This window comes from Streptomyces sp. NPDC004838 (assembly GCF_053600955.1).
The window spans coordinates 1-111,575 of sequence record NZ_JBSGAW010000020.1; the positions used below are offsets into that span (position 1 = coordinate 1).

At 71.3% G+C, this 111,575-nt stretch carries 105 protein-coding genes and 2 pseudogenes (1 of these 107 running past the window's edge); 44 read left to right on the plus strand and 63 right to left on the minus strand.

From position 1 onward, the window contains the following. Positions 1-309: 309 nt before the first annotated feature. Together ACWEFL_RS22185 and ACWEFL_RS22190 are read right to left on the minus strand one after the other, a co-directional pair. The gene (locus ACWEFL_RS22185) at positions 310-1,122 is read right to left on the minus strand and encodes an enoyl-CoA hydratase-related protein (protein WP_451715272.1); all 813 of its coding nucleotides are present in this window, start codon (positions 1,120-1,122) and stop codon (positions 310-312) included. Beyond that, complete coding sequence (locus ACWEFL_RS22190; RefSeq protein WP_451715274.1) at positions 1,119-1,403, minus strand: hypothetical protein; 285 nt, start codon at positions 1,401-1,403, stop codon at positions 1,119-1,121. The genes ACWEFL_RS22185 and ACWEFL_RS22190 overlap by 4 nt, the downstream gene beginning before the upstream one ends. Before the next feature lie 462 nt (positions 1,404-1,865). Between ACWEFL_RS22190 and ACWEFL_RS22195 the strand changes: the two genes are divergently transcribed. Both ACWEFL_RS22195 and ACWEFL_RS22200 read left to right on the plus strand, forming a co-directional pair. Then, on the plus strand, positions 1,866-2,996 hold the full coding sequence (locus ACWEFL_RS22195; protein ID WP_451715277.1) for a CaiB/BaiF CoA transferase family protein: 1,131 nt from the start codon (positions 1,866-1,868) through the stop codon (positions 2,994-2,996). A gap of 44 nt (positions 2,997-3,040) precedes the next feature. Next, positions 3,041-4,198, plus strand: coding sequence for an acyl-CoA dehydrogenase family protein (locus ACWEFL_RS22200; RefSeq protein ID WP_451715279.1), 1,158 nt, complete (start codon positions 3,041-3,043; stop codon positions 4,196-4,198). A gap of 404 nt (positions 4,199-4,602) precedes the next feature. Here ACWEFL_RS22200 and ACWEFL_RS22205 read toward each other — a convergent pair whose 3' ends face one another. Genes ACWEFL_RS22205 through ACWEFL_RS22220 form a run of 4 tightly spaced genes read right to left on the minus strand, consistent with a single transcriptional unit; the run spans position 4,603 to position 7,443 of the window. Beyond that, positions 4,603-5,430 (minus strand): SDR family NAD(P)-dependent oxidoreductase, encoded by an 828-nt coding sequence (locus ACWEFL_RS22205; RefSeq protein WP_451715282.1) that lies wholly within the window; start codon positions 5,428-5,430, stop codon positions 4,603-4,605. Beyond that, positions 5,427-5,798, minus strand: coding sequence for a MaoC/PaaZ C-terminal domain-containing protein (locus tag ACWEFL_RS22210; protein WP_451715284.1), 372 nt, complete (start codon positions 5,796-5,798; stop codon positions 5,427-5,429). The genes ACWEFL_RS22205 and ACWEFL_RS22210 overlap by 4 nt, the downstream gene beginning before the upstream one ends. Continuing rightward, positions 5,795-6,250 (minus strand): MaoC family dehydratase N-terminal domain-containing protein, encoded by a 456-nt coding sequence (locus ACWEFL_RS22215; protein WP_451715639.1) that lies wholly within the window; start codon positions 6,248-6,250, stop codon positions 5,795-5,797. The genes ACWEFL_RS22210 and ACWEFL_RS22215 overlap by 4 nt, the downstream gene beginning before the upstream one ends. Before the next feature lie 2 nt (positions 6,251-6,252). Further along, positions 6,253-7,443 (minus strand): lipid-transfer protein, encoded by a 1,191-nt coding sequence (locus ACWEFL_RS22220; protein WP_451715285.1) that lies wholly within the window; start codon positions 7,441-7,443, stop codon positions 6,253-6,255. A gap of 1,417 nt (positions 7,444-8,860) precedes the next feature. Between ACWEFL_RS22220 and ACWEFL_RS22225 the strand changes: the two genes are divergently transcribed. The 4 genes from ACWEFL_RS22225 (at position 8,861) to ACWEFL_RS22240 (ending at position 12,392) form a co-directional block, all read left to right on the plus strand. Continuing rightward, entirely contained in the window at positions 8,861-10,060 is a 1,200-nt protein-coding gene (locus ACWEFL_RS22225; RefSeq protein ID WP_451715288.1) for an acyl-CoA dehydrogenase family protein, read from the plus strand. Next, positions 10,057-11,205 carry an acyl-CoA dehydrogenase family protein gene (locus ACWEFL_RS22230; protein WP_451715291.1) on the plus strand — a complete coding sequence of 383 codons (1,149 nt, stop codon included), beginning with the start codon at positions 10,057-10,059 and terminating at the stop codon, positions 11,203-11,205. Before ACWEFL_RS22225 ends, ACWEFL_RS22230 begins: the two co-directional genes overlap by 4 nt. A gap of 126 nt (positions 11,206-11,331) precedes the next feature. Further along, a complete protein-coding gene (locus ACWEFL_RS22235; RefSeq protein ID WP_451715293.1) occupies positions 11,332-11,520 on the plus strand; it encodes a hypothetical protein in 189 nt (62 codons plus the stop codon). Between the two features lie 50 nt (positions 11,521-11,570). Beyond that, complete coding sequence (locus ACWEFL_RS22240; RefSeq protein WP_451715296.1) at positions 11,571-12,392, plus strand: enoyl-CoA hydratase/isomerase family protein; 822 nt, start codon at positions 11,571-11,573, stop codon at positions 12,390-12,392. Positions 12,393-12,646: 254 nt separating this feature from the next. On the opposite strand, the gene ACWEFL_RS22245 is transcribed toward ACWEFL_RS22240, so the two are convergent. Together ACWEFL_RS22245 and ACWEFL_RS22250 are read right to left on the minus strand one after the other, a co-directional pair. Then, positions 12,647-13,402 (minus strand): SDR family NAD(P)-dependent oxidoreductase, encoded by a 756-nt coding sequence (locus ACWEFL_RS22245; RefSeq protein ID WP_451715299.1) that lies wholly within the window; start codon positions 13,400-13,402, stop codon positions 12,647-12,649. A 132-nt stretch (positions 13,403-13,534) separates the two neighbouring features. After that, complete coding sequence (locus tag ACWEFL_RS22250; protein WP_451715302.1) at positions 13,535-14,116, minus strand: hypothetical protein; 582 nt, start codon at positions 14,114-14,116, stop codon at positions 13,535-13,537. Between the two features lie 148 nt (positions 14,117-14,264). Here ACWEFL_RS22250 and ACWEFL_RS22255 point away from each other — a divergent pair, with 148 nt between their 5' ends. Continuing rightward, positions 14,265-15,197 carry a LysR family transcriptional regulator gene (locus tag ACWEFL_RS22255; protein WP_451715304.1) on the plus strand — a complete coding sequence of 311 codons (933 nt, stop codon included), beginning with the start codon at positions 14,265-14,267 and terminating at the stop codon, positions 15,195-15,197. A 191-nt stretch (positions 15,198-15,388) separates the two neighbouring features. On the opposite strand, the gene ACWEFL_RS22260 is transcribed toward ACWEFL_RS22255, so the two are convergent. The 5 genes from ACWEFL_RS22260 to benA all read right to left on the minus strand — a co-directional run bounded on the left by ACWEFL_RS22260 (position 15,389) and on the right by benA (position 22,075). Further along, positions 15,389-18,187: a helix-turn-helix transcriptional regulator gene (locus tag ACWEFL_RS22260; protein ID WP_451715307.1), complete on the minus strand. Its 2,799-nt coding sequence runs from the start codon at positions 18,185-18,187 to the stop codon at positions 15,389-15,391. 211 nt (positions 18,188-18,398) lie between these two features. Further along, entirely contained in the window at positions 18,399-19,175 is a 777-nt protein-coding gene (gene benD, locus ACWEFL_RS22265; RefSeq protein WP_451715309.1) for a benzoate diol dehydrogenase BenD, read from the minus strand. Next, positions 19,172-20,215 (minus strand): benzoate 1,2-dioxygenase electron transfer component BenC, encoded by a 1,044-nt coding sequence (gene benC / locus ACWEFL_RS22270; protein WP_451715312.1) that lies wholly within the window; start codon positions 20,213-20,215, stop codon positions 19,172-19,174. Before benC ends, benD begins: the two co-directional genes overlap by 4 nt. Positions 20,216-20,225: 10 nt before the next feature. Continuing rightward, positions 20,226-20,732 (minus strand): benzoate 1,2-dioxygenase small subunit, encoded by a 507-nt coding sequence (gene benB / locus ACWEFL_RS22275; RefSeq protein WP_451715315.1) that lies wholly within the window; start codon positions 20,730-20,732, stop codon positions 20,226-20,228. Further along, positions 20,729-22,075, minus strand: coding sequence for a benzoate 1,2-dioxygenase large subunit (gene benA / locus ACWEFL_RS22280; protein WP_451715317.1), 1,347 nt, complete (start codon positions 22,073-22,075; stop codon positions 20,729-20,731). The genes benB and benA overlap by 4 nt, the downstream gene beginning before the upstream one ends. Before the next feature lie 235 nt (positions 22,076-22,310). Between benA and ACWEFL_RS22285 the strand changes: the two genes are divergently transcribed. Genes ACWEFL_RS22285 through catC form a run of 4 tightly spaced genes read left to right on the plus strand, consistent with a single transcriptional unit; the run spans position 22,311 to position 25,528 of the window. Further along, a complete protein-coding gene (locus ACWEFL_RS22285) occupies positions 22,311-23,219 on the plus strand; it encodes a LysR substrate-binding domain-containing protein (RefSeq protein ID WP_451715319.1) in 909 nt (302 codons plus the stop codon). Continuing rightward, positions 23,216-24,319: a mandelate racemase/muconate lactonizing enzyme family protein gene (locus ACWEFL_RS22290; protein ID WP_451715321.1), complete on the plus strand. Its 1,104-nt coding sequence runs from the start codon at positions 23,216-23,218 to the stop codon at positions 24,317-24,319. Before ACWEFL_RS22285 ends, ACWEFL_RS22290 begins: the two co-directional genes overlap by 4 nt. A 51-nt stretch (positions 24,320-24,370) precedes the next feature. After that, positions 24,371-25,225, plus strand: a complete 855-nt coding sequence (gene catA / locus ACWEFL_RS22295; RefSeq protein WP_451715324.1) for a catechol 1,2-dioxygenase — start codon at positions 24,371-24,373, stop codon at positions 25,223-25,225. A 6-nt stretch (positions 25,226-25,231) separates the two neighbouring features. Beyond that, positions 25,232-25,528 carry a muconolactone Delta-isomerase gene (gene catC / locus ACWEFL_RS22300; protein ID WP_451715327.1) on the plus strand — a complete coding sequence of 99 codons (297 nt, stop codon included), beginning with the start codon at positions 25,232-25,234 and terminating at the stop codon, positions 25,526-25,528. Here catC and ACWEFL_RS22305 read toward each other — a convergent pair. From ACWEFL_RS22305 to ACWEFL_RS22355, 11 genes and pseudogenes are all read right to left on the minus strand, one after another. Beyond that, positions 25,520-25,618: pseudogene (locus tag ACWEFL_RS22305) on the minus strand (alpha-ketoglutarate-dependent dioxygenase AlkB); the annotation flags it as partial. The gene catC and the pseudogene ACWEFL_RS22305 sit on opposite strands and share 9 nt — an antisense overlap. A gap of 100 nt (positions 25,619-25,718) precedes the next feature. Next, entirely contained in the window at positions 25,719-26,243 is a 525-nt protein-coding gene (locus ACWEFL_RS22310) for a hypothetical protein (protein WP_451715330.1), read from the minus strand. After that, the gene (locus tag ACWEFL_RS22315; protein ID WP_451715333.1) at positions 26,231-26,518 is read right to left on the minus strand and encodes an Ada metal-binding domain-containing protein; all 288 of its coding nucleotides are present in this window, start codon (positions 26,516-26,518) and stop codon (positions 26,231-26,233) included. Before ACWEFL_RS22315 ends, ACWEFL_RS22310 begins: the two co-directional genes overlap by 13 nt. After that, the gene (locus ACWEFL_RS22320) at positions 26,515-27,270 is read right to left on the minus strand and encodes a 2OG-Fe(II) oxygenase (protein ID WP_451715336.1); all 756 of its coding nucleotides are present in this window, start codon (positions 27,268-27,270) and stop codon (positions 26,515-26,517) included. Before ACWEFL_RS22320 ends, ACWEFL_RS22315 begins: the two co-directional genes overlap by 4 nt. Next, a complete protein-coding gene (locus ACWEFL_RS22325; RefSeq protein ID WP_451715641.1) occupies positions 27,267-27,875 on the minus strand; it encodes a methylated-DNA--[protein]-cysteine S-methyltransferase in 609 nt (202 codons plus the stop codon). Before ACWEFL_RS22325 ends, ACWEFL_RS22320 begins: the two co-directional genes overlap by 4 nt. 5 nt (positions 27,876-27,880) lie before the next feature. Next, on the minus strand, positions 27,881-28,372 hold the full coding sequence (locus tag ACWEFL_RS22330) for an RNA polymerase sigma factor (RefSeq protein WP_451715339.1): 492 nt from the start codon (positions 28,370-28,372) through the stop codon (positions 27,881-27,883). 49 nt (positions 28,373-28,421) lie between these two features. After that, positions 28,422-28,934, minus strand: coding sequence for a methylated-DNA--[protein]-cysteine S-methyltransferase (locus ACWEFL_RS22335; protein ID WP_451715341.1), 513 nt, complete (start codon positions 28,932-28,934; stop codon positions 28,422-28,424). 98 nt (positions 28,935-29,032) lie between these two features. Further along, positions 29,033-29,305, minus strand: a pseudogene (locus ACWEFL_RS22340) (ATP-binding cassette domain-containing protein); the annotation flags it as partial. Continuing rightward, positions 29,302-30,192, minus strand: coding sequence for a FecCD family ABC transporter permease (locus tag ACWEFL_RS22345; RefSeq protein ID WP_451715344.1), 891 nt, complete (start codon positions 30,190-30,192; stop codon positions 29,302-29,304). The pseudogene ACWEFL_RS22340 and the gene ACWEFL_RS22345, both read right to left, overlap by 4 nt. Positions 30,193-30,430: 238 nt before the next feature. After that, positions 30,431-31,096 carry a response regulator gene (locus ACWEFL_RS22350; RefSeq protein ID WP_451715347.1) on the minus strand — a complete coding sequence of 222 codons (666 nt, stop codon included), beginning with the start codon at positions 31,094-31,096 and terminating at the stop codon, positions 30,431-30,433. Then, positions 31,093-31,971, minus strand: coding sequence for a sensor histidine kinase (locus ACWEFL_RS22355; RefSeq protein ID WP_451715350.1), 879 nt, complete (start codon positions 31,969-31,971; stop codon positions 31,093-31,095). The genes ACWEFL_RS22350 and ACWEFL_RS22355 overlap by 4 nt, the downstream gene beginning before the upstream one ends. A gap of 135 nt (positions 31,972-32,106) precedes the next feature. Between ACWEFL_RS22355 and ACWEFL_RS22360 the strand changes: the two genes are divergently transcribed. The 3 genes from ACWEFL_RS22360 to ACWEFL_RS22370 are packed head-to-tail and all read left to right on the plus strand — an operon-like array spanning position 32,107 to position 34,165. Next, positions 32,107-32,814 (plus strand): ABC transporter ATP-binding protein, encoded by a 708-nt coding sequence (locus ACWEFL_RS22360; RefSeq protein WP_451715353.1) that lies wholly within the window; start codon positions 32,107-32,109, stop codon positions 32,812-32,814. Continuing rightward, complete coding sequence (locus ACWEFL_RS22365; protein WP_451715356.1) at positions 32,811-33,554, plus strand: hypothetical protein; 744 nt, start codon at positions 32,811-32,813, stop codon at positions 33,552-33,554. The genes ACWEFL_RS22360 and ACWEFL_RS22365 overlap by 4 nt, the downstream gene beginning before the upstream one ends. Continuing rightward, a complete protein-coding gene (locus ACWEFL_RS22370) occupies positions 33,551-34,165 on the plus strand; it encodes a hypothetical protein (RefSeq protein ID WP_451715358.1) in 615 nt (204 codons plus the stop codon). Before ACWEFL_RS22365 ends, ACWEFL_RS22370 begins: the two co-directional genes overlap by 4 nt. A gap of 213 nt (positions 34,166-34,378) precedes the next feature. Here the strand turns inward: ACWEFL_RS22370 and ACWEFL_RS22375 are convergent, their stop codons facing one another. From ACWEFL_RS22375 to ACWEFL_RS22385, 3 genes are all read right to left on the minus strand, one after another. After that, positions 34,379-36,214: a glycoside hydrolase family 15 protein gene (locus tag ACWEFL_RS22375; RefSeq protein ID WP_451715360.1), complete on the minus strand. Its 1,836-nt coding sequence runs from the start codon at positions 36,212-36,214 to the stop codon at positions 34,379-34,381. Between the two features lie 348 nt (positions 36,215-36,562). After that, the gene (locus tag ACWEFL_RS22380; RefSeq protein ID WP_451715361.1) at positions 36,563-36,772 is read right to left on the minus strand and encodes a hypothetical protein; all 210 of its coding nucleotides are present in this window, start codon (positions 36,770-36,772) and stop codon (positions 36,563-36,565) included. A 35-nt stretch (positions 36,773-36,807) separates the two neighbouring features. Beyond that, entirely contained in the window at positions 36,808-37,704 is an 897-nt protein-coding gene (locus tag ACWEFL_RS22385) for an IS701 family transposase (protein ID WP_451715364.1), read from the minus strand. A gap of 11 nt (positions 37,705-37,715) precedes the next feature. Here ACWEFL_RS22385 and ACWEFL_RS22390 point away from each other — a divergent pair, with 11 nt between their 5' ends. Next, positions 37,716-38,108 carry a helix-turn-helix domain-containing protein gene (locus tag ACWEFL_RS22390; protein ID WP_451715367.1) on the plus strand — a complete coding sequence of 131 codons (393 nt, stop codon included), beginning with the start codon at positions 37,716-37,718 and terminating at the stop codon, positions 38,106-38,108. Positions 38,109-38,178: 70 nt separating this feature from the next. Here the strand turns inward: ACWEFL_RS22390 and ACWEFL_RS22395 are convergent, their stop codons facing one another. After that, a complete protein-coding gene (locus tag ACWEFL_RS22395) occupies positions 38,179-38,904 on the minus strand; it encodes a uridine kinase (protein ID WP_451715370.1) in 726 nt (241 codons plus the stop codon). Between the two features lie 303 nt (positions 38,905-39,207). Here ACWEFL_RS22395 and ACWEFL_RS22400 point away from each other — a divergent pair, with 303 nt between their 5' ends. From ACWEFL_RS22400 to ACWEFL_RS22430, 7 genes are all read left to right on the plus strand, one after another. Continuing rightward, entirely contained in the window at positions 39,208-40,059 is an 852-nt protein-coding gene (locus ACWEFL_RS22400) for a HipA family kinase (RefSeq protein ID WP_451715373.1), read from the plus strand. 8 nt (positions 40,060-40,067) lie between these two features. Next, positions 40,068-40,454: a DUF3037 domain-containing protein gene (locus ACWEFL_RS22405; RefSeq protein ID WP_451715643.1), complete on the plus strand. Its 387-nt coding sequence runs from the start codon at positions 40,068-40,070 to the stop codon at positions 40,452-40,454. A gap of 167 nt (positions 40,455-40,621) precedes the next feature. After that, on the plus strand, positions 40,622-41,383 hold the full coding sequence (gene fabG, locus ACWEFL_RS22410; protein WP_451715376.1) for a 3-oxoacyl-ACP reductase FabG: 762 nt from the start codon (positions 40,622-40,624) through the stop codon (positions 41,381-41,383). Positions 41,384-41,399: 16 nt separating this feature from the next. Continuing rightward, positions 41,400-42,209: an SDR family oxidoreductase gene (locus ACWEFL_RS22415; RefSeq protein ID WP_451715378.1), complete on the plus strand. Its 810-nt coding sequence runs from the start codon at positions 41,400-41,402 to the stop codon at positions 42,207-42,209. Between the two features lie 116 nt (positions 42,210-42,325). Next, a complete protein-coding gene (locus ACWEFL_RS22420) occupies positions 42,326-43,906 on the plus strand; it encodes an ABC transporter substrate-binding protein (RefSeq protein WP_451715381.1) in 1,581 nt (526 codons plus the stop codon). Positions 43,907-44,004: 98 nt separating this feature from the next. Beyond that, on the plus strand, positions 44,005-44,688 hold the full coding sequence (locus ACWEFL_RS22425; RefSeq protein WP_451715383.1) for a uracil-DNA glycosylase: 684 nt from the start codon (positions 44,005-44,007) through the stop codon (positions 44,686-44,688). Between the two features lie 263 nt (positions 44,689-44,951). Continuing rightward, a complete protein-coding gene (locus tag ACWEFL_RS22430; RefSeq protein ID WP_451715385.1) occupies positions 44,952-45,425 on the plus strand; it encodes a hypothetical protein in 474 nt (157 codons plus the stop codon). Between the two features lie 80 nt (positions 45,426-45,505). On the opposite strand, the gene ACWEFL_RS22435 is transcribed toward ACWEFL_RS22430, so the two are convergent. Then, complete coding sequence (locus ACWEFL_RS22435) at positions 45,506-45,961, minus strand: hypothetical protein (protein ID WP_451715387.1); 456 nt, start codon at positions 45,959-45,961, stop codon at positions 45,506-45,508. Positions 45,962-46,231: 270 nt separating this feature from the next. Here ACWEFL_RS22435 and ACWEFL_RS22440 point away from each other — a divergent pair, with 270 nt between their 5' ends. Then, positions 46,232-47,137, plus strand: coding sequence for a Gfo/Idh/MocA family protein (locus ACWEFL_RS22440; RefSeq protein ID WP_451715645.1), 906 nt, complete (start codon positions 46,232-46,234; stop codon positions 47,135-47,137). Here ACWEFL_RS22440 and lnt read toward each other — a convergent pair. The 6 genes from lnt to ACWEFL_RS22470 form a co-directional block, all read right to left on the minus strand. Further along, entirely contained in the window at positions 47,061-48,623 is a 1,563-nt protein-coding gene (gene lnt / locus ACWEFL_RS22445; protein ID WP_451715390.1) for an apolipoprotein N-acyltransferase, read from the minus strand. The two genes, ACWEFL_RS22440 and lnt, sit on opposite strands and share 77 nt — an antisense overlap. Before the next feature lie 116 nt (positions 48,624-48,739). After that, entirely contained in the window at positions 48,740-49,198 is a 459-nt protein-coding gene (locus ACWEFL_RS22450; RefSeq protein ID WP_451715392.1) for a nuclear transport factor 2 family protein, read from the minus strand. A gap of 173 nt (positions 49,199-49,371) precedes the next feature. Further along, positions 49,372-50,613 (minus strand): methyltransferase, encoded by a 1,242-nt coding sequence (locus ACWEFL_RS22455; protein ID WP_451715394.1) that lies wholly within the window; start codon positions 50,611-50,613, stop codon positions 49,372-49,374. Between the two features lie 133 nt (positions 50,614-50,746). Then, positions 50,747-50,935, minus strand: a complete 189-nt coding sequence (locus ACWEFL_RS22460; RefSeq protein ID WP_451715396.1) for a hypothetical protein — start codon at positions 50,933-50,935, stop codon at positions 50,747-50,749. A 268-nt stretch (positions 50,936-51,203) separates the two neighbouring features. Further along, positions 51,204-52,076, minus strand: coding sequence for an undecaprenyl-diphosphate phosphatase (locus tag ACWEFL_RS22465; RefSeq protein WP_451715399.1), 873 nt, complete (start codon positions 52,074-52,076; stop codon positions 51,204-51,206). 183 nt (positions 52,077-52,259) lie between these two features. After that, positions 52,260-52,967, minus strand: coding sequence for a TVP38/TMEM64 family protein (locus ACWEFL_RS22470; protein ID WP_451715401.1), 708 nt, complete (start codon positions 52,965-52,967; stop codon positions 52,260-52,262). Positions 52,968-53,016: 49 nt separating this feature from the next. Between ACWEFL_RS22470 and ACWEFL_RS22475 the strand changes: the two genes are divergently transcribed. From ACWEFL_RS22475 to ACWEFL_RS22490, 4 genes are all read left to right on the plus strand, one after another. Next, a complete protein-coding gene (locus tag ACWEFL_RS22475) occupies positions 53,017-53,733 on the plus strand; it encodes a DNA alkylation repair protein (RefSeq protein ID WP_451715404.1) in 717 nt (238 codons plus the stop codon). 340 nt (positions 53,734-54,073) lie between these two features. Beyond that, positions 54,074-54,241, plus strand: a complete 168-nt coding sequence (locus ACWEFL_RS22480) for a hypothetical protein (RefSeq protein ID WP_451715407.1) — start codon at positions 54,074-54,076, stop codon at positions 54,239-54,241. Positions 54,242-54,335: 94 nt separating this feature from the next. Beyond that, the gene (gene tuf, locus ACWEFL_RS22485) at positions 54,336-55,505 is read left to right on the plus strand and encodes an elongation factor Tu (RefSeq protein ID WP_451715410.1); all 1,170 of its coding nucleotides are present in this window, start codon (positions 54,336-54,338) and stop codon (positions 55,503-55,505) included. A gap of 202 nt (positions 55,506-55,707) precedes the next feature. Then, positions 55,708-56,499 carry a spermidine synthase gene (locus ACWEFL_RS22490; protein WP_451715648.1) on the plus strand — a complete coding sequence of 264 codons (792 nt, stop codon included), beginning with the start codon at positions 55,708-55,710 and terminating at the stop codon, positions 56,497-56,499. Between the two features lie 271 nt (positions 56,500-56,770). On the opposite strand, the gene ACWEFL_RS22495 is transcribed toward ACWEFL_RS22490, so the two are convergent. Next, the gene (locus ACWEFL_RS22495; protein WP_451715412.1) at positions 56,771-57,820 is read right to left on the minus strand and encodes a hypothetical protein; all 1,050 of its coding nucleotides are present in this window, start codon (positions 57,818-57,820) and stop codon (positions 56,771-56,773) included. 93 nt (positions 57,821-57,913) lie between these two features. On the opposite strand from ACWEFL_RS22495, the gene ACWEFL_RS22500 reads away from it, so the two are divergent. Then, positions 57,914-58,366 (plus strand): DUF4442 domain-containing protein, encoded by a 453-nt coding sequence (locus tag ACWEFL_RS22500; protein WP_451715415.1) that lies wholly within the window; start codon positions 57,914-57,916, stop codon positions 58,364-58,366. A 65-nt stretch (positions 58,367-58,431) separates the two neighbouring features. Beyond that, positions 58,432-58,965: a gamma carbonic anhydrase family protein gene (locus tag ACWEFL_RS22505; RefSeq protein WP_451715418.1), complete on the plus strand. Its 534-nt coding sequence runs from the start codon at positions 58,432-58,434 to the stop codon at positions 58,963-58,965. On the opposite strand, the gene ACWEFL_RS22510 is transcribed toward ACWEFL_RS22505, so the two are convergent. After that, entirely contained in the window at positions 58,931-59,545 is a 615-nt protein-coding gene (locus ACWEFL_RS22510) for an ATP-binding protein (RefSeq protein ID WP_451715420.1), read from the minus strand. The two genes, ACWEFL_RS22505 and ACWEFL_RS22510, sit on opposite strands and share 35 nt — an antisense overlap. A gap of 142 nt (positions 59,546-59,687) precedes the next feature. Between ACWEFL_RS22510 and ACWEFL_RS22515 the strand changes: the two genes are divergently transcribed. Continuing rightward, positions 59,688-62,669, plus strand: coding sequence for a helix-turn-helix transcriptional regulator (locus ACWEFL_RS22515; protein ID WP_451715423.1), 2,982 nt, complete (start codon positions 59,688-59,690; stop codon positions 62,667-62,669). 676 nt (positions 62,670-63,345) lie between these two features. Beyond that, positions 63,346-64,584 carry a cytochrome P450 gene (locus tag ACWEFL_RS22520; protein ID WP_451715425.1) on the plus strand — a complete coding sequence of 413 codons (1,239 nt, stop codon included), beginning with the start codon at positions 63,346-63,348 and terminating at the stop codon, positions 64,582-64,584. A 41-nt stretch (positions 64,585-64,625) separates the two neighbouring features. Here ACWEFL_RS22520 and ACWEFL_RS22525 read toward each other — a convergent pair whose 3' ends face one another. The 5 genes from ACWEFL_RS22525 to ACWEFL_RS22545 form a co-directional block, all read right to left on the minus strand. Next, positions 64,626-65,984: a cytochrome P450 gene (locus ACWEFL_RS22525; RefSeq protein ID WP_451715428.1), complete on the minus strand. Its 1,359-nt coding sequence runs from the start codon at positions 65,982-65,984 to the stop codon at positions 64,626-64,628. Further along, entirely contained in the window at positions 65,981-66,595 is a 615-nt protein-coding gene (locus ACWEFL_RS22530) for a GTP-binding protein (RefSeq protein WP_451715430.1), read from the minus strand. The genes ACWEFL_RS22525 and ACWEFL_RS22530 overlap by 4 nt, the downstream gene beginning before the upstream one ends. Further along, positions 66,576-66,935 (minus strand): DUF742 domain-containing protein, encoded by a 360-nt coding sequence (locus ACWEFL_RS22535; protein WP_451715432.1) that lies wholly within the window; start codon positions 66,933-66,935, stop codon positions 66,576-66,578. The genes ACWEFL_RS22530 and ACWEFL_RS22535 overlap by 20 nt, the downstream gene beginning before the upstream one ends. Next, positions 66,932-67,354, minus strand: coding sequence for a roadblock/LC7 domain-containing protein (locus tag ACWEFL_RS22540; RefSeq protein ID WP_451715434.1), 423 nt, complete (start codon positions 67,352-67,354; stop codon positions 66,932-66,934). Before ACWEFL_RS22540 ends, ACWEFL_RS22535 begins: the two co-directional genes overlap by 4 nt. Positions 67,355-67,459: 105 nt before the next feature. Next, on the minus strand, positions 67,460-69,187 hold the full coding sequence (locus tag ACWEFL_RS22545) for an ATP-binding protein (RefSeq protein WP_451715437.1): 1,728 nt from the start codon (positions 69,185-69,187) through the stop codon (positions 67,460-67,462). 649 nt (positions 69,188-69,836) lie between these two features. On the opposite strand from ACWEFL_RS22545, the gene ACWEFL_RS22550 reads away from it, so the two are divergent. Beyond that, positions 69,837-70,589, plus strand: a complete 753-nt coding sequence (locus ACWEFL_RS22550; RefSeq protein WP_451715439.1) for an acyltransferase — start codon at positions 69,837-69,839, stop codon at positions 70,587-70,589. Between the two features lie 153 nt (positions 70,590-70,742). On the opposite strand, the gene ACWEFL_RS22555 is transcribed toward ACWEFL_RS22550, so the two are convergent. After that, positions 70,743-71,609, minus strand: a complete 867-nt coding sequence (locus ACWEFL_RS22555; protein ID WP_451715442.1) for an EamA family transporter — start codon at positions 71,607-71,609, stop codon at positions 70,743-70,745. A 95-nt stretch (positions 71,610-71,704) separates the two neighbouring features. On the opposite strand from ACWEFL_RS22555, the gene ACWEFL_RS22560 reads away from it, so the two are divergent. Together ACWEFL_RS22560 and ACWEFL_RS22565 are read left to right on the plus strand one after the other, a co-directional pair. Continuing rightward, on the plus strand, positions 71,705-72,277 hold the full coding sequence (locus ACWEFL_RS22560; RefSeq protein ID WP_451715444.1) for a helix-turn-helix domain-containing protein: 573 nt from the start codon (positions 71,705-71,707) through the stop codon (positions 72,275-72,277). A gap of 142 nt (positions 72,278-72,419) precedes the next feature. Next, positions 72,420-72,974 carry a YbaK/EbsC family protein gene (locus tag ACWEFL_RS22565; RefSeq protein ID WP_451715447.1) on the plus strand — a complete coding sequence of 185 codons (555 nt, stop codon included), beginning with the start codon at positions 72,420-72,422 and terminating at the stop codon, positions 72,972-72,974. Between the two features lie 41 nt (positions 72,975-73,015). Here the strand turns inward: ACWEFL_RS22565 and ACWEFL_RS22570 are convergent, their stop codons facing one another. Beyond that, a complete protein-coding gene (locus ACWEFL_RS22570; RefSeq protein WP_451715450.1) occupies positions 73,016-73,423 on the minus strand; it encodes a CoA-binding protein in 408 nt (135 codons plus the stop codon). A gap of 142 nt (positions 73,424-73,565) precedes the next feature. On the opposite strand from ACWEFL_RS22570, the gene ACWEFL_RS22575 reads away from it, so the two are divergent. The 5 genes from ACWEFL_RS22575 to ACWEFL_RS22595 all read left to right on the plus strand — a co-directional run bounded on the left by ACWEFL_RS22575 (position 73,566) and on the right by ACWEFL_RS22595 (position 80,869). Then, complete coding sequence (locus ACWEFL_RS22575; RefSeq protein ID WP_451715452.1) at positions 73,566-74,105, plus strand: GNAT family N-acetyltransferase; 540 nt, start codon at positions 73,566-73,568, stop codon at positions 74,103-74,105. A 185-nt stretch (positions 74,106-74,290) separates the two neighbouring features. Continuing rightward, a complete protein-coding gene (locus ACWEFL_RS22580) occupies positions 74,291-74,917 on the plus strand; it encodes a YigZ family protein (protein ID WP_451715455.1) in 627 nt (208 codons plus the stop codon). Positions 74,918-75,329: 412 nt separating this feature from the next. Beyond that, a complete protein-coding gene (locus ACWEFL_RS22585; protein WP_451715458.1) occupies positions 75,330-76,508 on the plus strand; it encodes an exonuclease SbcCD subunit D in 1,179 nt (392 codons plus the stop codon). Positions 76,509-76,667: 159 nt separating this feature from the next. Further along, complete coding sequence (locus ACWEFL_RS22590) at positions 76,668-79,796, plus strand: AAA family ATPase (RefSeq protein ID WP_451715461.1); 3,129 nt, start codon at positions 76,668-76,670, stop codon at positions 79,794-79,796. A gap of 221 nt (positions 79,797-80,017) precedes the next feature. Next, positions 80,018-80,869: an SDR family oxidoreductase gene (locus ACWEFL_RS22595; protein WP_451715464.1), complete on the plus strand. Its 852-nt coding sequence runs from the start codon at positions 80,018-80,020 to the stop codon at positions 80,867-80,869. Between the two features lie 171 nt (positions 80,870-81,040). Here ACWEFL_RS22595 and ACWEFL_RS22600 read toward each other — a convergent pair whose 3' ends face one another. Together ACWEFL_RS22600 and ACWEFL_RS22605 are read right to left on the minus strand one after the other, a co-directional pair. After that, entirely contained in the window at positions 81,041-82,723 is a 1,683-nt protein-coding gene (locus tag ACWEFL_RS22600) for a DUF885 domain-containing protein (RefSeq protein ID WP_451715467.1), read from the minus strand. Positions 82,724-83,014: 291 nt separating this feature from the next. Then, positions 83,015-83,515 (minus strand): Lrp/AsnC family transcriptional regulator, encoded by a 501-nt coding sequence (locus ACWEFL_RS22605; protein ID WP_451715470.1) that lies wholly within the window; start codon positions 83,513-83,515, stop codon positions 83,015-83,017. A gap of 59 nt (positions 83,516-83,574) precedes the next feature. Between ACWEFL_RS22605 and ACWEFL_RS22610 the strand changes: the two genes are divergently transcribed. Continuing rightward, positions 83,575-84,924, plus strand: coding sequence for a trans-sulfuration enzyme family protein (locus tag ACWEFL_RS22610; protein ID WP_451715473.1), 1,350 nt, complete (start codon positions 83,575-83,577; stop codon positions 84,922-84,924). A gap of 19 nt (positions 84,925-84,943) precedes the next feature. Here the strand turns inward: ACWEFL_RS22610 and ACWEFL_RS22615 are convergent, their stop codons facing one another. From ACWEFL_RS22615 to pdxR, 4 genes are all read right to left on the minus strand, one after another. Then, positions 84,944-86,404, minus strand: a complete 1,461-nt coding sequence (locus tag ACWEFL_RS22615) for a GNAT family N-acetyltransferase (RefSeq protein WP_451715476.1) — start codon at positions 86,402-86,404, stop codon at positions 84,944-84,946. Between the two features lie 61 nt (positions 86,405-86,465). After that, complete coding sequence (locus ACWEFL_RS22620) at positions 86,466-89,441, minus strand: DUF7824 domain-containing protein (protein WP_451715479.1); 2,976 nt, start codon at positions 89,439-89,441, stop codon at positions 86,466-86,468. Next, entirely contained in the window at positions 89,441-90,847 is a 1,407-nt protein-coding gene (locus ACWEFL_RS22625) for an SWIM zinc finger family protein (protein ID WP_451715482.1), read from the minus strand. The genes ACWEFL_RS22620 and ACWEFL_RS22625 overlap by 1 nt, the downstream gene beginning before the upstream one ends. Before the next feature lie 239 nt (positions 90,848-91,086). Next, the gene (gene pdxR, locus ACWEFL_RS22630; RefSeq protein WP_451715484.1) at positions 91,087-92,658 is read right to left on the minus strand and encodes a MocR-like pyridoxine biosynthesis transcription factor PdxR; all 1,572 of its coding nucleotides are present in this window, start codon (positions 92,656-92,658) and stop codon (positions 91,087-91,089) included. Positions 92,659-92,705: 47 nt separating this feature from the next. Here pdxR and ACWEFL_RS22635 point away from each other — a divergent pair, with 47 nt between their 5' ends. Further along, positions 92,706-93,731 (plus strand): DMT family transporter, encoded by a 1,026-nt coding sequence (locus ACWEFL_RS22635; RefSeq protein ID WP_451715487.1) that lies wholly within the window; start codon positions 92,706-92,708, stop codon positions 93,729-93,731. Between the two features lie 248 nt (positions 93,732-93,979). On the opposite strand, the gene ACWEFL_RS22640 is transcribed toward ACWEFL_RS22635, so the two are convergent. Continuing rightward, on the minus strand, positions 93,980-94,810 hold the full coding sequence (locus ACWEFL_RS22640; protein WP_451715490.1) for an alpha/beta fold hydrolase: 831 nt from the start codon (positions 94,808-94,810) through the stop codon (positions 93,980-93,982). A gap of 923 nt (positions 94,811-95,733) precedes the next feature. Here ACWEFL_RS22640 and ACWEFL_RS22645 point away from each other — a divergent pair. Next, on the plus strand, positions 95,734-96,498 hold the full coding sequence (locus ACWEFL_RS22645; RefSeq protein WP_451715492.1) for a GntR family transcriptional regulator: 765 nt from the start codon (positions 95,734-95,736) through the stop codon (positions 96,496-96,498). A 214-nt stretch (positions 96,499-96,712) separates the two neighbouring features. Here ACWEFL_RS22645 and ACWEFL_RS22650 read toward each other — a convergent pair whose 3' ends face one another. The 4 genes from ACWEFL_RS22650 to ACWEFL_RS22665 form a co-directional block, all read right to left on the minus strand. Next, positions 96,713-97,870, minus strand: coding sequence for an ROK family transcriptional regulator (locus ACWEFL_RS22650; protein ID WP_451715495.1), 1,158 nt, complete (start codon positions 97,868-97,870; stop codon positions 96,713-96,715). Positions 97,871-98,032: 162 nt separating this feature from the next. Further along, positions 98,033-98,638, minus strand: a complete 606-nt coding sequence (gene mug / locus ACWEFL_RS22655; protein WP_451715497.1) for a G/U mismatch-specific DNA glycosylase — start codon at positions 98,636-98,638, stop codon at positions 98,033-98,035. Positions 98,639-98,642: 4 nt separating this feature from the next. Beyond that, positions 98,643-100,076: an adenylosuccinate lyase gene (gene purB, locus ACWEFL_RS22660; RefSeq protein WP_451715651.1), complete on the minus strand. Its 1,434-nt coding sequence runs from the start codon at positions 100,074-100,076 to the stop codon at positions 98,643-98,645. Between the two features lie 83 nt (positions 100,077-100,159). Then, a complete protein-coding gene (locus ACWEFL_RS22665) occupies positions 100,160-100,939 on the minus strand; it encodes an SGNH/GDSL hydrolase family protein (RefSeq protein ID WP_451715500.1) in 780 nt (259 codons plus the stop codon). Between the two features lie 59 nt (positions 100,940-100,998). Between ACWEFL_RS22665 and ACWEFL_RS22670 the strand changes: the two genes are divergently transcribed. Next, the gene (locus ACWEFL_RS22670; protein ID WP_451715503.1) at positions 100,999-102,039 is read left to right on the plus strand and encodes a maleylpyruvate isomerase N-terminal domain-containing protein; all 1,041 of its coding nucleotides are present in this window, start codon (positions 100,999-101,001) and stop codon (positions 102,037-102,039) included. A 203-nt stretch (positions 102,040-102,242) separates the two neighbouring features. Here ACWEFL_RS22670 and ACWEFL_RS22675 read toward each other — a convergent pair whose 3' ends face one another. From ACWEFL_RS22675 to bioB, 8 genes are all read right to left on the minus strand, one after another. Next, on the minus strand, positions 102,243-103,256 hold the full coding sequence (locus ACWEFL_RS22675) for a hemolysin family protein (RefSeq protein ID WP_451715506.1): 1,014 nt from the start codon (positions 103,254-103,256) through the stop codon (positions 102,243-102,245). Further along, positions 103,253-104,707 carry a hemolysin family protein gene (locus tag ACWEFL_RS22680; RefSeq protein WP_451715508.1) on the minus strand — a complete coding sequence of 485 codons (1,455 nt, stop codon included), beginning with the start codon at positions 104,705-104,707 and terminating at the stop codon, positions 103,253-103,255. Before ACWEFL_RS22680 ends, ACWEFL_RS22675 begins: the two co-directional genes overlap by 4 nt. Positions 104,708-104,973: 266 nt before the next feature. Then, a complete protein-coding gene (locus tag ACWEFL_RS22685) occupies positions 104,974-105,414 on the minus strand; it encodes a GNAT family N-acetyltransferase (protein ID WP_451715511.1) in 441 nt (146 codons plus the stop codon). Positions 105,415-105,509: 95 nt separating this feature from the next. Continuing rightward, complete coding sequence (locus ACWEFL_RS22690; protein ID WP_451715514.1) at positions 105,510-106,331, minus strand: ABC transporter ATP-binding protein; 822 nt, start codon at positions 106,329-106,331, stop codon at positions 105,510-105,512. Between the two features lie 205 nt (positions 106,332-106,536). After that, a complete protein-coding gene (locus ACWEFL_RS22695) occupies positions 106,537-107,277 on the minus strand; it encodes a class I SAM-dependent methyltransferase (protein WP_451715517.1) in 741 nt (246 codons plus the stop codon). A gap of 267 nt (positions 107,278-107,544) precedes the next feature. Further along, positions 107,545-108,258, minus strand: a complete 714-nt coding sequence (gene bioD / locus ACWEFL_RS22700) for a dethiobiotin synthase (protein WP_451715519.1) — start codon at positions 108,256-108,258, stop codon at positions 107,545-107,547. A gap of 232 nt (positions 108,259-108,490) precedes the next feature. Next, complete coding sequence (locus tag ACWEFL_RS22705; protein WP_451715522.1) at positions 108,491-109,819, minus strand: adenosylmethionine--8-amino-7-oxononanoate transaminase; 1,329 nt, start codon at positions 109,817-109,819, stop codon at positions 108,491-108,493. Beyond that, positions 109,812-111,035: a biotin synthase BioB gene (bioB, locus tag ACWEFL_RS22710; RefSeq protein ID WP_451715525.1), complete on the minus strand. Its 1,224-nt coding sequence runs from the start codon at positions 111,033-111,035 to the stop codon at positions 109,812-109,814. The genes ACWEFL_RS22705 and bioB overlap by 8 nt, the downstream gene beginning before the upstream one ends. Positions 111,036-111,218: 183 nt before the next feature. Here bioB and ACWEFL_RS22715 point away from each other — a divergent pair, with 183 nt between their 5' ends. After that, on the plus strand, positions 111,219-111,575 hold the beginning of the coding sequence (locus ACWEFL_RS22715; protein WP_451715528.1) for an 8-amino-7-oxononanoate synthase. Its footprint extends 816 nt past the window's final position; the window shows 357 of its 1,173 coding nt (coding positions 1-357); its start codon is at positions 111,219-111,221; the stop codon falls past the right edge of the window.

The window sequence follows — 111,575 nt, forward strand, 5'->3', positions numbered from 1 at the left end:
CGCTCGGGCGTGGTGGGGTTTTTTTTTTTGATTTATAATATATTTGGGCGCGGGGCGGGGGGGGGGGGGGCTCCCGCCGGCCGCCGTCGACGGCGGCGCTCTTCCCCACCCGTGGGCGGGAGAGAAGGGCCGGGAGAACGATGAGGCGGGGATTCGCAGTCGGCCCCGGCGGCAGCGCCGGCCGCGGTGGACTCCCGCTCCGGGGCCGCTGTGACGGGCGCCGGCCGGACCGGAAGTCCTGGGGCGTGTTGCGAAAGTCCCGCCTGGCCTGCGGGCGGACGACGCTGCTTTCGAAACACGCCCTGGGTGTCAGGCCCCGGTGAAGCGGGGTTCCCGCTTCTCCAGGAAAGCCTGCCGTGCCTCGGCGGCGTCGGGGGAGTGGGCGCTTCGTACCACCCGCCGGGTCTCGCCGGGCAGGTACTCCTCCAGGGTGCGGCCGGGGGCGTCCCGGAGATTGAGGACCGCGCCCGACAGGGCGAGCGGTGCGGTACGGGCCATCCGGGTGGTGACGGCGGTCGCGGTCGCCTCCAGTTCGCCCTCCGGGCACAGGCCGGTGAGCAGGCCCTTGCCGTGGGCCTGTTCGGCGGTGAGCCGGCCGGGCAGGAGCATCAGCTCCGCCGCGCGGGCCGGGCCCGTGACGTGGTTGAGCAGCCAGGCCATGCCGCAGTCGCCGGAGAGGCCGACGTCGAGGAAGGCGCTGTTGAAGACCGCCGTGTCGGCCGCGTAGCGCAGGTCGCAGGCGAGGGCCAGGGCCAGTCCGCCGCCCGCGCACGCCCCGCGGATGACGGCCACGCTGGGCTTGGGCATCGACCTGAGCAGGGTGAAGACCCTGCTGCCCGCCAGCACACGGGCGTAGTCCGCCTCGGGGTCCTCACGCTGCATGAAGCGCTCGGCGGGCGGGGTGGCGAGGTCGACGCCGGCGCAGAAGTCGCGGCCCGCGCCGGTGATGGCCACGACCCTGACCCCGGGGTCGGCCGCGGCATGCTCCAGGTGCGCGGTCAGGCTGGTGAACAGCTCGCGGGTGAAGGTGTTGCGGCGTTCGGGCCGGTTGAGCGTGATGGTCGCGACGCCGTGGGCGGCCCGGTAGAGCACGGTGGGGCCGGGAGCGCCGGTTCCGGTCACGAGGCCACTCCGGTGGCCAGGCCGGTCGGCTCGGCGAGGCGTTCACGGTGGCGGCTGACCGGTTCCGGGAGTGTCCGGGCGTCCCGGGTGCGGCGGTGGACGAGGCGGGCCGAGTGCTCCCGAGTGAAGCCGATACCGCCGTGCACGGCGTGGAAGGGGGCCCGGCGGTACGCCGTCGCGCGCGGCACGAAGCCGGTGACCCCGTCGAGCGGGGCCGGCATGCCGTCGTGGGGAAAGGCCCTGACCCGGGCCCGGAATTCCGCAAGGTCTGGTTGGTTCACGTCTCAGCTCCGCACAGGGGGATCCGACGAGGGCGTCATGGGCGGCGGACCTGCCGCTGTCCGCGGCTTCGCGTTCCGCTACTCGTCGCGGTTCCAGTCAAGTTAATAAACACTAGCTCCGATGTCCATAGTCACGGAAAGCGGGAAATGACTTTCCGGGCCGGGCCCAGGCATGGGGTTCCAGGTGCGATGGAGAGCGCCTGAACTCCTCGACCTCGAAGCGGTGCCTCTTCGACGGCAGTCGGCGACACGGGAGTCGCCGCCCCCTTGACGCTCGGCCCGGAAAACGTTTAAGTAAAAAAACATTAGCCACGAGCGCGAGTTCTGCCTTCCTCTTCGCAGGACTTCCCGCCGCCGGCGCGCCACCGCCCCGCCCGAAGACGCCCGTGCTGGGCCGAAGTCCCGGCGCGGGGACACGGGCGCGCAGTCCTCGCGCCCGCGATCCCCCGAGGAGTCGAGACAGTGACAGGTCCTTTGTCGGATGTGAAGATCATCGAGCTGGGAGGCATCGGTCCCGGCCCGTTCTGCGGCATGATGCTCGCCGGCATGGGAGCGGAGGTGATCCGGGTCCATCGCGTGGCCGAGGCCGGCGGACGGATGGGCAACCGGATGACACTGCGCGGCCGGAGGTCGATCGCGGTGGACCTCAAGGACCCCGAGGGCATCGAGACCGTGCTGCGGCTCGTCGAGGGAGCGGACGCCGTGTTCGAGGGCTTCCGGCCCGGGGTGGCCGAACGCCTCGGCCTCGGCCCGGAGACCTGCCTCGCCCGCAACCCGCGCGTGGTGTACGGCCGGATGACCGGGTGGGGCCAGGACGGGCCGTACGCGCCCGAACCCGGGCACGACATCAACTACATCGGCCTCAGCGGAGTCCTGGGCGCCATCGGTCCCGCCGACGGCGACCCCGTCGTCCCCCTCAACGCCATCGGCGACTTCGGCGGCGGCGGCATGCTTCTCGCGCTCGGCATCACCAGCGCGCTGCTCCACGCCCGCGCCACCGGCCGGGGCCAGGTCGTCGACGCCGCCATGACCGACGGCAGCGCCCTCCTTCTCGCGACCGTCTTCGACGTCATGAGCAAGGGCGAGTGGACCGACCGCCGCGGCTCCAACCTCCTCGACGGCCACGCCCCGTTCTACCGCGCCTACCGCTGCGCCGACGGCCGGCACATGGCGGTCGGCTGCATCGAACCGCAGTTCTTCGCGGCGATGCTCGGCGTTCTCGGCCTTGAGGACGATCCGCTGTTCGCCGCCCAGAACGACCGCGGGTCCTGGCCGGAGATGACGAAGAAGCTCGAAGCCGTCTTCGGCACCCGGACCCGGGACGAGTGGACGGCGGCCTTCGACGGCACGGGCGCCTGCGTCACTCCCGTGCTGTCGCTCACCGAGGCCCCGGAGCATCCCCACAACCGGGCACGCGGCACGTTTCTGCCGGCGGAGGGCGTCGGCGTCCATCCGGCCCCCGCTCCCCGGTTCAGCCTCACACCCACCGCGGCCCCGACACCCGCTCCGGTGATCGGCGCCGACACCCGCAGCATCCTCAGTGAGGCCGGCATCGACAGCGGACCCCTGCTGGCACGGGGCACCGTGGCCTGAGCCTCGCCCGACGGAACCCGTACCGCGGACAATTGGAAGACACCATGAAGCGCACTCTCTACAACGAAGACCACGAAGCCTTCCGGAGCACGGTCAGGAACTTCGTCGCCAAGGAGATCACCCCCTTCTTCCCGGACTGGGAGGAGGCCGGCAAACCCCCGAGGGAACTGTTCCGCAAGCTCGGAGCGCTGGGGGTGACGGGATTCGACATCCCGCAGAAGTACGGCGGCCCCGGTGACACCGGCTACAAGTACCAGGCGGTGGTGGTCGAGGAGATCGCGCTGGCGGGCGCGAGCCTGGCCCACTACCTGGTGAGCACGGGGGTGGTCCTGCCCTACCTCCTGAACCTCGCGACCGAGGATCAGAAGGCGCGCTGGCTGCCGGGCATCGCGTCCGGCGACATCATGCTGTGCATCGCCATGACCGAACCGGGCACCGGGTCCGACCTCGCCGGCGTCCGTACCACCGCGAAACTCTCCGAGGACGGTACCCACTACCTCCTCAACGGCGCGAAGACCTTCATCACCGGCGCCCTCAACTCCGAGCTGGCCGTCGTGGTCGCGCGTACCGCCGCGCCCGATCCGCAGGACCGCCGTACCGGGCTGAGCCTGTTCGTCGTGCCCACGGACAGCGAGGGCTTCGCCTTCGGCCGCAAGCTCGACAAGATCGGCCTGCGCTCCAGCGACACCAGTGAGCTGTCCTTCAGCGACGTGCGGGTACCGGCCGAGAACCTGCTGGGCGTCGAGGGACGGGGATTCGCCCACCTGGGCCGGAACCTCCCCAGGGAGCGGCTGGCCATCTCCGTCGAAGCCACCGCGCAGGCGCGGGCGGCGATCGAGTTCACCCGCGCCTACACCGCCGAGCGCACGATCTTCGGCCGGAGCGTGGCGTCGTTCCAGAACAGCAAGTTCGTGCTCGCGGAGTGCGACACCGAGACCAGCGCCGCCCAGGCCATGGTGGACCACGGCGTCGAACTGGAGGACGCCGGGGAGCTGACCCCCGCCGACGCCGCCCGGATCAAGCTCTTCGCCACCGAGTCCGCCGGGCGCGTCATGGACAAGTGCCTCCAGCTCCACGGCGGGTACGGCTACATCCGGGAGTACCCCGTCGCACGCCTGTACGTCGATGCCAGGATCAACCGGATCTACGGCGGCACCAGTGAGGTCATGAGGACGATCATCGCCAAGGACCTCGGAATGTAGGGGCCGCGGCTCCGGGAGCGCCGCCCCGCAGCCACGGCAGCACAGTTGTGCCGGTTGTCCCCGACCGTCGGGGACAACCGGCACAGCCGTGCTGCCGTGCTGTCGTGGCTCCGGGGCCCGCGGTCGCGTGATGCCCGGGGCGACGCGACCGGCCTGCCCGGATCCGCGCGGGAACACGGACGGGCCGGCGCGTGCCGGGCCGGGATCCGCCTCGTCCCCGTACTCCCGCCGATGCGGAACGCGGGCGTGCGCACCCGTAGCCGGACCCACGGCGCCCGGGTCCCGCACGAGCGGGGACGGATCCCGGCCCGAGCGGGTCCGGGTCTTCGCGCCCGCCGCGTGCGGGCATGCCGGACGGCGGGTGCGGGACCTTCGGGTCCCGCACCCGCCGTGGTGCGGTTCGGTCAGAAGCCGCCGGAGCAGGTGATGACCTGCCCGCTGATGTAGTCGGACTCGGGAGTGCACAGCAGGAAGACGGAGCCCGCGGCCTCCTCGGGGGTCCCCGCGCGGCCGAGGGGGATGGTCCTCTCCATGGCCTTGAGCAGGTCGGGGTTGACGCCGACGGGCAGTTCGCGGCCCTCGATGTCGATGGTGCTGCCCTCGCCGGCGGGAGCGTCGGTCAGGCGGGTGCGCACCAGTCCGAAGGCGACCGCGTTGACGTTGACGGCGTACCGTCCCCACTCCTTGGCCATGGTCTTGGTCAGGCCGACGACACCGGCCTTGGCCGAGGAGTAGCTGGCCTGGCCGACGTTGCCGGTCAGACCGGCGATCGAGGAGATGTTGACGACCTTGCGGTGGACGCGCTCGCCGCGCGCGGCCTCCTCCTTGGCGAAGCGGGACAGGTGCGGCTGGGCGGCCCGCAGGATCCGGAAGGGCGCCTTGAGGTGGACGTCGAGCATGGCGTCCCACTGCTCGTCGGTGTGCTTCTGGACCACCGAGTCCCAGGTGTAGCCGGCGTTGTTGACGATGATGTCGAGCCCGCCGAAGTTGTCGATCGCGGCGCTGACGAAGCGGTCGGCGAAACCCTCGGCGGTGACGCTGCCGACGACGGCGACGGCCTTGCCGCCCGCCTTCTCGATGAGTCCCACCGTCTCCTCGGCGGGCTCGCGGTCGAGGTCGTTGACCACGACGGCGGCGCCTTCGGAAGCGAGCTTCAGGGCGATCTCCCGGCCGATCCCGCGGCCGGAGCCCGAGACGAGCGCGGTCTTCCCGGCGAGCTTGGTGCTGGTCATGCTGTGATGTCTCCTTCGATGACGGCGGTGCCCGTGAGAGTGACGGTGCCGTCCTCCAGGGCCATGGTGAGGTCGAGGTGGGTCAGGCCGTCCTCGACCCGGTTGACGGTGGCGGTGGCCGTGGGGCTGCCGTGCACCGGGGTGATGGCGGTGAACCGGACGCCGTAGGAGCGGATCCGCTCCTGGGGGAAGTTCGCGGTCAGCAGCCGTCCCAGCTGCGCCATTCCCAGCATCCCGTGGGCGAAGACGTCGTCCATGCCCGCGGACCTGGCCACGTCGAGGTCGATGTGCATCGGGTTGTGGTCGCCCGAGGCGCCCGCGTAGAGGGCGAGCGTGGTACGGGTGATCTTCGGGAATTCGAGCTTCACCGGGCTGCCTCCGGGTTCCGCACCACGATGCTGTTGTCCAGTTCGGCCACGAGTTCTCCGCCCCGGGTGACCTCGGTCCGCTGGACGATGAACTCCAGCGCCCCGCCGCGTTTGGCGTACACGTCCTTGACCGTGGTGGTGAAGGTGAGGCGGTCGCCGGCGTACGCCATCGCCCGGTAGGTGAAGCCCTGCTCGCCATGGAGGATGCGGCGCAGGTCGACTCCCAGCTCGTTCAGGAGAGCGAAGGGGTCCGGCTGCTCCATGTTGAGGCAGAACAGGAAGGTGGGCGGCACCGGCAGGTCGCGGTGCCCCGCCTTCCGGGCGGCGGCCGGGTCGCTGTAGACCGGGTCGGTCTCGCCGATCGCCTTGGCGAAGAACCTGAGCCTGCCCGGCTCGGCATCGGCGGTGTGGGACGGCAGGATCCTGCCGACGACGGAGGGATCGATGGGCATCGTCACGCCGCCCTCTCGTACAGGGTGACCACGCACGCGCCGCCGAGGCCCACATTGTGCTGCAGCGCGTGCCGCACATCCTGAACCTGCCGTGCCTCGGCCTCGCCCCTCAGCTGCCACACCAGCTCGGCGCACTGCGCGAGTCCGGTGGCGCCGAGCGGATGCCCCTTGGACATCAGTCCGCCCGACGGGTTGACCACCACACGTCCGCCGTAGGTGTTGTCTCCGTCGAGCACGAACTTCTCCGCCGTGCCCTCGGGCGTCAGCCCCAGCGCCTCGTACATGATGAACTCGTTGCTGGTGAAGCAGTCGTGCAGCTCGACCACCTTGATGTCCTCGGGCCCCACACCGGCGCTCTCGTACACCCGGCGCGACGCCTCGACGGCCAGCTCCGAGCCCACGACCTTCATCATGTCGGCCCGGTCGTCGAAGCTTCCGCCGAAGTCGGTGGTCATCGCCTGTGCGGCGATCCGCACGTCACCGCGCAGCCCGTGGCGGCGTACGAAGTCCTCGCCGGCGATCACCGCGGCCGCCGCGCCGCAGGTCGGCGGGCAGCACATCAGCCGGGTCAGCGGCCCGAACTGGTGCGGCGACGCGAGCACCTGCTCCTCGGTGATCGGGTCGCGGAACACCGCGTTGGGGTTGTTCGCGGCGTGCCTGCGCGACTTCACCGCGATCTTGGCGAACGCCTCGTTGGTGATGCCGTACGTGTCCATGTACGCCTGCCCGGCGCCGCCGAACATCTGCGCCGCCATGGGCGCGGTCTGCGAGTAGCCCTGCAGATCGTTCATGGTGCTGAGCGTGCGGCCCATCGCGGGCGGCCGGTCGTCCCACACGTTCTTCAGCGCGCCGGGCCGCATCTGCTCGAAACCGACCGCCAGTACGCACTCCGCGGCCCCCGACTCGACCGCCTGGCGCGCCAGCCACAGTGCCGTCGACCCCGTCGAACAGTTGTTGTTCACGTTGACGACCGGGATACCCGTCAGGCCCAGCCCGTAGACGGCGGACTGACCACTGGTCGAGTCCCCGTAGACGTAGCCGGCGTACGCCTGCTCCACCAGCCCGTAGGCGATCCCCGCGTCGGCGAGCGCGGCGCGCGCCGCCTTCTCGCCCATGACGTCGTATGACTCGCTCTTGCCCGGCTTGGCGAACGGGATCATGCCGACCCCGACCACGTGCACATTCGTGCCCACCGGAACCTCCTTGGTCCTCAAGGGTTCGTCCCCCGGAGCCACCGGGCTCCCCGCGTGTCCGGGAGGGCACCGGGTGGGACACCGGCGGCGACGGCACCGGACCGCATCACCTGGCATCACCGAACGAACCATCATCTGAGCTATTGAATATTTACATTCGTCTACGTAGATCCTGTGTGTCAAGGGATCGCCTGGCGTTTGTGGGTATTGAACATTTACCTGTGGCGGCAGGCGGCCTCTCGCGAGGAGGTGTCGGGCCGGCCGGGACGCTCGCATCGACATGGGGCCTGGTCGGCTCCGGGGGCGCGTCCGCCGCCGGACGCCGCCGTCCCACCCGTGCGCGGGCTCAAGCTCGCGAGGCAATCGGTCGATGGGTCGGGGTGAAGTGAATTTTCCTTTTCTCGATCGTGCCGGCCCCCTCGAAGTGCCGCGTCCGCGCCCCCGGCCCCGCGTGTCGTGGCGGTCGGAGTGCCCGCGGAGAGCGCCGCGGAGGTGAATGAGCAGCGGTTTCGGCGGGGCGGCGAGTGGTGAACCGGTGCCGGTCGGCCGTCGTCGCCCCACGGCGTACGGCGAACCTCTCGTCCGCCTAAGCGTGTCGGCGACCCTGCGGCAAGGAGCGGCCGGGCGTGCCAAACACGGGCCAGGTCAGGGAAAATACCTGGTCAGGCCACATCTTGGGGCACTGGCTCGCGTTCGGGTGGACCATCGGGGAATCCGCAGCCCGCCCCGTTTCGAGCTAACAATCATTTACATGGGTCTTGCGTTTACCTGTCGGCGGTGTTTGAGTGCAGGGGCGGACAGCCGCCGGGGCCCATCCCGGCGGCTCGCGACTGTCATGGGCGCGTTCCCGGCGGACTGCCCGGTCATGGAGTGCCTTCGAGAAGGATGTGCTGATGAGCGGGAGATCGGATAACTCGCTTGCTCGGGAGGCGCGTAAACGCACCGGCGCCGCGGACCGGGCGGCAGCCGGGCAGGGCATTGCTCCGCTGTTCCGTCCCCGGAGGCCGTGAAACCGGCCGGACCTCTGCATCCCTGGGATTTCCCGGCTCCGGACGCACCGCTCTCCCTGACGCGAGCCGCCGTGTGCCGAGGCGCGGGCGGCAGACGCCCGTTCCGGGCGGACATCCTTCCGGGCGGAGATCCTTCCGGGCGACCCTTCCGGCCCGTCGGTGGTTCCCGCGCCGGCCGCTGCTCCGGGAACCGCGGCGGCCTGCGGATCCGGCCTTCGTGGTCGAGGGCCCGGCCCCGGGCGATGGCTCTCCCCGCTGCGGGCCGGTGGCCGATCACGGGATCGCGCGTACGCCTCCCGGCGTTCGGCGGCCGCCGCTTCCCGGACCCCTGTAACTGTCTGTTTCCACCACATCGAGGGCGGCCGTATCCACGGTCGTGGCGGCCGCCCGGGAAAGGAACCGCGATCGTGACCGACACCGAAGCATTCCGGGGGAGGGTACGGGATTTCCTCGGCACGGTGCCCCGACTGCTCGACGGAGTCGAGGAGAGCGCCCGCGCCCGGACGTACCGCCGCGCACTGCATGAAGCCGGCCTGTCCGGGCTGAGCGTCCCTCGGGAGTACGGCGGGCAGGGACTCGACGAGGAGCACGAGCTGCTGTTCGCTGCGGAGACCGAGGGGCGGGCTCCGGTCGAGGACGGCGTCCACCTCATCGGCCTCTACATCCTGCCTGCCCTGATCGAGGCCGGAGCGGTTCATCTGGCCGCCGAATTCGGATCCCGCGTGCTCTCCGGTGAACTGGTGACGTGCCAGATGTTCTCGGAACCCGAGGCGGGATCGGATCTGTGGGGTGTGCGGACGCGTGCCGTCCGCGACGGCGAGGGCGGCTGGATCGTCACGGGTCAGAAGGTGTGGACCTCACTGGCCCATATGTCGGACATCGGGGTGCTGCTGGCGAGGACCGACCCCTCGGTCCCCAAACAGGCGGGTCTGTCGATGTTCCTGATCGACATGGCGGCCGAGGGCGTCGAGGTCCGGCCGCTGAAGCAGAGCAACGGGGACAGCGAGTTCAACGAGGTCTTCCTCGACGAGGTCAGGGTGCCGGGCGACCGGATGATCGGAGCGGAGGGAGAGGGCTGGAAGGTCGGGAGGATCATCCTCGGCCATGAGCGGAAGACGATCTCCCGGATGGCCAAGGCGACGTCCCGCCGGCCGATCCTGGTGGAACGGCTGCTCGAGCTGGCGGAGTCCGCCGGGCGTGCCGGTGATCCGCAGACGCGCCGGGACCTGACGGAGGCGTGGATGGGCGAGCGGATCGCGGACATGATCTCGCGCCGCAGTGGCGAGCGCGCCCTGGCCGGACACGCGCCCGGGCCCGAGACGTCGCTCGGGAAGCTCTACCGCACCGAAAACGCCTGGCGCAACGCCCGTATCGCCTCCGACCTGGCCTTCTCCCGCGGCGCTGCCTGGGCGGCGGGAGACACGCGGACCGCGGCCCTGGCGAAGGAGATCCTCGGCGCGCCGAGCCTGGGCTTCGGCGGGGGAACGGACGAGATCCAGCGGAACACGATCGGCGAGCAGGTGCTCGGCCTGCCCCGCGAGCCCTCGGTCGAACGCGGTGTCCCCTTCAACGAACTGCCCTCCCCCAACCGCCAGGAGAAGCCGTGACCATCCCGCAGTTCCTCTCCTACGAGGGCGAGCGAGCCGAACTCGCCGCCACCGTCCGCAAGCTGTTCGAACGCCGTCACGACGAAAGCGAGGTCCGCCGCTGGATGGAGGTTCCCGACGCCTTCGACCGCGGCCTGTGGCGCGAGCTGGCCGGAGGGATCGGGGTCATCGCCCTTCCCGTCAGCGAGGAGGACGGAGGCGCCGGATACGGCTGGGCCGAACTCCTGCCCGTCTTCGAGGAGTCCGGGCGCGCCCTGTACGGCGGGCCGCTGCTGTCCACCGCGATCGCCGTCGCCGTCATCCAGGCGGCGGGGGACGACCGGGCCCGCCGACGACTGCTCCCCGGGATCGCCGCCGGCGCCACCACCGCGACCGTCACCCCGCACGGACCCGCTCCGGCGGCCACGGCGGCTCTCCCCGTCCGCGCCGTCCGCACGTCCGACGGCTGGCGGCTCACCGGGGTCGCGCCGGGCGTCCTCGACGGCGCGACCGCCGATCTCGTCGTCGTCGCGGCGGCGACCGACGACGGCCCGATGCTGCTCACCGTCTCCGCCGAAGACGCGCCCGGTCTCACCCGCACTCCGCTCACGACGCTGGACCAGACCCGCAAGCAGGCGGACCTCGGCTTCGACAGCACCCCCGCCACCCCCCTCGGCGGCACCGCCGACACGGCCGGGGCCCTCGCCGCCGGCGCGGGCCTGGCGGCTCTCCTCGTGGCCGCCGAGTCCCTGGGGACCGCACGCAGGTGCCTGGCCGACGCCGTCGCCTACGCCCGGACCCGCTACCAGTTCAGCCGACCGATCGGCTCCTTCCAGGCGGTCAAGCACCGCTGCGCCGACATGTGGGTCGCCGTCGAGTCCGCCGGCGTCGTACTCGCGGAGGCGGACGACGGCCTGTCCGCCACCGGCACCCCGGACGCCAGGGACACCGAGCACGCCCTCATCGCCTGCCTGCGGGCGCTGGACGTCTGCGCCGAGGGCACCATGCGGGTGCACGGCGGCATCAGCTTCACCTGGGAACACCCCGCCCACCTGTCCTACCGGCGAGCCCGCAACGCGCAGTCCCTCCTCGGCCCCGTGGACGGACACACCGCGCGTCTGGCGGCCCTCGCCGGCGTCCCCGGCGGCGACCCCGCGCTCATCTGACCGCCCCGCACCGCCGGGTCGTCCGCGGGACGGCCCGGCGGTGCTCCGGCACTCGCCGCGCAAGGCCCGGCAGCACGGCCCGCGGTGACGCCGATCCCCTGGCAACGCGAGTGAGAGAGCACCACCATGGCTCAGCGCCGGCTGATCGACGACGACGTCCTCGACGCCTTCGCCGTGACGGGCGACCCCGCGCAGGTCGGCCGCACCATCCGCGAGCGGTACGGCCACCTGTACACCCGCGTCACCCTCGGCATCCAGAACAAGAGGCGTCAGGACGAGATCACCCGCGGGATCACGGCGGCGATCCGCGGATGATCCGCCCCCGGCACACCGAACCGCCCACCACAGTCGACCCAGGAGCACCCATGACCGCTGACGCACGGCAGGACCCCGCCGGAAACGCCCTTGAGGCCCTTGAGGCACCGCCCCACGTCCTCGTCGAAGAGCGGGACGGCTGGATGGAACTCGTCCTGAACCGGCCGGAACGACGCAACGCCCTCGACATTCCGACGATCGAACAGCTCAACGCCGGTCTGTCGAAGCTGCGCGAATCCACCGACGCCCGAGTGCTCCTGCTCCGGGGAGAGGGACCGGCCTTCTGCGCCGGGCTGGACCTGAAGGCGGTCCACGCCGACGGCAGCCCCGAGTGGATCGTGGCCTACAACGATCGCTGGCTCCGGTTCCACACCACCCTGGCGGAACTCTCCATTCCGGTCGTCTGCGCGATGCAGGGTCCGGCCGTCAACGCCGGCGCCGGCCTGGCTCTGAGCGCGGACTTCCTGATCGCCGGGGAGGAGAGCTACCTCCAGGTCGGCGAGGCGCACCAGGGGCTCGCGGCGCCCTTCTGCATCGCGTGGCTGACGATGCGCCACTCCCCGGCGCTGGCCCGCCGTATCACCCTGCGAGCCGACAAGGTCTCCGGGCCGGAACTGCGCCGTCTGGGCATCGCGGCCGAATCGGTTCCCGGCGACCGGGTCCTGGACACCGCCCGGGAACTCGCCGCGGAACTCTCCCGGATCCCGTCGAGGGGACTGGAGCGGACCCTGGCCGGTCTGCGCGCCGCGGTGCCGCAGGAGGACGTCCGGGCCTACTTCGAGCGGATCACCGAAGCGGTCGCCCTCACCGGTGACCGCGAGTTCCGTCCCCGGTTCCTCAACGGCCGGGACACCGAAGGGCGGCGTCCCTGAACGACACCGTCATCGTCGACGCCCGGACGACGGAGTCGTACGGATCACGCTCAACCGCCCGGAGCGGCTCGGTTTGTGAGGGTGCGGTAAGGCCGTTCTGAGAGATCCGCGAGAAGGCCGTGGAGCCTTCGGCACGACCAGGGCCACGCTGTGGGCCGAAGCGTGACCGGACGTCGGCGGGCTCGTCGCTGGTCGCCACATGCACCGTCAGTCCGGCCTCGGTTGATCTTCCCGTCAACTTCGATGGCCCGGCCTCACAGGACGCTGTATCCGCCGTCGACGACGAGTACATGTCCGTTGACGAAGCTGGCCTTGGGCGAGGCGAGCCATACCGCGGCCTCCGCGATCTCGGTGGGTTCGGCGAGCCGGCCCAACGGGATGGAGCCGGCGAGCTTCTCGATCAGGGCGGGATCCTCACGCTCGATCCCCTTGACCATGGCGGTCCGGGTGAGGCCCGGGCTGATCGCGTTGACGCGGATGCCGTTGGCGCCGTACTCACCGGCGGCCGTACGAGTGAGCCCGACGACACCATGCTTGGCCGCGGCGTACCCGGCGGATCCCGGATTGCCGATGACGCCGGCCACGGAAGACGTGTTCACCACGGTTCCTCCGCCATGACTCAGCATGTGATCGATCTCGTGCTTCATACACAGGAAGACGCCACGGAGGTCGACAGCCTGAATTCGTTCCCATTCCTCGGCGTCGAGGTCGTGCAGCATCCCGATCTTGCCCGAGATGCCCGCGTTGTTCAGCGCCACGTCAAGGCCGCCGAAGGTGGCGACGGCGTGCTCGACGAGTGCGACGACCTCTTCCTCCCGAGACACGTCCACGGTGAAGGGACTGGCCGTGCCGCCGCGTTCTTCGATCAGGGCCGCCACGGACTGGGCGGCCTCGGCATTGGCGTCGGCGACGATGACTCGGCCGCCGTCACGGGCGAACTGGAGGGCGGCCTCGCGACCGATTCCGCTGCCGCCTCCGGTGACGAGGACGGTCTGATCTGCGTAGAGCATGGTGGCTTCCTTACGTGATGTTCGCGGTGGTGACGGAGGTGACGGATCGTGGCCACCGGCCCCTCCGGCGCGGTGCGCCGAGAGCCGTCGTGCGGAGAGCCGGGCGCCGGCCCGGCTCTCGTGGCATCTGGATCAGAGCTGGTACTCGTCGATGAGGGGGGACAGCATCTCCCTCGCGGCTTCCGGAGTGACGAACGCCGACGGGTCGATCGGGTGGATCGTCCGGCTGCCGGGGTTCTCGTAGATGTTCTCGCCGATCAGGAGGCAGTCGTCGTCGTACGGCCAGAACGAGGTCAGCCAGTGTTCGAGCTGGTAGTGGCCGTCCCTGTCGGGCACGCTGAGGCCCATCGCCTCCAGCTGGTGCCCCCGAAGGTGGTGCGCGAAGTACGATTCGATCGCGAGTCCCCAGTCCGCGACCGCCATCCTCTCCTCAAGGGGACCGAAGACGGTCGTGTCCGTGGAGTCGACGGTCGAGTAGAAGGCGGACACCTCCTCGCGCCCCGTCAGAACAGCGGCCTGGTCCATCCAGAACATCCTGTACTGGGGTTCCTGGACCATCATGTCGTCCTGGATGATCTCCTCCCACCGACCTGAGACCTCCAGCATGGCGTGCAGTCGGTAGTTCTTGATCATGGCGATATGCCGAGGGTCCGTGGTCTTTTCCAGCAGGGCATTCGGAGCGATGCAGACATCGCGTGGGTCGAAGGCGCGCATGGGCTCTCCTGAGTGCAGGCGATTTTGAGAACCCCTGCCTCGGGGTTCCCTTGTCCTTGGTGGCATAGAGCAACTTAGACTGAACGGTGAAACCGGATCCATCCGGAAATCTCCTGCCCCGTACGGAAAACACGAACAAGGGAGCTCGATGCCGGACTCATCGCCCTCGCGGCCGCTCGACCTGAGCCTCCGCCGCCTCCGGATGTTCCGTACCGTCGCAAAGCACCAGCATTTCGGCCGGGCGGCACAGGAGCTGTTCATCTCCGTGACGGCACTCAGTGAACAGATCCGGAAACTTGAGCAGGAGACGAGGCTGCTCCTCTTCCACCGAACATCCCGAGGCGCCCAACTGACAGCCGCTGGCAAACAGCTTCTCCGAGCCGCGGAAATGGTCATCGCGGAGGCCGAGAACTTCGATTCCGCTGTCGAATCGATACGGCGTGAAGTCGGCGGAAAAGTACGCCTGGGCTTTGTCGCGGCGGCTGCCGGATCCTCGATATCCGAACTGGTAATGACGTTTGAAGGGGCCTTCAGGAATTACACCTTGGAGATCACTTCGGTGGATTTTCCGGAACAGTTCTCGATGGTCCAGTCCGGTGATATCGACGCATGTATCGCGTGTAGCCCGCTGATCGTTTCGGACCTCAGGGTCATCAAGCTCAGGTCTGAGCGGAGGATGGCCATGGTCTCCTCCAAGAACCCGCTCGCCGCCCAAGGGTCCGTGAGGGTCTCCCAGCTCCAGTGCGAGCCCAGAGTGCGTCGCGAGGACCTCCCGTCGGCTTGGCATGACTGGTGGTCGCTGGACCCGTCTCCGGACGGCTCGCATCCGGCCTACGGGCCCTCGGTCGGCTCTTTCCCGGAACAACTGGAGCTGGCCGTGATGAATCGCGCTATCAGCATCGTCTCCGAATCCGCGGCGCGCTTCCATCGCCGACCCGAGATCACCTTCGTGCCGATTGTCGACGCGGATCCGTGTGACATCATTCTCTGCGCCAGACCACAGGGGGAGAGCTTGGCGGTCGACGCCTTGTTCGACACGGCGATCGAAATGGTCGCCCGTCGCCCGTGGTGCGCAATCTGACTGGAAGCGATTTCACTCGCGGACGCGAAAGTCGCCCCGAACAGGAAATGCCGTCGGATCCACCCCGTCGTGGTGAGGACGGCGAGCGGTTCGGTGGGCGTACCCACGGTCCTTCGGGGCGGGTACCGCGACCACTCGCGGCGCACCGCCTCCTTCTGCGCTGTGGCAGGAGAACCCGTCCCTCCCGGCGGTCAATCCTGTGTCGGTATTTCCCTGAAGCGGGCGGCGAGTTCGCTGCGGGAGCGGATGCCGAGCTTGGAGTAGACGTGCGTCAGGTGGTACTGGACGGTCTTGACGGAAATGAACAGTTCTATGGCTGTCTGCTGGTTGGTCGCGCCCGCGGCGACCAGGCGGGCGACGGCGTGTTCCTGCGGCGTGAGGCGGGCCAGGCCGGGGGTGAGGCGGGCGGTGTGCAGGCCGCCGGCCTTGAGTTCGCGGTCGCAGCGCTCGACGTAGGTGAGGGCGCCGAGCGTGGCGTATGCCTCACGGGCGTTTTTCAGGACGGTGTCGGCGTCGCGGCGCTTGCCCGCGCGGCGGAGGGTCTGGCCGTAGGCGAAGTTGACTCGTGCACGGTCGTACGAGAGGGGCAGCTGTTCCAGGTGGGCGAGGGCCCGCTCGAACTCCTGGCGGGCCGTGTCGATGTCGCCTCGCGCGGCGGTGAGCCGGCCGCGGGCCAGGCAGAGGCGGGCCAGGGCGGAGCGGTGGGCGCGCCGGGCGGCCAGGTCCTCGTGAGGAGCGATGAACGCCTCGGCCTCGTCGAGGCGGCCGGTCATCACCAGGGCGTTGGCGTAGACGTCGGGCCAGGGCCAGAAGCCGGGCTCGTCGATCGACGGCCGCCGGCGGAGATGGACGACCGGTGAGAGGGCTTCCACGACGCGTTCGTAGTCGCCGCGCGCTTCGGCGACCTGGGCGCGGGCCAGGCAGGACGGGATCAGCATGACCTCGTACTGGTGTGGTGCGGCGACGGCCTCGCCCACATGGTGCTCGGCCGCCTCCCAGTCGCCCCTCAGGGCGTGAATCTGCGCGCCGGTCCAGTGCACCAGCGGGCGGCACAGCTCGACACGCACCTCGGCGAGGCGGACGGCGGCTCGCTGCACGGTCTCCAGGGCCTCCGGCCAGGCGCCGAGCGCGAACTGAGTGCGGGCCAGCCAGCCCTGCGCCCACAGGGAGATGCGGGTGGAGCCCATCCTGTAGACGGTGGGCACGGCCGCTTCGAGTCTTCGGCGGGCCGCTTCCGGGGCGTCCAGAGCGAGGTCCACCCAGCCGCGCCCGAGCTGGAAGCGTTGGGGCTGGGCGCCCCCGGGGAGCTTGGCGGCGGCCGTCTGGTAGGCGGCCAGTGCTTCGTCCGTCTGGCCCATGGTGGCCAGGCCGAGCCCGAGTACGGCCTCCGACTCGACGGCGGAAGGGTCGTCCGGGTCCGCCAGTTCGATGGCCCGGCGGGCCCAGGCGACGAGGTCGCGGCCGTCGAAGTGGCCGAGCGCGTGCAGGACGCGCCGCTGGCAGATCCTGGCCATCAGGTCGGCGTGCCGCACGGGATCGCAGCGCTCCCACGCCCGGGCCAGGAAGGTGTCGGCCTCGGCGGGGCGGCCGCGCATGATGGCCAGGTAGCCGAGGACCGCGTCCCGCAGGATGTCCGCGGGGAAGCTCTCCAGTTCCGGGGCGAATGCCGTGGCCTGCGGCACGTCGCCGGCGCCGATCATCGCGTCGACGGCGTGCAGCAGCCGTTCCTCCCGTACGGCTCGGGAGGTGCTCAGGCGGCTGGCCCGCACCAGGGTGTCGGCCACGGCGGACCACTCGCCGGCGGAGGCTCGCTCGGCGGCGTACGCGTCGAGTTCGTCGGCGAGCGCGTCGTCCGCCCTGCTGGTGGCGGCGACCCGGTGTACCAGCCGACTGCCGCGATCCGCGGTGATCTCGGCGGCGAGGTGGTGCAACTCGGCACGGTGGGTGAGCGGGATACCGGTGAGGACGGCGGCCCGGACCAAGGGGTGGGTGAAGGACAGCTGGGCGCGTCCGGGGTCGATGGTGGTGGTCAGCAGCCTCGCCGCCCGTGCTTCGTCGACCGCGGGCAGCGGGTCGGCCACGCCCGCCAGTTCGGTGGCCTCGGCGAGTGAGGCGTCGTCGCCGAGTACGGAACACGCCTGGACCAGATGACGGGCGCTCTCACCGCACCGGGCGAGCCGCTGGCGGACGGCGGCGGCGTAGTGGGCGGGCGCGGGCAGCTCGGGCCGCCAGTCGCGCCAGGTCTCGCGGGGCAGTTCGCGCAGCAGCTGAGTAACGTGACGGGGGTTGCCCAGCGTGTGACGGCACAGGTGGCGGGCCGCGGGCAGGTCCAAGGTGAGGCCGTGGATCTCGCCGGCGAGCGTTCTGATGTCCTCGGCGGTCAGCGGTGCGGGCCGTATGACGACGTCCTGGCAGCCGTCGAGGAATTCCAGGGTCCGCAGAGCCGACAGCGGCAGTTCGTCGTCCGCTCCGCGCGTGTCGTGCAGCTCGTACGGTTCGTCACGCGCGAGAACGAGAACCAGCACTCGTGCGTTCGCCAGTCGGCGCACCGCCGACCGGACGGCGCGCAGGCTCTCCACGTCGGCCCAGTGGGCGTCGTCGACGATCACCACCAGCGGCTCGGACTCCTGTGCGGTCGTCCACTGGCGGTGCAGGATCCGGGCGGCTTCGAGTACGGCGTCCGGGGCCTTGGGATCAAGCGGTGAGATCGCGTCGCCGTTGCCGCGGGCGAGCTGGTCGGCTACGCCCAGCGGCAGGTCCGACTCCCACGCGACCCCGGTGACGCGCAGCACACGGGGCGCGGGCCCTCCGCCGCCGCCACGGGCTTGCAGGGTCTGCTCGACCAGAGCCGTCTTCCCGATCCCGGCCGGCCCCGCGACCAGCGTCAGGTCTGGTCGGCCCGCGTGGGCGGCATCGATCGAGCGGGTCAGCGCGGCGACTTCGACGGCCCGCCCGATCAGGCTTCGCTGCAGCTCAGGGCGGCTCTTCATATGCCAGTACGCTAACACCCTCAAGGCCCGGACACCCGTGGCCGGAGCTGGTCGGAGCCGGCCGGAGTCGGTCGGAGTGAAGGACGGTTCGGCGGCCCGGCAGGGGAGGGGACAGGGCACGCTGGTGTGCCGTCGAGTCTTCATCATGGGAATCTCCACACCCCTGTGAGCGGACTGTCTCTCCCGTCGTCCACCCGCGAAGGGGAGCCGGTCAGCCGGGATCGCCGCCCGCCACGGGGAGCACCGTGCCAGTGATGTACGACGCCTCGTCGGAGGCGAGGAAGCAGATCGCGGCGGCCTGCTCGTCGAGCCTGCCGTACCGCTTCAGCAGGCTGGAGGAGAGGGTCTGATCGATGTGGGCCTGGAACCAGTCCTTCTCCTGGGCCGTCCGCGGTGTCGGGGTGCCCCGGGGGATGGTGCGCGCAGGCGCCTCGGTGCCGCCCGGTGCCGTCGCCACCACACGGACCCCGGCGTCGGCGCACTCGAAGGCGAGTGAGGCGGTGAGCGCGTTGATGCCGCCCTTGGCCGCGGAGTACGGGATGCGATGGATGCCGCGGGTCGCCGCCGAGGACACGTTGACGATGACGCCGTGTCCCCGCTCCGTCATGGCCGGCAGCACCGCGCGGCAGGACCACAGGGTGGTGAGCAGCGAGCGGGTGATCTCGGCCTGGATCTCCTCGGCGGTGAACTCGGTGAAAGGCTTGAAGTTGATCGCGCCGCCCACGTTGTTCACCAGGATGTCGATGCGGCCGTGCTGCTCCAGGGCCGAGGCGATGGCCGCCTCCGCGCCGGTGTAGGACTCCAGGTCGGTGGTGACGGAGTGCGCGCCGAGTTCGGTGGCGACCTCGTGGACCAGCTCGGACCGGTCGACGAGGGTCAGCTCGGCCGACTCGGCGGCCAGGCGGCGGGCCACCGCGAGCCCGATGCCCTGGGCCGCTCCGGTGACCACCGCCGTCCTTCCGGCGAACCGGTCGGGGTGCGCGCTCATGCCGCCTCCGCCGTCTGACGGGCGGTGGCCGGGGTGAACTTCTCGTAGTGGAAGCTCGCCGGTGTCGTGCCGAGGGCGCCGAGGTGGCCGCGTACCGCGTCGACCATGGCGGGCGGGCCGCACAGATAGACGTCCACGTCGCCGTCGTGCAGCGTCGAGGAGTCGATCAGGCTGGTGACGAAGCCCTTGTTGACGGCGGAGCTGTCGGCGTCGGCCACGCAGTGGTCGAAGGTGAAGCCGGGGATGACCTCGGCGTAGTCCTCCAGGGTGTCCAGATGGACGAGGTCCCGGTCGGTGGTCACGCCGTAGAGCAGGTGGACCGGGTGCGCGGGCGGCTTCTGGGCCATGTCCTCCAGCATGGACAGCAGGGGTGCCAGGCCGGTGCCGCCCGCCAGCAGCAGGGCGGGCCGGGTGACGGCGCGCAGGTAGAAGCTGCCCATGGGGCCGGTGAACTCCAGCCGGTCGCCGGCGCCGGCTCGTTCGGTCAGGTAGTCGGACATCGCGCCGCGGCCGACGAGCCGTACCAGGAACGAGATCTGCCGCTGGGCGGGCCCCGAGCTGAAGGAGTACGAGCGGGTCTGTCCGGTGCCGGGGACGGCGATGTTGACGTACTGGCCCGGAAGGAAGTCCAGTGCGCCCCGGTCGTCGACATCGAGGGTGAACTCGACGGTGGTGGGGGAGTGGCGCCTGACGGCGGCGACGGTGGCCGAGTGGGTCGCCGCTCCGGTCTTCGCCGCCGCGGAGGACGAGGGGATGCGCAGTACGAGGTCGCTCCGCGGGGTCATCTGGCAGGGCAGGCAGTATCCGCTCGCGGCCTCGTCGGCGGACAGCGCTTCGTCGATGAAGTCCCCACCGTCGTAGCGTCCCGACTCGCACAGCGACTTGCACGTGCCGCAGGCGCCGTCCCGGCAGTCGAGGGGGATGTTGATCCGTGCCTTGTAGGACGCCTCGGCGACCGTCTCGTCCGGGCGGCACTCGATGAAGCGGGTGATGCCGTCCTCGAAGTTCAGGGCGACCTGGAAGGACATGGTGGTGCTCATTTCCTGAGGTTCAGACGTGGTAGATGTCGACGACGTGGTGCACGTAGTCGTTCTTGAGGACGACCTTCTTGCGCCTGATGAGGAGTTCGGGGCCGGAGGCGTCGAGCGTGTAGTACGACGTGCCGAAGTACGTGTCGACGGTCTGGTAGCGGTAGTAGAGCGTGAACCAGTTGAAGCGCACTTGGACCGTGTCACCGTCCCGGCCGGTGATCTCCACGTTGGTGATGTTGTGGCCGGTGCGCGGCTCGGGCAGGCTCGTGGCGCTGGAGCGGTCGGTGCGGATGCGGAAGACGCGGTCCTCCAGGCCGGCCCGACTGGGGTAGTAGACCAGGGAGATCTCGGTCTGAGGGTCGCGGGTCAGCCCGTCGTCGTCGGCCCAGGCCGGCATCCAGAACTCGGCGTCCGGGTGATAGCACTCCAGCCACTTCTCGAACTCACGGTCGTCGAGATGGCGCGCCTCGCGGTAGAGGAACCGGCGGACGCTTTCGAGCGTGGTCTCGTCGACTGCCGTGGTCACTTGGCCACCTCCAGGGCGTCGCGCAGGGTCTTGAGCCAGTAGCCGTGCTGGATGGAGTAGAGCCCCTCGTCCTCGGTGCGCACCCCGCTGGCGATCGGGTTGATGCCGATCCTCTCGGCGTCCTCGTCCGGGCCGTCGAGCTGGTGTACGGCGCCGCGGCTCAGGTCGTTCCAGGGCATGGACTCGGCCAGGTACGTCTTCTGGCAGGAGCGGAACTCCTCCAGATCGTCCGGGGTGGCCATGCCGGTGGCGTTGAAGAAGTCCTCGTACTGCCGGATGCGCCGGGCGCGGGCCTCGGCGGGCTCGCCCTTGGGGGCGACGCAGTAGATGGTGACCTCGGTCTTGTCGACGGAGATGGGCCGGAAGTGCCGGATCTGCGAGCTGAACTGGTCCATCAGATACACGTTCGGGTACAGGCACAGGTTGCGGGAGACGCCGATCATCCAGTCGGCCTTCTCCGCCCCGAACTCGGCCGCGAGCTCGTCGCGCTTCCCGTACAGGGGCCGGTTCGTGGGGTCGAGCCATTTGGTCCACAGCAGGAGGTGGCCGTGGTCGAAGGAGTAGAAGCCGCCCTTCTGCTTGGACCAGCCGCCCGCGTCCATGGTCTTGGTGTCGTTCTGGGACTCGCCGGAGGTGCGCCGGGCCTGGGTGGCGGCGTAGTTCCAATGGGTGGCGGAGACGTGGTAGCCGTCGGCGCCGTTCTCGGCCTGGAGTTTCCAGTTGCCGTCGTAGTGGTATGTCGAGGAGCCCCGCAGCACCTCCAAGCCCTCCGGGGACTGGTCGACGATCATGTCGATGACGACGGCCGCGTCGCCCAGGTGCTCCCGCAGCGGTTTGACGTCCGGGTTGAGGCTGCCGAAGAGGAAGCCGCGGTAGCTCTCGAAGCGGGCGACCTTCTTCAGGTCGTGCGATCCGTCGGTGTCGAACTGCTCCGGGTAGCCCGCTTGACGCGGGTCCTTCACCTTCAGCAGCCGGCCGCTGTTGCTGAACGTCCAGCCGTGGAAGGGGCAGGTGAACGTGGTGCGGTTGTCGGTCTTGCGGCGGCACAGCATCGCCCCGCGGTGGCTGCACGCGTTGATCAGGCAGTGCAGCTCCCCCTGCTTGTCGCGGGAGATGACGACGGGCTGACGGCCGATGTACGTCGTGAAGTAGTCACCGACCTCGGAGACCTGGCTCTCGTGGGCGAGATAGATCCAGTTCCCCTCGAAGATGTGCTTCATCTCCAGTTCGAAGAGCTCTTCGTCGGTGAAGACGCTCCGTCGCACCCGGTGGACACCGCTGTCCGGTTCCTCCACGAGGGCGTCTTCGAGTATGACCCGTGCACGGCTGAAGTCGTCGGCCATGGTCCCGTCCCTTTCCCCTCAACTCGGCCGCATGCGGGCGGCTTCGTTGCCATTGCTTTTCAGCACCATGACAGAGCGGTGAAGAGTGGACCCCAGACATTCCCCCAGGGTTGACCCAGGGGGGTATTGATATCTCGATCGTCTCAATAGGCTCAAACCAAGTATTTGTGCCGTATGGGATTCGTTCCCTACGCTGGGCGCAATCGAGGGCCCCGGAAAAGAAAAGGGCAGCCCGATGGAACTCAGGCACCTTCGGTATTTCGCGGCCGTCGCCGAAACAGGTCATTTCGGAAGGGCCGCGGAAAACCTCCACATGGCCCAGCCGCCGCTCTCCCAGGCGATTCGCCGCCTGGAGACGGAGCTGGGCGTGGAACTGTTCACCCGCACCACCCGCCAGGTCGCCCTCACCGGCGCCGGCGAAGTGTTCCGCACCGACGTGGAGCGCATTCTCAAGTCCGTCGACGAGGCGGCCGCCCGGGTCGCACGCTTCGCCTCAGGGGCGGAGGGAGTACTCAGGATCGGCTTGACCGGTGCCGCCTCGTACCGACAGTTGCCCGCACTCGCCCGGCTGATGAAGCGCGAGCTGCCCCAAGTGATGCTGGAGGTGCACACCGAGATGCTCACGCCCGCCCAGGAAGCGGGGCTGATCGAGCGCCGCCTCGACATCAGCCTGCTGCGCCCGCCCGTCCGCCAGGAGGGCATCGCCCACCGCGCCGTCGCCACCGAGCCCCTGGTCGTCGCCGTACCCGAGCAGCACCCGCTCGCCGAGGCCGACACCGTCCGCGTCGAGCGGCTGCGCCACGAGGGCTTCATCATGTACGGAGCCACGCTCGGCTCCATCGTCCACGACGCCGTGGTCCGCGGCTGCCTCGCCTCCGGCTTCTACCCGCACTGCGCCTACGAGGTCACCGAGACCTCCGCCGCCTTGGCGCTGGTCGCCGCCGGACTCGGCGTCGCCGTCCTCCCGGACTCCATCCGCTCCGCACCCCGGGAGGGCGTGGTGTGCAAGACCATCGAGGACGCGCTGACCGTACGCCTCGACCTCGCCTGGCGCGAGGACGAGGAATCGCCGCTCCTGCACAACCTCCTCAGGGTCCTGGAGCAGAACGACATGTTCATCGACCTACCCGAGGGAGCGGTATGAAGATCGTCAAGGTGGAGGTCGTCCCCTTCGCCATCCCGTACGCGAAACCACTGAAGTTCGCGAGCGGTGAGGTGCACACCGCCGACCACGTCCTGGTACGAGTCCACACCGACGAGGGACTGACCGGAACCGCCGAGGCGCCCCCTCGGCCGTACACCTACGGCGAGACCCAGGAGTCCATCGTCGCGGTGATCGACAGGATCTTCGCGCCGCAGCTCATCGGCCTCACAGCGCTGGAGCGGGAAGCCGTCCACGAGCGTCTGGACCGCACCGTCGGCAACCCGACCGCGAAGGCCGCCATCGACATGGCGCTGTGGGACATCCTCGGCCAGGCCGCCGGGATGCCGGTCTCCGGCCTCCTCGGCGGATACACGGACCGCATGCGGGTCAGCCACATGGTCGGCTTCGCGCCGACCGAGGAGATGGTCGCCGAGTCCCAACGCGTCCGTGACACGTACGGCATCACCACCTTCAAGGTAAAGGTGGGGCGTCGGCCCTACACGCGGGACGTCGAGGCATGCCGGGCGCTGCGCGAAGCCCTGGGACCCGACGCGGAACTCTACATCGACGGCAACCGGGGCTGGACGGCATCCGAGTCCGCCCGCGCCCTGCGGCAGATGGCCGACCTCGACCTCACCTTCGCCGAGGAACTCTGCCCCGCCGACGACGTGCTGGGCCGGCGCTGGCTGGTCGCGCGGAGCCCGGTGCCGTTCATCGCCGACGAGAGCGCCACCCGGGCCGCCGAGGTCACCCGTGAACTCCTCGGCGGCTCCGCCACCGCGATCAGCATCAAGACCGCGCGCACCGGCTTCACCGCTTCCCAGCGGGTGCTGCACGAGTGCGAGGGGCTGGGCGTGGAAACAGTGATGGGCAATCAGATCGACGGTCAGATCGGCACGTTGTGCTCGGTCGCCTTCGGAGCCGCCCACCGCTCAAGTGCTCGGTACGCGGGCGAGCTGTCCAACTTTCTCGACATGACCGACGACCTGCTCGCCGAGCCGCTGACCATCGAGGGCGGCACCTTGCGCGTTCGCGAGGCCGCCGGACTCGGTATCGAGATCGACCCCGACAAGCTTGCGCGCTACCGCCAGGACCGCTGAACACGATTCGACTGAACACGATTCGACAGGTATTCGAGGGACGGGAAGAGAATGACCGACATCATCACCGAGCAGGCCACCGCCGCCGCTTCCGGAGCCGCCGCCACCGAACGGTTCCGCGGCAAACAGCGCACGGAGAGGGCCGTCGCCGACGTCGAGCGCGTCGACACCCTGGTCTCCGAACTGCTCTCGGCGGCCCACGACATCATCCGCCGCCACAAGGTGACCTACGCCGAGTACGACGTCCTCAAGTCCTGGATGGTCCAGGTCGGCGAAGACGGTGAGTGGCCGCTCTTCCTCGACGTGTGGCTGGAGCACGTCGTCGAGGAGGTCGCCAACGAGAGCCGCGAGGGCAGCAAGGGCACTATCGAGGGCCCGTACTACGTCCCGGACTCCCCGCGTCTGCCCGCCGAGGCGACCCTCCCCATGCGGGACGGCGAGGACGGCACGCCTCTGCTCTTTCAGGGACGGGTGACGGGCGTGGACGGCACCCCGCTCGCCGGAGCCGAGATCGAGATCTGGCACGCCGACAACGACGGCTACTACTCGCAGTTCGCGCCCAGTCTGCCCGAGTGGAACCTGCGCGCTACCGTCGTGGCCGACGATCAGGGCGACTTCAGGATTCACACCATCGAGCCCGCGCCCTACCAGATCCCCACCGACGGCTCCTGCGGCAGGCTCATCGCCGCCGCGGGCTGGCACGCGTGGCGCCCCGCCCACCTGCACCTGAAGGTGTCGGCGCCGGGGCACCAGCTCATCACCACCCAGCTCTACTTCAAGGGCGGTGAGCACGTCGCCGACGACATCGCGTCCGCCGTCAAGCCGGAGCTGGTCCTCGACCCCGGCCCGGCCGCGAAGGGCGACGGCCGCGAGGTCACGTACGACTTCGTCCTCGACAAGGTGTGATGAGCGATGCTGTTCGCGGTCCGGATGCATGTCGACATTCCGCGCGACCTCGACCCCGGAGTGCGCGCGGACCTGGTGGCACGGGAGAAGGAGTACTGCCAGGGGCTGCAGAAGTCGGGCGAGTGGCTGCACATCTGGCGGTGCGTCGGGCAATACGCCAACATCAGCGTCTTCGACGTCGCTGACAACGAGGCGCTGCACCGCGTCCTGTGGGGACTCCCGCTCTTCCCGTTCATGAAGATCGAGGTGGTGCCGCTGGCCCGGCATCCCTCCGACCTGGCGGCCGACGAGGTCGTCGTCTGATGGTTTTCCGCGGCTCTCGGTGTCGCCGAAGCGGAACGCGCAGGTGTCGCCGATGGACAGCGACACGACCGGGGCGCGGGATTCCTCGTCCACTCCCGCTGTTCCAGGGGCAGCCGGTTCGGGACGTGGGCGGCACCCGGCGTGATCTCTTCCGCGTCGCGCTCGGGGAGCCGCGGAGTGAACAGCGCTGTCATGGCCTGCCCTCCGTGCGGGTGAGGTGGACGAGGGAGTCGTCCTCGACGAGCCAGGTGGTGCCGTGGGCGGTCGCGCCGGCCAGGCCGTTCAGATGGATCAGGCCGACGAGCGCGAGCGTGCGCGGATCGCCGATCGCGGCGGTCGCGAGAGTGCGTGCGGGGCTCCACGGGGTCGACCACAGCAGCCGCCGGGTCATCTGCGCCCAGCCGGTCGCCGGGCCGGCCATCACCCAGAGGTCGGGGTCGGCGGCGGCGAACCGTGACGCGTGGCGCAGCCAGGAGGCCCCGGTCTCGGGCCAGGTGATCGCGGCGAGGGTTGTGCCTCCCGCGTGGTCCCAGGCCGATTCGATCAGGCGCGAGGTCTCGACGGCGTGCGGGGTGCGGCCGGAGCCGATCACGATGGTGCGGGCGCGGCGGTCGCGAGCCAGCCGGACGATGGCCGCGACCTCGGCGTCCGTGGCCGTCAGGTCCGCGTCGTAGCTCACCCGCCGCTTCAGCAGGGGGCTGGTCAGGGGGTCCATGGTCGGCCGTTCTCTCGGGCGGTCTTCCACCGCTGATAGCGGCTCTTGCAGCAGGCGTCGCAGGGGCGGAACCCGGCGGCGACCGCCGTGGCCTCGTCGGCGAAGAAGACGCGGTGCCTCATGTAGCCGCCGCGGGCGATGGCGCGCAGTGCGGCAGGGCAGTCGAGTCGTCCGTAGATCTTCGAGCCGCGGTGGCCGCCCCACTCTCCCTTGACCGGCGACCGGTAGGGACGGCCGTCGGCCCCGAGAAGGGTGTAGGTGTTCGCGTCGTTCATGCGGCGTCGTGGAAGACCAGGGCAAGGGTGTGACGTTCGCCGGACCGGATGGCGGACACGCCGTGGCGAACCGGTGCGGCGGACCATCCGCGGGCGGACCTGACGGGCCGGTCGCGGGTGGTGAACAGGTATCCGTGGCCGTGCGGCAGCAGCGTGGACGTGCCCCGGGACTGGGCGCGCGGGCGCTGTTCCAGGAGCAGGAACTCGCCGCCCGTGTGATCCACACCGGGCTCGTTGAGGTTGATCACGACCTGCAGCGGGAACACGAGGTCGCCGTACAGGTCGCGGTGCAGGGCGTTCCAGTCCTTCTCCCTGTAGCGGAGCAGAATCGCCGTGGACTTCGTCTGGCCGGCGTCGTGGCACATCCGCAGCCACTCGTCGAACGAGTCCGGCCACGGCGCGGGCCTGCGGAGTCTGGTCCACCAGTCGCGGGCGATGGGCAGCAGCCTCGGGTACAGCGCCTGCTTGAGCCGTTCGACCGGCTCGGGGTAGGGCGCGTTGAAGTAGCGGTACTGGCCCTCGCCGAAGCGGTGCCGGCCCATGTCGACGGTGCTGCGGAACAGGCCGTCCTGCTCGTACAGCTTCCTGATCTCCGCGGTCTCCTCGGAGGTCAGAAGCTGCGGCAGCAGCGCGCCGCCGTACTCGTCGACCTCCGCGGTGATCGCCTCCCAGTCGCCGGACTCGACGCGGCGGTGCCACCGGTCCGTGTTCCGCCCGGCCGTCTTCTGCCCGGTCGCCTTCGCCGTGCTCATGCCGCGGCCTCCAGGTCCAGCAGCGTGGTCTTGGCCTCGAGTCCGCCGATGTAGCCGCCGAGGGTGCCGTCGGTGCGCAGCACGCGGTGGCACGGGACGACGATCGGCAGCGGGTTGGTCGCACAGGCGGTGCCCACGGCCCGGACGGCCTTGGGGTTGCCGACGAGTTCGGCCATGTCGCGGTAGCTGCGGGTCTGGCCGTACCCGATCTCGGGCAGATGCGTCTGCACCAGGCGTCGGAACCCGCGCGACAGGGACAGGTCCAGCGTCACGTCGAAGGCCCGGCGACGCCGGGCGAAGTACTCGTCGATCTCGCGAGCCGCCTCCTCCAGCCGTTTCGGGGCGCGCAGGATCCGCGGGCTGAGCTTCTGGCCGAGGGCCTCCAGGACCCGGTCGTGGTCCTCGCCGGCGTACGCCACGCGGACCAGGCCCTTCGGGGTGGCGGCGAGCAGCAGCTTGCCGACGGGCGAGTCGATGGTCGTGTAGGCGACATCGATCAGGTCGGCTTGCTCCGCGGCCTGCTCCAGACGGCGGTGGAGGCGACTCAGAGTGTCGGCGTCCACGGGTGTCGACAGCAGGACGGCCATGTCGTCATCGTTGCGCATGTCGCTCACGACGATGCTCCTTTCGTGATCGCGCCCGGATAGTGTTTCCTGAGATTCTTGAGCCCGTCCGCGGCGGCTCTTCGGGCCGCCTCGACGGTGCCGCCGAGGATCTCCGCGATCTCGGCGTACGCCAGCCCCGCCACATACCGGTAGGCGACGGCCTGGCGCTGCTTGCTCGGGAGTTCTTTCACCGCGGCCCACAGGTCGGTGTCCCCGGGATCAGGGATGCCCGGCCCTGTCGGCGCTTCCGGTACCTCGTCGACCGGCAGGGGATTCCTCTTCGCGGCACGCAGCACGTCGATCGCCTTGCGGTGCGCGATCGTCACCAGCCACGCCTCCGCGTTCGCCGTCTCCGGCAGATCGGGATAGGCGCGCATGGCGGCCAGGAAGGTCTCCGACCACGCGTCGTCCGCATCGTGCGGGCCGAGGACGACCCGGCAGACGCGCAGCACGGTCGCGCCGTGCTGCGCGACCACACTCTCGAACGGTTGTTTCATGTCCATCCCATTGAAGACGTACGTGCGGTGGCAAACGTGAGATTCCCGGTCAGAACAACCGTCCGGCGTCGCCCGCGGGCGGCTCCTCAAGCTCCAGCAGCGCCTGCTTGCGCTTCAGCCCGCCGGCGTACCCGGTCAGGGCCCCGGTGGAGCCGACGACACGGTGGCACGGGACGAAGACGCACAGCGGGTTCGCGCCCACGGCCTGTCCGACCTGCTGCGCGAGACCGCGGTCTCCGATCTGCTCGGCGATACGGCCGTAGGTGATCGTGTCCCCGCACTGGACGCTCTTCACGATGTCCCAGACTGCGCGCTGGAACGAGTTGCCCTCGGCGGCGAGCGGAAGATCGAACCGCCTGCGCCGCCCCGCCAGGTAGTCGCACAGCTGACGGGCCGCTTCGTTCAGCAGCGAGTCCGTCGAGTCGCCGATCTCGGGGCCGAACGTCTCCTGCGGAGGCCGGCGGACATGACGCCTGAAGTACAGGCCGGTGATCGTATCCCCCTTGGCGACGATTGAGATCGGCCCAAGGTACGTCTCGATCACGGCGTGCCGGGTGCTCATCTGCGTCTCCTCTCTCCTGCCCGGTAGACGCACACCGCCCGCAGAACGTGAGATCTCATGTGGAGCCGTCGGCAGGGCCAGAGCCACGCTGTGGGCGGGAGCGTGACCGGGACGTCAGGGGCGGGGTACGAGGAGATGGCCCGCCCGTCGAGGTGCACTTGGCCCGCGGCCGGCTTGAGGAGCCGTGACAAGGCGCGCAGGAGGGTCGACTTGCCGCAGGCATTGGGGCCGATGATGACGGTGAAGGATCCGTCGGGGATGCGGACCGAGAGTTCGGTGGAGATGGTCCGGTTGTCGTAGCCGAGGGTGAGTCCTTCGGCCCGCAGCCGTTCGGTGGCGGCGTCGGCCGGGGTGGCGCGGAGGGCGGTCATGGTGCGGGGGGTCCGTTCGTGCGGCGATGCGGCGGGTGCTCACGGCGTGAGGCCGTACAAGACGGGCCCGGGGAGCGCACGAGGCGCCGGGCCAGTTGCGGAGCGGCCAGGGCGATGAAGGAGATGGGCCCGGCGGCGGCGGTGACCAGCGCGGTCAGGGCGACGCCGGTGAGGACCAGAGCGAGCCGGGTGGGTTCCGTGCGGATACCGAGGCTGCGGGCCGTGTCGTCGCCCATCTCCAGCATGCGCATCCTTCCTGTCAGGACGAGGACGGCGGGGAGCGGCAGGGCGAGGACGAGACAGACCGGTCCCAGTTGCTCCCAGGCCAGCCCGTTGAGTGAGCCCGCACCCCAGACGGCGGCGGCCATCGCGGTCTCCAGGTCGGACTTGATCGTCATCCAGGTGTTCAGGGACGCGAGGAGGGCGCTGATTCCGATACCGACGATGATCAGCCGGAACCCCTGGATGCCCTGGCGGTAGGCGAGGAGATACACCACGGCCGCGGTGCAGACACCGCCGGCGAGTGCGCCGGCCGCGATCTGGTAGTAGCCGCCGTTCGCCGGCATGATGACGGCCAGGGCGCCCGTGTGCGCACCGGTGTTGAAGCCGATGACGTCGGGGCTGCCGAGCGGATTGCGGGTCAGTGACTGGAAGATGGCCCCGCTGACCGCGAGGGCGGCCCCGCACAGGACGGCGATCAGGACTCGTGGAAGTCTCCATTCGACGACGACCATGTGCACCTTGGGGGTGGCGTCGCCGAGCAGTGCCCGCACGACGTCACCGGGCGGCACGGTGTACTGGCCGCTGCCGAGGCTCAGGACGCCGACGGTCGCGGTCGCCACGAGCGGGAGCACGCTCAGGACGGCCGCGCGGGTGTCCAGTCGCAACGAGAGCCGTCCGCCACGTGCATCGCGGGGGCGCAGCACCCGAATGGGTCGTCCGAAGTCGACCGCCGGGCACCGGGTTGAGGGATCCGTGGAGCCAGAAGAACTCGACGACGACCACCACCGCTCCCGGCGAAACGTGTGACCAGGCCGCACTGCGCACCGTACGAACCGGGCGGCGAGGCCCCGGGGGTTCTGCTCGGCCGGTACCCCACGGACGCGTAGGGGCCGGTCCGGAGCATCACGGCACGACGAGTCCGCCCCGGTACGCGGCGATCACCAGCTGGGCCCGGTCGCGTGCCTGCAGCTTGGCCAGCAGATTGCCGATGTGGGTCTTCACGGTCTTCACGGACAGTACGAGGTCCTGGGCGATCTCGTCGTTGGAGCGCCCCTGGGCGACGAGCAGCAGGATGTCGGTCTCGCGCGGCGTCAGGTGCCCGAGCCCTGCGGTGCACGGAGGTCCCGGCGTGGGCCGATCGAGATAGTGCTCGACCAGGCGCGTCAGAATGCTCGGCGCGAACAGCGAGTCGCCGGCGTGCGTGCGGCGCACCGCGTCCAGGAGTTCGGCGGGCCGCGCGTCCTTGAGGAGGAAGCCGCTGGCTCCTGCCCGCAGCGCCGAGTAAACGTACTCGTCGAGCTCGAACATGGACAGTACGAGCACCCGTGTGCCCGTCAGACCCGGCTCGGCGGAGATGCGCCGGGTTGCCTCGATGCCGTCGCCGCCGGGCATGCGAATGTCCATCAGGACCACATCGGGCCGTTGGGCCACCGTCTGCGCGAAGGCGTCCTCGCCGGTGGTGGCCTCGGCCACGACCGTCAGGTCCTCGCCGGAGTTGATCAGCAGAGCCAGGCTCTCCCGGAACAGGTTCTGGTCGTCGGCGACGAGTACGCGTACGGCGCCGCTCATCGGGCCATCTCCCGCCGGAAGCGGGCCTCTACGCGGAAGCCGGGGCCGCAGGGTGCGGCGGTCAGGGCGCCGCCGACGGCCTGCACCCGGTCGCGCAGCACGCTCAGTCCGTGCCCCGCGCCGGTGCCTGCCCGCCAACCCGGCACCGGTCCTTCGTCCTCGACCCTGACCAGCAGGTCATCGCCGTCGGCGCGGACCGCGAGCGTCGTGGTGGTGGGGCCGGCGTGCCGCAGTGTGTTGTGCAGCGCCTCGCGGGCCACGGCGCAGGTGGCGAGCTGCACCCCGGCGGAGACCCGGGCGGGCTCGACGCAGTCGAGGTGCACAGTCAGACCGGTGCGTTCGGCCGCCGCGACGATGCCGGGCAGATCGGCGAAGCTCTCGGCGGGCCGCAGCGGAGCTGCATCGCCGGTGGCGGCGGGCTCGCGGAGCACGGTGAGCATACGGCGCAGCTCGGTGGTGGTCTGCCGGCTGACATCCTCGATATCGCTGAGCGCAGTGGCCAGCTCCTCCCGCTCCTGGCCGGTCGCCTGGGCGGTGGCGGCCCGTACGGTGATCAACCCGATCCCGTGCGAGACCAGATCGTGCAGGTCACGGGCGATGCGCAGGCGTTCGGCCTGGGTCGCCCGCTCGGCCGCCCAGGTGGTCAGGCGCCGCTCGTACTCCGTGCGCTGGGTCCGGGTGCGGACCATCGCCCAGACCGAGACGGCGACCGCGGCGCAAAGCACCGCAACCAGCATGATCTGCGCCCCACGCGCCGACGAGCCGACGGCGACCAGGCTCAGAAGCAGGACGGCCAGCACCGCCGTGGCGACGGTGCCCGTGCGGGATGTCCACCGTGGGCGCTCGTGGGATATCTCGGGGCGTTCGCGAGTCATAGGCGTTCGATCCTAGACAGTCGCCGACGAGCAGTCCTCGGACCCAGGTCCGAAAGACCCGGGTCGCAGCCGCGGCCGCGGATCTCGGTTCCGGGCCCGATCCGCCGCGCCTTCACCGCGTGATGACGTACGGCCATGATTGTTTTCGACTCGGTGGTCAAACGTCGCGGGCAACGTGACGTCCTGACCGGCATCAGCTGTGAGGCCCGCCCCGGCCGCGTCACCGGATTCCTCGGAGCGAACGGCGCCGGCAAGTCCTCGGCCCTGCGCATCCTGCTCGGCCTGGACCGCGCCACCTCGGGCAGGGCCCTGATCGACGGCGTCCCCTACGCCCGGATGCGCGACCCGATGCGCACGGTCGGCGCCGTACTCGACGGGTCGGGCGCCCACCGCTCCCGCACCGGCCGTGCCCACCTGCGCTGGCTGGCGCACGCGGCGGGGATTCCCGTCGCCCGCGTCGCGGAGGTGATGGCGGACGTCGGGCTCGCCGAGGCCGCCGGGCAGCGCGTCGGCTCGTATTCCTTGGGCATGGGCCGTCGGCTCGGCGTGGCCGCGGCACTCCTCGGCGACCCGCCGGTCCTGGTTCTGGACGAGCCGGTCAACGGCCTGGATCCGCAGGGCATCCGCTGGATGCGCGACATGGTTCGCTCCCGAGCCGCCCAGGGCCACACGGTGCTCCTCTCCAGCCATCTCATGGCCGAACTGGAAGAGACCGCCGACGACATCGTGATCATCGACCGTGGCCGCATCGTCGCCCAGGGCACGCTCACGGAGGTCACCGGCGCCCACCGCACCCTGGAGTCCGCCTTCTTCCACCTCACCCGGACGGAGGACGGACAGTGACCACAGTGTTCAGGGCCCTGCGCGCGGAGGGGCACAAGCTGCTCACGCTGCCGTCGGCGCGGCTCGCCATCGCGCTCGGTGTCCTGCTTCCGGCCGGGATCGCCGCGCTCAACGCCCGCTCGACGCACGGGTCCGGCGGTGTGGACGCCGGATTCACCGAACTCGGCGTGGGCGGCGCGATCGGTGCCATCGTGCTCGGCGTCGTCGCCGTCAGCAGCGAATACACCACCGAAGGCGGGGAATCCGCGGCGACACGGCAGATCGCCGCCACCCTGACCGCCACGCCGGCACGGCTCGCGGCCCTGGCCGCGAAGCTGACCGCCGTCGGCCTGCTCGCACTCGCGGTCGGGGCGGCGGCCGGCGTGGCGACCTTCACCGCCGTACATCTCGTACGAGGCGAGCCGGCCGCGGCCGTCACGGCGGGACGGGTTCTCGGGGTGCAGGTCTACCTGTTGTGTACGGCCTGGCTGGCCCTGGCCGTCACCGTCCTGACCCGCAACGGCGTCGTGCCGATGGCCATGATGATCGCCAACGTGTCGGTGGTGTCGGTGACGTATCTGCTGTCCAAGGTCACGGACGCGGCGCACTACTTCCCTGATGTGGCCGGACCACGCATGTTCCTGCGCGACGTGGCCACGGGAGCGCACTTCGCGCCGGTCACGGCAGGGCTCGTCACGGTGGCCTGGGTGACGGCGGTCCTCGCCCCGGCCGCCGTGGTGTTCTGCCGGAGGGACGCGTGAGGCTCTGCCTGGCGTACCGCGCCGAGCTGTCCAAGCTCCTGAGTCTGCCTGCCGTGCGGATCACCCTGGCAGCGCTCTTCGCCCTCTCGCCCGGACTCGGCGCGGTCACCGGACCGCGATCCGCCGCCCCGTACACCGGCATCGGCTTCCTGGTGCTCGGCGTCATCGCGGTGGCCTCGGAATACGACGGAGGACAGGCCCGGACCACCGCGATGGCGATGCCCCGGCGCCTGCCGCACCGCATCGCGTCAACGGCCGCCCTGCTCACCCTGGCGCTCCCGGCCGCAGCCGGCTGTGCCCTGGCCACACACCTGGCATCCGGACACTCGACCGCCGCGACCACGCTCCCCGCCATGACCGGGGGACTGACCCTGGCCGCCCTCCTGGCCTCGGCGGCCGGCCTCCTGCTGCGCCACGCACACGGCACGGTCGCCCTGCTCGTCGGGTACTTCACGTTCGTCGGGCCCGTGCTGCGCGCGCGGTTCCCCGGCCGGGCGGATGTGCTGCCCGACCTCGCCCCGGTGTCGGCGCGGCCCTTGGCGGTCACGCTCGCGTGGACGCTGGCCGCCCTGGCCGTCGCGTTCGTGACGTACCGGCACCGGGACATCTGACGGCACGAGCCACCGGGTGACCCCGGCACGGCCGCCGACTACAAGGCCCGCGTGAGGCCCTCCGCGAGGGATGTCCCCCTGCCGTCCTGGGCAACCCTGCCGCACCGCCGTCGGCCCAGCTACCGCCGGGTCCCTCGACGCTCGTCCGCACCGCTGCCCATAGCCGTTCACCCGCAGCACTTCGGCCACCGCCGTCCCGGCGGGGGTGCCGCGTCAGCCCAGCGCGCGGTCGAGGTTGAAGGCGGCGCTGATCAGCGAGAGGTGGGTGAATGCCTGGGGGAAGTTGCCTTGCTGTTCCCCGGTCGGGCCGATCTCCTCTGCGAACAGACCGAGGTGGTTGGCGTAGGTGAGCATCTTCTCGAAGGCGAGCCTGGCCTCCTCCAGCCGACCTGCGCGGGCCAGCGCCTCCACGTACCAGAAGGAGCAGATCGAGAAGGTGCCCTCGGGGTCGTGCAGGCCGTCCGGGCTGGCGGTCGGGTCGTAGCGGTACACCAGCGAGTCGGAGACCAGGTCAGCGGTGAGCGCGTCCAGGGTGGAGAGCCACTTGGGGTCGGTGGGCGAGATGAACTTGGCCATCGGCATCATCAGCAGCGAGGCGTCCAGCACGTGGTCGTCCAGCCCCTGGACGAACGCCCCTCGCTCGGCCGACCAGCCGCGCCGCATGATCTGCCGGTAGATCGCGTCCCGGGACTCCCGCCAGCGGGGCAGGTCCGCCGGCAGACCGCGGCGGTTCGCCATGCGCATCGCGCGCTCCAGCGCCACCCAGCACATCAGCCGCGAGTACACGAAGTTCCGCCGGCCCGCCCTGGTCTCCCACACCCCCTCGTCGGGCTGGTCCCAGTGCTCGCACAGCCAGTCCACCACGGCACCGACCTCGTCCCAGCGCTCACTGCTGATCGGCTGCCCCCACTTGTCGTAGAGGTAGATCGAGTCGATCAGCGCACCGTAGATGTCCAGCTGGAGCTGGCCGGTGGCGGCGTTGCCCACCCGGACCGGTGCGGAGCCGAGGTATCCCTCCAGGTGTGGAAGCTCATGCTCGGGCAGCTCGACGCGCCCGTCGATGCCGTACATGATCTGCAACGGACCGCTCTCCCCCGTGCCCCGCAGGATGCCCCGCTCGGAGATGAACCCTATGAACGCCTCGGCCTCCGAGGTGAACCCCAGGCGCAGCATCGCGTAGACGCAGAAGGCGGCGTCGCGGACCCAGACGTAGCGGTAGTCCCAGTTGCGCTCGCCGCCGATCCGCTCGGGCAGGCTGGTGGTCGGTGCGGCGACGATCGCGCCGGTCGGCGCGTAGGTGAGCAGCTTCAGCACCAGCGCGGAGCGGTTCACCATCTCCCGCCACCGCCCGTGGTAGCGCGAACCTGCCAGCCAGTGGCGCCAGAACCGGACGGTCGCCTCGGCCTGCTCCTGGGCCTCGGCGCGCGGGCACGACCGGGCCGGGACTTCGTCGCCGATCTGGTCGAGGGCGAACACGTTGGACTCGCCCTCGAGGAGTTTGAAGTGCGACGACACGTCCAGGCCGTCGCTTTCCAGGGGTGCGGTGGCGGTCAGCGCGAGCGTCAGTGACGGGGAGCGGAACACCGCCGTGTGGCCTTCGAGGTGCGTGGTGTGCGCTTCGGCGCCGTAGCCGAAGCGGGGGGCGATCCGCGCCCTGAACGGGAGGGTTCCGCGGACGCAGACCACCCGCCGGATCAGCCGGTGCCGGGCCGCCTCGCGCGACTCGTCGACCACGGGCATGAAGTCCTGGATCTCCGCCACCCCGTCCGCGGCGAAGAACCGCGTGATCAGCACGTTCGTGTCGGGGAAGTAGAACTGCCTGGTGCGGGTCGGGACCTCGGCGGCCAACTCGAACGACCCGCCCCGGTCGGCGTCGAGGATGGACCCGAAGACGCTGGGCGCATCGAAGCGCGGGCAGCAGTACCAGTCGATGGTGCCGTCCGTGCCGACGAGGGCGGTCGTACGAAGATCGCCGATCAGGCCGTGCTCGGAAATCGGGATGTAACGGCCGCCGTCCGTCTGCTCGAAACCAGTCGTGTCGAACGCCATGCCGGCCTCCCTGCCGCTACGGGCCGGGCTGGATATGAAGCCTCGCTTTTCATGGTAGACCGCTACTCGAGGCGGGGGTCCGACGGAGCCGTGCGGACAGGACTCGGCAGCCCCTGGGCCGCGGTATGTCTAGCGCTGCTGGTGATCGCCCGGCGCAGCCCGATGTGGTCGGGCCCGTGGGTCGTTCGGAGGCCGGATCGGGCTAGTACTGCAACCGCATCTGTGGGTTGTGGCCTCGGCGTTCGTAGTGGGAGCGGCGGGCTCGGGCCTGGCTGCGTCTGCGGAAGTGTGACCAGCGCAGGTGGTGCTCGTTGGTGTGGTGGCGGGGTGCGGTGACGATATGGCCGATCAACCGGCGGATCTCCGGGACGCTGAGGGGTATGAGGTCTTGCTCGCCACCTGCTGTGCCCCTTTTGCGGCTTCTGTGGCGCGGGTGGCGGCGAGGTAGGCGAGGACTGCCATGGCCAGGGTGATGTGCCGGTACCAGGCGCGGTAGAGCCTCACCTGGTAGTGATCCAGGCCGCACTCGGCTTTCGCGATCTGGAAGCACTCCTCCACAGCCCACCTCGCTGCGGCGACTTTGACCAGGTCTTTCAGCCGGGAGGAGGCTGGTCCATAGCAGACGTAGTAGGCGATCTCGGCGGGGTCGCTGACGCTGCGGCGGGCCAGCACCCAGTGCCCGAAGCCGCCTTCTCCGCAAGGGCGGATCGCGACGCGCGCCCAGTCGTAGATCCGCTCCCCGTGCGCACCGGCTCCGCCCGACAGACGCTTCCAGTGTTGCCGGGCAGTGCGGCGGTCAGGTCGTCGACCCGGGTCTCCGTCCGGCCGGCGGTGATCACCGTGTCGTTGACCTTGGTGGCCAGAACATAGGCGACCTGACGTTCCTCCAGCCATACTCGTAGGTGCTTGACCTGCCCGTATGCCTCGTCAGCGGTGACCCACGCGAACGGGACGCCCGCGTCGATGGCACGTTGCAGCATCCACTTGAAGTGTTCGTTCTTGGTCGCGAAGGGGATCTCCTCGTTGATCCCGGCCGCGTGGCATCGGTCGCGGTCGTCCGTCCAGGAAACGGGGATGTAGAGCTCGCGATCGATCAACGCCCGTCCCTTCGCGGAGGCGTAGGCGAGGAATGTCCCGATCTGGCAATTCTCCGTTCGGCCTGCGGTGCCGGTGTATTGCCGCTGGACGCCGGCAGACTTGGTGCCCTTCTTCAGGAAACCGGTGTCGTCCCCGATCAGGACCGCGTCCTTGGCGCCGATGGTCTCCACAACGAAGTCACGCACGTCGTCGCGGACAGCGTTCTCGTCCCAGTCCGAGTGGTTGAGCAGACGCTGGACGCCGTCCGGGCGGAGCTGCCCGACCTGCTCGGACAACGTCCACCCGTTCTTCCTCTCCAACGGCGCGAGGAGCCCGTTCAGATAGTCCAGCGCCCTCTCACGGGGCTCCGACCTGCCGAAATGGCGGGCGAACCGGGCATGCAGCCCGGCCATCCCCTCGGACCATGACTCGACCTGCTCAACCGTCAGCGCATCAGCACACAGTCATACCAACGAGACCACTGGACGCCCGTCACGCCAGATGCGGTTGCAGTACTAGTACTGCAACGGTCCTAGAACTCGGTTGGCAGGAGTCGCGGCGGTGGGACCGTACGGTTGCCTGGACACTCGACGAGTCGGACGTCGCGCTCGCCGACGTCCCGGCCGGCCCGGGGGTCTTTGCCTCCGCGCTGGACCAGGGCAGGACCGGCGGACGGCCCCCGCGACTTACCCCCGAGCAGGCCGAACAGGCTCAGCAGCTCTACGACTCCAACACCCCAGTCCCGAAGATCGCCCGCACCCTCAAGGCGGCACCCGCCACGATCTACCGCTACATCACACCCAAAGCAGCGAACTGACGGCCGCAGGGCAGTCGGCGTGCTCCGTCGTCGTCGCTCGCCGACACCGCCCGTCAGCACCATCCCGACGTCACGGTGTCACGATCTGCGGACGCGCGAACGTCGAGTTGTCGATGACGACATCCATCATCGGCAGCGGGTCGACTTCCTGAATATAGATGCCCTCGGCCACCAGATACCTGTTGCGGTGGATCGACTCGGCTTCAGACCCGGCCCAGTTCTGGTCACGCTCGGCACCTCGCCGAACGGACAGCTCCGCATCGACCTGCAACCAGATCCGGAAATCCCAGTACTCATTGATCTCAGGCCGGAACGCGAAGACACCATCCACGATCAGCACGGCGTCCGCCTCAAGCGGCGTCGTTTCCGATGAGTGATCTCGCTGGGTCAGCGGGTCGATGCTGCACAGCACGCAGGCTGTCGCTTCCGATGACCGGCAGGGATCCAGCAGCAGGCGTTTGACCAGCTCATAGTCATACGCGTTGCGGTAGTACCCCTCACCAGACTCCCGGTCATACAGATGCCGGTCCCTCCACGGCTTCTTGAAATCGTCGAGAGTCACCCGGAGCACGGGCCGCGCCGCAGCACTGATCCACTCAGCCAGTTCATGTCCGAAGCTCGTCTTCCCAGCGGCGGTGAAGCCGTCGATCCCTACGAGCAGACGGCCCTGCCCGAGATTCAGGACGCGCTTGGCGATCTCTTCGACCAGCATGCTGCGCTCGACGGAGGCCGCCGGAGGGCAGGGCTGCCGCCAGGACGAAGCCGAATGATGCACGTCCGCCTGTGGTGATCTCATGGGACGAACCTATCGGCTGACCCAACGGCCAGGAAGATCACCGATCAGCAGTCAGAGCGCTGACCGGCCACGGCTGTCCTCGCAGGCCAGCAGACACGATGAAGTGAGACAGCCGTCGGCATCTGCTCAGCGCGGGCACGATGAGATGAGACACGGGCGTGGTCCCCTCTCACACCAAAGAGCATCATCGCTGGTCAGCAGGCCCAGATTCTCCCCAGGGCCAACGGGGCGAGGCATCGCCTGGCCGGGCGGTATGACTCTGTCTGCGGATTCGCAGGGAACTGGGCCGTATAGCCTGGGGAAATGCTGACAGAGGTGACAGCGACCCGCTATGTCACGCCCCTGCGTGAGGGCGGTTCGCTCCCGGGCATCGTCGAAGCCGACGATCTCGGTACGTACGTCATGAAATTCACCGGTGCGGGACAGGGTCGCAAGACCCTGGTCGCCGAGGTCGTCTGCGGCCGGCTCGGCCGCAGGCTCGGACTGCGGGTGCCCGAACTGGCCGCCATCCAGCTCGACCCGGTGATCGGTCTCGGCGAGCCCGATCAGGAAGTCCAGGAACTGCTGAAGGCGAGCGGCGGACTGAACCTCGGCATGGACTTCCTGCCGGGGTCCATCGGCTTCGACCCGCTCGCCTACGAGGTGGACCCGGCCGAGGCCGGACGGGTCGTCTGGTTCGATGCGCTGATCAACAACGTCGACCGCTCCTGGCGCAACCCCAACCTGCTGGTCTGGCACGGCGATCTGTGGCTCATCGACCACGGCGCCACGATGATCTGGCACCACAACTGGCCCGGCGCCGCCGCGTCCGCCGCCAAGCCGTACGACGCCTCCGACCACGCACTCGCCCGCTTCGGGCCGGACATCGAGGCCGCCGCCGCGGAACTGGCCCCCCTCGTCACCGAGGAACTGCTGACCGAGGTCACCGCCGACGTGCCCGCCGAGTGGCTGGTTGACGAGCCCGGCTTCGCCACCACCGACGCCCTGCGCCGCGCCTATGTGGAGACCCTGCTGCCACGCGCCGCGACGATCCACCGGCGAATCACCCTCGGCGAGCCCACCGGGCACCGGCCCTCGCGGGCACCGGGCTGGCTGACGGGACGTCCGGCGGACACGTCGGACACAGGGGACACGGGAAAGGGGACGGACGCGTGAGCGGGCGGATGACCGGCGACCGGATGGTGTTCGAGTACGCGCTGCTGCGGGTGGTGCCCAGGGTCGAGCGCGGCGAATGCTTCAACGCCGGAGTGGTCGTCTACTGCCGCGCCAGGTCCTTCGTCGCCGCCCGTACGCATCTGGACGAGGCGAAACTGGCGGCACTGGACCCCGAGGCCGATGTGAGGGGAGTGCACGCCGCGCTGCACGCCGTCGAGAATGTGTGCCTCGGCGGAGACGACGCCGGACAGGCGGCCCGTGACGACGCCGGCCGCCGCTTCCGCTGGCTCGTCGCCCCGCGCTCCACCGTAGTCCAGCCCGGCCCCGTGCACACCGGTCTCACCGCCGACCCGGAGGCCGAGGTGGAGCGGCTGCTCGGGCTGCTGGTGCGCTGAGCAGGTCCGTCTGTCCGCCATACGTGACACGGCGCACCCGGCGGGCCGTTGACACCGGGTGCCGGGGCTTCTAGCGTCACCTCTGCTGAAGGTACTAAGCGGTTGCTCATCCGAGTGGCGTACGGAACGCACCGGACGGACCGCATCCAAGGGCGAGGAGAACCAGCATGTCCACCACCGAGCAGCGCGTCGCGGTCGTGACCGGAGGGGCGCGTGGCATCGGCGCGGCCACCGCGGTACGGCTGGCGGCCGAGGGCCGGGCCGTCGCCGTACTCGATCTCGACGAGGCGGCCTGCGAGGACACGGTCGAGAAGATCACCTCGGCCGGTGGCAAGGCCGTGGCGATCGGCTGCGATGTGTCCGACGGCGCTCAGGTGGAGGCCGCGGTGGCGCGGATCGCCGCCGAACTCGGCGCGCCGACGATCCTCGTCAACAACGCGGGCGTCCTCCGTGACAACCTCCTCTTCAAGATGAGCGAGTCCGACTGGGACACGGTGATGAACGTGCACCTCAAGGGCGCGTTCCTGATGGCCAAGGCGTGCCAGAAGCACATGGTGGACGCCGGGTTCGGCCGTATCGTCTCGCTCTCCTCGTCCTCCGCGCTCGGCAACCGCGGCCAGGCCAACTACTCCGCCGTCAAGGCCGGACTCCAGGGCTTCACCAAGACCCTCGCCAAGGAACTCGGAAAGTTCGGCATCACCGCGAACGCCGTCGCCCCCGGCTTCATCGTCACCGAGATGACCGCCCAGACGGCCGCACGCGTCGGCATGGGCTTCGAGGAGTTCCAGGCCGCGGCCGCCACCCAGATCCCGGTCCAGCGCGTCGGACGCCCCGAGGACGTCGCCGGTGCCATCGCCTTCTTCACCGGCGACGACGCCGGCTTCATCTCCGGTCAGGTGCTGTACGTGGCCGGCGGCCCGCTCAACTGAACGGGGAGCAGCGGACATGACCACCCAGCACACCGAGCACACCGAGCCCGCCGAGAAAGCAGACGGCGCACGGACGCCCGACAGCGGCAGGGTCGCGCTGATCACCGGCGCGAGCCGGGGCATCGGCTATGGAGTCGCCCAGGCGCTCGCCGCCCGCGGCGACCGGCTGTGCATCACCGGCCGGGGCGCGGACGCGCTCAAGGACGCGGTGGAGCGGCTCGGCGGCCCGGAGAGGGTCGTCGCCGTCGCGGGCAAGGCGCATGACGAGGTTCACCAGGCGGAAGCGGTGGAGCGCACGATGGAGGCGTTCGGCCGGGTCGACTTCCTGGTCAACAACGCGGGCACCAACCCCGTGTACGGGCCTATGGCCGAACTGGACCTGAATGTCGCGCGCAAGGTCTACGAGACCAATGTGATCTCGGCTCTCGGCTTCGCCCAGCAGACTTACCGTGCCTGGCAGAAGGAGCACGGCGGTGCGATCGTGAACATTGCGTCCGTCGCCGGTCTCTCTCCTTCGCCCTTCATCGGGGCCTATGGCATGAGCAAGGCGGCGATGGTCAATCTGACCCTCCAACTGGCGCACGAGTTCGCGCCCGGAGTGCGGGTCAACGCGATTGCGCCGGCAGTGGTCAAGACCAAATTCGCCGAGGCGCTGTACGAGGGCCGGGAAGCCGAAGCGGCTGCCGTGTACCCGCTTGGGCGGCTCGGAGTGCCGGAGGACATCGGAGGGGCGGCAGCGTTCCTCACATCCGACCAATCCGATTGGATCACGGGACAGACATTGGTCGTCGACGGAGGTATCTTCCTCAATGCCGGAGTGCGCTGAGCAAACTGCGTGATTTATTGGTGAATGAGCCAAGTGCCCTGCCGGGACTCCAGGTTGACCCGGCAGGGCACTGCGGTATGGTCGGCCGATCCAGGCTCAACGAGGAGCGTGCGCACGTGTTCTACCGGACCTGTCTGCAGGGCACCGCGGCCCTGGCGTCCATATCCCTGCTCGCGGGATGCGGTCTGTTCTCCGACGCCGAAGCGGACGGCGACCAGAAGATCTCGGTCGGTACGACGAGCGAGCCTTCCGCGCTCGATCCCGCCGCGGCCTGGGACGGTTCATGGGAGCTGTACCGGAACGTCTTCCAGACCCTGCTGAGCTTCCCGACGGGGAGCACCACCCCGCAGCCCGACGCCGCCAAGAGCTGCGGTTTCATCGACTCCGGCAACAGGGTATACGAGTGCGAACTGCGCTCGGGCCTCACCTTCTCCAATGGTGAGAAGCTCGACGCCGCCGCCGTGAAGCACTCCATCGACCGGATTCGGAAGATCGGTGTCAAGAGCGGCCCCAGCGGACTGCTCGGCTCTCTCGTCAAGGTCGACATCAGGGGCGATCGCCTCGTGAAATTCACCCTCAAGTCCTCCGACACCACATTCCCCTTCATCCTTGCCACGCCCGCCACTTCCCTCGTCCCGCCGAAGCAGTACCCGGCGGACAAGCTCCGCGAGGACGGAAAGGTCACCGGGTCGGGCCCGTATGTTCTCAATGCGTACAACAAGGGCGAAAAAGCAGAGCTGGGCAAGAACGGCAGGTACCAGGGCTTTGCCAAGCGCAAGAACGACGCCGTAACGATTCGCTATTTCAAGGATTCGGACGTGATGGTGGATGCGCTCAAGAAGAAGCAGATCGACGTGACCTACCGGGGTCTGACGGCCGACGAAGTCATCGAACTGCAGAAGGGGCTTCCTGAGAACGATCACCTTCGGCTTGTCGAGACGGTCGGCGCGGACATCCGCTATCTCGTCTTCAACTCCCAGGACCCCGTGGCGGGCAAAATCGCCGTTCGCAGAGCCATTGCCCAGGTCATCGACCGGGGTGCGCTGGTCGCGAAGGTCTATCAGGGCACCGCCGAGCCGCTGTACTCGATGGTCCCGAAGGGAATCTCCGGCCACACGACCGAGTTCTTCGACCGCTACGGCGACCCCGATGTGTCCAAGGCCCGCGAGATTCTGAGGGACGCGGACATCGAGCGGCCGGTAACCCTGGACTTCTGGTACACCACCGATCGCTACGGCTCGGCCACCGCGCCGGAGTTCGCCGAGATCAAGCGGCAGCTCGAAGCCTCGGGACTCTTCAAGATCAATATCCAGGGCAAGCCGTGGAGCGAGTTCCAGAAGGGCTACAACGCCGGCTCTTACCCCGTCTTCGGTCGGGGCTGGTTCCCCGACTTCCCGGACCCGGACAACTTCATCGCGCCGTTCGTCGGCGAGGACAATGTGCTGAGCACTCCGTACGAGAACTTCAAGATCACCCACGAGCTGCTGACCGCGTCCCGGCGCGAGAGCGACCGCGGTGCGGTGACCAGGCAGTTCGAGGAGGCCCAGGAGATCCTGGCCAGCGATGTCCGGCTGCTGCCGCTGTGGCAGGGCAAGCTCTACGTGGCCTTCGGCGAGGAGATCGGCGGGAGCGATCGGGCCCTCGACCCGCAGACGGTCATGCAGATGTGGGAACTGTTCCGCAAGGCCAGCTGGTAGACCGGCGACCCGGGCGAGCCCTGGGGGCGGGGCCCGTTGTCAGTGGGGCCCGGTAGGTTCTGTGATCGGTAACAGAACGCACTTCGGAGGTTGTTGACGTGACCGACACCGACATGCTGCCCGAGTCCTGGCGCGGCGTCCTCGGCGAGGAACTGCAGAAGCCCTACTTCAAGGAGCTGACCGAGTTCGTCGAGGAGGAGCGGGCGAAGGGGCCGGTCTACCCGCCGCGTGAGGAGGTCTTCGCCGCCCTCGAGGCCACACCGTACGACAAGGTGAAGGTGCTCATCCTCGGTCAGGACCCCTACCACGGGGAGGGGCAGGGGCACGGTCTGTGTTTCTCGGTGCGGCCGGGGGTGCGGACCCCGCCCTCCCTGCGGAACATCTACAAGGAGATGCAGGCCGAACTGGGCCACCCCATTCCGGACAACGGGTATCTGATGCCGTGGGCCGAGCAGGGCGTGCTGTTGCTCAACGCGGTGCTCACCGTCCGGGCCGGCGAGGCCAACTCCCACAAGGGCAAGGGGTGGGAGAAAGTGACGGACGCGGTGATCAGCGCCGTCTCCGCCCGTCCCGACCCCGCCGTCTTCGTCCTCTGGGGCAACTACGCGCAGAAGAAGGCCCCCCTGATCGACGAGACACGGCATGTCGTGGTGAAGGGGGCGCACCCCTCGCCGCTGTCCGCGAAGAAGTTCTTCGGCTCGCAGCCCTTCACGCGGATCAACGAGGCGATCGCGGCCCAGGGCCATGAGGCCATCGACTGGCGCATCCCCGACCTCGGCTGAGGCGGTCGCGGCGGATCCGGGCCGCGCCCCGGTCACGGCTCGCGCGAGCCGGCCGACCGGCGGACGGGAAGTGGCCGGTACGGGGCCGGGCATCCGGGTGCCGGCAGGGGCCGGGGGAGAGCGCGCCCGGCTGACGGGCTCGGGCCACGGCCCGAGCCTGTGCCGCTTCGCGTGTCGCGGAGGTTAGCGTCATAGGGCGCGTTGATCCTGGCGATACGCCATGGATCGGACGCTATGTCGCCGCACGGATGTGGGAGGCCGCAGTGACGGAGCAGCAGGAGGCGTCGAAGGACGCGGTCATGACCCGGATCGGCCAGGCGGTCATGCTGCTGCACGGGGGTGACCGGGAGGAGGCGAGGAATCGGTTCGGCGTGCTGTGGTCGGAGATCGGGGAGACGGGGGACGCGCTTCAGCGCTGTGTGCTCGCGCATTACATGGCGGACACCCAGGACGACCCCGGCGACGAACTGGCCTGGGACCTGCGGGCACTCGCCGCAGCGGACGGGCTCGGCCGGGAGCGGTCGGCGCACCGGGAGACGGCCCGCGCGGTGCGGGCCTTCTACCCCTCGCTCCATCTCGACATCGCCGCCGACTATGTGAAGCTGCGTCGGCCGGAGGCCGCGCGGGTCCATCTCGACCGGGCACGGGCGGCGGTACGGGCGCTGGGCGACGACCGGCACAGCGACAGGGTCCGTGCGGCCGTCGACCGGCTGGAGTGGCGGCTGAGGGCGGAGTAAACGGAGTGGAGCAGACGGAAGGTACCGGGTGCGCGGCCGTCTCCCGAGTGCCAGGGCCGGGGGCGCTTTGCGCCCGGTGCTCAGGGGCCGTACACCTCACGGCAGAACCTGGCCTCCGGGTCGTCACTTCGCCAGCCTCCGTAACTCTCGGCCAGGGCGCAGACATCGGGCGGCAGGCCGTTCGGGTACGGGAGTGGGGTACGGGGAGCGGGCCGCGGGACCGGGGCGGGCCGCCGTACGGGCCGCTGTGCGGTCGGCTCGGCGCGGTCGGGTCGGTGCGGCCGCCGGGTCTCCCGCGGCGGCGCGGCCGGGGGAGCGGGTGTGGAGACCGTCGGCTGCGGGGGCGGTGCCTGAAGCACCTCGCGGACGGGACCCTGCACGATCTGCGGCCTCGCGGCCGGGGCCGGACCGGCGGTGATCCGGGGCGTCGGCGAGGGACTCGGCCCGACGGCCACACAGCCGGACACGGTCAGTCCGGCGGCGGCCCAGACGGCCATCGTGACCAGGGGCTTCCACGTGGATGTCGTTCGCTGCACGCGCGCAACTCTGCTGTGCACGCGCCCCGTTCGCCGCCGTATGGGCGCACATTGGCCCGCACGGGTGACGCCGGTCGGTCCCCTGACGCCGCCGGGCGTCCGCCGTACCGCCGACGCCGTGCTCTCCCGGTCCGGCCGTGGCCTCGTCCTTCGGAGCCTCGACGTGATCGACGACCGGCAGCCGCCTCGGCGCACGTATGCTGACCGGGCGCGGAACCAGACAGGGAACCGTACGTGGAACGGTTGAGCGAATCTACTTCGGGAGGGCTTGTGAAGGTCGGCTGCATCGGTCTCGGCGATATCGCCCAGAAGGCGTATCTGCCCGTCCTCGGCGCGCTGCCGGAGGTCGAGCTGCATCTGCAGACCCGCACCGGGACGACCCTCGAACGGGTCGGCGACGCCTATCACATCCCGGCCGACCGCCGTCATACCTCCCTCGGCTCGCTGATCGACCGGAATCCGGACGCGGCCTTCGTCCACGCCCCGACGGACGCACACGCCGAGATCGTCGGGGCCCTCCTCGAAGCCGGGGTGCCGACCTATGTCGACAAGCCGCTCGCGTACGAACTGGCCGACTCACAGCGCCTGGTGGATCTGGCGGAGTCCCGCGGCACCAGCCTGGCCGTCGGCTTCAACCGCCGTCTCGCGCCCGGTTACGCACAGTGCCTGGAGCACCCGCGTGAGCTGATCCTGATGCAGAAGAACCGCGTCGGCCTGCCCGAGGCCCCGCGTGCCCTCGTCCTCGACGACTTCATCCATGTCGTGGACACCCTGCGCTTCCTGGTCCCCGGCACGGTCGAGCACACCGACGTGCGGGCCCGGGTCGTCGACGGACTGCTGCACCATGTCGTCCTCCAGCTGTCGGGCGACGGATTCACCGCCATCGGCACGATGAACCGGATGAGCGGCTCCACCGAGGAGATCCTCGAGGTGTCCGGCCAGGACACCAAGCGCGAGGTGCGCAATCTCGCGGAGATCGTCGACCACAAGGGACAGCCGAGCGTCCGCCGCCGGGGCGACTGGGTGCCGGTCGCCCGTCAGCGCGGCATCGAGCAGTCGGTGCTGTCGTTCCTCGACGCCGTCCGCGCGGGCAAGTTCCTCAGCGCGCGGGACGCCCTGAAGACCCATGAGCTCTGTGAACAGGTGGTCCTGCGGGTCCTCGAACAGACCGCCTGAGCGAGCGCGCCCCCGACACGGCGGCCGTCGTCGCGAGCACGGCGAGCGCGCCGTACACGGCCCAGTCCCCGTAGCGGACGTACAGGGACGTGCCCCGCGCCAACGGGATGTCGTAGACGGCCGCCGTACTGCTCCGGGTGGAGAGCGTCCGGCCGATCCGGCCGCCGTCGGGTCCGTACACGGCGCTGACCCCGGTGAGCGTGGCGTGCACCATCGGACGGCCGCTCTCGGCGGCCCGCAGCGCGGCGAGCGAGGCGTGCTGCTCCGGAGCCCAGCTGTCCTGGAACGACGAGGTCGCCGACTGGGCGATCAGCAGCTGGGCGCCGTCCCGCGCCAGACGCCGGCTCATATCGGGGAACGCGGACTCGAAGCAGACCAGCGGACCGATCCTGGGCCCGCCGTCCGGCAGGCTCATCACGGTCGGCCGTGTGCCGCGCAGCCTGTCCTCGCCCGCGGCCTTGCCCACCGAGGTCGCCCAGCCCAGCAGCCCACGGGCCGGTATGTACTCGCCGAAGGGGACCAGCCGCATCTTGTCGTAACGGTCGCCGGTCGGCCCCCGCGGACCCACCAGCACCGAACTCTTGAAGATCCCGCCCTTGCCGGAGGCGTCCACCCGGCGCGCGTCCACATTGACCAGCAGAGCCGCGCCGACCGCCTCGGAGAGCGCCGCGAGCCGGTCCGCCAGTTCAGGACGCTCACGAAGGTCCCGGCCCACGCTGCTCTCACCCCAGACCACCAGATCGAGGTCCTGCCCGGCGAGGCCGCGCGTCAGCTTCTCGCTCCGGTCGAAACGGCGGTCCGGCCCGGACAGGCCGTTGAAGACGCCCGGCTGGACCACAGCGACCGCGACGCGCTCCGACTCCGCGGGCCGGGGAGCCCACACCCAGACCGCCGCGGTGACGAGGGCGCAGGCCATGGAGCCGGCCACGGCCGCCGCACGGGCCTTCGGCACCGCGATCAGCACGGTCACCGCCGTGTTCACCGCCAGCACCAGCAGGCTCACCAGCCACACCCCGCCCACCGACGCGAGCTGCAACGCGGGAGGGACCTCCCACTGGCTGGCCCCCAGCAGCCCCCACGGGCCGCCGAGCCCTTCCCAGGACCGGGCCAGCTCGATCATCAGCCAGCCCGAGGGAACGACCGCGAGGGCCGCCGCCGCCCGGCCCGCCGAAGGCGTCCCGCCGAGCAGCGTGCGGACCAGCCACCCCCAGGGCGCCCACAGCAGCCCCAGCAGCGCGGCCAGCACCACGGTGAAGACATGGAGGCTGGGTATCAGCCAGTGGTGTACCGCGAGCATGAACCCGAGGCCGCCGAGCCATCCCTCCACTGCCGCACGACGGCCCGTCGGCGCGGTCCGTGTCAGCAGCATCCACGGCACCAGGGCGATATACGCGAACCACCACAGGGACGGTTCGGGGAAGGCGAGCGCGGGCAGGGCGCCGGCCAGGACCGCGGCGGCGGCACGCGCAACGGGAACACTCCGCATCCGCGCCTCCTCCTCCGGCTCCGATTCCCAAGGGACCGTGGACCGCGAGCTGCGCGCCCCCTTCAGTCTGTGGTCGGGCGGGGCGTCGATCAACACGGCCGCCGTCGGCGGGCCGCTCAGCCGGCGGAGAGCGTCCCCGTGCCGCGCCGCCACTTCTCGCTGATCACCACCGTGCTCAGCCGCCAGCCCTCGTCCGTACGGAGCAGACCGAAGGCGTACCGGCCGCCGGAGGCGTACTCTTCGCCCGACTCCAGCCGCATCGGGTTCACGTAGTCGGCCGTCACCTCGGCACGGTCGCCCGGATAGCCGCCCAGATCCTGGATGTGCACCCGGCGGTTGACGATGAGGTGCTGGCGTACGGGAAAGATCCGCATGGACTCGGCCAGCCAGTCGGCAACCTCAGACGCAGGGCCCTCGATCCCGCCCGAGCTGCGGTAATCCGCTCTCCCGTCGCGGGCGAACAGGGCCCGATAGGCGCTCCAGTCGGCGTCGTCCACGGCCACCGCGTACTCGGTGATCAGATCGTCGATGGCCAGCCGGTCCATCACCGTCGAGAGATCCACACGCTGCGTCATCGACTCAGTCTCGGGCAGCCGCCCTCCCACGCCAAGAGCCGTACACGCCAGTCACCCGTACTCGACGCGCAAACGGCCGATCCTCGCCAACTCTCCTGCCGGTACGCCGGTACGCCGGTACGCGCCGGTACGCGGGCACGTCGGCACCGCAGCCGACGCCGCGCGCGGACCGGTCACCGCTTCACCGCGCGCAGGACCACGAACTTCGGATCGCTCGCCACGACCTCACAGCCGCCGAACAGCCGGCGCAGCCGCACGTGGTACCCGAGATGGCGGTTGCCGACGATCCACAGCTCGCCGCCGGACCGCAGGGCGCGGCGCGCCTGGCCGAACATCCTGCGGGCCGTAGCGTCCGTGGTCGCCCGGTGCGAGTGGAACGGCGGATTGCAGAGCACCAGATCGACCGAGCCGTCCGGCACCCCGGCGAGCCCGTCGCCCACCGTGAACTCGGCCTTCTCGCCGGAGGCGACGTTGTCGCGGTAGGTCGCCTCCGCCGACGCCACCGCCGAGAACGATTCGTCGATGAAGATCACCGAAGCCCGCGGATTGGCGAGCGCCACCGCCGTGCCGACGACGCCGTTGCCGCACCCGAGGTCCACCACGCGCTCCGGGCCCCGGCTCTCCGGGAGGCTGCGCAGGAAGAACCTGGTGCCGATGTCGAGCCGGTCGGCGCAGAAGATGCCCGCGTGGTTGGTCACGGTCCGGCCCGAGAGCGTTCCGATGCCCTCGGGCAGCGCGTAGCGCAGCGGCCAGGGGCTGGGCGTGGGGCTGATCGAAGGGTCGGGCGCGGCGAAGATCAGCCGGGCCTTCCGCACCGCCCGCGATGTCCGCGTCGGCCCGATGAAGCGCTCGAACAGTCTCAGCGTCGAGGTGTGGATCTCACTGACCATCCCGGCGCCGATGACGACGGTCTCCGCGCGCACGGCGGGCGCGAGCCGCCGCAACTGGTCCTCCAGCAGCGCCAGGCTCTTCGGCACCCGTACGAGCAGGACGTCGATCCGCTCCGGAGCGGCGTCGCGGGCGGAGAGCAACCGTACCGAGTCGGCCCCGATCCCGTTGCGGGCCAGATTCGACCGGGTCGCCTCCTGGGTCAGGAAGGAGTCGGTGATCTGTACGGGGCTGTGCGCGGCCAGCGACACGGCCAGCGCCCCCCACCGGTCCCCGACGACGACCAGCGAACCGGACAGGTCCACCGGCCCGGACGGACCGGGGGCGGGCCCGGATGGCTCCGGTGACGCGGATGCCTCCGGTGAACCGGACGGACCGGGGGCGGGCCCGGAGGAATCAGGGGCCGGTCCGCTCAGCTCCCTCAGCAGATACTCGTCGGCGGCGTCCCAGGCGCGGAGGGGATCGCGGGGGTCCTCGGGAGAGCGGGCGAGCGCGAAGTCGCCCCATGACGTGGTCAGACGGTTCATCGTGCAGTCAGGCTAGCCGAGCCCCGGCAGCGCTCCACGCCGTCCTCCGGGAGGCCGTGATCCGAGTACCGGGCCGTGGCCCGGCGCGCCGCTCATGACAGGGCGGTGTCCCGCGCCCGGCGGGGCGAGCCGCTCAGGCGGCCCGCCCGACGTGCTCCAGCGCCGTCGCCCACCTCAGTACCAGCGCCTCGTACTCCGGCCGCCTCTCGTCGGGCAGCCGACCATCGGCCCACAGCTCGCGGATACGGGCGTTCAGCTCGGCCGCGGTCAGCGGCGGCGAGGCGGGCACAGCAGTCTCTGACTCGCGTGGAAGGGGGGACATGCGTCCAGGTTACGGCCTCGGCACAGGACCGGAACCCCTCGTGCGGGCCGGGGCGGACGTCTGCGGCCCGCACGAGGGGTTCCGGGCTCCGTCCCCGGCCGGGGTGAACAGGGCGGTTCCCGGAATCACGCCGTGGACGACGGGCCGATGTCGGCCCCTTCGCCGTGACGAACTTCATGATGCGCGCCCGCGTCCCGCGTCCCCGTGCACCGGCCGTCCCGCGGGCGGACGGCCACGCCGGGCCGACCGGTTCCCGCGCATCACGCCGTCAGTGCCCGGATTCACCCGCGTGCGGGCTCAGCGTGTCCGTGCCGACCAGGATGAACAGCGCGATTCCCAGGAGCACGCGGTAGATGACGAAGGGCATGAAGCTCTTCGTCGTGATGAACTTCATGAACCACGCGATGACCGCGTACCCCACGGCGAAGGCGACGACCGTGGCGAAGATGGTCGGCCCCCAGGACATATGCCCCTCGCCCGCGTCCTTGAGTTCGTACGCGCCGGAGGCGAGCACCGCCGGGATCGCCAGCAGGAACGAGTAGCGGGCCGCGGCCTCACGGGTGTAGCCCATCAGCAGGCCACCGCTGATCGTGGCACCGGAGCGGGAGACTCCGGGGACCAGGGCCATCGCCTGGCAGAAGCCGTAGATGAGACCGTCCTTGACGCTCAGATCCTTGAGCGTCTTCCGTTCCCTCACCGCCCGGTGCTTGCCGCCCGTCTCGTCGCGGGCGGCCAGTCGGTCGGCGATGCCGAGGACGATGCCCATGACGATCAGCGTCGTCGCGATGAGACGCAGATCGCGGAACGGGCCCTCGATCTGGTCCTTGAGGGTGATGCCCAGTACGCCGATGGGGATCGAGCCGACGATCACGAGCCAGCCCATCTGGGCGTCGTGGTCACCGCGCATCGATTTGTCGGTGAGCGAGCGGAACCAGGCGGAGACGATCCGGGCGATGTCCTTGCGGAAGTAGATCAGGACGGCGGTCTCGGTGCCGATCTGGGTGATCGCGGTGAACGCCGCGCCCGGATCGTGCCACCCCGCGAACGCGGCCGTGAGCCGCAGATGAGCGCTGGAGGAGATGGGCAGGAATTCGGTCAGCCCCTGGACGAGCCCGAGGATGAAGGATTCAAACCAAGACATGAAGAGCTACGCCACCCAAGAGATGATCATGATCTGACGGTGCGTGGGATTCCCGATCACGCGCCGGTTCCGAGGAAGCGTAGCGTCCTCGGGTGACGTCCGGCGCCATGGGTCCGCAGGCCGGAGGGGATCGTTCCTGCGGCCGGAAACGGCCCCGGCGCGGGCCCGGTGACGCCGGGCGGGTCAATTGCCGCGCAGCCGGTGCCGCTTGCGCCAGGCGACCACGGCCGCGATGAGCCCGGTCACCACGATGAAGCCCGTCGAGATCAGGAAGGCGGGAGACGTCGGCGAACTCGCCCGGCTGCCCGCGATGACGTACGCCGCCGTGTTGGGGATCGAACCCAGGGCCGTGGCCAGCAGAAACGGCGTGTATCCCATACGGGAGACGGCCGCGCAGTAGTTGGCCGCGGCGAACGGGAGGCCGGGGAAGAGCCGGATCGCCAGCATCGACCGGAAACCGTGGGCGCTCAGCTGATGGTCGGCCGCCGCCAGCCAGCGGCCCCTCAGCAGCGGGCGCAGCGCGTCCTGCCCCAGCAGCCTGCCGAGAGTGAAGGCGATTCCCGCGCCCAGAACGGTTCCGGCCAGCGCCGAGACCAGTCCCACCTGTGAGCCGAAGAGCGCCCCCGCCGCCAGATTGAGCAGGGGACGCGGTACGAAGGCCGCGGTGCACACCCCGTATCCGACGGCGAAGAGCACCACCGCGGCCGCACCGCTCAACTGGAGCGGCGGCCGCCCCTCCGAGAGCAGCCGCTGTGGCTCGTAGAGCAGTACCAGCGCCCCTGCCGCGGCCAGCATCAGCGCGAGCAGGGACAGCCGGGACCACGGTGAGAGCAACGCCTGGGCACAGCGGACGGCGAGCGGGGCGGAGGGCCTGGCGAGGGGCTCGAACATCCGGGGAGACTAACCGACAAGGAGAGGTGATCGCCGTAATCTGGGCCTCATGACTCCCGTGAGGACCCCCGCCGCACCGGACGGCGTACTCGCCGACACGGTCCTGAAACGGCTCACCGAGGTCTATCCGACACGGGCCGATCCGGTACGGGCCGAGAGCGCCGCCGCGTACATGAAGGGCATCGCGCCCTTCATCGGCCTCTACACCCGCGACCGCCGGGCCCTGTCCCGTACCGTGCTCGCCGGTCTCCCGGCCCCCGCCGAAGCGGACTGCGCCGCGATCGCCCTGCGCTGCTGGGAACTGCCCGAGCGGGAGTACCACTACTTCGCCGTCGACTATCTGGCCCGGTACGCCGGGCGCTGCTCCTCCGGATTCCTGCCCGTCGCCCGGCATCTCGTCGCCACGGTCTCCTGGTGGGACACCGTCGACGCGATCGCCGCGCATGTCGTCGGTCCGCTGGTGGCCGCCGACGGGGAGCTGACCTCCGCCATGGACGAGTGGATCGAGGACGACGACCTGTGGGTCGCGCGCACGGCCCTGCTGCACCAGCTCCGGTACAAGTCGGCGACGGACTCCGAACGGTTGTTCCGCTACTGCCTGCGGCAGGCCGGCCATCCGGACTTCTTCATCCGCAAGGCGATCGGGTGGAGCCTGCGGGAGTACGCGAAGACCGACCCCGACGCGGTACGGGAGTTCGTGGACTCGGCGCGGGACCGGCTCTCGCCGCTGTCCGTCCGCGAGGCGCTCAAGAACCTCGGGCCGTAGCGCCTTCCGGCCGGATGGGGCTGCCGGTCGGCCCGCGGTGTCCGGTGCGGTGTCCGTCGCCGGGCGGAGATTCGCCTCTCGTACGCGGTCGTCTGTGGTCGTCTGCGGTCGTATTCGCGCGCTCCGGTGACGCCGGGTGGGGGATGCTGCCCCGGCCGCCGGGCCGAGGGGAGTCGGCCGTCGCGGGCCGGTGAACGCCTCCGGTCGCGGCACCGGTTGATTCCCGGCGCCGGCGGACGATCCGTCACGACGCGGTCCGGCTCTTCGCACCGCTCCCCGCCCGACTCACCGACGGAAAACCGTTCGACGCCCGCCGGGCGGGTCGCTCATCATGGTCCACATGTTCCGGTACGCCTTCCTCTCAGCGCAGCCCGCGGTCGCGGGCACGCCGAAGGCTGCCGCATTCCTCGCAGCGGACATCGCGGCGGCGGTCGCCGCGTCCGTCGCCGCCGCCGTTGCCGTCGCCTCGGCGGCGGCCGCCGCGCCCGTCGACGGCGCCCGAAGCTGACCCTTCCCGGATCGTCCGGTGGGACCCCGCAGGGGGAGGGTCGGCAAGACCCGGGGGTCCTCACCACATCGCGACGTTCGAGGAAGAACACACCATGCCCAAGACGGCGTACGTGCGGACCAAGCCGCACCTCAACATCGGCACCATGGGGCACGTCGACCACGGGAAGACAACCCTCACCGCCGCCATCACCAAGGTGCTCAGCGGGCGGGGGAACGGCGTGTTCGTGCCGTTCGACCGGATCGACAAGGCCCCGGAGGAGGCGCAGCGGGGGATCACCATCAACATCGCGCACGTCGAGTACGAGACCGACACCCGCCACTACGCGCATGTCGACATGCCCGGACACGCGGATTATGTGAAGAACATGGTCACCGGCGCGGCGCAGCTCGACGGGGCGATCCTCGTCGTCTCCGCGCTCGACGGGATCATGCCGCAGACGGCCGAGCACGTCCTGCTCGCCCGCCAGGTCGGTGTGGACCACGTCGTGGTCGCGCTCAACAAGGCCGACGCCGGCGACGAGGAGTTGACCGACCTGGTGGAGCTGGAGGTCCGCGAACTGCTCACCGCGCACGGGTACGGCGGTGACACGGCCCCGGTCGTCCGGGTCTCGGGGCTCAAGGCGCTGGAGGGCGACCCGCGCTGGACCTCGGCGATCGAGGCGTTGCTCGACGCGGTCGACACCTATGTGCCGGTGCCGGTCAGGTACACCGACGCGCCGTTCCTGCTGCCGGTGGAGAACGTGCTCACCATCACCGGCCGGGGCACCGTGGTCACAGGTGCCGTCGAGCGCGGCACCGTCCGCGTCGGCGACCGTGTGCAGGTCCTGGGCGCGGACGCCGAGACCGTCGTGACCGGTCTGGAGACTTTCGGCAAGCCGATGGAGTCCGCCGAGGCCGGTGACAGTGTCGCGCTGCTGCTGCGCGGGCTTCCCCGTGACGCGGTCCGGCGCGGACATGTGGTGGCCGCGCCGGGAAGCGTGACGCCGAGCCGGCGGTTCACCGCGCAGGTGTATGTCCTCTCCGGCCGCGAAGGCGGTCGTACGACCCCGATCTCCACCGGGTACCGGCCGCAGTTCTACATCCGGACCGCGGACGTCGTCGGGGATGTCGACCTCGGCGAGCGGGGCGTCGCCCGGCCCGGTGACACGGTCACCATGACCGTGGAGCTGGGCCGTGACATCCCGCTGGAGCCGGGACTCGGCTTCGCGATCCGTGAGGGCGGCCGTACGGTCGGCGCCGGCACGGTCACGGAGCTGGCCTGACGGGCCTGTGACGCTGTGCGCCCGCCTCCCGCCGGAGGCGGGCGCACTCACCGTTCCGGCGAACCGCGCCCTGCACAATGGGACCGTGGACGAGCAGCCCCTCCCCGAACCGCAGGCAGAACCGCAAGCCGAGCCGATAGCCGAGCCGACGGCGGAGCCCGTTCCCGTCGTCCGGCGCGTGGATCACGGCACCGCCAAGCTGATGCCCGACATCGACCGGGCGCGGGCCTGGCTGCTCACCGTCGACGGCGCTCCGCAGTCGTATGTGGATCTGGACGAGCCCACGCATGTGGAGTTCGAGTACGCCCGAAGGCTCGCCCACCTCGTCGACGGCCACGCCCCGGACGGCGCTCCGCTCGATGTGCTGCACCTCGGGGGCGGGGCGCTGACCCTGCCCCGCTATGTGGCCGCGACGCGGCCGGGCTCCCGGCAGAGCGTCGTGGAGGCCGATCACGGACTGCTCGCGCTGGTCCTGGAACGGTTGCCGCTGCCCGCGGACTCCGGGATCGAGGTGCACACCGCCGATGCCCGTGCCTGGGTCGAGGCGGCGCCCGACGACTGCGCGGATCTGGCGATCGCCGATGTCTTCGGAGGCTCGCGGATCCCCGCCCACCTCACCTCGATCGAGTACGCGCGCGCGGCGGAACGCGTCCTGCGGCCGGGCGGCGTCTACGCCGCCAACCTGGCCGACAGCGCGCCGTTCGCCTTTCTCCGCTCCCAGCTGGCCACCTTCGCGGCGGTTTTCGGGGAACTCGCGGTAATCGCCGAACCGGCCGTGCTCCGGGGGCGGCGCTTCGGCAACGCCCTGCTGCTCGCCTCGCACGCGCCCATCGACACCGCCGCCCTCGCCCGCCGCACCGCGGCGGACGCCTTCCCCGCCCGTGTGGAGCACGGCCCGGCGCTGGCCCGGCTCATCGGAGGCGCGACCGCGGTCGGCGACCGGGACGCCCAGGCGTCACCCGAGCCGCCCGACGGCGCCTTCGGCATCGGGTGAGGTTCAGGCCGACCGCGCCCGCACGGGTCGACGGCTTGGCCAACGGCCTGGACGGGAGCTTCGAGGACGGACGGCTCGGACGGTGCCGGTCGGTCCGCCGGTCGGCACCGCCGGTCCGTCCGCGGCTCGGGCCGAGGTCTCGGGCTGTCGTCTCCCGGGTGAGGCCCGACCGGCGAGCGGTGGCACGCGGACCGTCCCGCTGCCGGGCGACCCGGCCGAACGGAGTGCGAGCCGACGGCGGGCACCGGGCCGAAGCCCGGCGGCCCGCGGGTCAGTTCGTCGGCTTGTCCCCGGACAGTCGCAGGGTGCTCAGGATCTGCCGGATGGTGGCATCCGGCACCTCTTCCTTCACGCCCTTGTCGGCGTACAGCACCCAGGACCTGAACTCGCCCGTCGGGTCCTTGAAGCTGAACGCGACCGCCTTGCCGTCGGTGTCGCACTTCCCGGTCTTCTTCACTCCGACCGCGGTCGCCGTCGACATACTGCCGCTCAGCCCCGACTTGGTGGTGTACGGCGTGGCCTTGACGACCTTGACCGTGCCCTTGGGCTCCTCCTGCGCGTAACCGGCCCAAGCCCAGTTGCCCGCCTCGTTGTACGCGGCCGTCTCGCTGTCCTTGGCGCCCCTGCCGCCCTTGGTGCCGACCGCCGCGAGGCCCGAGGTCTCCTGATTCCCGTCCCCGTCGGTGTCCTGGGAGCACCACTCGGATTTGAAGTACGCCGGGGCGGACATGGCGACGACGGGCGAACCGTCGCCCTTCTCGGCGTTCTCGAAGCCCGTGCTCACACCCGAGCTCGCGACCTCCCACTCCGGCGGAACGTCGAACAGCGTGCCGTGTTTGGGGTTGGTGACGACTTTCCAGCCCGCGATCGTCGGCTTGGCGTCCTCCTGGCCGCGCGGGTTCTCCACCGACGGTGAGGCCCCGCCCGGTGCCTGCGACGGGGACTGGGCCTCGGACCCCGCCGGGGACGACGGGGAGACCTTCCCGCCCTTGCCGGACGTGTTCTCGTCGTCGTCCCCGAGCACGATGACCCCGGTGACCACGGCGGTGGCGACCACGGCCGTGGCGGCGACGATCGCCACGACGGTCGTCTTCTTCTTGTCACCGGGCGGCTTCTGCCCGCCGGTCGGCTGTCCCGGCCCGGCGTACTGCGGCACGGTCGGCTGCTGGTACGGATTGGGCTGCTGGTTACCCGGCTGCTGATATCCGGGCTGCTGATAGGGATTCGGCTGCTGGTATCCCGGCTGCTGATACGGGTTCTGGTGCTGCGGGTTCTGGTGCTGCGGGTTCTCGCCCCCGGGCGGCTGCTGTCCTGGCCACATGGCCAGTAACGATAGAGGGGCGTCCCGGCGGCTGCCACGTCCGCCCGGTACGGGGGTGGCCACGACCATTACTCGCGGGTAACATCATGGGGTATGAGTACTGATCAGATGTCCGTGGGCGAGATGCTCGCCGCCACCGTCCCCATGGTCCGGACCCTCGGCCTCGAGTTCCTGGAGGCCACCCCCGAGCGCGCGGTGCTGCGCCTTCCCGACCGGACCGCGTTCCACAACCATGTCGGCGGTCCCCACGCCGGCGCGATGTTCACGCTCGCCGAGTCCGCGAGCGGCGCCATCGTCGTCGCCGCCTTCGCCGACCGGATGGACCGGGCCGTCCCGCTCACCGTGAAGGCGGACATCGCGTACAAGAAGCTGGCGATGGGCCCGGTCACCGCGACCGCGACGATCGGCCGTCCCGTCGCCGACATCCTCGCGGAACTCGACGCCGGAGGGCGTCCCGAGTTCCACGTGGACATCGAGATCCGGCGCGAGGACGGCGCGGTCACGGGCGAGATGGCCGTCATCTGGACCCTCCGTCCAGGCGCCTGAGCCCGCGGGGGATCATGGAGCGGGGAGACCGCTCCCGGACCGGGCGAACGTGAAGGAGAACGGCCATGGCGTCAGACGCGTACATCGCGGGTGTGGGCGGTACGGAACCCCGCGTCGACCCCGGCGCCTTCACCGCACCCACCTCGGTCGTCATCGGCGATGTGGCCCTGGCGGCGGGGGCCAGCGTCTGGTATCACGCCGTACTGAGGGCCGACTGCGGTCCCATCGTCATCGGCGCCGACTCCAACATCCAGGACAACTGCACGGTCCATGTGGATCCCGGCTTCCCGGTCACCGTCGGCGAGCGGGTCACGGTCGGGCACAACGCCGTACTGCACGGCTGCACCGTCGAGGACGACGTACTGGTCGGCATGGGGGCGACGGTCCTCAACGGCGCGCGCGTCGGCGCGGGTTCACTCGTCGCCGCGGGCGCGCTCGTCCCCCAGGGCATGGAGATCCCGCCCGGCTCTCTCGTCGCGGGCGTGCCCGCCAAGGTCAAGCGCCCGCTGACCGACGAGGAGCGCGAGGGCATCAGGACCAACGCCGCCATGTACCTCGAACTCGTCAAGAGCCACCGCGAGGCGCGCCGGACGGGCTGAACCGGCTCTCCGTCCCGACCGGACCCGCCGGGTTCCCCGGCCGTGCCGGACCCGCCGTACCGAACGAGTCGAGCTGCTCCGGGCCGGTCGTCGGCTGACGGCCGATACCGGTCACCGGACCGCTGCGCGGCGGCATTACGATCTCCGCCGACACCACACTGCCCACGGGGAGTCTGCGGGTGACGGTCCGCGTGGCGTACGCGTCGACCAGCCCCAGGCCCCGCCCGCAGTGCGCGTGCGCGTCCAGCGGCTCCCGCCGCCGGGTGAGGCGGTGCTTCCACCGCCCGCCGTCCCGGACCTCGGCGGTCAGCGTGTTACCCCGGACCTTGATGGCCACCGTGACCCAGCTGCTGCCGCTGTGCAGCACCACATTGCCGACCAGCTCCGTCACGATCACCGACAGCGCCTCGTGGCAGACGTCGTGCAGCCGCCAGCGGCGTGCCACCGCACCCGCGAACCGGCGCAGCGCCCGAACGGACTCCGGCGTCGCGGACATCGCGCACTGCGCCAGCCCCCTGGCCTCGTCCGCCGGCTCGGAGCCGGGGGAGGCGGGTCGGCGCGACTCCTCGGATGCGATCACGGTCGGCTCCTCCTGCCCGGGTGGCGGCCCGGACCGATGGGGCTACGCTCGCTGTCACCGCGTGCCTGGCGCAACCCGGGGAGACCGAAGTACGGATACGTAAAGAAATGAAATGCCCGGAAATGTCGAGGAGAGTGATCCGGTGACCACGCTCAGTGACGACATCTGGGAGCGCTGGCTCGCCCGGAACGTCGCGCGCGCTCCCCGGCAGCCGACGCTTCTGCTGCTGGAAGGGCGGGCCGGAACCGGCAAGAGCCGTCGGCTCGAACTGCTGCTGGAACGCTCGGAGTCCCGCCCTCGCGCACGCGTGGTGATGAGCTTCACCCCGTCCGGAGTCACCCTGGCGCACTTTCCCGTCGGCGTCGCACCGACGGAACCGAGTGCCGCCCGGCCCGCGGTGCGTACGGAACGGGCCGATGGCCGGCATCCGGTACGGGCACGCCAAGAACCGCCCGCGCCGAAGGCGTCGCCGCACCGGAGGCTGTACGAGAACGCCGACGTCGCCGCCCTCGCGGGAGACCTCGTGCCCCTGCTGGAGACCGGCGGCCCGGTGCTCCTCGTCGCCGACGACCTGCACCGGGCGGACCCGTCCGCCCGCGAACTGCTCGGCCGGGTGCTGGAAGAGCCGCCCGACGCGCTCACCGCCGTCCTCGCCTACCGCCCCGAAGAACTCGCCGAACCGGGACTCGTCCTGGGCCGGGCCATCGCCTACCCGCCCCGGCTCTCCGTACTCCGCCTCGACCTGCGGCCCCTGGACAGCGAACAGGTCCGCGACATGGTGGAGAGCCGCCTCGGCCCCGAGAGCTGCCCACCCGAACTGATCGCCCGGATCCATGAGCGGGCGGCCGGAGTGCCCCAGGTCGTCGCCGACCTGGTCCGCCAGCTGGAGGAGACCTACGGACCCCGCGAGCGGTACACGGCACGCGACGTCGACGCCACCGGCACACCCGTCCGGCTGGCCGAGCTGATCACCGGACGACTCGCCGCCCTCGCGGAAACGGAACGCGCGGTCGCCGGGGCGGCCGCCGTGCTCGACCGCCCGAGCAGCGCCGAGGACCTGTACGCCGTGGCCGGACTGCCCGCCGCCACCGGCCGGCAGGCGCTGGCCGCCGTCCTGAGAGGAGCCGTCCTCCAGGAGGACGAGGAGCCCGATCTGTACCGCTACCCGTCCCCGCTGGCCGGCGCGACGGTCTACCGGGGGATACCGGGGCCCCTCCGGCAGGAGATGCACCGCAGGGCGGCCGACGTCCTCGCCCGGCGGCAGCCGGTGGACTGGCCACGGCTCGCCGTCCACCGCCACCGCGGCGGCCGGATACCCGGCTGGCTGAAGGCGGTCGAGCACGCGGCAGGCCAGTGCGCCGACGCCGGTGAGCACCAGCGCGCGATCGACCTGCTCGAACAGGCCCTGTCCCACCCCGCGGTACCCCGTGCGACCCGCGCCAGGCTGGCCCTGCTGCTCGCCCACAGCGCGGTCCTCGGACTCCACACCGACCAGACCGTTCAGGTACTGCGCCAGATCCTCGACGAACACTCCCTGCCGTCCGCCGTACGCGGCCGGATCCGCCTCGATCTGGGCCTGGTCCTCTACAACCAGGCCGGGAAGGGCCTCCAGGGCTGGGTGGAACTGGAACAGGCGGCCGAGGAACTGGCCGAGCAGCGGCCCGCGCTCGCGGCACGGGCCATGTCCGCGCTCGCGATGCCCGTCATGTCGGCGGTGCCGCTGGAGAGCAACCTCTACTGGCTCGACCGGGTGCAGAAGATGGCCGCCCGGAGCTCCGACGACGAGGTCCGTACGACCGTCGCCGCCAACTGCGTCGCCGTACAACTGGAGACGGGCGACGCCTCGGCCTGGGAGGTACTGGACCGGCTGCGGGGCGAGGCCGGCCACCCGGAGCGGCTGCCGCATGTGGCACGGGGGCTGGTGAACGCCGCCGACGCGGCCCTGTGGCTCGGGCAGCTCCCGCGCGTCGGCGAACTGCTGGAGGAGGGCCTCGAACTGGCGGCCCGTGGCGGAGCCGCCTATGTCGAACAGGACGGCCGGGGCACCGGCCTGGTGCTGGACTGGGTGACCGGCCGCTGGGACGGACTGGCCGGCCGGGCACGCGCGTTCGTCGCGGACGCCGGTGTCATGCCGGGGCCCGCCGCCGACGCCCGGATCGTCCTCGGCCTGCTGGCGCTCGCCCAGGGGGACTGGCAGCAGATGTCGGCCTGGCTCTCCGGCGACGGGCGTCCCCTGCCGACGGGATCCCCGCTTCCGCATGTCGCAGCGGCCGCAGGGGCCCTGACCAGGACGGCGATCGCCCGCGGCGACCTGGAGAAGGCCGCCGTCGAGGCCACGGCCACCTGGGACCGGCTGCGGGAGAAAGCCGTATGGGCCTGGGCGGCCGAACTCGCCCCCTGGGCCGTCGAGGCCACCGCCAGGGCCGGACGCCATGACACGGCACGGTCGATGACCGAGGAGTTCGAGGCGGGTCTCGCGGGCCAGGAAGACACCGCGCCCTCGGCCGTCGCCGCGCTCCACTGGTGCCGCGGCCTGCTCGCCGAGACCGCGGACCGGCCCGCCGACGCCGTGCCCCACTACCGTGAGGCTTCCGCCGCGTATGCCGCCATGCCCCGGCCGTACGCCGCGATCCTCACCACCGAGGCCGCCGAAACCTGTGTCCTGGCGGCGGCAGAGCGCGAAGGCGCACGCGACGAGGGCAGGGGCGGCGAGGGCAGGGGCGGCGAGGGCACGCGCGATGAAGGCGCGACCGATGGAGGCAGGCGCGACGTGGGAACCGCCGACTCCGTCGCCGTGGCCGTGGAATCCCTCGCCACCTGCGTCGAACGGCTGATCGAGCTGGGGGCGGCCTGGGACGCGGCACGGGTGCGCGCCACCCTCCGCTCCCACCAGCCCGCCCCCGGACAGCGACCGCGCGGCCGGCCCGGCTACGGCGACCAGCTCTCCCCGCGCGAGCAGGAAGTCGTCGAACTGGCCTCCGCCGGACTGACCAACCGGGAGATCGCCGCCACCCTCCATCTGTCACCGCGCACCGTCGAACAGCATGTGTCCCGCGCCCGGCGGAAACTGGAGTCCCAGTCCCGCCAGTCGCTGAGCCGCCCCCGGCTCCACCGGACGAGCTGAATTTATTGCGTATCCGTAGATGCCCGCCACGGATGGCGCGGCACACGGTGCCGTCACTAGCGTCCACCCACCGAGAGCGGATCGCACCGTCTCCGTGCCTGCCGCTGCCCGGCACGGTGACAGGGTGCCCGCCGTCGGTGCTGTGCCCGGGGCCGGAAGACCGGGCGGGCGAGGGCCGTCTTCCCCCACCGCGGCGGCCCCGCCCGCAGAGGAGGCGAGGCCCGGCCCCGGGCACGGTGGTCCGTCAGCCGGAGCCCGCAGGGATCCGCCGACCCCGGTCCGTACGCCTCCGAGCGCGCCCCGCCGACGGGCGGCCGGTACGCCGAGTCGGGGCGGGACGCACGCACGGCACGCGTCCTGGTGGGCCTCGGTGAGGCCGGCGCCGATCCGCCCCAGCCACCCGTCGGAGTCGTCGACGCTCTCGACCACCCCGGCCGGCGGCCCGATCGCCTCTCGAGCCGAGCGCCGAGCGCCGAGCGCCGAGCGCCGAGCGCCGTGCGCCATCGCGTCGGCGGCCCCGGCCCGGAGCCGGTCGGCGACCGGACCGCGAACACCGCCTGCCCGGCCCGGCGCGCGTGAGCGCGGGCGCATCGGACCGGCGGTACGCGGTCTGTCTCCGCGCGTGAACGGTCAATAGCCTGGGGGGAGTTGTCCGACAGACTGCCGAGGGAGCCCCATGGCCACCGCACAGCAGGTACCCGACATCCTGTCGCCGGAATTCGCCGCCAACCCCTATCCGGCGTACCGCGCCATGCGGGAGCACGCCCCTCTGCTCTGGCACGAACCCACCCGGAGCTACCTCATCTCGCGCTACGACGACGTCGAGCGGGCCTTCAAGGACAAGGACTCCGTCTACACCACCGACAACTACTCCTGGCAGGTCGAGCCCGTCCACGGCAGAACGATCCTCCAGCTCAGCGGGCGCGAACACGCCGTACGGCGCGCACTCGTCGCACCCGCCTTCCGGGGCGGCGAACTCCGGGAGAAGTTCCTCCCGGTCATCGAGCGCAACGCCCGCGAACTGATAGACGCCTTCCGCCACCGGGGCGAGGCGGACCTCGTCGATGCCTTCGCCACCCGCTTCCCCGTCAACGTCATCGCCGACATGCTCGGCCTGGACAAGGCCGACCACGACCGGTTCCACCGCTGGTACTCCACCGTCATCGCCTTCCTCGGCAATCTCGCCCAGGACCCCGAGGTCACGGCGGCCGGTGAGCGCACCCGTACCGAGTTCGCCGAGTACATGTTCCCGATCATCAGGGAGCGCCGAGAGCACCTCGGCGAGGATCTGCTCTCCACGCTCTGCGCCGCCGAGATCGACGGCGTACGGATGAGCGACGAGGACATCAAGGCGTTCTGCAGTCTGCTGCTCGCCGCGGGAGGAGAGACCACCGACAAGGCGATCGCGGGCATCTTCGCCAATCTGCTGACGCACCCGGAGCAGCTCGACGCGGTACGGGAGGACCGGAGCCTCATCGACCGGGCGTTCGCCGAGACCCTGCGCTACACCCCGCCCGTTCATATGATCATGCGGCAGACCTCGGCCGAGGTCACCGTCAGCGGCGGCACCATCCCGGCCGGAGCCACGGTCACCTGTCTGATCGGAGCCGCCAACCGGGACGGGGAGCGCTACCGCGAACCCGACCGGTTCGACATCTTCCGGGACGACCTCACCACGACCACCGCGTTCTCCGCGGCGGCCGACCATCTGGCCTTCGCCCTGGGACGGCACTTCTGCGTCGGGGCGCTGCTCGCCAAGGCAGAGGTGGAGACGGGCGTCAACCAACTCCTCGACGCGATGCCGGACATGCGGCTCGCCGACGGCTTCACCCCCGAGGAACAGGGCGTGTTCACCCGCGGTCCCGTCTCCCTGCCCGTGCGCTTCACCCCCGTGACCGGCCCCGCGGCCGGCTGACGGCCGTCATGGGCGGACCCGGTCGGCCCATGACGCCCATGTCACCGTACGACCGGGGTGAAGCGCACCGGGAGGGAGGCCAGACCCCGCATCCACAGCGAAGGACGCCATGTCAGCTCGCGCGGCTCCACGGCGAGCACCACGTCCGGCAGCCGCTCCAGCAGTGTCTCGATCGCCGTGCGGGCGATGACATCGGCCAGCAGCGGTGCCGGGTAGGGACAGCGGTGCTCGCCGTTGCCGAAGGACAGATGCGCGGAGTTCTCGGCTCCGATGTGTCCCTCGGGCCAGATCTGCGGATCGGTGTTGGCGGCGGCGAGACCCAGCACCACGCAGTCGCCCGCCCGGATCCGCCGGCCCGCGAGCTGGGTGTCGCGCACGGCCCACCGCCCGATGAAGTTCTGGGTGGGCGTCTCCAGCCAGAGCACCTCGTTGAGCGCCTGGCCGACGCTCAGCCGCCCGCCGGAGACGTTCAGGGCGAATCGGTCGTCGGTCAGCAGCAGCCGCAGGGTGTTGCCGATCCAGTTGGCGGTCGGCTGCTGTGCCGCCGCGATGACCGTGATCAGATCCTGGACCAGCTCGTCGTCCGTCAGCCGGGCCGGATGCCCGAGCATCCGGGAGGTGACATCGGGACCCGGTGCGGCCCGCTTCTCCTTCACCAGCCGCTGGATGCGCTCCTGCACCCGGCCGTACGCGGAGACCGGATCGTCACCCTCGTGCGCGTCGAGGGAGATCCGCAGATCGCGCACCAGATCCTCGGTGTCGGCGCCGTCGGCCGGCATGCCGCACATCTGGACGGCGGCCCGCATCGGCAGGGCGTGCGCGTACGAGGACATCAGCTCGCCCCGCCCGCCGCCCCCGAAGCGATCGATGAGCTGGTGGGCGATCCGCCGGCTCCAGTGGCCGAGTTCGAACTGGTCGACGTCCTCCAGCGCCTCGGTGATCACGCCAGCCCGGCGCTGGTGCTCGGGCCCTTCGGTGAAGAGCACGGACGGCTGATATCCGACGAAGGGCATCAGCGGCCAGTCGGCGGGGATCGACTCCCACTGGTTCCAGCGCCGGGAGTCCCGGGCGAAGAGATCGTCGTGGCCGGTCACATAGCTGACCTCGGCGTAACCGAGTACCAGCCAGGCCGGAATGCCGCCGTCCAGCAGCACCGGCGCGACCGCTCCGTGCTTTCGCCGCATGCTGCGGTACAGCTCCGACGGGGACTGCTGGTACTCCAGACCGCTCAGCGGGATCGCGTCCGCGTGGGCCGGACAGCCCGGTCCCGGCACGGCGGCGGAACCCGGTACCGCGGTACCGGATCCGTGCGTGGAGTCGGTATCGCGCGCGGATCCGTGCGTGGGGCCGTGCGCGGATCCGGGCGTGGGGCCCTCTGCGGGTCCCGTGAGGTCGGTCATGGGGTCATCTCCCGGGACATGGCCAGTTCGCGAAGGTGTCTGACGAGGCTGATCAGCACATGCTTGCCCGACGAACGGACGCGCGCGTCGCAGTCGACCAGCGGCACATGCGGGGCCAGGGACAGCGCCTGGCGTATCTCCGCCAGCGAGAACGCGGCCGGATCGTTCGCGAACCGGTTGACCGCCACCACGAACGGCGTTCCACGGTTCTCCAGCCGGTCGATGGCGTACCAGGAATCGCTCATACGCCGAGTGTCGACCAGGACGACGGCGCCGAGCGTGCCGGCGAAGAGCCGGTCCCAGAGAAACCAGAACCGTTCCTGGCCCGGCGCCCCGAACAGATACAGGACCATACGGTCGTTGAGGCTGATCCGCCCGAAGTCGAAGGCGACGGTCGTCGTGGACTTCGTCGTGGGGCCCGCCGTCTCGTCGAGCCCCGCACCGGCCTGCGTCATCACCTCCTCGGTGCTCAGCGGCCGGATCTCGCTGACCGACTTGACCAAGGTGGTCTTGCCGACCCCGAATCCGCCCACGATCACGATCTTGAGCCCCGTCTCGACGGAGTCGACCAGGGGTGTACGGCGGGGCACTTCAGAGGTTGCGGAGTCCATGGAGCACCTCCTCCAGGAGAGCCGAGTCGGGCAGGCCGATCAGTGAGGCCGCCGCCCGAGGACGGCGTGCGGTGATACGCCCCGTCGTCAGGAGATCGCCGAGCAGGATCCGTACGACCGTGACCGGCAGCCGCAACTCCGCGGAGATCTCGACGACCGAGATCGGATGCCGGCACAGCCCAAGGATCCGCACATGCTCCGACTGCATACCCGGCGACGGCGCGCACTCGCTGACGATCAGCGTCACCAGGTCGAAGGTATCGTCCTCGACGCGGCTGCGGCCCCCGGTGACGGTGTAGAGGCGGTCGGGATCCCCCATGTCGATGGGGCGACGGGTCATGAGAACTGATTCTCCCGCGCTGTTCGCGTACGCGGCTCGGCGCGCAGATGGTCGCCGAGCTGCTCGACCAGCTCGGTCATCTGATGGCCGACGGCACCCGGATCGGCTCCGTCCTCGGCCACCACGGCCAGATGGGCGCCGTCCCCGGCCTCGACGATGAACAGCAGCCCGCCGTGGAACTCCGTCATCGAATGCCGTACGCCGCCGCTGCCGTCGCCGAACTCGACCGACGCGCCCTGGGCCAGCGCCTGGATCCCCGAGCAGATCGCGGCGAGCTGATCCGCCTGATCCAGGGTCAGCAGCGGGGTCCAGCACAGTTTCAGCCCGTCGCGGGAGAGGACCAGGGCGTGCCGGGTGCCCGGAGTGCGTTCGAGCAGACTTTCCAGCAGCCAGGTCACGCTGTTGTCGGTGGTCTCCATGGTGTGCGTGGGACGTTTGCCGTCCGGTGGTCCGGACCCGTCCCGTGCCTCCTGTCTCACGGTTCTCTTGCGTGTTCGGTCTGGTGTGGGGACGGCCCGGGCCGGTCAATTGTCTTCCGAGGACTGTCGCGGGGGCTCGTTTCCCGCGTCGGGGCGCTCGGAACGGTCCTGGCGCGAGCGGTGGAAGGCCCCGAACTGCGCCCCGGCGTCCCGCCGTCGCGGTACGCCCCGCGCGTCGGCCCCTTCGTTCTCCGTCCGTCCGCGGTCGGCGGCGGCCATGGTGCGCCCTCGCGGCCGTACGGGCAGCCCGTTCGGCGTCGCCATCCGGGGCCCGTGCGGCGACGGGAGGGACCTGACGGCAGCGGGGGGCACGGAGTCGGGCGCGGCCGGGCGGGGCTCCGGGGCGGGCGCGGTGCCGGGCGTGTCGGGTGCGCTCGCCACCGGGGCGGGGCCGACGGGGCGCGCCACCGGATCGGGCACTATCCCGCGCGACTGGTGCAGCAACTGCGGCGGGAGCAGCACCACGACCCCGGTGCCGCCACGGGAGGACGGCCGGAAGCTGACGGTCATCTGGTACTTGGCGGCCAGCAGGCCGACCACCACGAGCCCGATCCGGGTGCTGCGCAGCCGGGCGAGGTCGGTGCCGCGGCCGGACACGGCCTCCTCGGCGCGTTTCAGGGCCGCGCCGGACATCTTCAGACCGCTGTCCTCGATGGTGACGACGAGCCCGGCCGTACGCTCCTCGACGTACACGTGGACCTCGTCGATGGGCGGGGAGAAGTTCGCCGCGTTGTCGATCAGTTCGGCCAGCAGATGCATCACGCCCTCGGCGGCGTACCCGGTGACCGATGCTGTACTGGAGGAGTGCAGCCGGACCCGCCGGTAGGCGGCGATCCGGCCTACCGCGCCGCGCAGGATGCTCTCCATGCCGATCGGCTTGTTCCAGGTACGGCTGGCCCGGCCGCCCATGAGCAGCGCGAGCCGGTCGGTGAGCAGTCCCAGCTGCGAGGTGTTGTGGTCGAGCCCGAGCAGGTCCCCGAACACGTCTTCGCCATAACGATCCTGCATGTCACGTAGATCGGCGAGCATGCTCACGGCCTTCGCCTGCACCCGGCTCAGGGTCTTGGCGCTCGCTCCCATCGCGGCCGAGGCACGCCGCTCGCTGAGGGCGAACTCGCGCACCATCGAGTCCAGGATCACCCGCAGGCGGGCGTCTTCGGGCTGTTCGAGCGCGGCGAGCGCGGTGTCCGCCGAGGCGCCCGAGCGCAGCCGTTCGACCGCGGCGGGCAGAGTCACCGTGGTGAGCCGGTCCAGGTCGTCGGCGGCCCGCGCCAGCCGCTGGACCGCGGTGGTGCTCGCGGCGGTCGCCGTCCTCGCGTGGTGTTCGCTCGCGGCCAGTTCGGCGGCGAACGCCTGGAGCACCAGCCGGAGTTGGGGATCGGCCGGCCGGGGCGTGCTCGCGAGCACGTCGTCGGCGCTCTCGCCGTCGCGCAGCCGTTTGACGACGGAGGGCAGGGTGACGGTGAGCAGATGCGTGGCGTCCGCGTCGGTCGCCGCCGTCCGCGATCGCAGTGCGTGCAGTTCGGCGGTCGCGTCGGTCGCCGTGGTGCGCAGCCTGCGCGCGTTCAGCGTACTGACGACGATCGTCGTGGCCACCCACGCCCAGGCGACCGTCACGGTCACCGCGGCCCAGGCGCGGGCCGTGTCCGGAGCCGCGAAGATCGCCGCGCCGCCGACCGCCGCGGCCACCACGATCGCGGCCGGCGCAATGACCAGCGGCAACGGCCGTGGTGTTCGTATCCGGTGCGGTTTCGGTGGAACTGGCACGGACATTCGGTCCCTCGCTGCTGAGTCCGGGGAAAACCAGGGGAGTGCGGCCGGGCCGACTGCGGGCATCGGCCGAACACAGGGGCGCGCGCCGGTGGTTGACGGCGATCTTCCGCACTCGTGTCGCGCTCATGCTAGTCACGGGCCACTCCCGGTGAGCCCGGACGGGACCCACTCCCCACAGAATGGAGGACTTAGTCCCGAACTCACTGTCTCGTGTCCGGGATCGTGATAGGCAGCGAATCCCGGACGGACGGGGCAGGGTGGCTGTTCGGCGTGGTGCCGATCCTCGCGCAGGCGATCACTCAGCGCCGCGCGTGGCGAGTGCGATGGCCGAAAGTGGTTCGATCGAGCTGCAGGGCGATGCTTTCCGGCCAACTGGGCTTCGGTGCCGGTGTGGTAGGAGGTGCCTGTGGGGGGTGCGGGAGTCCGGGGCGGGGGCGGAGGCCCGTCGGGTCGGTTCCGTCCGCCGGATCCGTCGGCGCGCTCGGGTCGCCGGCCCGTCGGTCCGTCGGGTCTGTTCGGGTCTGCTTGAGTCCGCCCGGGCCGGGGAGCCGGGGTCCGAGGGCCGGGTCCGGGGGGCCGGGAACGCCGTGGGGCGAACATCACAGCGGAGCGCTGTGAAGGGCCCGGTCGCGCCCACTACCGTGAGTGGGTGCGCAAGAGCAGAAACGCGTTCTCGTTCTCGTCGCCTTCCGCCTGGTGGCGGAGGGTTCTCACCCGGATCGTCCACCGGGGCTGGCGCTGGGTGCAGAACGCGGGCGCCGTCACCGCCGAGCATCCCGGGCGGCTCCGCTTCCGGAGCCTCGGGCACGGCACCCGGCTGGCTTTTCCGCAGGGCACGGTGTTCGGCGAGCGCTGGATCGAACTGGGCGACCACTGCGTCATCGGCGAGCAGGTCACGCTCACGGCGGGCATGACGCCCGGCCTCGATCTGGGCGTCGATCCGATCCTGACCCTGGGGGACGGCGTCGTCCTGGGCCGCGGCAGCCATGTCATCGCCGATACGCGGGTGACGATCGGCTCCGACACGTACTGCGGCCCGTACGTCTACATCACCTCGACCAATCACAGCTACGACGATCCGCACCAGCCTGTGGGAAAGCAGTGGCCGCGCACCGAGCCGGTGGCCATCGGCCCCGGCTGCTGGCTGGGCACCGGAGCGGTGGTCCTGCCCGGCGCGCGCCTCGGGCGCAATGTCGTGGTCGCCGCGGGCGCGGTCGTCCGGGGGGAGGTGCCGGACCACTGTGTGGTGGCGGGCGCTCCCGCCAGGGTCGTACGGAGCTGGGACCCGGTCCGTGGCTGGGAGCCCCCGCTGCGGACGCCCAAGCCCGTGCCGATTCCGGACGGCATCACTCCGCGCGACCTGCTGGCCCTCGCCGAACCGGAGGAGAAGCCGGAGGGCTGACCGGACCCGGACGGAGCCACCCGACCGGGACGGAGCCACCCGACCGGGGCGGAGTCCTCGACCCGGACGGAGTCCTCGGGCCGCGGCGTATCCCGCCGACCCCGGCCCGCCGACGGGGCTCCGGCCGCCCGCGAGCCGACGGGTGACGTCCCGCTAACCCCCGGCCAGCAGGACCGTGCCCACCAGGGCGAGGCCCGCGCCCGCCGCCTGGACCACCCGTAGCCGTTCCTTGAGCAGGACGAACGCGGCCAGCACGGTCACCACCGGGTAGAGGTGCGCGAGGACGGCGGCGATGGTGACGGGGCCGATCCGGGCGGCGGCGGAGTAGGTGCCGTTGGCCGCCACATCCGCGAGGCCCAACAGGGCGAGCGGGACGAAGGAGCCCAGGACCACCCGCAGTCCGCCCTCCTCCGGCAGGGCCCGGCCGCCGCGCCTCACCGAGGCGTACAGCGCCGCGCCACCGACGGCCACATTGACGACCCGCTGGACGAAGAGGGCGAGGAACAGCCCGGTGAGGTTCGACGACGCCTCGGCGATCAGCGCCAGCACCGCGCCGAAGCCGAACGCGGCGGTCAGGGTGAGCGCGATCGTCTGCCGCCGCACGGGCGCCCCGCGCAGTTCCGGGCCTCCCGCGAGGACGATCCCCGCCACCGCCACGCCGATCCCCGCGACTTGCAGCAGTGCGGGCCGCTCGCCGAGGAGCAGCCCCACGCCGACGGGTACGGCGACCCCCAGTGAGCACATGGGGGAGACCACGCCCATCGGCCCCAGGGCGAGCGCCTTGTAGAAGCAGAACAGGGCCGCCGGGCCGACGGCTCCGGCCGCCACCGCGTACCAGAGCCGCGGTCCGGCCTCCTGCCATGCGCCGGTGGCGACGACGATCCCGCCGAGGACGACCGCCGCGATCGCCTGCGAGGCGACGACGACCGTGAGGGCCGGTATGCGCCGGGTCAGCAGCCCGCCGCCGAAGTCGGCCAGGCCCCAGAGAAGGGCGGTGGCCAGGGCGAAGAGTGCGACCATGGGACGACCTCGCAAGTACAGTGCGTTGAACGATGCGGTGCACCACACCGTAGTGCAAGATTTTGTACCCTGTCATTCACTTTAATGGACGGAATGTGTCGGACCTCGACCAGTTGACCCAGTCGCTCGCCCGCAATCTGAAACGCTGGCGCGGCGAGCGGGGGTTCACGCTCGACGCCCTCGCGGCCCGCGCGGGGGTAAGCCGCGGAATGATCATCCAGATCGAGCAGGCGCGTACCAACCCGAGCGTCGGAACCACGGTGAAGCTCGCCGACGCGCTCGGCATCAGCATCACCACGCTCCTGGACTACGAGCAGGGCCCGCAGGTCCGGGTCGTACCGCCGGAGCAGGCCGTGCGCATGTGGTCCACGCCCGCCGGGAGCTTCAACAAGCTGCTGATCGGGACCGAGGAGCACGGGCCGCTGGAGCTGTGGAGCTGGCTGCTGCTGCCCGGCGAGGGCAGCGAGTCCGATCCGCACCCCGGCGGAACCGTCGAGCTGATTCTCGTCGCCTCGGGCGTGCTGACACTGGTCGTGGACGGAGTGGAGCACGAGGTGCCGACGGGGGCCTCGGCCACCTTCCAGGCGAACGTCCCGCACGCCTACCGCAACGCCGGCGACGAGCCCGTCACGATGACGATGGCGGTCTCCATCCCGCCCGTGCGCTGAGCGGCGCGCGCCGACGCCATGGGCAGGTCGGTCCCAACGGCAGGGCGGCACCGGTCGGGGCGGCAAGGGCCGGGACGGATCCACCGGGCCGGATCCACCCGGCCGGGAACCCCGCCCCGGAACCGCTGTTAGCGTGACGCGTATGCACGCTCCCATCGGAACCTTCGACGATGCCCGGCCCGCGCCCGACTGCCTCGATCTGCTGACCGCCCCGGTCGCCGAGGCCGTGCGCACCTGGTCCGGCCCTGTCTCCGCCGACCAGCTCCTGTACGTCGACACCGATCCGGAGATCGCGGACACCGCCGCCTTCGTGGCACACCACGGACAGGAACTGCTGAGCCAGTCGGCGAACTGCGTCGTCGTGGCGGGCAAACGCGGCGCAGCGACCACACTCGCCGCCTGTCTCGTACCCTCCAGCGCCCGAGTGGACGTCAACGGAGCGGTGCGCAAGCAGTTGGGCGCGCGCAAGGCGTCGTTCGCGTCGATGGAGACCGCCATCGGCGAGACCGGCATGGAGTACGGCGGGATCACGCCCATCGGCCTGCCCGGCCCCTGGCCGTTGCTCGTGGACTCGGTCGTGGCGGACATGCCGTGGGTCCTCATCGGCAGCGGGCGCAGGCGCGGCAAACTCATCGTGCCCGGCAAGGCGTTCGCCGGGCTGCCGGGCGTGGTCGTCCTGGACGGGCTCGGAGTCTGAGGCTGCCTCCACGGACAGAACACCGGCCCGGAGCCGGGCGGTCAGCCCAGGCGCGGGATCTCGATGGCGGGGCAGCGGTTCATCACCATGTCGAGACCGGCCGCGCGGGTGCGTTCGTACGCGGCCTCGTCGATCACGCCGAGCTGGAACCAGACCGCCTTCGCGCCGATCGCGACGGCCTCGTCGGCGACCTGACCGGCCAGGTCGGAATTGACGAACACATCGACCACGTCGACGTCGAAGGGGATGTCCACGAGGCTCGCGTAACCCTGCTCGCCGTGGACCTGCTCGGCCTTGGGGTGGACCGGCACCACCCGCTTGCCGAACTGCTTCAGGACGCGGGCCACCCCGTACGCCGCCCGCGACTCGTTGTCGGACAGGCCGACCACCGCCCAGGTGTCGCCCGTCGAGGTCAGAATCCGGCGGACCGTCTCATCGTCTCCATACATACCCCCGACAACGGGCCGGCCGTGCGGGGCATTCCCCTCCGCAGTCCTTCGCCGGACGACGCATAGACATCTCAGGGGGCTGAGAAGTCAAGCGGATCCGCGAGTCTTGATCACTGCTGAGTCTGCTGATTGGCTGGCCGACATGACTGATCTCGGACCCGTCGCCTGGCCGCCTGCACCGATCAGGACCGAGAGGCTCGTGCTTCGTGAGCCCGAGGCCCGGGATCGTGCGGTGTTCATCGAGCTGCTGGCGTCGCCAGATGTGCACACCTACCTCGGTGGACCCCGCCCGCGTGACGAGCTTGAGCGCGAGTTGCCCGAGGTGCCCGAGCGGTGGCCGGGGAGTTTCGTCGTTGATCTCGACGGGGCGATGATCGGCCAGATCCTGCTCAGGAGAGCGCCGGCGCACCATCGCCCCGCCGCTGCGGGGAAAGCCGATCTCGGCTACCTGTTCCTGCCGCGGGCGTGGGGATTCGGGTATGCCGCCGAGGCGTGCGCCGCGGCACTTGACTGGTTCGAAAGCGTCCTTTCCGGTGAGCCGGTGGTGCTCGCCACCCAGACCGCCAACGTCGGCTCGATGCGCCTCGCGGCAAAGCTGGGGTTCACCGAAGTCGAGCGGTTCCGGGCCTGGGACGCCGATCAGTGGCTCGGCCTGCGGGCCCCCGTCGCCCCCTCCGGTTGACCTCGCGCTCGGCAGGGTGGATCTGTCGAAGTGCCGTTGTTCTCGTTGACGAAGCCGGGCAGGGGCCGCGGGTCATCCAGGCGCTGGAAGGAGTGACGCGAAGGCGCGCTGTCCGTTGAAAGCCACCCGTCGGCCCCTTGTGGGGACCAGACCGAACCGCCTACACCCTCAATTAGGCTGGCCGGATGCATGAGCGGTACCGGACGGTCGCCCACGAGGGCGTCCACGAGACAGAGATCAACAGATCGCGCTTCATCTGCGCGCTCGCACCCGCCGCGACCGAGGAGGAGGCGCGGGCGTTCATCGCCCGAGTCCGCGAGGCGCACCCGGCCGCCACGCACAACTGCTTCGCGTACGTCATCGGCGCGGACGCCTCCGTGCAGAAGGCGAGCGACGACGGCGAACCGGGCGGCACCGCCGGCGTGCCCATGCTCCAGATGCTGCTCCGCCGCGACATCCGGTACACGGTCGCCGTCGTCACCCGGTACTACGGCGGAGTGAAGCTCGGCGCGGGCGGGCTGATCAGGGCGTACGGGGGAGTGGTCGGCGAGGCGCTCGACGCGCTCGGCACCCGCACCCGGCAGCGCTTCAGGCTCGCCACCGTCACGGTCGACCACCAGCGCGCGGGCAAACTGGAGAACGATCTGCGCGCGACCGGGCGCGCCGTGCGTGACGTCCGTTACGCGGAGAGCGTCACCATCGAGATCGGGCTGCCGGACGCGGACGTCGACGCCTTCCGCGGCTGGCTGGCGGACGCCACGGCGGGAACGGCGGTGCTGGAGGTGGGCGGTGAGGCGTACGGGGACGCCTGAGCTTCCGGAATCGGCGTACGCCGCAGGTTGCGCGCACATACTGCCCGCCGGCCGCATGGGGTTCGCACGCCGTGCGGCGCCGTCGGGCCCTGACACCGGGCCACCGGATGCCGAGGCCGGGCGGGTGCGTGACCGGCCGCCGGGCCCCGTTGATCGCCGCTTGCCGTCCGCCGCGCGCCGTGACCGGTTCCAGTCCGCGACCGGTCCAGTCCGCGGTGGGGCACATCACGATCCGGATCATGTGCGGGCATCCGTGGTGAAGCGCCCCCGACGCCGGTGGCAGACTGAGGCCCGTGATGAACCAGGTACCGACCGGCGTCGGTGTCACCGGCCCCTGCCGTGATACCCGCGCCGGCTCCGTGCCGGTCACCGAGGGGGAGAGTGCGATGGTCGTGCGGGGCGGAGCGGTGTCTTGAGGTTTCTGCATACGTCGGACTGGCATTTGGGGCGTTCCTTCCACCGTGTGAGCATGCTCGACGCCCAGGCCGTGTTCCTCGACCACTTGGTGGCGACGGTGCGCGAACGCGATGTCGACGCGGTGCTGGTGGCGGGAGACCTGTACGACCGTGCCGTGCCTCCGCTCGCGGCGGTGGAGTTGTACGACAGCGCGCTGCACCGGCTCGCCGCCGAGGGCGTGCCGACCGTGATGATCTCCGGCAACCACGACTCGCCCAGGCGGCTGGGCGTCGGGGCCGGGCTCATCGACCGCGCCGGAATCCATCTGCGGACGGACCCCTCGGGGTGCGACACGCCCGTGATGCTCTCCGACGCCCACGGCGACGTCGCCTGCTACGGCCTGCCGTATCTCGAACCGGCGCTGGTCAAGGACGAGTTCAGGACGGAGAAGGCCCGCCACGAAGCCGTCGTCGGCGCCGCGATGGAGCGCATACGGGCCGACCTGGCGACCCGTCCGCCCGGTACCCGCTCCCTGGTGCTGGCTCATGCCTTCGTCGCCGGGGGCAAGGAGAGCGACAGCGAACGGGACATCACCGTCGGCGGTGTCTGCGCGGTACCTTCCGGGGTCTTCGACGGCATCGACTATGTGGCGCTCGGGCATCTGCACGGCTGCCAGACCATCACCGAACGCGTCCGCTACTCCGGATCCCCGCTCGCGTACTCCTTCTCCGAGGCCGCCCACCGCAAGACCATGTGGCTCGTCGACCTGGCCGCGGACGGCGGGATCCACGCCGAGCGCGTCGACTGCCCCGTGCCCAGGCCGCTCGCCCGGCTGCGCGGCGGCCTCGACGAACTGCTCGTCGATCCGGCGCTCGGCGTCCACGAACAGTCCTTCGTGGAGGCGACCCTCACCGACGCCGTCCGCCCGGCCGAGCCGATGACCCGTCTCACCGCGCGCTTCCCCTACACCCTGAGCCTCGTCTTCGATCCCGAGCGCGACGAGGACGACAGGGCCGCCGCCACGTACGCGCAGCGGTTGAGGGGGCGCGGCGACCAGCAGATCGCGGAGGACTTCGTGGCGCACGTCCGCGGCGGGGTCGGGCCGGACGAGCGGGAACGGGCCGTCCTGCGCGGGGCGTTCGACGAGGTGAGGGTGGCCGAGACGGTGAACGAGGGGGCGGGCAGGCGTGGCTGACGACGTAGGGGACGAGACACCCGGATCCGGGTGTCCGGCGAGTGCCGAGGGGGCCACGGGCCCCGGGGGCTCCGGCCGATTCACCGGGCTCCGCGCCCCGGACTCCACAGGCGGCCGGGGCGCTCGGGGTTCCGACGCGTCGGTGGGCGGGGTGGCCGGATGAGGCTCCACCGGCTGGCCGTGACGGCCTTCGGCCCCTTCGGGGCCGCTCAGGAGGTGGACTTCGACGCCCTGTCGGCAGACGGGATCTTCCTGCTCCACGGGCCGACGGGCGCGGGCAAGACCTCCGTGCTCGACGCGGTGTGCTTCGCGCTCTACGCGGCCGTGCCCGGCGCCCGGCAGAGTCCGGGCGCGTCGCTGCGCAGCGACCACGCCGAGGCCGGGGACTTCACCGAGGTGACCCTCGAACTGACCGTCGGCGGGCGGCGGCTGGAGATCACCCGGTGCCCCGCCCAGCCCCGCCCCAAGAAGAACGGCAAGGGCTTCACCGTCGAGCGGGCCCAGAGCAGGCTGCGTGAGTACGACGCGGAGAGCGGCGAGTGGAAGGCGCTGAGCCGGTCCCATCAGGAGATCGGTGAGGAGATCGTCCAGCTCCTGGGAATGAGCCGGGACCAGTTCTGCCAGGTCGTGCTCCTGCCGCAGGGGGACTTCGCCCGATTCCTGCGTGCCGACGCCGAGGCCCGCGGCAAGCTCCTCGGCCGCCTCTTCGACACCCGCCGCTTCGCCGCCGTCGAAGAGCGGCTCGCCGACCGGCGGCGGGCGGCCGAACAGCGGGTACGGACCGGTGACGAGCGTCTGCTCGCCGTTGCGCACAAGATGGAACAGGAAGCGGGCGCCGCGGCCGACGGCCGGCCGCTGCCCGCCCGGCAGCCAGGCGATCCGGGGCTCGCCGCCGCCGTACTGGAATGGGCGGCCGTCGCCCGCGCGGACGCGTACGAGCAACTGGCCGTCGCCGCGAGCGCCCTGTCCCTGGCGGAGGACCGGCAGTCCCACGCGCGCACCGCGCTGGACACCGCGCGCGAACGGGACGGTCTGCGACGGCGGTACGAGGACGCGCGGCGCCGACGTGCCGCGCTGGACGAGCGGCGGTCCGAGTACGAGGCGTGGCAGGACCGGCTCGACCGGGCCCGTAGAGCCGAGCGGGTGGGCCCGGCGCTGAAGCTGCGCGACGACGCCGAACGCGAGCACCACGCTGCGATCGAGGCCCACGACCGGGCCCGCGCCGGGCTGCCCAGGGACCTCATGGACGCGGGCGCGGAGCACCTCGCCGAGCTGGAGCGGCGGCTCCGCCAGGAACTGGGCGCACTGGACTCCGCGCGCAGGGCCGAGCGGCGCAGCGAGGAGATCGACCGTGAGCGCGCGGACCTGGACCGCGAGGCCCGCGAGGACGACGGCATCCTCCAGGACGCGGCGGGCTGGCTCGCCGACTGGGACGTACGTCGTCACGACCACCGGGAGCGCGTCACAGCCGCCCAGGACGCGGCCACTCGCGCCGAACACCTCGCGGGCCGGCTCGCGCCCGTCCGCGGCAGACTGCGCGCGGCCCGTGAGCGGGACCGTCTCGCCGACCGTGAACGGGAGGCCGAGGACCGCTTCCGCACCCTCCGCGACAGCGCGGGCACCGCTCGGGAGAGCTGGCTCGACCTGAAGGAACGCCGCCTGCGCGGAATCGCGGCGGAGCTGGCCACGGCCCTCGTACCCGGCGAGCCCTGCGCGGTCTGCGGCTCCGCCGACCACCCCGCGCCCGCCCGCGCGGAACAGGGCCATGTCGCGCCGGCCGAGGAGGACGCGGCCTATGACCAGTACACCCGCGCGGACGGAGCGAAGTCGCAGGCAGAACGGGAACTGGCCGTGGTGCGCGAGGCGTTGGCGGCGGCGATCCGGGAGGCGCGGCAGCCCGAGGAACAGCCCCGCGTGGAACCGCATCCCGCCGAGCCCTTGGATGAGGCGCCCGGAGCGGGTGGCTCGGGAGCGGCGTCGACCGGCGGGCCCGCGTCCGCGACCGTGGAGCGGGACCCCGACGCGTCCGAACTCAAGGCCCTCCTGGAACAGCTGGAACGCGACCACGAGGAGGCCCACCGCCTCGCCTCCGGCATGCACGCCGCCCGTGAGGCACTCGACCGTGCCGAGCGGGAGCACGAGGAGCGGGTCGTGGCACGGGAGCAGGCCGAGCGGCGGTTCGCCGGGCGCACCTCCGCACGAGAGGCGCTCGACCGGGAGCAGTCGGGTCTGACGGGTGAGCTGGAGCGAGCCCGCGGGGGCGAGCGGAGCGTCGCCGAGCACGCGGCCCGGCTGGAGCGCCGGGCGCGGGTGCTCGCCGACGCCGCCGACGCCGTACGGGCCTACGACCTGACGGCACGGCGGCTGAAGGAGGCCGACGCCGGGCTCGCCGACGCCGCGTTCCGGGCCGGGTTCGACACTCCGGGCCGCGCGGCCGAGGCCCTGCTCGACGACGCGGGGCACCGCGACCTTCAATGCCGTGTCGACGCCTGGCGGAACGAGGACGCGGCAGTCGCCGACCGGCTTGCCGAGCCGGAGACCCGTGCCGCCGCCGAGCTGCCGCCCGCCGACCCCGAAACGGCCAGGATCGCTCACGACGGCGCGGAGCGCGCCCTGCGTGCCGCCGCCGCGGCGTTCGCCGCCGCCCGCGAGCGCTCCGCCGAACTGGGACGGCTTTCGCGGGAGGCCGGCGCCGAGACCCTGCGGCTCGGCCCGCTGCGCGAGGAGTACGACCGGGTGGCCCGCCTCGCCGGCCTCACGGCGGGCACCTCCGCCGACAACGAACGCAGGATGCGCCTGGAGTCGTACGTCCTGGCCGCCCGTCTCGAGCAGGTGGCGGCGGCGGCCACCGCACGGCTGCGGCGCATGTCGGCCGGCCGGTACACCCTGGTGCACTCCGACGCCCGTTCCGGAGGCAAGCGTTCCGGGCTGGGGCTCCATGTGGTCGACGCCTGGACCGGCAGCGAGCGCGACACGGCGACCCTCTCCGGAGGCGAGACCTTTTTCGTGAGCCTCGCCCTCGCGCTCGGTCTCGCCGATGTGGTCACGGACGAGACCGGAGGCGTACGGCTGGACACCCTCTTCATCGACGAGGGCTTCGGCAGCCTGGACGAACAGACCCTGGACGAGGTTCTCGACGTGCTCGACTCGCTGCGCGAACGGGACCGCAGCGTCGGCATCGTCAGCCATGTCGCCGATCTGCGCCGCCGTATCCCCACCCAGCTCGAAGTGGTCAAGGAACGGCACGGCTCGGTCGTCCGCCTCCGTACGGCACCGCTCGGCGGCTGACCGGGCCCGACGGCTGACCGGGCCCGACGGCTGACCGGGCCCGACGGCACGGACGGCGATTCGGCGTAGGCGGGGCAGGCGGGGGAGGCGGATCGGTCGGCGCGGGAGACGGTCGGTGTGGGAGGCGCGGCAGGGCCCTGGGTGCGGGGCGCTGCCGCGCACGGGGGCGTCCGGACAAATTCATGTGACAGAGCGGCCACGGGCGACCAGACTTGGCGCCCATGCCCAAGTTCCCCCCTCCCGAGCCCGCGTCCCTGCGCCGCGATCCCCTTCCCCTGCGCGGCCGTACCGCCCTGGTGACCGGTGCGAGCCGTAGAGGAGGCATCGGTTACGCGGTGGCCCGCCGCCTCGCGGCGTACGGCGCGAGCGTCTATCTCCACCATCATGTGCCGCACGACGAGGGCATGCCCTGGGGTGCCGACCCGGACGGGCCGGAGGCCGTGGCCGACGGCGTACGAGAGGCGCTCGCCGATCCCGGCGCCCGCGTCTTCCACGGACCCGGCGATCTCTCCGACGCCGCCGCACCGGCCGCGCTCATCGCGACCGCGGCCGACGCGCTCGGCGGCCGGATCGACGTCCTCGTCGCCAACCACGCCCTCAGCGGCTACGACGGCACCCTGGACACGATCGACGCGGCCATGCTGGACGCCCACTGGGCCACCGACGCCCGTTCGGTGATGCTGCTGGTCCAGGCGTACGCACGGCTGCGGTCCGGCCTTCCGCCGCGCACCCCCGGCGGCCGGATCCTGATGATGACCTCCGGCCAGGACATCGCCGGCGGAATGCCGGGGGAGATCGCGTACGCACTGGCCAAGGGCGCGCTCGCCTCGGTCACCCGCTCCCTCGCGACCGCGCTCGCCGAACTCGCCGTGACCGTCAACACCGTCAACCCCGGCCCCGTGGACACGGACTACCTGACCGGCGACGCCTACCGGGAGGTCGCCGACCGGTTCCCGTCAGGGCGTTGGGGCATGCCCGACGACCCGGCCCGGCTGATCGCCTGGCTGGCCACGGACGAGGCGGAGTGGATCACCGGCGAGGTGGTCAACTCGGAGGGCGGCTTCCGCCGCTGAGGCCGTCGCCTGGCGGCCGGGCCCCTTCCGCGGGCCCGGCCGGCCAGCACCGCGGGGCCGACACAGGCGGCCCCGGCGCAGGAGCCGGCAGCCGGTCGCCCGACAGCCGTCACAGCACTGCCCCGGTCGCCCGACAGCCGTCACGGCACCGGCCCGGCCGCCCTCGCGCCGCTACAGCTTCGACAACTCGTCGACCAGATCGTCGAGGCCCAGCGAGCCCTGCGACAGCGCCGCCATATGCCAGGACTTGGCGTCGAACGCGTCGCCGTGGGCCTTGCGCGCGTTCTCCCGGCCGAGCAGCCAGGCCCGTTCACCGAGCTTGTAGCCGATCGCCTGGGCGGGCATCGACAGATACCGGGTCAGCTCGCTCTCGATGTAGTCGGCCGGCCGGCCGCTGTGGCCGTTGAAGAACTCCTCCGCCAGCTCGGGAGTCCACCGCTCGCCCGGATGGAACGGTGAATCCTCGGGGATCTCCAGCTCCAGATGCATGCCGATGTCCACGATCACCCGGCAGGCGCGCATCATCTGCGCGTCGAGATAGCCGAGGCGGCGCTCCGGGTCGGGCAGGAAGCCCAACTCGTCCATCAGCCGCTCCGCGTACAGCGCCCAGCCCTCCATGTTCGCGCTGACCCCGCCCACCGACGCCTGGTAGCGGGAGAGCTGGTCCGCGACGTGCACCCACTGCGCGAGCTGGAGATGGTGACCGGGCACCCCCTCGTGGTACCAGGTCGACACCAGGTCGTACACGGGGAAGCGGGTGGCGCCCATGGTCGGCAGCCAGGTCCGGCCGGGCCGGGAGAAGTCCTCGGACGGGTTGGTGTAGTACGGGGCCGCCGCGCTGCCCGCCGGAGCGATCCGGGACTCCACCCGCCGGACCGGCTCGGCCAGTTCGAAGTGGGTGCCGTCCAGCGCCTCGATGGCCTCGTCCATCAGTTCCTGGAGCCAGACGCGTACCTCTTCGACGCCCTCGATGTGGAGGCCGTGCTCGTCGAGATGCGCGAGGGCCTCCCAGGGGCCCGCACCCGGAAGGATCTTGTCCGCCTCGGCCTTCATCTCGGCGAGCAGCCGGTGGTACTCCGACCAGCCGTACGCGTACGCCTCGTCGAGATCGAGATCGGTGCCGTTGTAATACCGCGACCAGCGGGCGTAGCGCTCACGGCCCACGGTGTCGGCCGCCCCCGCGATCGCGGGGGCATACACATCGCGCATCCAGTCCCGCAGACCGGCCAGTGCGGCGGTGGCGACACCGGCCGCCGCGTCGAGTTCGCCGCGCAGGGACTCGGGGCCGTCCGCGACGAAGTCCGCGAACCAGCTGCGGTCCGTGCCGATCCACTCGGTCATCTGGCCGATGTTGGTCCGGGTGGCCCGCGGGCCGCCGAAGAGCCTGCGCTCCAGGCCGAGCGCCAGGGAGGCGCGGTAGCCCTCCAGCGCGGCCGGCACGGCACGAAGCCGCCGGGCGATGGCCGCCCAGTCCTCCTCGGTCTCCGCCGGAGTCACCGTGAAGACCTCGCGGACCGTGTGCACGGGCGAGTGCAGGTTGCTCACCGTGCGCAATCCCTCGTCCGCGTCGTGCACGGCGAGTTCGGCCGTCAGTCGCTCCCGCAGCAACCGGCCGCAGCGCCTCTCGGCGTCACTCCCGGCACCGGGCAGCTTCTCGGCCACGTCGAGCCGGGAGAGCGTTTCCCGGGCGAGGGCGGCGAGCTCTTCCTGGCCGGCGGGGGAGTAGTCGGGGAGCCGTCCCGAACTCTCCTTGACGCCGAGGTAGGTGCCGGTGGTCGGATCGAGTTCGATGAGCGCGTCGACATAGGCGTCGGCGACCTGACGGGGTAGCTGGTCGCTGGAGAAAACTGACATGCACACATCCTCTATGAGTAGCGGGCTCCGCGTCACCATGGTCGTGGATCGGGCATCCTGGTGTCGGCCGATGGCTGGTCATCGGCCGATTGACGGTTGACGCGGGCGGCGGATCCATGGCGTGACGGCCCCGCGCCTTCCGGCCCGCGGTCGGCGGCCCGCGACCGGTGGCCTGAAGTCGGCGGTCCGGAGGCGGCGGCCCGGGGCCGTGTTCCGGAGGCGGTGGCCCGCAGGCCGTACTTCGGAGGCGGCGGTCGGCGGTCCGCGGTCCTTGGGGGCATCGTCCGGCGGTCAGCGGGACGAGGGCGTCCGGTCGCCCTTCGCCGGAGGCAGCAGCGGTCCGCACTCCCACTGCTGGAAGATCAACCGCGTCTCCACCCGGGCGACTTCACGCCGCGAGGTGAACTCGTCCACCACCAGGCGCTGTAGATCGGCCGTGTCCGCCACGGCCACATGGACCAGATAGTCGTCCGGCCCGGTGAGATGGAACAGCGCCCGCGACTCGGGCAGCGCTCGGATCCGTTCCACGAACGTACCGATCAGCTCCCTGCGGTGCGGACGCACCTGCACCGACAGCAGCGCCTGCAGTCCCCGGCCGAGCCGCGCCGGATCCAGGGCCAGCCGGTGTCCGAGGATGACTCCCGAGCGGCGCAGCCGCGTCACCCGGTCGAGACAGGTGGACGGTGCCACTCCGATTTCCGCGGCGAGTTCCCGGTACGTCGTCCGGGCGTCGTTCTGCAACAGACGGAGTATTCGCAGGTCCACCGGATCAAGGGCGACGGATTCGGTCATTCGCCGAACGTAACACGGCGACGGACCGCTACCTTCCGGTACGTGTTCACCCTGCGGACATGGAGAAAGCAGCCTTCGCCGCTCCCGTACCGCGGGCGCTGGCCACCGAAGCGGTCCACGCCGGACGCGAGGATCTCGCCCAGCTCGGTCTGCACGCCCCGCCGCTGGACCTGTCCACCACCTATCCGTCCTACGACGCCGCGGCCGAGGCCGAGCGGATCGACTCCTTCGCCGCCACCGGCGCGCGACTGGAGGGCCCGCCCGTCTACGCCCGGCTCGACAACCCGACCAACGCGCGATTCGAAGCCGCGCTCGCCCGGCTCGAAGGGGCCGAGGACGCGGTGGCCTTCGCCAGCGGAATGGCGGCGCTCACCGCCGTGCTGCTGGTTCGGGCGAGCGAGGGACTGCGCCATGTCATCGCCGTCCGCCCGCTGTACGGATGCAGCGACCACCTTCTTGCCGCGGGACTGCTGGGAACCGAGGTGACCTGGACGGACCCGGCCGGGATCGAGGCGGCGATACGCCCGGACACCGGGCTGGTCATGGTCGAGACACCGGCCAACCCCACCCTCGCCGAAGTCGATCTCGACGCTGTACGGCACGCCTGCGGCTCGGTGCCGCTGCTCGTCGACAACACCTTCGCCACGCCCGTGCTCCAGCGTCCGCTGGAGCACGGCGCGCGGATCGTGCTGCACAGCGCGACCAAGTATCTGGGCGGTCACGGCGATGTGATGGGCGGAGTCGTCGCCTGCGACGCCGAGTTCGCGGGCCGGCTGCGCCAGGTCCGCTTCGCGACCGGGGGCGTACTGCACCCGATGGCCGGATACATGCTGCTGCGTGGCATCTCCACCCTGCCGGTACGGGTCAGGGCCGCTTCCGCGACGGCCGCCGAACTGGCCTCCCGGCTCGCCGCCGATCCGCGGATCGCGCGAGTGCACTATCCGCGGATCGGCGGGGCGATGGTCTCCTTCGAGGTGCACGGCGATCCCCACCGGGTCATCGCCGGGGTGCGCCTCATCACCCCGGCGGTCAGTCTCGGCAGCGTCGACACCCTGATCCAGCACCCGGCGTCGATCAGCCATCGCATCGTGGACGAGGCCGACCGGCGCTCGGCGGGCGTCGGTGAGCGCTTGCTGCGGCTCTCCGTGGGGCTGGAGGACGTCGAGGATCTCTGGCTCGACCTCGATGCCGCTCTCGATGCCTCCGCTGACGCCTCCCTCGGCGCCGCACCGGGCGTGGAACCGGGCGTGGAACCGGGCGTGGAACCGGGCGTGGAACCGGGCGTGGGATCGGGGGAGGGGCAGCGGGAGACCGATCGGGTGCTCGCCCCGGCCGGCCGGGGATCCGGCGGCCCCGGCCACCGCGGCCGGGGTCCGCACGAGACCGTTCCGGGCTACGACGAGCCGTAGCCCGCGGGTGGCCGGGTGCTCAGCGCCCGGCCTGCTCGAACCGGGCAGGGAGATCCGCTTCCGCCCCGCCCAGTCGGGCTGTGATCACCAGAGTGCCCTCCTCGATCTGGTAGTCGAGGGGGAGACCGAGGCCGCGCATCGCGGCCACCATGCCGGTGTTGGACGACTGCGTCACGGCGTACACGCTCCGGCAGCCGGTCTCCTCGGCGAGTGCGACCAGTCGTCGCAGCAGCTCGGAGCCGATGCCCCGGCGCTGCCAGTCGTCCTCGACGAGCAGCGCGACCTCGGTCTCCTCCCCGTCCCAGAGCAGATGGCCGAGTCCGACGAGCCGGCCGGAGGCCGTCTGCACGGCGAGGGTACGGCCGTAGCGCGGGCTGAGCAGATGGTCGAGATAGCGGTGCGCGTCGCCGACCGGGCCGTGGTAGCGCCGTTGCAGAGTCCGCGCCGAGCAGCGGTCGTGCATGGCTTTCGCCGCCTCGGCATCGCTCCGGTCGGCTCGGCGGACGGTGATCGCATTCCCCTCGGGAAGCGTGAGGACGTCCTGGCCGCGCGGGATACGGGGGCCGAGCCTGGCGTCCAGCTCCACCAGCGCCCGCGCCCGCGCGAACTCCGTGGGGGTGAAGGGGAGATACGGCCGCTCGATCGTGATCGCGCCGCCACCGGGATCACGCAGCCGCATGACCGTGTCCTCCAGTACGCCTTCCACGGGCGGAAGGTCCCCGGTCGGGCGACCGGTGGGGGAGACGGCCGGCAGCGAGTGGATGGTGCAGCGCCCGAGCAACTGGCGCAGCGCGAGCGGAAGCTCCGCGGCGTCCAGTGCCGTACGGGTGGCGAGTGAGAGCACTCGGGTCGGAGCGTCGACCAGGTCGTGGGCGTCGGCGCGCTCGGACCAGGTGCCGCTGCCGCCCGCGGCGGAGACCTCCCGGTTCAGCCGCCCGATCTGGAGGGAGGCGGGGGCGCGCAGCAGGAACTCGTCGACTGTCCCCTCGGCCAGCGGATGCGTCTGGAGGGTCAGTATGTCGACGCCGAGTTCGGCGAACGCGGCGCAGAGCGCGGCCAGGCTGCCGGGCTCGTCCCGGACGGTGGTCCGCATCCGCCAGAGCACCGTCTCGTACGGCTCCCCGTCGGCGCGCGCGGGAGCCTCGGCGCCGTCCGTGCGGCCGTCGCCGCCCTCGGCGCTCTCCCCGTCGCCCGTACCATCGACGCTTTCGGTGTGGTGGAGGGCGGGGCCGGTGGTATCGGTGGCACCGGTCGGAGGGGCATGGCCGTGGCGCCGTGCCCACCAGATGTGGAACGCGGCGGTGGCGACGAACGCCAGCGCCGCGGCGATGAGCAGATACGGACCGTCGGGGGTGTGCCCGATCAGGTTGGCGACGACGTCGGCGACCGCCACCGCCGTGAACACGGCCGCTAGTTCGACGAGGTCCCGCCGCCAGTGGTGCGGGCGGCGGGCGCGTCTCGCGGATGTCACATCAGTCATGACTCCACTGTGTCCGGGGCGTGTTGCGCGGTCGCGAACGATGTGTGACTGATGGGTAAAGCTATATCTGGGCGGCTATGGGCGTTTTCAGGCCATTTTTTGGGTGGGGGGCGTCGGCTCCCCGGCGCAGCGCCGTCAGCAGCCGGGACGCCTGCGCCACCGCCTGGGACGTTCCCCGCCGTCCCGCCAGCTCCGCCAGGCCGGGTATGCCGCAGTCCGCTTCGCCGTCCGTCCCGGGGACGGGTCTCGGGCCGTCGGCGACTGTCGAACCGCCGCCTGCCGGAGGTGTGTCCGTGAGACCGGCCGCCGGTGCGTCGGTGTCCATCGGGCTGCTGTCCGTGGGGCCGGTGTCCGTGGAACCGCTGTCCGAAGGGTTGTTGTCCGTCGGGTCGGCGGCCGGATGGGGAATCGCGGCCCGAGTGGCCTGAATTGTACGAGCGGTCTGAGCCGTCTCGGCCGACTGAGCCGTCCGAGCGGCTGGAACCGCCGAGCCGCCGCACCGCTCGACGCAGTCCGCCGCCACCGCCAGGATCTCCCCGAGCCCCCGCGTCGGCGTCCCCGCTCTGAGCAGCCGGGGCAGCGCGACGGCGAGTACGGACCAGGTGGTCCCATACGCCCCTGTCGCCGCCGCCGTACGCAGGGCTTCCGCGAGGCGGTTGGTCTTCACCTTGCCGTGGCCGGTCAGCTCGGCCAGTTCATGGCCGAGCCGCGCCGTGTCCAGCTGTCCTCGGGCGGCCAGCACGAGCAGGGCGTCGACCGCCGCCAGCCGGTCGTCCGCATGGCGGTCTCCCAAGCCGACGGCCAGCGCCCGGTGCAGCGCCGGGCCCGCGGGCCCGGCCGGGGATTCGGCCTCGGCGAGCGACACCAGAGATCTGGTCACGCCCCGCTGTCCATCGGCCGCGGCCATCAGGAGTCCGGGCAGCATCCACGCGGCGAGCGCCTCACGGTCATGCGGCAGCACCGCGCGCCAGTCAGGGGCCCAGTCCGCCCAGTGGAAACAGTGCGGATGCGCTTCGAGGGCCCGGCCCAGCCAGTGGAAGGACTTGGGGAAGTCGCGCTGTATCGCCACCCGTTCGCGCGCGTCCCGCAGTCGGTGCCTCGTGTTCCGGGCTCCGCGCCGCACCAGTGAGGCCCCGTCGTCCTCGGGCTCGGGCTCGCCGCCGGTCCGCAGCACCCGGATCTCAGGAGCCTCGCCGGTGAGCCAGGCGGCGAGCCGGTCGCCTTCCCTGGTGCCCAGACGGGCCGCCGCCGCTGCCGCGTCCGACGCCGGCCCGTCCCCGCCTCGCTCGACCCGCAGCAGCGCCTGCCCGAAGTCCACGGGCGCGGGTACCGATCCGAGCCGCTGATACTCCCGGAGCCGCTCCACCAGCACGTCCGGCTCCAACGCCCCGGTGTGCCGGGTCGGGGCGGCGAGGAGGAACGGCAGCGGATCGGTCCGCAATCGGAACGCGGCCTCCCAGAGCCGGGCCTTGGTGATGCCGCCGAGGGCCTGATGCGGGCAGCGGTCGGACGAGGACCGTGCCACCGCGTCGTGGAGGGTTCGGACCGACACCCGATCGATCAACGCGGCGATCACCACCGCGATACCGTTCGGGTTCCTGCCCAAGTGCCGGTCGAGGAGGCGCTCGTCGGCCGCGCTGAGCAGCCAGTGTCCGGCCACCGCCTCCCGGAGCGCGGCGGCCAGCGGTTCCGGCTCACGGTGGCCGAGACGGACCAGACCGTCCAGGACCCGCTCGAACGCATCCGACTCCTCGCGGTTTCTCAAGAGGACCACCACCTCCTCGACCAGTTCCGCGACCGAATCCGGCACCGGAGCGACCCTGCGTGGACGGGGGACGGCGGGCAGGACCTCCTCGTACGCCTCCGGCTGATCCGCAGGCAACTCGCCGAAGGTCTGCACGGCGGCCTCACGGTGCACCGGGCTCAACAGGACCGCGCTCGCCTTCAGTTCGTCGCGCAGGCCGTCGTCAACGGCGGAGAGGTGCCGGGCCACCAGCTTCAGCGCCCGCTCCTGGACCCCGATGTCCTCATGGCCGAAGGCGTCCGCGATGACCGGCAGCAGCTCCGGGGCGGTGGCGGGATCCTTGCGCAGCACCTTGCCCAGCAGCACCAACTGAGCTCGGACCAGCTTCTTCTCGGTACGGAAGAGCACGGCCCCCGACATGTCGGCGAGGGACCGGGCGGGCAGCGAACCGTTCTCGGCGAGCCTGCCCAGCACCGCTTGCGCGTGAGCGGCCACGGCGCCGCTCCCATCGGCCGCCATGCCGACCCAGTCGGAGACCCTGGCCCGCTCTTCCTCGGTGCTCAGCTCGAGGCGTCGCAACAGGGTCAGGAAGAACCTCATCTCGTTGGGCCGTCCACCGCGCAGCAGCCGTGAGACGGAGCCGTCCACGAGTGTCGACCGTTCCAGCACGCCCGTCCCCGTAAGTTCGGTGAGCACGGTGGGCCAGTGGTCGGGGACTTCGGGGTCGGAGTGCCACTGAACGTGGTCCGGGAGGCGAGGGATTTCGAAGAGCCGGGGCACGAGGACGGCCGTGTGCGGGTCCTCGCCGAGCCGACGTAGCCCGCTCTTTCCGGTGTGCGACATCCCCCTGGCCCAGGAGGAGACATAGCCGTCGCTGGTCGGCACCGGGCACCCGGACCGTTCCACCAGCTCATGGATCAGCGGATAGTCGTCCTCGACGGTCGACGCACGGGCGGCGAGACGGTGGGCGACGTCGCCGAGCCAGACGGCATCACGGCCGCTGAGGACATCCAGCAGCAGCCTGTGCGGCACGCGGCCGTTCCGTAGGTCACGGGCTCCGATCCAGGAGGCCGTGGCCGCCGCGCCGGTCTGACAGCCCGCGCCCGAGACCAGCAGCGCGGTCTGTGTCCGGGACCTCTCCCGCCAGCGGTCCGTGCCCCAGCCCCGCACTTCGGCGCGGAGTGCCCTCAACTCCGCCAGACACGCCCTGCGCTCGGCTGGAGTCAGCGGCTTCAGCAGTACCGGAACTTCATGAGCCTTCCCGCTCCGGACGGTCTCGAGCAGTTCCCGCATCACGCACCTCCCACGGCGACACGCCCGTCGGCCGACGTGTGCGAGGCCGCGGCACGCCGGGTCATGCGGACCGAGAGCGCGTGCTTGCAGGGCCCCCGCCCGCCCTGGTGCTCCGACCACCAGGCGCAGGTGCAGCGGAGCCGCCCGTCCGCTTCCCGCACCCGGTATACGCGGGTACCGGAGACGACCGACGCCGACTCACCGTCCGGCTCCAGGGTCACGGCTCCAGCCGCGGCCAGCGCACGGGCGGCCACCAGACGCGGGTTGTGCTTCTCGGCGCGGTCGGCGTCGTACGGCAGCTCACGGTGGAAGTAGGCCGCGTCCGCGACGTCGTAGCCCACCCGGCCCGCCGTGCCGAGCCGGACCAACGCCGCCCGCACCCGCTCCGCCGGCAGGCCGGACTGCGCCGCCAGCTCCGCCGGGTCGATCTGCGGCTCCCACGCCAGCAGCACCGAGATCAACTCGGCGTCCTGGACGGCCTCCTCGGTCGCCAGGGCTTCCAGCACCCCGCCCTCGCCCGAGAATCCGCGCGCGGCCTCGGGGGAGAGCGTGAGCGTGAGCCGCATGCCCGGCAGCGCCACCTCCCAGGCGGTGGAGGTCGGCCTGCCGTCGCCCGCCGCCGGGCCGTACACCCGCAGTGCCGTCGCCTGGCGGAGCACTCGCTGCAGCGCGGCCAGCCGCTCGGGACCCGGCAGACACACGGCGCCCGCGGCGGGCCGGGTGGTCGGCCTGAGCGTCCTCCCCGCCGGGACCACCCACATCGCACCCCGTGCGGCCGTGCCGGACGACCGGGGCAGCGAACGGAGGAACCGCACTGCCTCCGCGGCCGACAGCTCCGCCCGCAGGTCGAAGCCGGCCGTGGCGACCTGGGCCTCGGCGAACCCGCGCAGCCAGCGGTCCGGCAGCGGCACCTTCTTCTCCACCACCGGGCCTTCCTCTGTGGTGACCGCCATCTCTCCCGGCCCCACCCGCAGATGGAGCGGGCTGTCCCCCGTCATCCGCGACAGGGCCTCCCGCAGGGGATTGTTGACATCCACATTGGTGGTGCCGTGCCCGGTCTCCGCGCCGCCCAGGCCGTCACGGAGCACGTCCAGCCGCGCGTACACCCCACAGCAGCCGGAGAAGGACTCGAACCGCAGCCGGTCGCCGTTCCCCGTCACCACCGGATCGAGCAAGGGGCGGGGCGTCGGACGGACATAGCGGGTGGCCGCCACGTCCGCCACCGCCAGCAGACCCCGCGCGGCGGCCTGGGGCGAGGCCAGAAACCCCGAGAAGAAGGTGGGATGCGCCTGCACGCCGACAGGGGTGAGCCCGCCCGAGGTCTGAAGGCCGAGGAGCCGGCCGTCCGCCGCCGACTCAAGGGCGGACGGCCGGGCGTAGGCGAGTGACTGCACTGTTCGCGTCATGAGAAAAACCGTAGATCCCGCCTCTGACAACCGGACCGGGAATCCGGTCCGATCCGCCCCGCCACGGCGGCACTTCACCGCCCGCCACCAGGCATTTTCCTACTGATCAAGGAGTGCGTGGCGACTTCTCGCCAGCACCGGGCGACCTCGCTCGACGGTCGGGACGGTCGGTTCGAACCGGTCCGGCCGCGACCGTCCGGCATACGGGCGGACCGTCGGCCCCGCCCGACGTTCGCTCCTCAGCCCGCCGCCTCCCGCGCCAGCAGCCCCACGCCCCGCACGATGTCGGACGGCGTCAGATGGGCGTACCCGATCACCAGTCGCACACCGGGGTCCGCCACGGGCGTCTGTTCGTGATCGGTGAGCGGACCGACCGCGACCCGGGCGCGTGCCGCGCACGCCAGAAACCGTTTCTCGGGCCCATACCGCTCGGGGAGCCGCGCGATGATGTGCAGCCCGGCGGCGATACCGCTGACCTCGGTACCCGGAAAATGCTCCTCCAAGGCGCGGACCAGCACATCCCGCCGCTCGCGGTAGGCTCGCTGACAGCGCCTCAACTGGCGGTCGTAGTCGCCGCGGTCGATGAAGTGGGCCAGCAGAGCCTGATCGACCGTCGGGTTGCCGAGATCCATCGTCCGCTTCCGTTCGACGACCTCGTCCACCAGCCGACGTGGCACGAGCAGCCAGCCGAGCCGCAGGCCGGGTGCGAGCGACTTGCTCACCGAGCCGCTGTACGCGACCCGTTCCGGATCGAGCCCCTGGAGCGCGCCCACCGGCGCCCGGTCGTAGCGGAAGTCCCCGTCGTAGTCGTCCTCGAAGATCAGACCGTCCACCGACCGTGCCCAGTCGAGGAGTTCCGCACGGCGCGCTGCGGAGTAGGCGATTCCGGAGGGGAACTGATGGGCGGGCGTGGTCATCACCATCCGTACCCCGGAGCGGAGCAGCGGCTCCATCACCAGCCCTTCGCCGTCGAGCGGCAGCGCGACCGTCTCCAGTCCAACGGCGGTGAACACGGTCCGATGGCCGGGACTCCCCGGATCCTCCTGGCCGACCAACCGCTGCCCGTGCCCGTGAAGGACGGTGCCGATCAGGGTCGTCGCCTGGGTCACGCCCGAGCACACCACCAGACACTCCGGGTCGGCCACCACACCACGCCGCCGGGTGAGCAGCGACGCCAATGCGGTACGCAGCTCGGGGAGCCCGCGCGGATCGGGGTAGCCGAGCGCCCGGTGCGGCAGTCGGCCGAGCACGGCCTTCTGCGCCGCGGCCCAAGGCGCTCTGGGGAACAGCGACAGGTCGGGCGTGCCCGAGCGGAAGCTCACCTCCGCGCCGGGAGCGTGGGGCGCGAGATTCCGCGCTGTACGGGCTCCGGCGCGCGCCGCATCGCCGACCCAGGTGCCCGAGCCGCGGTTGCTGCGCAGATAGCCCTCGGCCGTCAGCTGTTCGTACGCCTCCGTGACGAGCCCGCGGGAGACGCCGAGGTCGGCGGCGAGTTCCCGGCTGGAGGGCAGACGGGTGCCCGCCGCGAGGCGGTCCGATCTGACCGCGTCCCGCAGCGCCGACTGGAGGGTCCGGCCCCGCTGCCGGGCGGGCGCGGCGGCGGCGGGCGACAGCAGCTCCCAGGAGAACCCGGCCCAGGTGCCGGAGGACCCCGGCCCCGCCGCGACCGCTCCCGCCGGACCATGCGCGGATCCGGAACCCTGACCCGTCCCGGAACCCTGACCGGAACGCGCGCCCGCTCCGGCCGAACCCGCTCCCGAGGAGCGGTCCGCTCCCTCCGGGCTCTGTGAAGTGGTCCTCGATGACGTCATAGAAGTGGACCTTAAGGGGGACCGCCCGGAACCTTAGCGTCACTGTCATGACCCGCCAGACGAACCGCACGACCCCGCGGGCGGTGCAAGGGATCCTGCTCGTCACTTTCGCCTACAGCCTTGTGGGAGCCTCTTTCACCGCCAACAGCCTCCTCGGCGACTATCCGTACGCCGGCGGCCAGGCCGTCCGGTACGCCCTCGCCTTCCTGCTCCTCCTCCCGTTGCTCGGCGGCCGGGCCGCGCTCGGCCCGCTGCGCACCCTGACCCCACGCCAGTGGGGGAGGATCGCGCTGGTCGCGGCGGTCGGCATGGTGGGCTTCAATCTGGCGATCCTCGCGGCCGAACGGACTTCCGAACCGGCTGTGCCGGGTGTGTTCGTCGGCTGTGCGCCCGTCATCGTCGCCGTGCTCGTCCCGCTGATGAGCAGCCGCCGCCCCACCCGGCCCGTCCTGATCGGAGCCCTGCTCGTCGCCGCCGGAGCCTTCACGGTCCAAGGCTGGGGCCGTACCGACACCATGGGCATCGTCTGGTCGGTCTGCGCGCTCATCGGGGAGGTCGGTTTCGCCGTCCTCGCAGGGCCGGTGCTCCGTCCACTTGGGCCGAAGCTCCTCACGGCGTGCGTCTGCGCGGTGGCGGCCGTCGAGTCCACGGTGATCGGCCTGGTCGTGGACGGCACGGAGTTCGTCCGGACGCCCGCCCAGACGGAGGCCCTGGCGCTGCTGTGGCAGGCGGCCGTGGTCACGGTCATCGGCTTCGTGACCTGGTACATGGGACTCCAGCGCATCGGCACCGAGCGCGCCACGCTGTTCACCGGGATGATCCCCGTTTCCGCCGCCCTCACCGCGCCCCTGGTCGGCGTGGGCGCCTTCGGCGCGGCCCAGGCGGCCGGGGGTGTCCTCGTCGGAGCGGGCGCCGCGCTCGGCTCCGGAGTGTTCGGCAAGGAACGGGCGGCCACCAATACATCGGTGGAGGCCGGGCCGTCAGCGGACGCCGGAACACCCGCGGCCGGCGGAGGACCGGCCGACGGCAAGGCACCGGCCGACGGGAAGGCACCGACCAACGGCAGGACGTAGGACGTGTTGCGAAAGTCCCGTCCGGCCTGAGCCCCGCCCGGCACGCACGCTTTGCCCCGCTGCCTTCGGCGCGGGACGGACCCCCAGCGTCATCGGAGTCGCCCGAGTACGTCCCGTACGAGGGCGGCCCTCCGCCTTGTGATGGCACGCACCGGACGCCGCAGGCCCCGCTCTCCGCACGGACGGCGCTACGGTCGACACACGCCCCCAGCGGAGGCGGAGGCGGAGGCGATGCCGACAGGCCGGACTCAACGGCTGCCGTCGAGGATGACACGGGCCACCAGCGCGGGATCATCGTTCATCGGGACATGGCCGCATCCCGGCAGCCGGACGAGCCGGGCGCGCGGGATGGTCCGCTTGGCCCGGATGCCCTGGCGGCGCGGGAGGAGCCGGTCCCGGGCGCCCCAGGCGATGGTGACCGGCACATCGGCGATGTCGTCGGTGAACAGCGTGCCGCGTCCGGCCGAGAGCGTCCGGTGGAAGCCGGTCGCCTCGCGCAGGGCGACGGTCTCGGCGACGACGGCGGCCGGTGACCGCCGCCCCGGCCGCGCGTAGATGGCACCGGTCAGCGCGGCCCGCCCGGCGGCGGTCCGGGACAGCCGCTCCGTCACCGGGCCGGGCATCGTCCGCGCCCCCAGGTACATGGTCCTGAGGGCCCCGAAGGCGTACAGCCGCTCGCTCCTTGTCCAGAAACCGGCCGGTGAGAGTGCCGTGACCGACCGGGCGAGGCCGGTCCGGCCCATCTCCAGGGCCAGCAGTCCGCCCAGCGAATTGCCCACGACGTGCGGGCGGCCGATCTCCAGCGCCTCGCAGAGCGACCCCAGCACCCGGCCGACCGCGGGCAGCTCGTACGACACGCCGTCGGGGAGCCGCGGCGATTCTCCGAAGCCCGGCAGATCCACGGCTATCACGTCGTGCTCGGTGGCCAGGATGTCCATGACCGGCTCCCACGCCCGCCAGTGGTGTCCGATGCCGTGGAGCAGCAGCAGCGGCTCTCCCGCGCCCACCCTCTCGTAGACGGCGGAGAGCGTCCGGCGGCCGGTGGACGAGTCGACGGAGAACGAAACCTTCGTGGTCATGCCGGACGCCCCCCTGATGCCGTCCGGCGCGCTCGGCGTGGACGGCTCGTCGGTAGTCGATGCACCAAACGATCGACGCACCAACAATTACCGATCAGTAGCCTTGAGTTCAAGGGGATGGCGACGACTCGCCATCCCCGGCCGCCCGAGCCGACCGCCACAGCGCTCGCCGCCGCCCCGGACGCGGCCGTACGGGCGGTTTTCTCGCCGAATCCGTCTCCTCGCCCTTCCGGCCGTCCTGGAGCCGCGCTCCTCCGGAGGGGATGGTGTTCCTGCCGGGCGAGGCGTTCGGTCTCCAGTACGCGGAGATCACGTCCACGCCCGACCACCCAGAACCGGGTAAACCAGATCAAAATCGGTCAAGGGGAAGCCTCACCTCGACTCGCCGACAGGCAGCGGCCATGTCGCGGAGTGCGGCCCACCGCCAGATGGGTTCCGCCCGCTGACGCGACCCGATCGAGCACTTTCTCACCGCCCGGCCGCCCGTGCTTCCAGCCCTCTCCGCAGCGCAGCCGGACACCGTGTCCCGGCCCGCGATCGCGGACGGTCCCATGCGGCGGGGCCCGGCGCCCAGACGTCCGCATTTCAAGCATCCGCGTTCAGGCGTTGAGGTGTCCACGGCCGGCGGCCCCTCGACTGGCCCGCCACAAGGGCGTCCCTGCAGTCTCTCGCCCCACTTCCCTCCCTCGCACGTCAGGGGCCCTGTCCGAAAAGACATGGGGCGCTCTGCCGCTCGCGCTTCACTGGAGTGACAACACTCTGTGAACGTTTGACGCATTCGTCGACTTCGGAACGTGACCAACGGAGGATTGGTCTTGACCAAGGTGTCGTGCCCCCCTATCGTCGCAGACATAGTGCAAGGACCTTTAAAAAACAAAGGCGCGGAACAACCGCCGCTGACACGGCGATTGCGGAGGAGCAGGGTGGGGACCACGCAGCTGGAATCGGTGCCGGAGCCGAAGTACTGGCATCTCAAGAACGTGATCAGCGACGCGCTCGACTCGGACTTCGCGGTGGGGGAGATCCTCCCCAACGAGCGTGAACTGGCCGCCCGCTTCGGGGTCGCCCGCGCCACGCTCCGCCAGGCACTCGAACAGCTCGAACTCGAAGGACGGCTCCAGCGCCGCCGCGGAGTGGGCACCACGGTCGCCCCGCCGCGCATGGGCGTGGACGTCTCCACCACCCGGCACGCCTGGCCCGGATCGGACCAGGACGCCTGGCAGTCCTTCGACTGCGCCAGGGCGGTGCCGCCCACGGCTGTGGCCCGCCTACTGGGCACCGCGCCGAACGAGGACACCCACGCCCTGCGCAGGCTGCGCGCCACCCACGGCCAGCCGGTCGCGGCGGAAATCCTCTATGTCCCGGCCTCCTCCGTGCCCGACCTCTCGGCCATAGACGCCCCATCCGGAGCGGCACGCGCGCGGGGCGTCCTGCGGGAACTCCAGCGCCTCGACCTCGAAGGCCAGGACCGCGCGGTGGAACTGGGATCGGCCCGCGCCGACCATGCGAGGGAACTCGACCGGCTGCCGGGCTCGCCGGTGCTGGTCGTCACCACCCGCTACTTCTCGGCGGGCAGGACGGCGGCGGTCTCCGTCTCCACCTACCGTGCGGACACCTGCCGGCTCACCTTCGGCGACTTCGGCGATGTGGAGATCCGCCACCACGACGAGGAGCGCCGCGCTTCCTGAGCCTGGCCCGCGCTTCCTTGTACGGGGCCGCTTCCCTATACGGGTCCGAGCTTCCTGAACCCGGCCCGCGCCCCTTCTGTACGAGGCCGGGCCTCGTACAGAAGGGGCGCGGGCAAGGTCACGCCCGGCCGATCACCTACCGCCCCCCGACCGGGGACGTCCGGGGAGCGCGCGCCCGACGCCCCGGGTCCCGCACTCGTGACCGGGCCCGCCCTCAGCGGCGGGCCGTCACCGTGCCCTCCACGGCGAACAGCTCCTCCTCGACATGGTCCAGGGCGAGCCTCAGCGCGCCCGTCGCCACGGCCGCCTCGCGCAGCAGGGAGAGCGTCACCTTCGGCGGTCGCAGACAGTACCGCGACAACTCATCGCGCAGCGGGTCGAGTACGCCGTCGAGCCCGGCCGCCCAGCCGCCGATGACCACCAGCTCCGGGTCGAGCGCCAGCACCAGCGCCGCCACATCGTGCACCAGACGCTGGATGAAGCGCTCGACCGCCGCCTGGGCCCGCGCGTCGCCCTTCTTGGCGAGGGCGAACACATCCGCCACCGCCTGCTCGTCCAGCGGATGCAGCGGCTGGTCAGTGGTGGAGAGCAGCTTCTCCGGGGTCATTCCGCGCCCCAGCAGATGCAGCGCCCCGATCTCGCCCGCCGCGCCGCCGAACCCCCGGTGCAGCCGCCCGCCGATCAGCGAGCCCGCGCCCGGACTCAGCCCGGCCAGGACGAAGACGATGTCGTCGGACCCCTTCGCCGACCCCTTCCAGTGCTCGGCGACGGCCGCCGCGTTCGCGTCGTTCTCCACCAGCACCGGGCAGCGGAACGAGCGCTGGAGCCGCTGGCCGAGCGGCAGCCCGGTCCACCCCGGCAGCGCCACCCCGAGGCGTACGGTCCCGTCCGCCTCGACGATGCCCGGCGAGCCGACCCCGACCGCCCGTAGATTGCCGCGGGAGACCCCGGTGCGCCGCAGGACGTCGGCGATCACCAGCCGCACCCGCTCCAGCCGGTCGTCGGCCGACGCCGTCTCCGACACCTCCCGCGATCCCGCGCCGATGATGCGTCCGTCCAGACCCGAGACGAGCGCGGCGACCCGGTGCGGACCGATCTCGATGCCCAGCAGATGACCGGCCTCCACCCGGAACCGGAACCGCCGCGCAGGACGGCCCTGGCGGCGCGCCGCGCCTTCCACGGGCTCGCTCTCGGCGACCAGCCCCGCCTCGATGAGCCCTTCGACGACCCCCTCGACGGTGGGCCGGGACAACCCCGTGACCCGGGTCAGATCCGTGAGCGTGGGCGTGCCGGAGCCCCGCAGCGCATGAAGTACCACAGCCGAGTTGATCCGCCGCAGCAAAGACGGATCGCCGCCGGTCAGCCGCCCCACCGTGTGTCCTTCCAGCCCCAGCCGGTGCGGCTCGGGCGCGTGTGTCTGCCGGATCGTACTCGCTGGCCGTTCGACACGCACGGTAGATGCGCGAGGCTCAGGGGACGCACGGGCCCATATCCTCCCAACCGTCGCGGACACGCGTCCGGCGGGCCCGCCCGGTCAGGCGTCCGGCGACCGCGGGCCGCGGGACGAACCGGACGGAGCGGCGGCATCCACCGCGGCTCGCAGCCGTTCGTACTCCCGCGCCATCGTCAGGGCCGTCCAGTGCGCGTTGAGACCGCTCGGATTGGGCAGGACCCAGATCCTCGTCTCCCCGATCGTCCGCTCCTGCGGCCCGATACGGGCGGCCTTCTCCCCGAAGGCCGTCCGGTAGGCGGTGATGCCCACGACCGCCAGCCACCCGGGCCGGAGCCGCTCCACCTTCGCCCGCAGCAGCCGGCCGCCCTCGCGGAACTCCTCGACGTCCAACTCGTCGGCGCGCGCGGTCGCCCGCGCCACCACATTGGTGATGCCGAGACCGTACTCCAGCAACTCGCCCTGCTCCGACGGCTTCAGCCGCCGGGGAGTGAACCCCGACAGTTCGAGCACCGGCCAGAACCGATTGCCGGGACGGGCGAAGTGGTGGCCGGTCGCCGCGGACATCAGCCCCGGATTGATCCCGCAGAAGAGCACGGACAGTCCGTCCGCGACCACGTCGTCGACGACACGGTCGCGGACGGCCTTCTCTTCGTCGGGGGTCCTGTCGCCGGGGCGCATGGCGGCCATCCGGTCAGAGAATCGATCCCGGCGCGTATCCGGCGGCGGCCGGATGCCGCTTGGCGATCTCCTCGACACGGGCGACGACCGCCGCGACCTGGTCGCCGGCCGCACCCGTGAACGAGAGCTTGTCCGCCATCAGGGCATCCAGCTGCCCCCGGTCGAGCGGAATCCGCTCGTCGGCCGCCAGCTTGTCCAGCAGCTCATTGCGCTCCGCGCCCTGCTCGCGCATCGCCAGCGCCGACGCGACCGCGTTCTCCTTGATCGCCTCGTGCGCCACCTCACGGCCCACCCCGGCCCGCACAGCGCCCATCAGCACCTTGGTGGTGGCCAGGAAGGGGAGATAGCGGTCCAGCTCACGGGCGACGACGGCGGGGAACGCACCGAACTCGTCGAGGACCGTGAGGAAGGTCTCCAGCAGTCCGTCGAAGGCGAAGAACGCGTCCGGCAGCGCCACCCGGCGTACCACGGAACAGGACACATCGCCCTCGTTCCACTGGTCGCCCGCCAGCTCGCCCGTCATCGAGGCGTAACCCCGCAGGATCACCATCAGCCCGTTGACCCGCTCACAGGAGCGCGTGTTCATCTTGTGCGGCATCGCGGACGAGCCGACCTGGCCCGGCTTGAAGCCCTCGGTGACCAGCTCGTGCCCGGCCATCAGCCGGATCGTCTTGGCGACGGAGGAGGGCGCGGCGGCCAGCTGGACCAGCGCGGAGACCACGTCGTAGTCGAGCGAGCGCGGATAGACCTGGCCGACGGAGGTGAAGGCGTGGGCGAAGCCCAGATGCCCGGCCACCCGCTCTTCCAGCTCGGCGAGCTTCGCCGCGTCCCCGCCCAGCAGATCGAGCATGTCCTGCGCGGTGCCGACCGGGCCCTTGATCCCGCGCAGCGGATAGCGGGCCAGCAACTCCTCAAGGCGGCCGTACGCGACCAGCAGCTCATCGGCCGCCGTCGCGAACCGCTTGCCGAGCGTCGTCGCCTGCGCGGCGACATTGTGGGAACGCCCGGCCATCACCAGCTCGGCGTACTCGGCGGAGAGCCTGCCCAACCGGGCGAGGACCGCGACCGTACGGTCCCGCATCAGCTCCAGCGAGAGCCGGACCTGCAGCTGCTCCACATTCTCGGTGAGATCGCGGGACGTCATGCCCTTGTGGACCTGCTCATGGCCCGCGAGCGCGTTGAACTCCTCGATCCGGGCCTTCACATCGTGGCGGGTGATTTTTTCGCGCTCGGCGATCGAGGCCAGATCGACCTGGTCGAGCACCCGCTCGTAGTCCGCGAGGGCCGCTTCCGGCACCTCGATGCCGAGGTCCTTCTGGGCGCGCAGCACCGCCAGCCAGAGCCGGCGCTCCAGCTTCACCTTCTGCTCGGGGGACCAGAGTTCCGCCAGCTCCACAGAGGCATAGCGGCCAGCCAGGACATTGGGGATACGAGGCTTCGCAGACACAGCAGTCACGTGGCGAAATTCTACTGTCGGTTCACCCGGGCCGACGCCCCGGTCCTGGTCATACGCCGAGGCAAGCCAGGCCGCTACGGACGCGAGGGCTCGAACGGAAGCAGCTCGGGCCGTTTGGCCGGACGGCCGTCCCCCGAGGAACGGCCCGTCAGCCGGCGCCCGATCCACGGCCCCAGATGCTGCCGGGCGAACCGCAGATCCCCGGCCCGCCGGGCCGCCCAGCCCACCGGGGCCGCGGGCGGCAGCGGCGTCCGCCAGTCGCCCTCGGCCGTGAGACCGAGCGTCTGCCAGACCGCCTCCGCCACGCGCCGGTGGCCCTCGGCCGTCAGATGCAGCCGGTCCGGGTGCCACAGCCGCTGGTCGCCGAGCGCACCCGAGCCGTACAGATCCACGATCAGCGCCCCGTGCCGGGCGGCCAGCTCGTCGAGATGGACGAACAGCTCCTCCATACGCGGGCGGAACCGCTCCATGAACGGGCCGTCGCGGCCGGGACTGCGCATCAGGACCAGTTGCCCGCACGACGGCGCCAGCTTCTCCACGGCCTCTTCGAGCCGACCCCGGACCCGGCCCATGTCGACCTTGGGGCGCAGCGTGTCATTGAGCCCGCCGACCAGCGTCACCACATCCGCGCGCATGGCGGCCGCCGCGCCGACCTGTTCGTCGACGATCTGGCCGATGAGCTTGCCGCGCACGGCGAGATTCGCGTACCGGAATCCCGGGGTGCGGGCCGCCAGCCGGGCCGCGAGGAGATCCGCCCAGCCCCGGTACGAACCGTCGGGGAGCAGATCGGACATGCCCTCGGTAAAGGAATCGCCTACCGCGACAAAACTTGTGTAGTCGGCACTCGCTCTCATGGCGGAGTGATCTTACCGCGCGGTAGGGTCCGTCGGTTCCGTACCCGGAGGGAGCCCCCGTGAGCGACGCGCTGCTGAACACCTTGGCGGAGGCGCTGGCCGATCTGGTGTCCGCCGTTTCCACCTGCGACGACGATGTGCTCGATCCCGACATGGCCGTGAAGTGGCTGGAAGGCACCGGATTCCTGCTCGACCGGTTGCCGCCCACCGACCGCGCCGCCCTCTCCGCGCTGCTGCGCCGGGCCGCCGCGCGACGGCCCGAAGGGACCTGGCGGGACGACGTGCTCCGCATCCCCGAGGAGTTCGGTCTCGACGACGACCAGCACGAGCTGTACTGCGACAGCGCCGAGGACCTGACCCGCCGCTTCGTCGAGACCGTACGGGACGCGGACCCCGCCACCCCGTTGCCGAGCCGGCCCGGCCGGACCCTCGCCGATCTCCTGCGCGACCACGGAGCCACCCTCCGCTGGACGGAACATCTCGTACGGACCCGGGCGGGCGAACGCGTCCGGCGCCGGGACATCCCGCTCGACCTCCCGGCCGGCCCCGCCGCGTACCCCGCGTGGCTGGCCCGGAGCGCCGGGGCCGCGCTGCGCACCCTGCGCGAGGTCGACCCGGAGACCCCCATGTGGTCGCCCGGAGCGGACCAGCGGGTGCGGTTCCACTCCCGGCGGCTGTTCCTCGCGACCGTCGTCGACCTCGCCGACGCGGAACTCGCCCTCGGGCGGGAACCGCGCCTCCCGGTGGTGACGGGCGCCGACGGGGTGGACGAGTTCCTGGAGAACCTGCCGTACGACGAGCGGATCGCCCCCGCGGTACGGGCGCTGCCCGCCGGCTCGCTCCGGCTGACCGGCGAGGACACCGGAGCCGCCTGGACGATCGACTTCGGCGACGGCCGATTCCACTGGTCCCGGACGGCCCGTGAGGCGTCGGCGGGCGTCGACGGTCCCACCGGGGATCTGTTCCTGCTCGTCCGAGGGCGCCGACGTCCGGACGACCCGTGTTTCACGGTTGCCGGCGACCGCGGGGTCCTCGGCGCGTGGCTCACGGCGACCACGTCCTCGGCCCGGTCGCCGGTGTCGCTTCCGCCGGGCGGCTGAGCCCGGCGGGATCCGGAGGAGCCGGAGGATGGGCCGGTACGGAACGGGCCGCAGCGCGCTGCGGCCCGTTCCGTACCGCCGCGAGGGCGTCGCCCGCTCCGGGACGTCACCCCCTCCGGGAGGCCCTCTGGAAGGCCCTCGGGGAGGCGTCATCACCTTGGGACGGCGGCTGGAACGGGCCTTCGACCGGCGGCGACGTCTGGTCAGTCCTGTTTGCCCACCAGCTCCCGCAGTACGTCCTCCATGGTCACCAGCCCCTCCGGCGTGCCGTCCTCGTTCAGAACGGCCGCCACATGCGTACGGCTGCGGCGCATCGCCGTCAGGACGTCGTCCAGAGGGGTCGCCGCCCGGACCCGGGCGATCGGCCGCATCGCCGTGACCGGGAAGGGCTCATCGCGCGGAGCCGCGTCCAGGGCGTCCTTCACATGGAGGTAGCCGAGGATGCTGCGGCCGGTGTCGATGACCGGGAAGCGCGAGAAACCGGACTCGGACGAGAGCACCTCCAGCTGTTCCGGAGTCGTCCCCGCTCGCGCGTACACGACGCTCTCGGCGGGCCTGACCACGTCCCGCACCGGGCGGCGGCCCAGCTCCAGGGCGTCGCGCAGACGCTCGGCCGCACGGTCGTCGAGCAGTCCGGCGTCGCCGGCGTCGACGACCATCCGAGCCAGCTCGTCGTCCGAGTAGGTCGCCGCGACCTCGTCCTTGGCCTCGACCCGCAGCAGCTTGAGCAGAGCGTTGGCGAAGGCGTTGATCGTGAAGATCACCGGGCGCAGCGCCCGCGCCAGCGCCACCAGCGGCGGGCCGAGCAGCAGCGCGCTGCGGGTCGGCTCGGCCAGCGCGATGTTCTTGGGAACCATCTCGCCGAGCAGCATGTGCAGATAGGTCGCCAGGGACAGGGCGATCACGAACGAGATCGGATGGACCGCGCCCGCGGGCACGCCCACCGCGTCGAACGCCGGCTCCAGCAGATGCGCGATCGCGGGTTCGGCGACTATGCCCAGGACCAGGGTGCACAGGGTGATGCCGAGCTGGGCCGCCGCCAGCAGCGCCGACACATGCTCGAGGCCCCACAGCACACTGCGCGCCCGGCGGTTCCCGGCCTCCGCCATCGGTTCGATCTGGCTGCGGCGCACGGAGATCAGGGCGAACTCGGCGCCGACGAAGAACGCGTTGACCACCAGGGTCAGCAGACCGATCAGCAACTGGATCGCGATCATCGGCCGGCCTCCCCGGACTCACCGGATCCGCGGCCCGCACCGCGGACGCCCGTACGGGGGCGGGAGCCCGCACCCGTACGGCCGCCCGGACCGGAGGCAGTGTCCTCGGCGGCCTTGGCGGACTCCGCGGACTCGGCCGTCTCGGAGGGCAGCGGCGCGTGCATCAGCACCCGTGCGGCCCGCCGCCCGGCGGCGTCCACCACATCGAGCCGCCACCCGAGGATGTCGATCCGGTCGCCCTCCTCGGGGATCCGCCCCAGTTCGGTGGCGACCAGTCCGGCGAGCGTCTCGTACGGGCCGTCCGGCATCCTGAGACCCACCTGTTCCAACTGGTCCATCCGGGCCGCGCCGTCCGCCGACCACAGCGTGCGGCCGTCCGCGTCGTGACCGGCGCGGGCCAGGTCGGGCGTCTCATGCGGATCGTGCTCGTCCCGGACCTCGCCGACGACCTCTTCGACGATGTCCTCCATCGTCACGACACCGGCCGTACCGCCGTACTCGTCGATCACGACGGCCATCGTCGACCGGCCGCCGAGCCGGTCCATGAGCCGGTCCACGGTCAGCGTCTCCGGTACGAGCAGCGGCTCGCGCAGTACCTCGGAGACGCTGCGCCGGGCGCGGAGGTCCGCGGGGACGGCCAGGACGTCCTTGATGTGCGCGATACCGACCACGGTGTCGAGATTCCCCCGGTAGACGGGGAAACGGGACAGCCCGGTCGCGCGGGTGGCGTTGGCGACGTCCTCGGCGGTGGCCTGTACCTCCAGCGCCGTGACCTGAACCCGCGGCGTCATCACGTTCTCCGCGGTCAGCTCGGCCAGATGCAGCGTGCGGACGAACAACTCGGCCGTGTCCGCCTCCAGTGCGCCCGCCTTCGCGGAGTGACGGGCGAGCGCGACCAGCTCCTGCGGGCTGCGCGCGGACGCCAGCTCCTCGGTCGGCTCCATGCCGAGCCGGTGGAGAATGCGGTTCGCCGAGTTGTTGAGATGGCTGATCAGGGGCTTGAACGCGGCGGTGAACAGCCGCTGCGCCGGGGCCACCGCCTTGGCCACCGCGAGCGGCGAGGAGATCGCCCAGTTCTTGGGGACGAGTTCGCCCACGACCATCAGGACGACGGTGGAGAGGGCCGTGCCGAGGACGAGGGCTACCGACGAGGCCACGGAGGGCGAGAGGCCGAGGTCCTCGACCGGCCCGCGGATCAGTTTGGAGATCGACGGCTCGGAGAGCATGCCGACGACCAGATTGGTGACGGTGATGCCGAGCTGGGCTCCGGAGAGCTGGAAGGTCAGACCCCGTACGGCCTTCAGGGCGCTCGCGGCCCCGCGCTCACCGCGCTCGGAGGCCCGTTCGAGATCGGAACGCTCGACCGTGGTGAGGGAGAACTCCGCGGCGACGAAGACGCCGCAGGCGAGTGCGAGCAGGAGCGCCACGAAGAGGAGGAGGACTTCGGTCATCGGGTCACCTCCGTCCCATGGTCGGGCAGGGGGAGGAGGAGTGCTCGATGTCTGCTACTGGTGCTGGTGCTGGGTCTGCTACTGGGAGGCTCGTCCATGGACGGACGCTCACGCCTTTCGAGGAGAGTGATGGTTCACCCATCGTAAAGGGTCAGCAAAGTGGAGCCGTGGAGGACCCCGGTGGCTCCCGTACCCCGGCCGCCGCCCCGTCCCGGACCGTCCGACGCGGCTCAGGCCCGCCGCGCCCGCACCCTTCCGTACGGTGGTCAGCCGGTGGGCACGGGCCCGGTGTACGGCTTCACCCAGCGCCGCCAGTGGTCCTCCCGCCGGTATCCGGCCGCCGCCCACGCCCGATGGGCCCGCTCGTTCGCCTCCAGCACCATCGCGTCGCCGCGCCGCCCGCCCACGGCCGCGAAGCGCCGCTCGGCGGCCTCCACCAGGGCCGTCCCGATGCCCTGCCGGCGGTACGCGGGAAGGACGGCCAGCCGGTACAGCGAACAGCGCCACCCGTCGTACCCGGCGATCACCGAGCCCACCAGCCTGCCGTCCGTCTCGGCCAGGATCAGCGCCTCGGGATCGCGGGCGATGAGCCGGGTGACGCCCTCCACGTCGTCCGTGACGCTCGTACCCTCCGTGGCCTGCTTCCAGAAGCCGAGTACGGCTTCGGCCTCGTCGGCGGCGGCGGTCCGTATGCGCAGGTCGTTCATGGTCCGAGCCAAGCACAAGGGGTCGTCCCCTGCCACCGGCTTTCGCGCCCGCCGGCCGGGGCCCCGCCGCTCCGAGCGGCACCGCGCCGCGCGGCTCACGGGGAGGGGGACGAGTCGCCGGGAGCCGGGTCCGCCAGGGCCGGGCCGGCTCCGGCGAAGAGCCGCATCCGCTCCAGCACCGCCTCCGCCGTGGGGTCGGCCATGACGTCGACGATCCGTCCGTCCGCCAGATACAGCACCAGATCGGAGTGGCCCGCCGCGCCCGGATCGTGGGTGACCATCACCACCGTCTGCCCCAGCCGGTCGACGGACTCCCGCAGAAAGCCGAGCACCTCGGCGCCCGCCCGTGAGTCGAGGTTGCCCGTCGGCTCGTCGGCGAAGATCAGTTCGGGCCGGGACGCCAGGGCCCGCGCACAGGCCACCCGCTGCTGCTGACCACCGGAGAGCTGGGCGGGCCGGTGCCCGAGCCGGTCGCGCAGCCCGAGGGTGTCGATGACCTGGTCGACCCACTCCCGGTCCGGTTTCCGTCCGGCGATGTCCATGGGAAGGGTGATGTTCTCGGCGGCCGTCAGAGTGGGCAGCAGATTGAACGCCTGGAACACAAAGCCGACCCGGTCCCGGCGCAGCCGGGTCAGCTCACGGTCCCTGAGACCCGTGATCTCCGTGTCGCCCAGCCACACCTGCCCGGCGGAGACGGTGTCGAGACCCGCGAGACAGTGCATGAGGGTCGACTTGCCGGAGCCGGACGGGCCCATGACCGCGGTGAAGCGGCCGCGTGCGATGTCGACGTCGACGGCGTCCAGCGCTCGGATGATCGTCTCACCGCTGCCGTACGCCTTGGTCAGCGACCGTGCGCGAGCGGCGATCGGGACGTCCCCGGCCTGACCGTGGGTGGGTGCAGTGGCTGGTGTGAACAAGGCCGCCTCCCGGATCGTGGCCGCACCGACTCCCGTACGAGCCAACGAGGTTATCGGCGGCGACCGCGGCGGAGACATCCACCGGAGGGCCCGGATCTCCGGGTCGTTGTAAGGGACATTCTCACCGAAGGGCCGGGACCGGCCCAGGCACTCGACCGCCCGCCCGGCCGTGGGTCCGCCCGGCCGTGGGTCCCCCTTCTGGCCGTCAGCCCCCGGTGCGCCCGCTCGGCCCTGTCCCGCCGGACTCCCCGCCCGGCCCCGTCCGGGCGGAGGCCCCGGTGAAGGGGCGACGGGCCACGCCCAGGACACAGGGAGAGGACGGCACCTGTATCCCGCGTTCGGGAACCCTCAGCCGACGGTGGACGCCGAGCCGGAAACCGGCCGCCTCGATGGCCGCGACGGTGTCCCTCGCCGTATGACAGCCGCCGAACAGCAGCGGCCACACCGTGCGGTCCAAGGCCCGCTGCGCTCGGGCCATTCCCTTGCTCTCCGCCAGCCCGTGCTCGAAGAACCGCAGCTCGCCCTCGGGGCGCAGAACCCGCCTGAGTTCGCCGAGCGCGCGCGGAAGATCCCGTACGGAACACAGCACCAACGATACGACGGCCGCGTCGAACGCCTCCGACTTGACCGGCAGCGCCTCGGCCACACCGGGCACCACGTCCACCGGGACGTCGACCCGGCGCGCGGCCTGCACCGCCAACGCGCGCAGCGCGCGCTCCGGCTCGATCGCGACGACCTCGGAGACCGATGAGGGGTAGTGCGCGAAGTTCAGCCCGTTGCCCGCGCCGATCTCGATCACCCGGCCGGAGAGACCGGCGAGCAACTCGTCCCGGAGGCCGGCGATACCGGCGCTCTTGTCGGCGGCCACACTGAACCTGGCGTAGAAACGCGCGAACACCGGGTGGTGGACTGTGTCCCGGGGAACACCGCGGCTGCGCACGGCCATCGTCGGCCTCCTCGGCGGAGCGGGGTCCGTCACCGCCATTGTCCCCCGCCGGGCCCGGCGGAACTCCTTCTCGCGATGGATCCGGTGCGACCCGTTCCCGTACGGAACGCAGGGACAGCCCGTACAGGCACGGAACACCCGGCCCCGTACGAACGGATGACCGGCCCGTCCGGTGCGGCCCTCCTCGCACAGAGCACAGAGCACAGAGCACAGAGCACAGAGCACAGAGCACAGACAGAGCAACAGAGAGAGCACAGAAGGCACCCGTCAGCCCACGGAAGCGGTGAACTCCTCCACGTCCCAGCGTCCGCCCAGCGGCGGCGCGAACCAGTCCGCTGCCCGCGCCCGGAACTCCAAGGGATCCAGCCGGCCCGCCCCTTCCGGCACTGCTCCCAGCAGCGGGCCCCGAGCCACCTCGGGCAGATCCACGGCATTGCACCGCGCGGCCAGGTCCGGCTCCGCGGGCCAGCTGCCGACGACGACCCCCAGCTGTTCCAGGCCCCTCGCGCGGAGCGCCTCGCCCGTCAGTGCGACGGCGTTGAGCGTGCCGAGACCGGCGGGGGCGACGACGAGCACCGGGGCGGCGAGCAGCCGGGCCGCGTCCGCCAGGGTCCCGCCGTCGTCGTCCAGCCGTACCAGCAGTCCGCCCGCTCCCTCCACCAGCACCAGGTCGTACTCCGTGTCGAGCTTCGCGGCCGACTCGGCGACGTCCGGCGGTCGCACCGCCGCCAGCCCCGACCGCCGCGCGGCGGTGGCGGGCGCGAGCGGTTCGGGATACCGCCCCAGCTCGACCCCGTGCACGTCCCCGGCCAGCCGGGCCACCTCGTCCACGTCCCCGTGTCCGCCCGCCGGGACCCCGGTCTGAGCGGGCTTCAGCACGGCGACGGACCGGCCACGGCCGCGCGCGAGGGCGGCGAGACCGGCGGTGACCACGGTCTTCCCGATCTCGGTGCCGGTGCCGCTGACGACGATGACGGTCATGCCCGTGCCCTTGTCTCTCTGCTCTTCCGCATACGGATCGCTCTTCCGTATACGGATCCTCCGTGTGCGGATCTGCTGTGTACGGTCCGGTGTTCCGCGCACGGTCCGGCCGTTCGCTTTCCTCCCGCGTCTTCCTCCCGCGTCCCGTACGTTTCCGCGTTGCGTACCCGGCCCGCGCGGAGTGGAGCCGTCCGCACCCGTTCGCGAACCGCGGCCCGCCTACCCCGCCCGCCTACCCCGCGCGCGCCGCCGCCGTGACCGCCGCGCAGATCCGTTCCAGGTCCGCGTCCCCCGTCACATAGGGCGGCATGGTGTAGACCAGATCCCGGAAGGGACGGAGCCAGACCCCCTCCCGGACCGCCGCGTCCGTCGCCGCCGCCATGTCGACCGCGTGGTCGAGCTGGACGACGCCGATGCCGCCGAGCACCCGCACATCCGTCACCCCCGGCACCCCCGCCGCCTCGGCGAGCCCCGCCCGCAGACCCGATTCGAGGCGTTTGACCTCCTGGGCCCAGTCCTGGGAGAGGAGAAGGTCCAGTGAGGCGTCGGCGACCGCCGCGGCCAGCGGGTTGGCCATGAAGGTGGGGCCGTGCGCCAGGACCGGGACCTCGCCCTGGGAGATGCCGTCGGCGACTCGGGAGGTGCACAGGGCCGCTGCCATCGTCATATAGCCGCCGGTCAGCGCCTTGCCCAGGCACATCACGTCCGGCGACACCCCGGCCTGCTCCACCGCGAAGAGCGTGCCCGTACGGCCGAAGCCGGTGGCGATCTCGTCGAGGATCAGGAGGACGTCGTTCTCGTCGCACGCCGCACGCAGTACCCGCAGATACGCGGGGGAGTGGAACCGCATCCCGCCCGCGCCCTGGACCACCGGCTCCACGATCACCGCGGCGAGTTCACCGGCGTGCCGGGCGATCATCTCGCGCAGGCCGTCCGCGTACGACTCCTCGTACTCCAAGGGCGGCGCGTCCGCGAAGATCTGACGCGGCAGCACCCCCGTCCACAGGTGGTGCATCCCGCCGTCCGGGTCGCACACCGCCATCGGCTGCCAGGTGTCCCCGTGGTAGCCGCCGCGCCAGGTGAGGAGGCGTTGCTTCTCGGGGCGGCCGGTGGAGTGCCAGTACTGGAGGCACATCTTGACGGCGACCTCGACGGAGACCGATCCGGAGTCGCAGAGGAACACATGCCGCAGCGGCTCGGGCGTGATCTCCACCAGGCGGGCCGCCAGCCGGACCGCCGGCTCATGGGTGAGCCCGCCGAACATCACATGGCTCATCCGGTCCAGCTGGCCGCGTGCGGCCTCGTTGAGCACGGGGTGGTTGTAGCCGTGGATCGCCGACCACCACGACGACATGCCGTCGATCAACTCGCGGTGGCCGTGCGCGGGTTCGGCCAGTCGCAGCCGTACGCCCGACGCGGACTCGACGACCAGCGGATCGACGCGGCCGGGCATCGGGCCGTACGGATGCCAGACATGGGCCCGGTCCAGGGCCAGCAGTTCGGGCACGGAGCCGGGGGCCGGGCCCGCCGCCGGGACCGTGGCCGTGCGCACCTCAGGCATTGGGAGCGAGATCGGTTCCGGCGCCGCGACGGCGCACCGTCACCAGATCCGTACGGGGGGCGCCCGTAGCCGCAGGGGACTGACCGCACGCACCGCTCTCCGCACCGCTCTCCGCGCCGCAGGCATCGGCATCAGCATCGGCATTGGCGTCGGCTTCGGCTTCGGTTCTGGCTTCGGAAGCGTCGCCGCAGACCGACCCGCAGCCACCGCCCGCCCGGTGTTCCGGCAGCGTCGGCGTGCCCGCGCCCTCCACCTCGAAGCCCGCGTCCGCGATCATGTCGAGATCGGCCTGCCCGGCCTGGCCCTCACTGGTCAGATAGTCCCCGAGGAAGATCGAGTTCACCAGGTGCAGCGCCAGCGGCTGCATCGAGCGCAGATGGACCTCCCGCCCGCCCGCGAGCCGTACCTCGACATCCGGGCAGACGAACCGCACCATCGCGAGAATCCGCAGACACCGCTGCGGGGTGAGGTTCCACTCCTTGGCCAGCGGTGTGCCCTCGAAGGGGATCAGGAAGTTCACCGGCACCGAGTCGGGGTCGAGCTCGCGCAGCGCGAAGACCACGTCGACCAGGTCCTCGTCCTTCTCGCCCATGCCCGCGATCAGACCCGAACAGGCGGACAGACCCGCCGCTCGCGCCTGGCGCACCGTGTCCACCCGATCGGCGTAGGTGTGGGTGGTGGTGATGTCCCCGTAAGTTCCCTCGGACGTGTTGAGGTTGTGGTTGTACGCGTCCGCTCCCGCACCCCGCAGCCGCTCCGCCTGCCCCTCGGAGAGCAGCCCGAGACAGGCGCACACCTCGACGCCCTCGTTCTGCTCCTTGATCGCCTCGATGGTCTTCGAGACCCGGTCCACGTCCCGGTCGGTGGGCCCGCGTCCGCTCGCGACCAGACAGACCCGCTTCGCACCGCCCGCGACCCCCGCCGCCGCCGCTCGCGACGCCTCATCGGGCTTCAGCCAGGTGTACTTGAGGATCTCCGCCTTGGACCCGAGCCGCTGGGAACAGTAGGAGCAGTCCTCCGGACAGAGCCCGGACTTCAGATTGACGAGATAGTTGAGTTTCACCCGGCGGCCGAACCACTGGCGGCGCACCGTGCCGGCCGCGGCCACCACGCCGAGCAGTTCGTCGTCGGAGGTCGCCAGTACGGCGAGCGCCTCTTCACGGGTCGGCGACTCGCGCCGCAGGCCCTTCTCCACCAGCGTCTTCAGCAGGTCCATGGCGCAGATCCTTACGTACGGCGGTCACCGCGGGAAAGTCTGAACTCCACAACAGAGCCTCTTCGAAGTGTGTGTATGACCACATCCATACCTTGAGCGGCCCCGGTTAGTGTCTGTGGGCTGCCTACAAAAGGCCCGGACGACCACATGGAAGGCGCCGGGCCGCACAAGGACCGGACCACCATGACCCAGGACCCTTTCGACTGGCTCGACGACGAGTCGAGTCACCGCGAGCGCGCGGGCCTGGTGCGTACGCTCAGGCCGCGCCCCGCCGCCAGTACGCTGCTGGATCTCGCGGGCAACGACTATCTGGGGCTCACCCGCCGCCCCGAGATCACCGCCGCCGCGGCCGCCGCGGCCCGCCGCTGGGGCGCGGGCGCGACCGGCTCCCGGCTCGTCACGGGCAGCACCGCGCTCCACGCCGAACTCGAACGGGAACTCGCGGAGTTCTGCGGGTTCGAGGCCGCGCTGGTGTTCTCCTCCGGCTACGCGGGCAACCTCGCCGCGACGACCGCCCTCTCCTCCCGTGGATCGCTGATC

What these genes read in the sequence shown, in the direction of transcription:
- ACWEFL_RS22200 (WP_451715279.1), top strand. Translation starts at nt 3,041, where the DNA reads ATGAAGCGCACTCTCTACAACGAAGACCACGAAGCCTTCCGGAGCACG.
- ACWEFL_RS22205 (WP_451715282.1), bottom strand. Translation starts at nt 5,430, where the DNA reads ATGACCAGCACCAAGCTCGCCGGGAAGACCGCGCTCGTCTCGGGCTCC.
- ACWEFL_RS22215 (WP_451715639.1), bottom strand. Translation starts at nt 6,250, where the DNA reads ATGCCCATCGATCCCTCCGTCGTCGGCAGGATCCTGCCGTCCCACACC.
- ACWEFL_RS22235 (WP_451715293.1), top strand. Translation starts at nt 11,332, where the DNA reads ATGGCTCAGCGCCGGCTGATCGACGACGACGTCCTCGACGCCTTCGCC.
- ACWEFL_RS22240 (WP_451715296.1), top strand. Translation starts at nt 11,571, where the DNA reads ATGACCGCTGACGCACGGCAGGACCCCGCCGGAAACGCCCTTGAGGCC.
- ACWEFL_RS22245 (WP_451715299.1), bottom strand. Translation starts at nt 13,402, where the DNA reads ATGCTCTACGCAGATCAGACCGTCCTCGTCACCGGAGGCGGCAGCGGA.
- ACWEFL_RS22250 (WP_451715302.1), bottom strand. Translation starts at nt 14,116, where the DNA reads ATGCGCGCCTTCGACCCACGCGATGTCTGCATCGCTCCGAATGCCCTG.
- ACWEFL_RS22255 (WP_451715304.1), top strand. Translation starts at nt 14,265, where the DNA reads ATGCCGGACTCATCGCCCTCGCGGCCGCTCGACCTGAGCCTCCGCCGC.
- ACWEFL_RS22260 (WP_451715307.1), bottom strand. Translation starts at nt 18,187, where the DNA reads ATGAAGAGCCGCCCTGAGCTGCAGCGAAGCCTGATCGGGCGGGCCGTC.
- benD (WP_451715309.1), bottom strand. Translation starts at nt 19,175, where the DNA reads ATGAGCGCGCACCCCGACCGGTTCGCCGGAAGGACGGCGGTGGTCACC.
- benC (WP_451715312.1), bottom strand. Translation starts at nt 20,215, where the DNA reads ATGAGCACCACCATGTCCTTCCAGGTCGCCCTGAACTTCGAGGACGGC.
- benA (WP_451715317.1), bottom strand. Translation starts at nt 22,075, where the DNA reads ATGGCCGACGACTTCAGCCGTGCACGGGTCATACTCGAAGACGCCCTC.
- ACWEFL_RS22285 (WP_451715319.1), top strand. Translation starts at nt 22,311, where the DNA reads ATGGAACTCAGGCACCTTCGGTATTTCGCGGCCGTCGCCGAAACAGGT.
- ACWEFL_RS22290 (WP_451715321.1), top strand. Translation starts at nt 23,216, where the DNA reads ATGAAGATCGTCAAGGTGGAGGTCGTCCCCTTCGCCATCCCGTACGCG.
- catA (WP_451715324.1), top strand. Translation starts at nt 24,371, where the DNA reads ATGACCGACATCATCACCGAGCAGGCCACCGCCGCCGCTTCCGGAGCC.
- catC (WP_451715327.1), top strand. Translation starts at nt 25,232, where the DNA reads ATGCTGTTCGCGGTCCGGATGCATGTCGACATTCCGCGCGACCTCGAC.
- ACWEFL_RS22310 (WP_451715330.1), bottom strand. Translation starts at nt 26,243, where the DNA reads ATGGACCCCCTGACCAGCCCCCTGCTGAAGCGGCGGGTGAGCTACGAC.
- ACWEFL_RS22315 (WP_451715333.1), bottom strand. Translation starts at nt 26,518, where the DNA reads ATGAACGACGCGAACACCTACACCCTTCTCGGGGCCGACGGCCGTCCC.
- ACWEFL_RS22320 (WP_451715336.1), bottom strand. Translation starts at nt 27,270, where the DNA reads ATGAGCACGGCGAAGGCGACCGGGCAGAAGACGGCCGGGCGGAACACG.
- ACWEFL_RS22325 (WP_451715641.1), bottom strand. Translation starts at nt 27,875, where the DNA reads ATGCGCAACGATGACGACATGGCCGTCCTGCTGTCGACACCCGTGGAC.
- ACWEFL_RS22330 (WP_451715339.1), bottom strand. Translation starts at nt 28,372, where the DNA reads ATGAAACAACCGTTCGAGAGTGTGGTCGCGCAGCACGGCGCGACCGTG.
- ACWEFL_RS22335 (WP_451715341.1), bottom strand. Translation starts at nt 28,934, where the DNA reads ATGAGCACCCGGCACGCCGTGATCGAGACGTACCTTGGGCCGATCTCA.
- ACWEFL_RS22350 (WP_451715347.1), bottom strand. Translation starts at nt 31,096, where the DNA reads ATGAGCGGCGCCGTACGCGTACTCGTCGCCGACGACCAGAACCTGTTC.
- ACWEFL_RS22355 (WP_451715350.1), bottom strand. Translation starts at nt 31,971, where the DNA reads ATGACTCGCGAACGCCCCGAGATATCCCACGAGCGCCCACGGTGGACA.
- ACWEFL_RS22360 (WP_451715353.1), top strand. Translation starts at nt 32,107, where the DNA reads ATGATTGTTTTCGACTCGGTGGTCAAACGTCGCGGGCAACGTGACGTC.
- ACWEFL_RS22375 (WP_451715360.1), bottom strand. Translation starts at nt 36,214, where the DNA reads ATGGCGTTCGACACGACTGGTTTCGAGCAGACGGACGGCGGCCGTTAC.
- ACWEFL_RS22385 (WP_451715364.1), bottom strand. Translation starts at nt 37,704, where the DNA reads ATGGCCGGGCTGCATGCCCGGTTCGCCCGCCATTTCGGCAGGTCGGAG.
- ACWEFL_RS22390 (WP_451715367.1), top strand. Translation starts at nt 37,716, where the DNA reads ATGACTCGACCTGCTCAACCGTCAGCGCATCAGCACACAGTCATACCA.
- ACWEFL_RS22395 (WP_451715370.1), bottom strand. Translation starts at nt 38,904, where the DNA reads ATGAGATCACCACAGGCGGACGTGCATCATTCGGCTTCGTCCTGGCGG.
- ACWEFL_RS22400 (WP_451715373.1), top strand. Translation starts at nt 39,208, where the DNA reads ATGCTGACAGAGGTGACAGCGACCCGCTATGTCACGCCCCTGCGTGAG.
- ACWEFL_RS22405 (WP_451715643.1), top strand. Translation starts at nt 40,068, where the DNA reads ATGACCGGCGACCGGATGGTGTTCGAGTACGCGCTGCTGCGGGTGGTG.
- fabG (WP_451715376.1), top strand. Translation starts at nt 40,622, where the DNA reads ATGTCCACCACCGAGCAGCGCGTCGCGGTCGTGACCGGAGGGGCGCGT.
- ACWEFL_RS22415 (WP_451715378.1), top strand. Translation starts at nt 41,400, where the DNA reads ATGACCACCCAGCACACCGAGCACACCGAGCCCGCCGAGAAAGCAGAC.
- lnt (WP_451715390.1), bottom strand. Translation starts at nt 48,623, where the DNA reads ATGCGGAGTGTTCCCGTTGCGCGTGCCGCCGCCGCGGTCCTGGCCGGC.
- ACWEFL_RS22450 (WP_451715392.1), bottom strand. Translation starts at nt 49,198, where the DNA reads ATGACGCAGCGTGTGGATCTCTCGACGGTGATGGACCGGCTGGCCATC.
- ACWEFL_RS22455 (WP_451715394.1), bottom strand. Translation starts at nt 50,613, where the DNA reads ATGAACCGTCTGACCACGTCATGGGGCGACTTCGCGCTCGCCCGCTCT.
- ACWEFL_RS22460 (WP_451715396.1), bottom strand. Translation starts at nt 50,935, where the DNA reads ATGTCCCCCCTTCCACGCGAGTCAGAGACTGCTGTGCCCGCCTCGCCG.
- ACWEFL_RS22465 (WP_451715399.1), bottom strand. Translation starts at nt 52,076, where the DNA reads ATGTCTTGGTTTGAATCCTTCATCCTCGGGCTCGTCCAGGGGCTGACC.
- ACWEFL_RS22470 (WP_451715401.1), bottom strand. Translation starts at nt 52,967, where the DNA reads ATGTTCGAGCCCCTCGCCAGGCCCTCCGCCCCGCTCGCCGTCCGCTGT.
- ACWEFL_RS22475 (WP_451715404.1), top strand. Translation starts at nt 53,017, where the DNA reads ATGACTCCCGTGAGGACCCCCGCCGCACCGGACGGCGTACTCGCCGAC.
- ACWEFL_RS22480 (WP_451715407.1), top strand. Translation starts at nt 54,074, where the DNA reads ATGTTCCGGTACGCCTTCCTCTCAGCGCAGCCCGCGGTCGCGGGCACG.
- tuf (WP_451715410.1), top strand. Translation starts at nt 54,336, where the DNA reads ATGCCCAAGACGGCGTACGTGCGGACCAAGCCGCACCTCAACATCGGC.
- ACWEFL_RS22490 (WP_451715648.1), top strand. Translation starts at nt 55,708, where the DNA reads ATGCCCGACATCGACCGGGCGCGGGCCTGGCTGCTCACCGTCGACGGC.
- ACWEFL_RS22495 (WP_451715412.1), bottom strand. Translation starts at nt 57,820, where the DNA reads ATGTGGCCAGGACAGCAGCCGCCCGGGGGCGAGAACCCGCAGCACCAG.
- ACWEFL_RS22500 (WP_451715415.1), top strand. Translation starts at nt 57,914, where the DNA reads ATGAGTACTGATCAGATGTCCGTGGGCGAGATGCTCGCCGCCACCGTC.
- ACWEFL_RS22505 (WP_451715418.1), top strand. Translation starts at nt 58,432, where the DNA reads ATGGCGTCAGACGCGTACATCGCGGGTGTGGGCGGTACGGAACCCCGC.
- ACWEFL_RS22520 (WP_451715425.1), top strand. Translation starts at nt 63,346, where the DNA reads ATGGCCACCGCACAGCAGGTACCCGACATCCTGTCGCCGGAATTCGCC.
- ACWEFL_RS22525 (WP_451715428.1), bottom strand. Translation starts at nt 65,984, where the DNA reads ATGACCGACCTCACGGGACCCGCAGAGGGCCCCACGCCCGGATCCGCG.
- ACWEFL_RS22530 (WP_451715430.1), bottom strand. Translation starts at nt 66,595, where the DNA reads ATGGACTCCGCAACCTCTGAAGTGCCCCGCCGTACACCCCTGGTCGAC.
- ACWEFL_RS22535 (WP_451715432.1), bottom strand. Translation starts at nt 66,935, where the DNA reads ATGACCCGTCGCCCCATCGACATGGGGGATCCCGACCGCCTCTACACC.
- ACWEFL_RS22540 (WP_451715434.1), bottom strand. Translation starts at nt 67,354, where the DNA reads ATGGAGACCACCGACAACAGCGTGACCTGGCTGCTGGAAAGTCTGCTC.
- ACWEFL_RS22545 (WP_451715437.1), bottom strand. Translation starts at nt 69,187, where the DNA reads ATGTCCGTGCCAGTTCCACCGAAACCGCACCGGATACGAACACCACGG.
- ACWEFL_RS22555 (WP_451715442.1), bottom strand. Translation starts at nt 71,609, where the DNA reads ATGGTCGCACTCTTCGCCCTGGCCACCGCCCTTCTCTGGGGCCTGGCC.
- ACWEFL_RS22565 (WP_451715447.1), top strand. Translation starts at nt 72,420, where the DNA reads ATGCACGCTCCCATCGGAACCTTCGACGATGCCCGGCCCGCGCCCGAC.
- ACWEFL_RS22570 (WP_451715450.1), bottom strand. Translation starts at nt 73,423, where the DNA reads ATGTATGGAGACGATGAGACGGTCCGCCGGATTCTGACCTCGACGGGC.
- ACWEFL_RS22575 (WP_451715452.1), top strand. Translation starts at nt 73,566, where the DNA reads ATGACTGATCTCGGACCCGTCGCCTGGCCGCCTGCACCGATCAGGACC.
- ACWEFL_RS22580 (WP_451715455.1), top strand. Translation starts at nt 74,291, where the DNA reads ATGCATGAGCGGTACCGGACGGTCGCCCACGAGGGCGTCCACGAGACA.
- ACWEFL_RS22590 (WP_451715461.1), top strand. Translation starts at nt 76,668, where the DNA reads ATGAGGCTCCACCGGCTGGCCGTGACGGCCTTCGGCCCCTTCGGGGCC.
- ACWEFL_RS22595 (WP_451715464.1), top strand. Translation starts at nt 80,018, where the DNA reads ATGCCCAAGTTCCCCCCTCCCGAGCCCGCGTCCCTGCGCCGCGATCCC.
- ACWEFL_RS22600 (WP_451715467.1), bottom strand. Translation starts at nt 82,723, where the DNA reads ATGTCAGTTTTCTCCAGCGACCAGCTACCCCGTCAGGTCGCCGACGCC.
- ACWEFL_RS22605 (WP_451715470.1), bottom strand. Translation starts at nt 83,515, where the DNA reads ATGACCGAATCCGTCGCCCTTGATCCGGTGGACCTGCGAATACTCCGT.
- ACWEFL_RS22610 (WP_451715473.1), top strand. Translation starts at nt 83,575, where the DNA reads ATGGAGAAAGCAGCCTTCGCCGCTCCCGTACCGCGGGCGCTGGCCACC.
- ACWEFL_RS22615 (WP_451715476.1), bottom strand. Translation starts at nt 86,404, where the DNA reads ATGACTGATGTGACATCCGCGAGACGCGCCCGCCGCCCGCACCACTGG.
- ACWEFL_RS22620 (WP_451715479.1), bottom strand. Translation starts at nt 89,441, where the DNA reads ATGCGGGAACTGCTCGAGACCGTCCGGAGCGGGAAGGCTCATGAAGTT.
- ACWEFL_RS22625 (WP_451715482.1), bottom strand. Translation starts at nt 90,847, where the DNA reads ATGACGCGAACAGTGCAGTCACTCGCCTACGCCCGGCCGTCCGCCCTT.
- pdxR (WP_451715484.1), bottom strand. Translation starts at nt 92,658, where the DNA reads ATGACGTCATCGAGGACCACTTCACAGAGCCCGGAGGGAGCGGACCGC.
- ACWEFL_RS22635 (WP_451715487.1), top strand. Translation starts at nt 92,706, where the DNA reads ATGACCCGCCAGACGAACCGCACGACCCCGCGGGCGGTGCAAGGGATC.
- ACWEFL_RS22640 (WP_451715490.1), bottom strand. Translation starts at nt 94,810, where the DNA reads ATGACCACGAAGGTTTCGTTCTCCGTCGACTCGTCCACCGGCCGCCGG.
- mug (WP_451715497.1), bottom strand. Translation starts at nt 98,638, where the DNA reads ATGGCCGCCATGCGCCCCGGCGACAGGACCCCCGACGAAGAGAAGGCC.
- ACWEFL_RS22665 (WP_451715500.1), bottom strand. Translation starts at nt 100,939, where the DNA reads ATGAGAGCGAGTGCCGACTACACAAGTTTTGTCGCGGTAGGCGATTCC.
- ACWEFL_RS22675 (WP_451715506.1), bottom strand. Translation starts at nt 103,256, where the DNA reads ATGATCGCGATCCAGTTGCTGATCGGTCTGCTGACCCTGGTGGTCAAC.
- ACWEFL_RS22680 (WP_451715508.1), bottom strand. Translation starts at nt 104,707, where the DNA reads ATGACCGAAGTCCTCCTCCTCTTCGTGGCGCTCCTGCTCGCACTCGCC.
- ACWEFL_RS22685 (WP_451715511.1), bottom strand. Translation starts at nt 105,414, where the DNA reads ATGAACGACCTGCGCATACGGACCGCCGCCGCCGACGAGGCCGAAGCC.
- ACWEFL_RS22695 (WP_451715517.1), bottom strand. Translation starts at nt 107,277, where the DNA reads ATGGCCGTGCGCAGCCGCGGTGTTCCCCGGGACACAGTCCACCACCCG.
- bioD (WP_451715519.1), bottom strand. Translation starts at nt 108,258, where the DNA reads ATGACCGTCATCGTCGTCAGCGGCACCGGCACCGAGATCGGGAAGACC.
- ACWEFL_RS22705 (WP_451715522.1), bottom strand. Translation starts at nt 109,819, where the DNA reads ATGCCTGAGGTGCGCACGGCCACGGTCCCGGCGGCGGGCCCGGCCCCC.
- bioB (WP_451715525.1), bottom strand. Translation starts at nt 111,035, where the DNA reads ATGGACCTGCTGAAGACGCTGGTGGAGAAGGGCCTGCGGCGCGAGTCG.